This is a genomic window from Nocardioides convexus, from assembly GCF_011090295.1.
Genome location: NZ_JAAMYA010000001.1, coordinates 433,057 through 541,255, shown reverse-complemented (window position 1 = coordinate 541,255; position 108,199 = coordinate 433,057). Strand labels below are relative to the sequence as shown.

Sequence of the window (108,199 nt, the reverse complement as noted above, 5' to 3'; positions counted from 1 at the left end):
GGTCCTGGCCGAGGTCGGTGATGAGGTACTCCCGGTCGTCCACGACCGCCACCGGCACCCGCTGCCGCGTCTCCACCGCCGAGGTCTGCGTCCGCAGCCGCGACTCCAGCCCGGCGAGCCTGCTCGCGCAGCGCGTCCGCGTCGCTCGCCGCGGCGTCCAGCAACGCCTCGGTCTGCTGCCGCGAGCGACGGAGCGAGTGCTGCAGGCCCAGGACGGCGGCCGCGAGGACCACCAGGGCGAGGAGGGTCACCACAGCCAGCCAGTCGGGCACGACGAGGTGGGCGGTCACGATCGACAAGCCTACTTGCCGCGGATGATGCGGCGAATCCGCTCCCACCGTTGCTTGACGGCCGCCTCGGCCCCGAGCTCGGTGGGCCGGTAGTACGCCGCGTCCTTGACCACGTCCGGGGCGTACTGCTGCTCGGCCACCCCGTAGGGCGCGTCGTGGGCGTAGACGTAGCCCACGCCATGCCCCAGGCCCTTCGCCCCGGCGTAGTGCGCGTCGCGCAGGTGCGGCGGGACGTTGCCGATCTTTCCGGCGCGCACGTCGGAGATCGCCTCGCCGATCGCGGTGGTCACCGCGTTGGACTTCGGGGCCACCGCGAGCGCGATGGTCGCGTGCGCCAGGGTGGTTTGCGCCTCCGGCATGCCGATCAGCCTGCACGGTCTGCGCGGCGGCGACGGCGGTGGTGAGCGCGGCCGGGTCGGCGAGGCCGATGTCCTCGCTCGCCAGGATCATCAGCCGCCGGGCGATGAAGCGCGGGTCCTCCCCCGCCTCGATCATCCGCGCCAGGTAGTGCAGGGCGGCGTCCGCGTCGGAGCCGCGCACCGACTTGATGAAGGCGCTGACCACGTCGTAGTGCTGGTCGCCGTCACGGTCGTAGCGCACCGCCGCCTGGTCGGCGGCCGTCTCGGCCGTCTCCACGTCGATCGTCGTGCTGCCCTTGGAGCGTGCCGCGCCGGCGGCGGCCTCCAGGTAGGTCAACGAGCGCCGCGCGTCACCGCCGGCGAGGCGAACGATGTGCTCGCGGGCGGCGTCCTCCGACCCAGGCTCGCCTGCCAGGCCGCGCTCGTCGCTCACCGCGCGGTCGAGCACCTCGCCGATGTCGTCGTCGGTGAGCGACTGCAGGCGCAGCAGCAGGCTGCGCGAGAGCAGCGGCGAGATGACGCTGAACGACGGGTTCTCGGTCGTCGCTGCCACCAGGGTCACCCACCGGTTCTCGACGCCCGGCAGCAGCGCGTCCTGCTGCGCCTTGCTGAACCGGTGCACCTCGTCGACGAAGAGGACGGTCTCCTCCCCCGTCGCCACCAGGCTGGCGACGGGCGCTGTCGATCGCTGCCCGCACCTCCTTGACCCCCGCCGAGACGGCCGAGACCTCCACGAAGCGCCGGCCGGTCTGCTGGCTGATGATCGAGGCGATCGTCGTCTTGCCCGTGCCCGGCGGCCCCCACAGCAGCAGCGAGAGCGACTGGTCGCCCTCCACCAGCCTGCCGCAGCGGCGAGCCGGGCGCGCGCAGGTGCCCCTGCCCGACCAAACTCGTCGAGACCCTGGGGCCGCATCCGGACGGCGAGCGGTGCCGCCGCGTGCGCGGCGTCCGTCAGGGACCCACCGGACGGCGCGCTCCGCGACGACGGGGTGTCGAAAAGCCTGGGGCTCGTCATCCACGGCGTCGAGCCTAGGCGGTGGTGCCGCGAGGACTACGCCCGGCCGATGGACTTGTTGTCGAGGTCGAACCAGGTGTCGGCGTACCCGGGCTGCTCGACGAGGTCCGTGCTCGGGCTGGCGCCCGGGTCCGGCCGGCCCTCGACGTCCACGCCGAGGAGACCGGTCGTCAGCGGCTCCCGCGGCGTCTCGCCGAGACGGCCCGGGAAGTGGCAGGCGACCTTGTGCTTGCGGCCGATCTGCAGCAGCGGCGGCTCGTGCCGGGCGCAGATCTCCTGGGCGATCGGGCAGCGGGTGCGGAACCGGCAGCCGGACGGCGGGTCGATCGGGCTCGGCACGTCGCCCTGGAGCCGGATCCGCTCGATCCGGCCGCCCGTCGCCGCCTGCTTCACGTCGGGCACGGCGGACAGCAGCGCCTGCGTGTAGGGGTGGTGCGCGTTGCCGTAGATCGACTCCCGGTCACCGATCTCGACGATCTTGCCGAGGTACATGACCGCGATCTCGGGGCAGAAGTGCCGCACGATCGCGAGGTCGTGGGCGATGAAGAGGAAGGCGACGCCGAACTCGCGCTGGATGTCCTGGAGCAGGTTGATGACCTGCGCCTGGATCGACACGTCGAGCGCGGAGACGGGCTCGTCGGCGACCAGGAGCCTTGGGCTGCAGGGTCAGCGCCCGGGCGATGCCGATGCGCTGCCGCTGGCCGCCGGAGAACTCGTGCGGGTAGCGGTTGTAGTGCTCCGGGTTGAGACCGACGATCTCCAGCAGGCTCCTGGACGCGGCCCAGGATCTTGTCCTTCGGCAGCACCTTGTGGATCGCCAGCGGGGCGCCCACGATCGAGCCGACCGTCTGTCGCGGGTTCAGCGAGGTGTAGGGGTCCTGGAAGATCATCTGGATCTCGCGCCGCAGCGGCTTGAGGTCCTTGGCGCTCGCCTGCGCGATGTCCTCGCCCTCGAACCGGATCGCGCCGGCCGTCGGCTTGTAGAGCCGGGTGATCAACCGCCCGGTCGTGGACTTGCCACAGCCGGACTCGCCCACGAGGCCGAGCGAGGTGGCCTCGGCCACCTGGAAGGAGACACCGTCGACGGCCTGGACCTGGCCGACCGTACGACGGATCAGGCCGGGCGACTTCACGGGGAAGTACATGCGCAGCCTGGTCGACCTCGAGGATCGGCTTGGCGTCGACGGGTGCCACGGCGGCGGCACTCCCCTGGACGCGGACCACGGCCTCGCCGTCGCCAGGGTTGATGGTCTCGTTCGTCATCACAGGCTCCTTGGCGAGGTCCGGAGCGATCTCCGGCAGGACCTCGGTGGCGTAGATCGCGTCCGGGTTCGGCAGGTGGCACCGCTTGGTGTGGTGCGCTCCGCGCTGACCGGGCTCCAGCAGCGGGAGCTCGGTGCGGCACAGGTCGCCAGGCACCTTGTCGCGGTGCGGGCAGCGCGGGTGGAAGGAACAGCCGGACGGCGGGTTCAGCAGGCTGGGCGGGTTGCCGGGGATCGGCACCAGACGGGCCCCGGTGTCGCCGGAGAGGTCCGGAACACTGGAGAGCAGGCCCCACGTGTAGGGCATCTCCGGGTGGGTCAGGATCTCCTTGCACGGGCCGTGCTCGACCGCGCGGCCGGCGTACATCACCAGCACGTCGTCGGCCATCTCGGCCACGACACCCAGGTCGTGGGTGATGATGATGATCGCCGAGTTGAACTCGCGCTGCAGGTCCTGGAGCAGGTCGAGGATCTGGGCCTGGACGGTCACGTCGAGCGCCGTGGTCGGCTCGTCGGCGATGAGCAGGTTCGGGTCGTTGATCAGGCCCATCGCGATCATCGCGCGCTGCCGCATGCCACCGGAGAACTGGTGCGGGTAGTCGTTGACGCGGCGGTCCGGGTTCGGGATGCCGACCCGGTCGAGCATCTCGATCGCCCGCTGCTTCGCTGCCTTGCGGGAGACGGTGTGGTGCACCCGGTAGGCCTCGGCGATCTGGTTGCCGACCGTGTAGTACGGGTGCATCGCCGACAGCGGGTCCTGGAAGATCATCGCGACGTCACGACCGCGGCGCTTGCGCATCTCGTCCCAGGCTGAGGCTCAGCAGGTCGACGTCGTTCATCAGGATCTCGCCGCCCATCTGGGCGTTGGTGCCGTGGTGCAGGCCCATGATCGCCATGCTGGACACCGACTTGCCGGAGCCGGACTCGCCGACGATGCCGAGGGTCTTTCCCGCCTCGAGGTCGAAGGTGAGCCCGTTGACGGCCTTGACCAGGCCGTCACTCGTCGGGAAGTGGACCTGCAGGTCGCGCACCGACAGCAGCGGTCCGGAGGTGCCCGCCGGGGTGCCGGCGGTGGAGGGTGAGGTGGTGGACATCTCGGAAGGTATTCCTCTCAGCCCAGCCGCACGCGCGGGTCGATCACGGCGTACAGCAGGTCCACGATGATGTTGGCGAGGATGACGAACGCCGCCAGCAGGATGACCAGGCCGACGGTCGTCGGGAGGTCGAAGTCCTGGCTGGCGCGAACGGCGAGCCTTGCCCATCCCGGGGTAGTTGAAGACGGACTCGGTGATGATCGCCCCGCCCATCAGGCCGGCGAAGTCGAGGCCAGCCATGGTCACGATCGGCGTCAGCGCGGCGCGCAGCGCGTGCTTGAACGTGACCGTGCGCTCCGGCAGGCCCTTGGCGCGGGCGGTACGGACGTAGTCCTCGTTGAAGGACTCGATCACGTACGACCTCGTCATCCGGACGTAGGCGGCCATGAAGAACACGGCAAGGGTGATCGCGGGCAGGGTGAGGCTGCTGAGCCAGCCGCCCACACCGCCCTCGGCGATCGACATGTAGCGCGGGATCTCGGTGAGCCCCCACTTGATCGCGACGAACTTGTAGAGCAGGAGCCCGACGAAGAAGGTCGGGAAGGCATAGACGATCAAGGACAGCCCGACCAGACCGCGGTCGATGATCGTGCCCTTCTTCAGGGCGGCGATCACTCCGAGCAGCACGCCGCCGACCATCCACAGGACGAAGGCGGAGATGGCGAGGGAGAACGAGACGGGGAAGGTCTGCTTGATCAGGTTGGTGACGGTGTCGCCGCGCTCGCGCGAGTAGCCGAGGCAGGGCGCGTCGCAGCGCACGATCGTCTGCGGAGCGGTCTCGCGCAGGCTTGGGGTCGTCGGGGAAGTCGCGCCCGACGAAGACGCCCTTGGCGAAGTCCGCCCACTGGTTCATGAAGGGGTCGTCGTAGCCCATCGCGGCAGCGGTCTCCTTCTTCTGCGCCGCAGAGCAGTTCTTGCCGCAGATGAAGTTCTCCTGGTCGATGGGCGACAGGAAGAACAGGGCGAAGGTGACGATGCTCATCACGATGAGCATGATCACGCCGGCGAAGAGCCGGCGGATGACGTACGCGAGCACAGAAGACCTCGAAAGAGACGAAGACGGCCGGTGGGCACGGACAGTCGGGGGCCGCCGATGGGGCGACCCCCGACTGTCTTGGTGTTAGAGCAGGATCACTTCTCCACGCCGATGACGGCGAGGTCGGCGTAGCCGTTCACCGACACGTTGTTGGAGTAGCCGGTGACCTTGCCGCCGTGCAGGAAGTTGAAGATCGAGATCTCCAGCGGGATGTAGGCGACATCCTCACCCAGCTTGGCGTCGACGGCGGCCCACTTGTCAGCAGCAGCGTCGAGGTCGGTCTCGGCGTACGCGTCGTCGATGAGCCTTGTTGACCTCTTCACCACCCTTGTAGTTGCCGTAGTCGTTGCCGTTCGAGTCACCGGTCAGGTTGATCCGGCTGTCGAACAGCGGCGGGATGACGGTGCCGACGGACGGCCAGTCAGCACCCCAACCACCCCAGGTGACGTCGAAGTCGGCGTCCGGCTTCTGGATCACGGAGTAGTAGGTGTCCTCCAGCGGGTCCAGACTCGGTCTGGAAGCCGGCCTTGTCCCAGGTGGCCTTCAGCGCGGAGGCCTGCTTGTCGGAGGTGGGGGTGCCACCGGAGTAGGTGAACTTGATCTTCACCGGCTTCGGGGCCGAGCACTTGGCGAGCGCGGCCTTCGCGCCGTCGACGTCACCGGAGGCCGGGAGGTCGGCGAACGACGGGTTCGACTTGTAGCCGGGCACGTTCGGGTTGACGACCGAGTCGGTGGCCTTGAAGTAGTTCTCGCCACCACCGGCCTTGATCCAGCCGGCCCGGTCGGTCGCGAGCCTTCAGCGCCTCGCGGCAGTTGGCGTCCTTGAACACCGGCGAGTTGAAGTTCGGCACGACGTAGTCGACGTACGGCGACTCGACCTGCGTGTAGCGGTCGCCGGCCTCGTCCTTGCGGCTGAACAGCGCCGGCGGGAGACGACGCTCGGTCACGGCGTACTGCGCGTCACCGGAGTCGGCGAGCAGCCTGCTCGGCGATGGCCTCGTCGGTGTCACCCTCGCGGAAGTCCCAGGCTTGTCCGGGAACGCCTTGCGGATCGGGTCCGAGCCTGGCGTCCCAGTTGTCGTTGCGGACGAACTTGCCGCCAGTGCCTTCCTTCCAGCCTGCCCTCCATCTTGTAGGGGCCGTTGGAGATGACGACGAAGTTGTTGGCGTCGCCCTTGTCGAGGTCCTCGCGGTACGGGTCCATGTAGCGCAGCGAGGCGACCGACTGCGGGAAGTCCGGCCACGCCTTCTTGAACCGGTAGGTGATGGTCTGGCCGTCGCAGGTGACCGCCTTGTCGAAGTCGGCCTGGCCGGTCTTCTTGTAGGGGCCCTTGTAGGCGGGCAGGCCGTCCTTGCCGGACGGGACGTCGAGGTAGGTGAACAGGTAGTTCGCCGGGCCGCCGATGATCACGTCGGTGGCGAAGTTGCGGGAGGCGCCGTACTTGAAGTCCTCACACGTGATGGCCTTGCCGTCCTGCCACTTGACGCCGTCGCGGACCGTGAACTTCCAGGTCTTGCCGCCGTCGTCGGTGGTGCCGGTGTCCGTCGCGAGGTCGGCGACCGGGGTGGTGCCTTCCTTCGGGTCGTTGGTGGCCGGGTAGGCCACCAGGCTGCGGTAGAACAGGCGGCCCGAGTTGTTCAGGTCGCGACCGATGTACATCCGCTGCGGGTCCCAGTGCTCGACGTTGCGAGGCCCGATGAGGAAGATGGCGTCGCCACCCTTCTCGGCCTTGCTGCCACTGCCGTTGTTGTTGCCGCTATCGCTGCCCCCGCCGCACGCGGCGAGCGTGGCCGCGAGCGCGGTGGCCGCGACCGCGGCCAATGGCTTCTTGTAGGCCATTCAACTATCTCCTTTTTCCGGTGAGGGGCGCCGGCCCGGCCGGCGCCCTCAGCGCTCCGCGTCCCGAATGTCGGCAGCGCGCTGGGTCTGTGGGTTATCGGTGCGACTTGGGGTCCAGGGCGTCGCGGACGCCGTCACCGACGAGGTTGAACACCACGACGATGAGGGCGAGCAGGATCCCCGGGAGGAAGAAGTACGTCGGGTCCGCGCTGGTGTAGCTGACGGAGTCGGACAGGATGTTGCCCAGCGTCGGCGTCGGCGGCTTGATGCCGACACCGAGGAAGTTGAACGCGGCCTCGGCGGAGATGTAGGCGGGCACCAGCAGCGTCACGTAGACCAGGACGGGCGCCCAGACGTTGGGCAGCACCTCCTTGAAGTACAGCCGCGAGCGGGACGCGCCGAGCAGCCTTGGCCGCCTCGATGAACTCCCGCTCCCGGATCGAGAGCACCTGGCCGCGCACCACGCGGGCGATCGGCGGCCACCCGAAGACCGCCAGGATGATGATCACGAAGAACCCGTTGGACAGGTCGGCGTTGCCGAAGAAGCCCAGCCCGGGGAACTCCGAGACGTTGTTGCGCAGCATCAGCACCACCGGGCCCGAGAGCGCCAGCAGCATCATCGTCTGCGGGAAGGACAGCGTCAGGTCGATGATCCGGCCGACGACGGCGTCCACGATGCCGCCGGAGAAGCCGGCGACGATGCCGAGGACCGCCCCGATGATGACGGTCAGGATCGTGCCGGTGATCGCGATCGTCAGCGACGAGGTGATGGCGAGCATCATCCGGGCCAGGAGGTCGCGACCCAGGCCCGGGTCGATCCCGAACGGGTGGCTCCAGGCTCACTCCGCCGAGCGCGCCCTTCGGGACAACGCCGTCGTCGGAGAGCAGGTCCTGGTGCGTCTCGTTCGGGCTGAGCACCCCGGTCGCGACCAGGATCGGCGCAGCGATGGCGCACAGGATGATCAGCGCGGTGAAGATGAACGAGATCATCGAGAGCTTTGTCCGCGCGGAACCGCGCGATGGCCAGCCTGGGTGGGAGACCGTCCGGCGACCTTGACGACGGAGTCGTCCTCGACCGGAGTGTCAGTCTCGTGGATCTCCAGCTCGGAGCCCGGGATCGTCATCTTCACCTCGTCGACGCGCTGTCACGGATGGCGCGGGTCACATCGACCCGGCGCCGTCCGAGACACTAGGCGCACACGTGGCGCCAAAGCGATAGCGACGCGGTAACGGTTTGGTCTCGACGGTCGGGAAAACCTTCCGGCACGACCGGTCAGCCCTTGGTTTCGTCCTCCGGGCGCGCGTCGACACCGGCTTCCTTCCGCTGCTCCGCCGTGATCGGCGCAGGAGCGGCGGTGAGCGGGTCGTAGCCGCCACCGGTCTTGGGGAAGGCGATGACGTCGCGGATGGAGTCCGTGCCGGCCAGCAGGGCCACCACGCGGTCCCAGCCGAACGCGATGCCGCCGTGCGGGGGCGCGCCGTACTTGAACGCCTCGAGCAGGAAGCCGAACTTCTCCTCGGCCTCCTCCGTGCTGATGCCCATCACCTCGAAGACCCGCTTCTGGATGTCCTCGCGGTGGATACGGATCGAGCCGCCACCGATCTCGTTGCCGTTGCAGACCATGTCGTAGGCCCACGCCAGCGAGCCCCCGGGGTCGCTGTCGAAGGTCTCCAGGTCCTGCGGGCTGGTGAACGCATGGTGCACGGCCGTCCAGGCTCCGCCGCCGACCGCCACGTCGCCGGCCGCGGTGGCCTCGTCCGCCGGCTCGAACAGCGGGGCGTCGACGACCCACAGGAAGCTCCAGGCGTCCTCGTCCAGCAGACCGGTACGACGCCCGATCTCCAGGCGCGCGGCGCCCAGCAGGGACCGGCTGGACTTCACCGCACCGGCACCGAAGAAGATGCAGTCACCCGGCTTCGCGCCGACGTGCGCGGCCAGGCCGGCCTTCTCCTCGTCGGTGATGTTCTTCGCGACCGGGCCGGTGAGCTCGCCGTCCTCCTGGACCAGCACGTAGGCGAGACCGCGCGCGCCGCGCTGCTTGGCCCACTCCTGCCACGCGTCGAGCCTGCTTGCGCGGCTGGCTGGCACCGCCGGGCATGACCACGGCACCGACGTACGGGGCCTGGAAGACGCGGAACGGGGTGTCCTTGAAGTACTCCGTGCACTCGACGGGTCTCCAGGCCCATCCGCAGGTCCGGCTTGTCCGAACCGTAGCGGGCCATCGCGTCGGCGTAGGTCATCCGGGGCATCGGCAGCGGGAGGTCGACACCGATCAGGCTTCCACAGGGCGGCGGCGATCTCCTCGCCCAGGGCGATCACGTCGTCCTGGGTCACGGAGCCTCATCTCGATGTCGAGTCTGGGTGAACTCCGGCTGCCGGTCGGCGCGGAAGTCCTCGTCGCGGTAGCAGCGCGCGATCTGGTAGTAGCGCTCCATGCCGGCGACCATGAGCAGACTGCTTGAACAGACTGCGGGCTCTGCGGCAGGGCGTACCAGGCTGCCCGGCTTCAACCGCGCCGGTACGACGAAGTCGCGCGCGCCCTCGGGCGTGCTGCGGGTCAGCGTCGGGGTCTCGATCTCCACGAAGTCGTGCGCGTCGAGCACGGCACGCGCCGCACGGTTGACCTTGCTGCGCAGGCGGATCGCGTTGCCCGGCTCGGTCCGGCGCAGGTCGAGGTAGCGGTGCTTGAGCCGCACCTCCTCCCCCACGTCGACGTGGTCGCTGATCGGGAAGGGCAGCGGTGCCGCGGCGCTGAGCACCTCGACCTCGGCGGCGACGACCTCGACCTCGCCGGTGGCGAGGTTGGGGTTCTGCATCCCGTCCTTGCGGGCGGTGACCTCGCCGGTGACCTTGAGGCAGTACTCCGCGCGCAGGCTGTGCGCGACCGCCTCGTCACGGATCACGACCTGCACCACGCCACTGGCGTCGCGCAGGTCGATGAAGGCCACTCCCCCGTGATCGCGCCGGTTGGCCACCCACCCGGCGAGGGTGACGGTCTGGCCGACGTGCTCGGCGCGGAGTGCGCCGGCGTCCTGGGTGCGGATCACGAGGATTCCCCTTCAGTGGTGGTTGCGGTGGTGGTGACGACCTGCGGGCGCAGGTCCTGGGACGGAGGCTGCCACGTCGCCGGATCGGCGGCGACCTGGTTTCCGGAGCGGATGTCCTTGACCTCGCCGCCGAACCAGACGTACGGGATGCCGCGCCGTTCGGCGTGGCGGATCTGCTTGCCGAACTTGGCCGCGCTCGGCGCGACCTCGCACGGGACGCCGTTGCCGCGCAGGGCCGTGGCGATCGCGTCGGCCTCGCCGCGGGAATCCTCGTCGGCGACCGCGACCAGCACCACGCTCGGCACCGAGCGGTCGGCGGTGAGCGCGCCGCGCTGGACCAGCGGCACGAGGACCCGGCTCACGCCGAGAGAGATCCCCACGCCGGGGTACGTCGTGCGCCCGTCGGTCGCGAGGGCGTCGTACCGGCCCCCGGAGCAGATCGAGCCCAGCGACTCGTAGCCGTCGAGGCGGGTCTCGAAGACCGTGCCGGTGTAGTAGTCGAGCCCCCGGGCGATCGAGAGGTCCGCCTCGATGCGCGTGGTCGCCGTGGCGAGCGGGGCGCAGGCGCGGACCAGGGTGGCGAGCTCGTCGAGGCCCTCGTCCAGGAGCTCGTGGCGCACGCCGAGGGCGCGCACCTGCTCCACGAAGCCGTCGTCGGTGGCGCGGATCGTCGCCAGGGCGAGCGCCTTGTCCGCCTGCTCGGCGCTGACGCCGGCCTCGGTGAGCAGCAGGCTCGCGGACCTTCGCGGGGTCGAGCTTTGTCGAGCTTTGTCGACCGGGCGCATGACCTCGTCGGTGCCGTCGCCGTCGATGCCCAGGCCGGCGTAGAAGCCCTGGATCAGCCTTGCGGTTGTTGACCTGGAGGCGGAAGCCCGGCAGGAAGGTCAGCCGCGAGAGCGCCTCGAGCATGACCCGGGCGACCTCGACGTCGTGGTGGAAGGGCAGCGTGTCGCGTCCGACGATGTCGATGTCGGCCTGGGTGAACTCGCGGAAGCGGCCCTCCTGCGGCCGCTCGCCGCGCCAGACCTTCTGCACCTGGTAGCGGCGGAAGGGGAACTCCAGGCTTGCCGGCGTTCTCCAGGACGTAGCGCGCGAAGGGCACGGTCAGGTCGAAGTGCAGGCCGATGCCGGCGTCCTTGCTGCCCTCCTCCTGGAGGCGGCGCAGGACGTAGACCTCCTTGGAGGTGTCGCCCTTGCGCAGCAAGCTTGGTCCATCGGCTCGACCGCGCGGGTCTCGATGTTCGCGAAGCCGTGCAGGCTCGAAGGTGCGCGCCAGTGTCGCGACGACCTCCTGCTCGACGTAGCGCTGGGCAGGCAGGGAGCTCGGGGAACCCGCTGAGCGGGGTGGGCTTGGCCATCACAGACCCCGCGTCACGCGGCCGGCGTCGCCGGAGTCGAGCAGGTCGAGCAGGAACGGGTTCGTCGCGCGCTCGCGACCGATCGAGGTCTGCTCGCCGTGGCCGGGCAGCACGACGATGTCGTCGGCCAGCGGGAGCACCTTGCTCGCGAGCGAGCGCAGCATCTTCTGGTGGTCGCCACCGGGCAGGTCGGTGCGCCCGATCGAGCCCTGGAAGAGCAGGTCGCCGGAGAACATCACCTCGGAGATGTCCGGCCCGTCAGGAGCCTCCCACGGCGTGCGGAAGGTGACCGATCCCTCGGTGTGCCCCGGGGTGTGGTCGACCACGAAGCGCAGCCCGGCGAGTCTCGAGCTCGGCTCCGTCGCCCAGGCTCGGCCACGTCGTCCGGCTCGGTGAACTCGTAGTCGCCGCCGAGCAGCATGCTGGCGCTCTCCTTGGAGATGCCGGCCATCGGGTCGGTCAGCAGGTGGCGGTCGCCGGGGTGGATCCACGCCGTGGCGTCGTAGGCGCCCGCGACCGGGGTGACGGACCACATGTGGTCGATGTGGCCGTGGGTGAGCAGCACCGCGACCGGCTTGAGCCTGTGCTCGCGGACCACGTCGGCGACGCCCGGCGCGGCGTCCTTGCCGGGGTCGATGACCACGCACTCGGAGCCCGGTCCGGTGGCCGCGACGTAGCAATTGGTGCCCCACGGTCCGGCGGGGAAGGCGGCGATCAACACCGAGCCAGCCTAGTGGCTGCCGCCCGGCAGGGACGCAGCCAGGTGCGTGCGCGGCGTGCGGGGCGGGCGGCGATCTTCGGGCGGCAGCCACGAGGGCCGAGGAGTCTTTGACTAGCATGGCCCACTGTGACTACCTCTGACTGGGGCCGCGTCGGCGACGACGGAACCGTCTACGTGAAGACAGCCGACGGCGAGCGAGCGGTCGGGCAGATGCCCGACGCCTCACCCGAGGAGGCCCTGGCGTTCTACACCAAGCGCTACGACAACCTGGCGCTCGAGGTGGACCTGCTGCACAAGCGGGTGCTCACCGGTGTGCTCTCGCCCGAGGAGGCGCTCTCCTCGGTCAGGCTGGTGCGTGAGCAGGCTCGACGACGTGAACGCCGTGGGCGACCTGCCCGCCCTGAGCCGCAAGGCTCGACGAGACTCGGCCCGGTCATCGCCAGCCAGCGCGACGCCCGCCGCGCCGCCAAGGCCCAGCGCGTGGCGGATGCCCGCGGCGCCAAGGAGAAGCTCGCCGACGAGGCCGAGAAGATCGCGGGCGGTCGCGACTGGCGCAACGGCGCCAACCGCCTGCGCGAGCCTGCTGGAGCAGTGGAAGCAGGCTGCCCCGCATCGACAAGGCCGCCGACGACGAGCCTGTGGAAGCGGTTCTCCTCGGCGCGCTCGGCGTACACCAAGGCGCGCAAGGCGCACTTCGCCGAGCAGGACGAGCGCCGTGACGGCGCCCGGGTGATCAAGGAGCGCCTGGTCAAGGAGGCCGAGGCGCTGGCCGGATCCACCGACTGGGGCCCGACCTCGGGCCGCTACCGCGACCTGATGCGCGACTGGAAGGCCGCGGGCCCGGCACCCAAGGCCGTCGACGACGCACTGTGGCAGCGCTTCCGCGGCGCCCAGGACACCTTCTTCGGTGCCCGCGACGCGGCCAATGCGGCGCTCGACAGCGAGTTCGCCGCGAACGCCGAGGTCAAGGAGGGCCTGCTGGTCGAGGCCGAGGCGATCCTCGCCCCGCTCGCCGAGACCGGTGACCTCGCCGCGGCCAAGGCCGCCTTCCGCGAGGTCGCCGAGAAGTGGGACGCCGCCGGCAAGGTCCCGCGCGACCGGATCAAGGACCTCGAGGGCCGCATGCGCGCCGTCGAGCAGACGATCCGCAAGGCCGAGGACGAGCAGTGGCGCAAGTCCGACCCGGAGAAGTCCGCGCGCGCCGACGACATGGTCTCCAAGCCTGGAGGCCGCGATCGCCGAGGCCGAGGCCAAGGCTCGAGGCAGCCCGCACCCGCGGGGACGCCAAGAAGGTCCGCGAGCCTGGAGGAGAACCTCGAGGGGCGGCGCTCGTTCCTGGAGATGGCGCGACGGGCCTCCGCCGAGTTCAGGCTGAGGGTTGTAGGAATACCCGCTTCAGCGGGGATTCCTACGGTTCTTGACCGTTGCAACGGTCAGGAACCGCAAGAAAACGTCAAGAACCCGGAGCCCTACGCCGGCCTCCGGCGCATGCGATCAGCCTTGACGACGCCGAGAAACCTCCGGATCCGGTGCTCCAGAATTCTGGGGTCCGCGAGATCGGACCACATGATCCGGAAGCATCGCCAGCCCGTGATCTCCTGCACGACACTCTCGCGCCGCTTCTCCCGGATCACCGCATCAGCCTGCCGTCTCGCCCTGGCGAAGGTACCTCTCGTACTTCGATCGACCGTCAAACTCGAACCAGCAGCCGAGGTCCGGCAGGGCGAAGTCGAGGCGAGCGATCTCCTCGCCGCCGTCGCACACTCGATACTGCGGCTCCGGCCTTGGGAGGCCGTGCCGGTAGAAGAAGTGGAGCGTTCGGCTCTCTCCGACCGACTCGACCCGTGCGTCGGCGAGGCGGAGCACCATCGACGTCGCGAGCGAGTGGGGCCAGTACTCGATCGAGCCCTCGTACCGGGCACGGAGATCCTCGATCGCGAAAGCTCCTGCGTGCAGGAAGTAGTTCGCGGTCACCAATGCCACTTCGCTCGACCCCAGGAGCGACACTTCCAGAGTGGTGCGACACGGCGACATCACCGAGTGGCCGTGGACGTCGATGACGTCGCCAGGGAGAAGGACCCCCGAGTGCCGGCGGACGCCGGACTCACGCCGACCCGCGAAGTCTGTCGCTTCGGGTGAGGTGCACTTCTGAGAGATCGAAGCCCCAGAGGGGCGCGTCGTAGAACGGCAAGGCGGAGGTGTGGCTGAGCACGACCTCCGTGTGCGCCTGGAGGTACGCCGCCCGGCAGGTCACCGCGTAGCGCTGCTCGGGGCCGAGGAGTCTCCACGACGGACCATCGGCGTACGCGCCACGACGTGGCCGCGCCATCGTGCCGTGCGCGACGGCTGCTGCCAGCGCTCGATCGCTGTAGCCAGCAGCGATGAGTTCCGTGTCGTTGGGCGACCGGGAGGAGCCGCGCGTCGTCGGCTGAGATTTGCATGTCGCCCACGCTCCCCGACCAGGACGCGTCCCACGCCTGTGAACTGCCGGCTGTGGATAACGGCGGTGGGGGTTCTTGACCTTCTCCTGCGGTTCTTGTCCGTTGCAACCCTCAAGAACCGTGGGAATCCCCCGGTAAGCGGGGATTCCTGCAGCCCGAACTCAGTGGGTCACGCGGTAGGCGTCGAACACGCCGGGCACCGTGCGGACGGCCGCGAGGACGGTGTCGAGGTGCTTGGCGTCGGCCATCTCGAAGGTGAACCGGGACTTGGCGACCCGGTCCCTCGAGGTGGTCAGGTTCGCCGACAGGATGTTCACGTGCGCGTCGGAGAGCACCATCGTGATGTCCGAGAGCAGCCGGGAGCGGTCCAGCGCCTCGACCTGGATGTTGACCAGGAAGGTCGACTGACCGGTCGGCGCCCACTCGACGTCGACCAGGCTTCTCCGGCTGGGAGAGCAGGCTCGCGGCGTTCGTGCAGTCCTTGCGGTGCACCGACACGCCGCCGCCCTTGGTGACGAAGCCGAGGATCGTGTCCGGCGGCACCGGCGTGCAGCACTTGGCGAGCCTTGACCCACACGTCGGGCGAGCCGGTGACGATGACGCCGGCGTCGCCGCTCGTGGGCCGGCGCGGCCGGCCGCGGCGGCCGGTGATGGTGACCGCCTCGGCGAGGTCCTCCTGGGCGCCCTCGTCACCGCCGTGGAGACCCGATCACCTTGCGTACGACGCTCTGCGCACCCAGGTTGCCCTCCCCCACGGCGGCGTACAGCGCCGTGACGTCGGCCAGCCGGAAAGCGCCGGCGACCAGGGACAGCGAGTCGTGGGTCAGCAGCCGCTTGAGGGGCAGGCCCTCCTTGCGCATCAGCCTGGCGATCTCGTCCTTGCCGCGCTCGATCGCCTCTTCGCGCCGCTCCTTGGTGAACCACTGGCGGATCTTGGAGCGCGCCCGCGGCGACTTCACGAAGTTCAGCCAGTCCCGGGAGGGGCCGGCACCCTCGGCCTTGGAGGTGAAGACCTCCACGACGTCGCCGTTCTCCAGGGTCGACTCCAGCGGCACCAGACGGCCGTTGACCCGGGCGCCGATGGTGCGGTTGCCGACCTCGGTGTGCACGGCGTACGCGAAGTCGACCGGGGTCGAGCCGGACGGCAGCGCGATCACGTCCCCGCGCGGGGTGAAGACGTAGGTCTCGGCCTGGTTGATCTCGAAGCGCAGCGACTCCAGGAACTCGCCCGGGTCCTCGACCTCGCTCTGCCAGTCGAGCAGCCTGGCGCACCCAGACTCATGTCGTCGAGATCGCCGGGCCTGTCGGTGTCGTTGCCGGCCCGGCCGTCCTCCTTGTACTTCCAGTGCGCCGCGACGCCGTACTCCGCGCGGCGGTGCTGGGCGAAGGTGCGGATCTGCATCTCCACCGGCTTGCCCTGCGGGCCGATCACCGTCGTGTGCAGCGACTGGTACATGTTGAACTTCGGCATCGCGACGTAGTCCTTGAACCGGCCCAGGACAGGGTTCCACCGCGAGTGCAGGACGCCCAGGACGCCGTAGCAGTCCCGGTCCTCCTCGACGAGGATGCGGATGCCGACCAGGTCGTAGATGTCGGAGAAGTCGCGGCCTCCGACGATCATCTTCTGGTAGATCGAGTAGTAGTGCTTCGGCCGCCCGGTCACGGTGGCCTTGATCTTCGCCTCGCGCAGGTCCTTCTCCACCTGGGAGATCACCTCGGCGAGGAAGGAGTCCCGCGAGGGCGCACGCTCGGCGACCATCCGCACGATCTCGTCGTAGATCTTGGGGTGCAGGGTCGCGAACGCGAGGTCCTCCAGGCTCCCACTTGATGGTGTTCATGCCCAGCCGGTGCGCCAGCGGAGCGTAGATGTCGAGGGTCTCGCGGGCCTTGCGCTCCTGCGTGGAGGGCTTCACGAAGCGCAGCGTGCGCATGTTGTGCAGCCGGTCGGCCAGGCTTGATCACGAGCACCCGGATGTCGCGCGACATCGCCACGATCATCTTGCGGATCGTCTCGGCGTTCGCCGAGTCGCCGTAGACCACCTTGTCGAGCCTTGGTCACCCCGTCGACGAGCAGCGCCACCTCGTCGCCGAAGTCGCGGCGGCACTCCTCCAGCGTGTACGGCGTGTCCTCCACCGTGTCGTGCAGCAGCGCGGCCACCAGGGTCGGCTCGGTCATGCCGATGCCGGCGAGGATCGTGGTCACCGCGAGCGGGTGGGTGATGTAGGGATCGCCGCTCTTGCGCATCTGCTGCGCGTGCAGGCGCTCGGCCGTGACGTAGGCCCGCTCGATCAGCGCGAGGTCGGCCTTCGGGTGGTTCGCGCGGACCACCCGGAAGAGCGGCTCGAGGACCGGGTTCGAGGCCTGGCTGCGGTTGCCCATCCGGGCCAGCCGGGCGCGCATGCTGCGTCCGCCGGACGACTCGGAGGCGACCGGCGGCGGCGCAGGCTCCACCCGCGGTGCGGCGCGGGGTGGGGTGCGCTCCTCGGTCATTGGCCCAGTCTAGTGACGTGCCCGAACGCTCAGAGCGTCAGGAGCACCGAGGCCGGCACGTCACCGAGGTGCCGGCGCCCGTCGAGGAAGCCGAGACTCCATGAGGAAGGCGAAGGCTGCGGTCTCCCCGCCGCAGGCGCGGACCAGGCTCGTCGGTCGCACGCGCGGTGCCTCCGGTCGCGAGCACGTCGTCGATGACCAGCACCCGCTCCCCCGGTGCGATGGCGTCCTGGTGCAGGCTCCAGCACCGCCTCGCCGTACTCCAGGGAGTAGGCGACGCGGTGCGTGTCGTGGGGCAGGCTTTGCCCGCCTTGCGGACCGGCACGAAGCCGACACCGAGCGCCAGGGCGACCGGTGCGGCGAGGATGAACCCGCGGGCCTCCATGCCCAGCACCTTGTCCACCGCGGTCGCGCCGCTCGCGTCACGACCTGCCTCGGCGAGACCGTCGACCACCGCGGCGAAGCCCCCGGCGTCGGCGAGCAGCGGGGTGATGTCCTTGAAGACGATCCCCGGCTCGGGGAAGTCCGGAACGTCGCGGATCAGCCGGGTGAGCGCCGCGACCGCCCGCTCGGTCGCCGGCGCTTCGCCCACGACTACTTCTTCCCGCGCTTGGAGCGGGTCTGGCGCTGCGGCTGCTTGCGGCCCGAGTCTGCCGCTGTCGTTGACCGGGCGCGCGGCCGTGGGCACGTTGCGGCCCTTGCCGGTCGCGTCCTGGGAGGGGGTACGACGCGGGCGCTCCTCGACGAGGATCTCCTCGCCCTCGGCGAGCTCCGCCGGCTCCTCCAGGTCCTGGCCGTCGGCGGTGACGACAGGGTCGTCGTCCTTGAAGACCGGCACGGCGGCGTACCGGTCGGCGAGGGCGCGCTGCTTGGCCTTGGCCCGCTTGGCCTGGGCCTGCGTCTCGCTCTCCTGCATCTTCAGGTGCACCAGCACGCGCGGGGCGAGCATCACCGAGGAGTAGACGCCCACGCCCATGCCGACGAACTGCGCCAGCGCGAGGTCCTGCAGGGAGCTGGCACCGAGCCTGGACGGCGCTGACGTAGAGGATCGCGCCGATCGGGATCAGCGCGACGATCGAGGTGTTGATCGAGCGGACCAGGGTCTGGTTGACCGCGAGGTTCGCCGCCTCGGCGTACGACTGGGTGTTCTTGCGCAGGCTGGCCGGTGTTCTCCTTGATCTTGTCGAACACCACAACCGTGTCGTAGAGCGAGAAGCCGAGGATCGCGAGCAGGCCGGTGACCGCCGCGGGCGTGACCTGGAAGCCGGACAGGGCGTACACGCCGACGGTCAGCATCACGTCGTGGATCAGCGCGATCAGCGCCGCGACCGACATCCGCCACTCGCGGAAGTAGCCCCAGATGAAGAGCACGACCAGGACGAGGAAGATCGCGACGCCGGTGAGCGCCTTCTTGGCGACCTCCTGGCCCCAGGCTCGGGCCGACCTGCTGGATCGAGATCTTGCTCTCGCTCACCTGCGGGAAGGTGTCGAGCACGATCTTGTTGACCGCCGTGCGCTGGTCCTCGTTGAGGCTCTCGACCTGGACCGTCAGCGACGAGTTCCCCTCGGTGGTGACGACGGGGTTCTCGGCGTTCTGGACCTTGGCGTCCGCGATCGCGGCCTGCAGGCTTTGTCGGCGTTCTTCTGGCTGGCGTTGCCGCTGCCGACGTCGACCGAGAGCGAGGAGCCACCGGTGAACTCCACGCCCATGTTGAGCGGCTTGATGAACAGCACCGCGACCGCGAGGCCGACGATGACCGCGGAGATCGCGTAGAAGAGCCAAGGACGGCCGACGAAGTCGACCGACTTGCGGCCCTGGTAGAGATCGTTGCCCAGGCGGGACATCTTGCCCATCAGCGGCCACCTCCCGTGCTCGCGGTGCGCGACTTCGCCACGTCCATGCCGAGTGTCTCCTTGCTGAGACCGGACAGACTTTGTGCCCGGAGTTGAAGGCGTGGAACTGGGCCAGCCACGAGACCATCGGCTTGGTGAACCAGAACAGCACCGCGAGGTCGATCAGGGTGGTGAGGCCGAGCGCGAAGCCGAAGCCCTTCACCGCGCCGGTCGCGAAGACGTAGAGAACGACGGCCGAGAGGATCTGCACCGTGTTCGCCGCGACCCGGGTGACCCGGGCACGGGCCCAGCCGGTCTCGACCGCGACCCGCATCGACTTGCCCTCGCGCATCTCGTCACGGATCCGCTCGAAGAAGATGACGAACGAGTCCGCGGTGATGCCGACGGCGATGATGAGTCCGGCGATGCCGGGCAGCGTCAGCGTGAAGCCGGCCGTCTCGCTCAGCAGCAGCACCATCGCGTAGGTGATGGCCGCCGCGACGAAGAGCGAGACCACCACCACCAGGCCCAGGCCGCGGTAGTAGAAGAGGCAGTAGAGCATCACCAGCACGAGGCCGATGGCGCCCGCGGTGAGTCCCGCGGTCGGCTGGTTGCCAGCGAGCGACGGACCGATCTCCTCGACCGAGGTGCCCTGGTCGTTGAACTTGATCGGCAGGGCACCGAACTTGAGGCTGTTGGCGAGGTCGAGCGCCTGCTGCTCGGTGAAGTTGCCGGTGATGCTGGAGCGGCCGTCGGTGATGACGGCGTTCATGACCGGAGCGGAGATGACCACGCCGTCCAGCACGATCGCGAACTGCTCCTCGGTGCCCTGGAAGGCACGCGAGACCGTCTCGAAGTCGGTGGAGGCACCCGGCGAGCCCTTGGGGCGCGCCTTGTTCTTGTCGTTGCCCATGTCGATGCTGACCTGCCAGCCGACGCCGTTCTGCGGCGTGCCGGCGGAGGCGTCGTCGAGCTCGGTGCCCTCGATGACGGACTGGCTCAGCAGGTACTTGATCGACTGGCCGTCCTCGGGCAGCGAGCACGCCACGAGCGGCTTGTCGGGGTCGTCGGCGATCGCGGCGGCCTTGCCGTCGGCTGCGTTCAGGAGCCTGGCCCTTGCCGTCACAGGCGTACTTCGCGAACTCCGCGATCGCGGCCTGGTCGGGCTGCCGGGACCAGGTGATCGCGTCCTGGGCGGTGAAGCCCTTGGTCTTCGTGGTGTCGGTGCCCGGGGTGGGCGTGCCGCTCGGGGTGCCGGTCGTGGCGCCGCTCGGGGTGCCCGACGGCGTGGTGGAGGGCGTGGTGGAGGGCGTGGTGGAGGGAGTGCCCGACGGCGTCGGGTCGTCCTCAGCCGCGGAGAGGTCCAGGCCGGGCCGGCCCAGGCCGCCGCCCATCGAGCCGGTGTCGGAGCCGGGCAGTCCGGTCCCGGCGCCGGAGGCGCACGCGGCCGGCTTCTGGTCCGAGCAGGCGACGAGGCGGAAGCGCAGCTGCGCCTGGCGCTTGACCGTGTCCTCGAGCCTGGCCGCGGTCCTTCGTCTTGCCGGGGACCTCGACGACGATGTTCCGGCTGCCCTGGGTGGTGACGGCCGCCTCGGCCACACCGGATCCGTTGACGCGCTGGTCGATGATCCGCCGGGCCTCGTCGAGGTTCTCCTTGGTCTGGTCCTTCTCGGCGCTCAGGGTGATCCGGGTGCCGCCCTGCAGGTCGAGGCCCAGGGCCGGCTTCCAGGGAGTCTTGTCCTTGTCACCGCCGCTCTGCGAGAGCGCGGTGAGGCCGTAGAGCACGGCCAGCGCGAGGAAGAAGATGACCAGGTTGCGCCCGGGGCGCGAACGGCGCGAGGCCATGCTCAGCGCTCCTCTTCGTCGTCAGGAGTGGAATCCACGGGGACGTCGTCGGCCACGGGCTCGCGCCGGACCGAGGCCACCGCACCGCGGACGACGCGGAGGACCACGCCGGTAGCGACCTCGAGCTCGAGGTACTCGTCGGTCTCGCCCACGACCGTGCCGTAGATGCCCGAGGTGAGCATCACCTCGTCGCCGACGGCGAGGGCGGCCTGCGGCTGCGCGGTCTCCCGGCGCTGGCGTGAGGCGGGTCGGATGATCAGCAACCAGAAGATGGCGGCGATCGCCACGATCGGCAGCAGGGAAACAACGCCGTCCACGAACAAACCTCTCCAGCGGGGCAAGGAAATATGGCCGCGGCTGCGGACGCAGGGCGGACCGTCGGGAAGTGTAGCCAGCGAGTCCAGTCCGAGCGTGATCCGCACCCGTCCGGGCGCGTCAGTCCTCGAAGAGGGTGGGTCCTGCACCGTCGGCCGGGTACGACGGCGCGGTCAGCCCGAGGTGGGTCCAGGCCGCGGGTGTGGCGATCCGGCCACGCGGGGTGCGGGCCAGGAAGCCGTTGCGGACCAGGAAGGGCTCGGCGACCTCCTCGACGGTCTCCCGCTCCTCACCGACGGCGACGGCGAGCGTGGAGACGCCGACGGGCCCCCCACCGAACCGGCGGCAGAGCACGTCCAGGACGGCGCGGTCGAGCCGGTCGAGACCGAGCTCGTCGACCTCGTACAGGTCGAGCGCGGCCTGAGCGACGCCACGGGTGACGGTGCCGTCGGCGCGGACCTGGGCATAGTCGCGCACGCGGCGCAGCAGGCGGTTGGCGATCCGCGGGGTGCCACGCGATCGGCCGGCGATCTCGGCCGAGCCCTCCTCGGTGAGACTCGACGCCGAGGAGGCCCGCGGAGCGGCGCACGATCAGGTCCAGACTCGGCGGGCTCGTAGAACTCCAGGTGCGCGGTGAACCCGAACCGGTCGCGCAACGGACCCGGTAGCAGCCCGGCGCGGGTGGTGGCGCCGACGAGCGTGAACGGCGGGATCTCCAGCGGGATCGCAGTGGCGCCCGGCCCCTTGCCGATGACGACGTCGACCCGGAAGTCCTCCATCGCGAGGTAGAGCATCTCCTCGGCCGGGCGGGACATCCGGTGGATCTCGTCGACGAAGAGCACCTCGCCCTCGTTCAGCCCGGACAGGATGGCGGCGAGGTCGCCGGCGTGGGTGATCGCGGGCCCGCTCGTGATTCGCAGCGGGGTGCTCATCTCGTGGGAGATGATCATGGCCAGGGTGGTCTTGCCCAGGCCGGGCGGGCCGGAGAGCAGCACGTGGTCCGGGGCCCTCCCCCGCTGCTGGGCAGCCTCGAGCACCAGGCCGAGCCTGGTCGCGCACCCGCGCCTGCCCGACGACCTCGTCCAGCGTGCGCGGGCGCAGCGCGGCCTCGACGGCGCGCTCGTCGCCCTCCGCCTCGGCCGCGGTGAGCGAGCGGAAGTGATTCTCCTCAGCGGCGGCGAGACTCGTCCTCGTGGAAGGGCACGACCGATCACGCCTTGGAGAGGCTGCGCAGGGCGGCGCGCAGCAGCGCACCGACGTCCGGCGAGCCGTCGGCCTGGCCGGCGACCGCGTCCACGGCCCTCTCGGCGTCCTTGGCGTTGTAGCCCAGGCCGACCAGGCCCTGGTGCACCTGGTCGCGCCAGGCGGCGCCGCCCGACGCGGCAGGAGCGGACGGGTGACCGGTCGGCGCACCGATCCGGTCCTTGAGACTCGAGGATGATCCGCTGGGCGCCCTTCTGGCCGATCCCGGGGACCTTGGTGAGGGTCTTGACGTCGTCGCCGGCGATCGCCGTACGCACGCCGTCGGGACTGAGCACCGCGATGATCGCCTGGGCGAGCTTGGGCCCCACGCCTGAGGCGGTCTGGACGAGCTCGAAGATCGTCTTCTCCTCCTCGTCCGCGAAGCCGTAGAGGGTCAGGGAGTCCTCGCGCACGATCATGCTCGTGGGCAGGGTGGCCTGCCGGCCGGTGCGCAGGCTGGGCGAGCGTTCCCGGCGTGCACATGAGTTCGAGGCCGATCCCGCCGACCTCGACGACGGCGCTGGACAGCGTGACGGCGGCCACCTGGCCACGGACGAACGCGATCATCGGACTCCTCCGGGGATGCGGGAACGGGTGGGCCGGGCGGAGGCGACGGCGGCGTCGATCCGCGCCTGCGCACCCCCACGCCAGATGTGGGTGATGGCCAGGGCCAACGCGTCGGCGGCGTCCGCGGGCTTGGGCATCGCGTCCAGGCGCAGGATCCGGGTCACCATCGCGCCGACCTGGGCCTTGTCCGCGCGTCCGTTGCCGGACACCGCGGCCTTGACCTCGCTCGGCGTGTGCAGCGCGACCGGCAGCCCGCGCCGGGCCGCGCACACCATCGCGATGCCCGCGGCCTGCGCGGTGCCCATGATCGTGCTGACGTCGGAGCGGGCGAAGATCCGCTCGATGGCGACCGAGTCGGGCCGGTGCTCGTCCAGCCAGGCGTCGATGCCACGCTCGATCGTCACCAGCCGCTCGGGTACGGCGACCTGGGCCGAGGTGCGCACGACACCCACGTCGACCAGCGCCAGCGGCCGGCCCACCGAGCCGTCCACCACGCCCAGTCCGCAGCGGGTCAGCCCCGGGTCGATCCCGAGCACGCGCACGTCGTCACCTCTCGTCCGAACAGATGTTCGGACGAAACGTTAGAGGATAGGTGCGTCGTTCGTGCGTAGACACGCGCGAAGTGCGTCACTCCTCGATCTGGTCGAGGACCTCGTCGGGGATGTCGGCGTTGGAGAAGACGTTCTGCACGTCGTCCAGGTCGTCGACGGCGTCGACCAGCCTTGAACACCTTGCCGGCCGCGGTCGGGTCGGCGACCGGGATGTCCATCGAGGCCACGAACTGCACCTCGGCGGAGTCGTAGTCGATGCCGGCCTCCTGCAGCGCGGTGCGCACCGCGACCACGTCGGTGGCCTCGGACTGCACCTCGAACGCATCCCCGTGGTCGTTGACCTCCTCGGCACCCGCGTCGAGCGTGGCCTCGAGGATGTCGTCCTCGGAGATCTCCTTGTCCTCCTGGGACTTGGCGACCACGACGACGCCCTTGCGGGTGAACAGCCGCGAGACGGAGCCCGGGTCGGCCATGGTGCCGCCGTTGCGGGTGACCGCGGTGCGGACCTCCATCGCGGCACGGTTGCGGTTGTCGGTGAGGCACTCGACGAGGAGCGCCACGCCCTGCGGGCCGTAGACCTCGTACATGATCGTCTCGTAGTCGACGCCGCCACCCTCGAGCCCGCCGCCGCGCTTGACCGCGGAGTCGATGTTCTTGTTGGGCACCGACTGCTTCTTGGCCTTCTGGATGGCGTCGAAGAGCGTGGGGTTGCCGGAGGGGTCGGGGCCGCCCATCTTCGCCGCGATCTCGATGTTCTTGATCAGGCTTGGCGAAGAGCTTTGCCGCGCTTGGCATCGATCGCGGCCTTCTTGTGCTTCGTGGTCGCCCACTTGGAGTGGCCAGACATCTACGTCCCTCTATCTACCTCGACGACTTGCGTGCTGCCGCAGCAGCCCGGGCAACTCTATCCGGCGACCAGGTCGAGGAAGAGCCGGTGCACCCGGCCGTCCCCGTCGACCTCGGGGTGGAAGGAGGTGGCCATCAGGTGTCCCCTGCCGTACGGCGACCGGATGGCCGGCCGCCTCGGCGAGCACCTCGACGCCCGGGCCGGTCGCCTCCACCCAGGGCGCGCGGATGAAGACGGCGTGCACCGGATCGCCCAGACCGGCGAATTCCAGGTCCGCCTCGAAGGAGTCCACCTGCCGTCCGAAGGCGTTGCGCCGCACGGTGACGTCCAGGCCGCCGATGGTCTCCTGGTCCGCGGTGCCGTCCTCGATCCGGTCGGCGAGCAGGATCATCCCGGCGCAGGTGCCGAAGGTGGGCATCCCGCCGGCGATCCGCTCGCGCAGCGGGTCGAGCAGACTCGAAGGTGCGGGCGAGCCTTGGCCATCGTCGTCGACTCCCCACCGGGCAGCACCAGGCCGTCGCAGGCGTCGAGCCTCCCCCGGCCGTCGTACGGCGAAGGCGTCGGCCCCGAGGGCGGTCAGGGTCTGCAGGTGCTCCCGCACGTCGCCCTGGAGGGCGAAGACTCCGATGGCTGGCACGCCGGAGAACGTTACGGGATGGTGCAGGCTCTTGTTGCCGTTGCCCGAGTAGACTCGCGGTGTTCGACAGGGCGGACTCGACGCCGCCGATCACCGCGACCAGGCGGAAGGTGCCGGCCTCGTTGTTGATCGACTGGGTCTGGCCGTTGCGGACGTTGCCCGCGAACGTGGTCGGGGTCCGGAAGCTGCCGCCCCCGCCGTAGTAGAGCCTTGAAGGAGTCGGGGTTGCCGACGCCGGCCCAGGTCCACGTGAGGCTGTAGGGGTTGCTGCCGTTGGTGGTGCCGCAGACCGTGATGACCGGAGCGGGCAGGACGGCGAAGGTGGTGGTCAGCGTCGCGACGTTGCCGGCGACGTCCGTCGCGGTGAACGTCGCGGTGTAGCTCGCCCTGCGTCATCACCACGGCGGTCAGGCCGTTGGTGCGGTACTGGCTGCCGCTCAGCACGACCATCGATTGCGAGCAGGCGGTACCGGCGACGAAGCTCGTGCCGTTCCAGCACTGGGTCGTGCCACTGGTGCGGACCAGCCTTGACGGTCACCGTGCTGACTCCGGACCCGCCGGTGTCGGTCGCCGAGACGCAGATCTGCGCGACGCCCGCGCCGGCGTCGGCGCAGTCGATCGCCAGCCAGGTCGCACCGCTGGTGCCGTCGGCCGGGAGCGGGTTCGTGAGCACAGGGGGCGTGGTGTCGCCGCCGGTGGCGGTGATCGTGGCGTTCGCCGTGGCCGAGTCGGTCCACAGCGCGCCGGTCGGCGAGAACGGCGCCAGGCCGCTCACCCCGATCGCGCCGCCGATCGTCAGCGCGGAGACGGCACCGACCGCGACGGCTGCGTGCCGACGGCCCGAGCCGGCCACCGCGTGTGCGCCGCGACGCGGGCCCTGCGGCCGGAAGCCGAGGACGACCGCCCCGACGACGAGCAGACCGCCGAGCAGCAGCCCGGCCGGCGTGGAGGCGGCGCTGAGCACGTAACCCGCTCCGGGCACCCCGAACGCGACCCGGTCCGCCGTGCGCACCACGTAGGTCTCGGCGTCGGGAGTCGCGTTGGTGTCGCCCTGCAGCGTCAGGCGTGCATGGCCGTTCTCCGCGCTGGAGATGGCCACGACGCGGTGGGTGACCCGGCCGTGCTCGGCGCTCTGCACGCTGACGACGTCGCCGACGCGCAGGCTCGCTCGCCGGGACCTGGTGCGCGATGCCGAGCGCCCCCGCGTCGTACGACGGGCTCATGGAGCCGGACTGGAAGACCAGTGGCGTCACGTTGAACAGCCAGCCGGCGAGCAGGGAGAGCAGGCACAGCGCGCCGAGGACGCCGCCGACCCACAGGACCAGGCTCGCGGGCGATGCTCTTCGTGCGGCTCATGAGACCACCTGCGTCGCGGAGAAGGTGAGGACGATGCTGGAGGTCGCGCCGCTGGTGACTCCCGAGCCGTTGGGGAGCCGGACCTGCACGCACAGGTCGTGGTACGGCGTCGCGGCGCTCGAGGACAGACTTGCCCGGGCGATCCGCTGTAACCGTTGAGACCGGTGTCGGCGGTGCCGACGAGCGTTCCGCCGGTGCAGACTGGTGCCGCTGACGGTGCCGCCGTTGCGGACGGTGACCTTCAACGCAGCGCCGAGAGTGCCGCTGGCGGTGGCAGCGATGGTGTAGCCGAACGTCAGCCCGCCGGCGCTGTTGTTGCTCACGCGCAGGACCTTCGCCTGGGAGTCCCCGGCGACGGCGAGGCTGCCGCCGAGCGCGGTCCACGCGTAGGTCTCGGGCTTCACCCGGTTGTTGGTCGCGAGGTCGATGTGGATCGCGCCGGCCTGCACGGTCGTGCCGGTGGCCTGCGTCCCCGCCCGCCAGTACGCCGACGTGCCGACGGCACCGACGCCGACCAGGAGGCCGGCGGAGAGCAGGGCGCGGGTGCGGCCGCGTCCGAACCACCTAGCCACGGGGAACCTCCCCGCGCGTACGCCGCCGGACGAGTGCCAGCCCGCCGCCGATCAGGCCCGCGGCCAGCCAGACCAGGCCGGGCGCGACGGCAGAGCCGGTCGCCGGGAGGCCGCCGTCCTCGACGCCACCGACGGAGCCGTCGCCGTTGCCGCCGCCGTTGCCCTGGTCGATGCCGCCCACGCTGCCGTCCTCCTCGAGGTTGAGCAGCACCCGGAACGGGACCTGCTGGAGCCTGGCGGGTGGAGTCGGCGTCGAAGGTGGCCCGGATCGCCACCTGGGTGCGGGCGTTGCGGGCGACGGGGAGCTCGGTGCGCACGGGCGTCGTACCGGCCTCGACGTCGACCCACGGGCCGTTCGCGACGCGGGCCTCGATGGTGAAGTCGTCCGCACTGAGCAGGGCCGAGGGGTCCGCGGCGAGCACCTGGACGGTGAGCAGGCCGCCCGACGGACCCTGGTTGCGGACCTGGAAGGAGCGGGTCTCGACGTCGCCCGGGACGAACCGGAAGCCGGGGTCGAAGAGTGGCGCGGCGAGGGTCTCGGTCCAGGTCACGCCGTCCCGGCTGAGACCGATCTCGTCGTCCGCGTGCGCCGGCGCCGCAGCGAGCGCGACCACCGCGGCAGCGGTGGCCCCGATCGAGGCGATGCGGCGGATCATGCGGATGTTCTCCTTGTGCGGAACGTGACGAGGGCCGAGGACCAGCAGGAGGGCTCCTGCGGCGGCCAGGACGATGGTGCGGTCAGGCCGGTCCGGGGTGGTGCTGACGACGGGTGCTTCTCCGAGGGGTTCGGCCGCCGGGACGGGTGTCCTGAGCGACTCGCTCTCCTCGGTTGCCTGCTCGGTGCTGTCCTCGGCCGGGTGAGCCTTGCGTCGCCGGTCGCGCAGCCCACCGACGAACATGTAGGCCGCGTAGCCGATCAGTCCGGCCGAGACCGCCCACACCGCCCACTGCCGCTGCTTGCCGCTGAGTGCGTTGTTGACGTAGCCGAGGTACGGAACCGAGTACCACAGCCTCCCCCTGACCTGGACCTCCTGGACCGGGTTCCGGTCGGCGACCTGGTTGGCGTCACCGCGCGTGGTGAGGACCTGCTTGCCGTCGAAGCGACTGCCCTTGCCCACGACCCGGTGCGTCACCACGTCGTCCTTGCCGGAGTCCCGCTGGTAGGTGATCACGTCGCCGATCGAGATGTCGTCGAACTCGACCGGCTTGACGACCACCAACGTCCCCGGTGGGTACTTCGGCTGCATGGAGCCGGTGAGCACGGTGTACGGCGTCGCACCGGCGAGCCGCGGCACGAGGACCGCGGCCGCCAGCACGACGACCACACCGAGGATCACCAACCACGCGAGGACCTGACCTATCCAGCCGGCGGTCGCCCGGACCGAGAGAGCCACCGGCTGGCGCAGTTCAGCTGTGGACCTGGTCGAGTCTGGATGGCGAACTGCGAGAGCGCGCCGGACAGCGTCTGGCTGGCGTTGTCGCCCGCGACGCCGCCGTTGAAGGTCACGCCGATGACCACGTTCACCGTGTTGTTGTTGTTCGCCTCGGTGATGTCGGCGGTGGTCAGGTCCACGCCGCCCACCTTGAACGAGGTGTCCAGGGTCAGCGACGACGCGAGCGCGCCGGACAGGGCCGGGTTGGTCAGCGCGACGTTGGCCCGCAGGTGCTCGCCGGTCGCCCGGATCGTGAACGCGCAGGTCTTGGTCAGGCTTTGTCGCCCGGCACGATCAGATCGGTCGCCGGGACGTAGGTCTTGTTGGCGACGGTCTCGCCGCTGTCGAACACCCAGTTCGCCGTCGCGCAGGTGTCGTTGATGATCTTCAGGCTCACCGGCGGTCACGTTGACCCCGGCGACGCTGGTGTTGGCGCTCCAGTAGGCGAGGGTGCCCGCACCACCCATGAGCAGGACCGCCGCGGAGCCAGCGGCGAGCGCACCCTTCGTCGTCTTCTTCATGATTCTCCAGTCCCCATGCCTGCGTTGTCCCCAGGTGTGGCGGTGTTCTCGGTGTGTCGTGAGGCGGTGGTGCCTCGCGATCCACAACGAAGGCAAACACGACCAGGCACGGTCGCACAGGAGAATCAGGACTTTGGTCCCACCGAGGCGACCGGGCGGAGCGCGGAGGGACTGTCAACACCACTATTCCGATGGGTCCCTCGGTTCCGCGGGAGGGTCTTGACGAGTGCGCCGCGCACCAGGGAGAGGGCCGCGGGGGTCATGCAGAGCGCGACGACAGCGAGCCACCACCACGGCGGCAGGGCTGGTGCGAGACGGACCCGGAAGCCGCCGCCGGCGTCGGGCTCGTGCACCTCCACCGTGCCGACCTCGCCCGGGTGCAGCACCACGGCGGCTCCCCCGGGCTCCCTCGCCTGGAGCCGCACCGGGAGCAGCCCGGTGCCGACGTACGTCGCCCGGGCGCCGGTCGCGTCGGGCACGAACGCCACCTGCTCGGCGCCGACGAGCGGCTGGTAGATCCCCAGCACCACCGCGACGAGGACGGCGCCGAGCACCATGGTCACCGGCAGCCGGCGCCCGCGACGGACGAGCGTCCGCGCCAGCAGGACCAGCCCGAGGCCCGGCAGCAGCACCGGCGCCGCGACGACGAGCCAGCCCACCCCCGGCCAGGTCGCGCGCACCTCGCCGACCACGTCCTCGGGGGCGATCCGCCAGGGGTCGGGGCCGGGCAGGTCGCCCTTCGTGGCGAGGCTGCCGTCGTCGTACCGGGCCAGGACCCGGTGGCTGTACGTGCCGCCGTTCGGCGCCCGGAACGTGACGAAGGCGCCCGGCTCCAGGTCGGCGGGGTCGGTCCGGCCGACCCAGAGCAGCGAGCCGACCGGGGCCGTCGTACCCATCGACGGGGAGGTGACGTGCACCCAGGTGCCGCCGTCGGCGCGCCAGCCGAGGCAGCCGCCGAGCGCCACCACGGCGACGGCAACGGCGAGGAGGCGCAGCCACCTCATCCGAGCAGCACCGCCACACCCCAGTCGAAGCGCAGCGTCCAGGCCGAGCCGGCAAGCGAGACCCGGTGCGCCAGCGGGACGAGGGAGCTCGAGCCCCGCCACGTCGGTGTCGTAGCCCGACGCCACCCGTGCGTACGACGTCGTGAGGGTCTGGCTCGCGCCCGGCCCGGGCGCCGCCGCAGGTGTCGCCGGAAGCCAGCCGGCTCCGGCGAGCCTGGTCGAGCGGGGTGAGCCCGAAGGCCGTCGTCGCGCCGAGCGCCCAGCCGAGCCGGACGTGCGCGCACGGCGTTCCGCCGGTGACGTAGGCGATCGCGGCAGTGTGCGTCGTGGTGACGGGATCGCCCAGCATCCACAGGTGCTGCGCGCTGCCGAGCGCGCTGGCGTAGGACGCCGCGGAGGCGCTCGAGGCGAGCGCTGCGACGCTCGCCGCGGACAGCGTGGTCGTCGTGCGGAACACCCCGGCGAGCCATCCGGTGAAGTACGCCGGCGGGCCACCGAGGCCCGACAGCGCGGTGGTGTCGGTCCAGCCCAGGTGCCACCAGGAGTCGCTCAGCGTGCCGACGAGCAGCACCGCGTCGTTGATGGAGTCCACCTGGGTGCCGTCGACGTACAGGCTTGAGGTCGGTGGTGAGCGTCTTGCGGTTGACGGTGAGCGCGACGTGGTGCCAGCGCCCGTCGCGGAGGTCGGTGCCCGATGCCGAGGCCAGCACGAGGATCACCGGCAGCACGAGCACCGGCGTGCCGTCGAGCTTGACGCGGACGCGTCCGGCCGCGTCGAGGTAGAGCGTCGGGTTCGCGCCGGCGCTCGTCGAGGCGACCGGGCTGGCGTTGAGCGAGAGCAGCCCACCGCCGCCGGAGCCCGCCGGGGCGCGGAACCACAGCCCGATCGAGTACGACCCGCCGGCCACCAGCGAGGTCGTGGTCGGGACCACGTCGGCGGCGTAGTGGGTGCTGCCGTCGAAGCCCGCCGCCACGCTCGTCCCCCACGGGTCCGCCGCAGCGCGGGTGACGCCGTAGCGCGGCAGCATCGGGTCGGCGGCCGTGCCCGCGTTCGTGAAGCGGGCGGGAGCGCACGAGAGCACCTGCACCTGCTGGGTGTACGTCCCGCTCGGGGTCGTGTTGCTCAGCGTGTCGACCTGGGTCTGCGTGGCCGCCGTGGACGCGCCGCTCGGCAGCGGAGCGCCGCTGCACGCGGCATCCGCCGGGCCGGTCCCGGCGCAGGCGCTGCTCCCCCAGGTGTGGGTGAGGGTGAGCCGCCCGGTCCGCGCGGTGTCCGTCGGGTTCGCCACCTGCGCCGCCGTCCACCCGGCGCCCGCCGCCGGCACCCCGGCGGCGGCCAGCGCCACGAGCAGGAGGCCGGTGGCGGCCCGGATCATGACGCGAGCGTCCAGGTCAGCGGCTGGCTGACGGTGATGTTCTGGCTGGCCACCGCGGCGGCCGCGTTGAGCGCGACGGTGAACCGGCAGGTCCACTGCGCGCCGGCGTTCAGGCTCGCTGCCGGTGGCGGTGTGCGTCTTGGTCGTCGTCGGCGGCACGCCGGCGGCGTAGGCCAGGTCGCTCCACACCGACCCGGTGGCGTACGACGCGCCGGGCGAGCAGCCCACGGCCACCGTCAGGCTCGCTGGGTGCCGTGCAGAGGTTGGTCGCGGCCGGGGTGCCGGAGCCCGCGGTCGGGCTCTGCGAGCAGGTTCCCGGCGCGAGCGCGAAGGTGGCGCCGTTGGCCGCGCCGAGGTTGGTGAAGGTGACGTCGATCGTGCGGGAGCCGCCGGGCATCAGTGGGCTCGCGGTGCCGCCGTACTTGTTGATGGTGGAGCAGGTCGCGACATTGCTGACCTGGTCGCTGGAGCGGCAGGTGCTGGTGCCGTCGGTCTCGGCGAGGACGACCGCCTTGGCGGTGGCGACGGTGTCGGTGTCGTTACCGAGGACCGCGCTGGTCCACGAGGCGAGCGTGCCCGACGTACCGAGCACCAGGACGACGGCCGCGGCCGCCCCGGCAACGGCCAGGACCGTCCCGCTCCCCCGCTTCGCGCGCTTTGCGCTGTGCTGTCCGGACATCGCGGTCTCACACGCTGATCTGCCAGGTCAGGTCCTGCTCGACCCGCTGGCCCGAGAACCGGGCGCCGCTGCCGGAGGCCAGCGCGACGGTGAACGTGCAGTCCACGGCGTCCCCGCTGGCCAGGCCGCCGGTGATCGTCCGTGCTCCCGTGAACGACGCCAGCGCGACCGGCGGCACCGAGAGCACGCGTGTCGCGCCCGCCACGCACTCGGCGCCGACGGTGGTACTGGCCGCACAGGTCGTCGGCCGGCAGCGGCGTCTGCCCCTGGCGCGAGCCGGAGTGGTAGATCGACGCGCAGGTGCCCGGCGTCAGCGTGAACGTCGCCGCGTCCGAGGGCCCGGTGTTCGTCAGGGTGACCGTGGTGGAGACGGTGTCGCCCGGCTGCAGGGCGGTGGCCCCGGTCGCGGCGGCCCCGGCGTCGCCGTACTTGTTGATGCTGGAGCAGGTCGCGGTGTTGGTGGCGCTGGACGCGGTCGTGCAGGTCGCCCCACCCGGCCCGCTCTCCTCCAGCACGACGGCTCCCGCGCTGTCGGCGGTGTTGCCGTCGTTGCCGATGATCGCCGCCGTCCACGACGACAGCGTCCCGGTGACGGCCAGGGTCAGCAGCGCCGCGGCGAGGGCACCGCTGAGCGCCAGCAAGCCGGCGCGGCGCCGGGTCGCGGGTCGATCCTCAGAGGTGCTCATGCACCTCTCGTCGGCGGCGAGGAGCCGGACCTGAGACCTTGGTCACACGATCCGGTCCCTGCGCGACTACCAGCCGCGCTCGGCCAGACGGTGCGGCTGGGGCGAACTCGTCGACGTTGATGCCGACCATCGCCTCGCCCAGGCCGCGGGAGACCTTCGCGACGACGTCCGGGTCGTCGTGGAAGGTGGTGGCCTTCACGATCGCCTCGGCGCGCTGCGCCGGGTTGCCGGACTTGAAGATGCCGGAGCCGACGAAGACGCCCTCGGCGCCGAGCCTGCATCATCATCGCCGCGTCGGCCGGGGTCGCGATGCCACCCGCGGTGAAGAGCACCACCGGCAGACTTTGCCGTTGCGGGCCACCTCCGCCACCAGGCTCGTACGGCGCCTGGAGCTCCTTGGCCGCGACGTACGAACTCGTCGTCGGACAGCACCGTGAGCCGGCGCAGGCTCGGCGCGGATGGTGCGCATGTGGGTGACCGCGTTGGAGACGTCGCCGGTGCCGGCCTCGCCCTTGGAGCGGATCATCGCCGCGCCCTCGGTGATCCGGCGCAGCGCCTCGCCCAGGTTGGTGGCACCACACACGAAGGGGACGGTGAAGGCCCACTTGTCGATGTGGTTGGCGTAGTCGGCGGGCGTGAGCACCTCGGACTCGTCGATGTAGTCGACACCGAGCGACTGCAGCACCTGGGCCTCGGCGAAGTGGCCGATCCGGGCCTTGGCCATCACCGGGATCGAGACGGCCTCGATGATGCCGTCGATCATGTCCGGGTCGCTCATCCGGGAGACGCCGCCCTGCGCGCGGATGTCCGCGGGGACGCGCTCGAGCGCCATGACGGCCACCGCACCGGCGTCCTCGGCGATCTTGGCCTGCTCGGGCGTGACGACGTCCATGATGACGCCACCCTTGAGCATCTCGGCCATGCCGCGCTTGACCCGGGTGGTGCCGTGCTCCTGCTGCTCGCTCATGAGGTCGATCCTACGACCTGGTGAACGGTGTTCAGGAAGGGGTGTCCGTGGGCGGCTCCGCCGCGGCGGCCGCGTCCAGGGCCAGCGCCTGGCGGCGTACCTTCAGGACCCGGAAGATCACCGTGTAGGTGCTCGCGAAGGCCAGCGCCCAGAGCGTGACCTCCATCAGGATCGGCAGGTCGAAGAGCGCGCCCAGACCGGTCATCACCAGGATCGAGACGAGGCGGTCGGCACGCTCGGCGATGCCGCCCTTGGCGTCCATGCCCAGCGACTCCGCCCGCGCCCGTGCGTACGACGTCACCGAGCCCATCACCAGGCACCACAGGGTCACGCAGAGGTAGAGGTAGCTTGTCGCCCTGGTCCTTGCCGGTGCCGGCGAAGTACAGCGCCAGGCCGCCGAAGATCGCGCCGTCGCCGATCCGGTCCAGGGTGGAGTCCCAGAAGGCGCCGAACCTCGAGCCTGCGGCCCAGGCTCGCGGGCCATCCGGCCGTCGATCAGGTCGCTGAAGACGAAGGCGGTGATGAACAGCACGCCGATCAGCAGGCTGGCCCTGCGGGAAGAAGATCAGCGCGCCGGCCGCCACGCCGAGGGTGCCGACCAGCGTCACCGCGTCCGGGCTGATGCCCATCCGGATGAACAGCCGCACGAAGGGGTGCAGCACGGTCCCGGCCCAGAACTCCTTGAAGCGATCCAACACGGCGCGAAACCTACTACCGCCAGGCGTCCGCGAGCAGATCCCGGGTGTCCCCGAGCAGGCTGGGGAAGGGTCTTGGTGCCGCCGATCACGGTCATGAAGTTCGCGTCCCCCGACCACCGCGGCACCACGTGCTGGTGCAGGTGGCCCGACAGCGAGCCGCCCGCCGCTCCCCCGAGGTTGAGCCCCACGTTGAACGCATGCGGCTGCGAGACCGCGCGGATGGTGCGCAGCGCGGACTTGGTCAGCGCGGTCACCTCGGCCGTCTCCGCGTCGTCGAGGTCGGTGTAGTCGGCGACGTGGCGGTACGGCAGCACCATCAGGTGCCCCGGGTTGTAGGGGTAGAGGTTGAGCACGACGTACGCCGCCTCGCCGCGGACGACGACCAGGTCGTCGTCGCTCGAGGTCGCGGGGTCGCGGGTGATCCGGCAGAAGGGGCAGGCCGGGCGCGGCTCGGCGTGGGCCGGCGGCTCGGCGCCCTCCTCACCGCGGACGTAGGACATGCGGTGCGGCGTCCACAGCCGCTCCAGCCCGTCGGGGTCGGACACGGGGCTCCTCACTCGTGGTCGGCGGCAGCAGGGCCGAGGGTCTGCAGCAGGTCGGAGACCGGGAGGTCGGGCAAGTTGAGCCCGCGCGAGAGCGCCATCCCGTTGATCTGCAGCCAGATCGACTCCGAGAGGATCGCGATGAAGGCGGTGGTCGACGGCTCGCGGTCGGCGCGCCCCAGCCAGCGGCGCACGGCGGCGAAGACCGCGCCGATCATGCCGAACACCCAGGGATCCAGGGCCGCACGGTCGTCGTCGGTGAGCTCGACGCCCAGCGCCGCGACGACGATCGACATGATGCCCTCGATGCCCTCCGCGACCTGCTCGACGGCCTGGCCCAGGGGGCTCGGCTCCCAGCCGGCGAGGTCGCGCTCGGCGAACCAGTAGAGCGAGGGGTGCTCGGTCGACCAGGTGACGAAGCCTGCTGACGATGCCGTGGATGATCTGGTCCGGCGTGCCGTCCAGGGACAGCGCCGGCAGCGACTCGCGGCCCACGTTGTCGCAGATCCGGCGCTGCACGGCGCGGTCGAGGTCGGCGCGGTCGGCGAAGTGGCGGTAGATGACGGTGCGGCTCATGCCCGCCTCGTCGGCCACCGCCTGCACCTGGAACTCCTCGCCGGGCGCCTGGCGCTCCAGCACCGCGATGGTCGCGTCGATGATGACCTGCCGCCGGACCTGGTTGTGCTCCTGCCACCGGCGCCGGCGGCCGTCGAGGAGCTCACCGCTCTCGTCCGTCGTCATTGCCGAACCCTCTCACGTGAAGCGGTGGAACCACTGGCCGAGGTCGACAGCGATCCCCGGGCAGGTGACGTTGAGGTCGCGGCGCTGCTCGACCCACTGCCCCAGCACCGCCGTCCCGCCCTGGATCGACCAGTCCGCCCCGCAGCGGCTCAGCGCCTCCGCGCGCGAGGTCTGGCCCGCGGCGCGCCACTCCGGCACGCCGCCCAGGTCGAGGTCGCCGACCACCCGGGCATAGAGGCTGGGCGTGGAGTAGACGCCGATCCGGAAGCCGGCGTCGACGTACCCCCGCGCGACGCCCTCGATCACCGCGGCGTTCGCCTTGACGTCGCTGCTCCACTCGAAGATCGGCACCGGCTCGACGTCGATCCAGATGATCGGGCTGAGCAGGCCGACCTCGGCCATCGTGCCGATGTTGAAGCGCGCCTGGGCGTAGCCGACGTTCTTGAGCCTGACCGAGCTTGGTCGAGGCATCGTAGGGGCCGTCGGCGCCGTGGTCCTTGAGCGTCGCCGCGTCGGGGTAGGTCTGGAGACGGCGTAGACCGAGACCAGACTTTGTCGTTGTCCTTGACCCACTTCACCTGGGCGGCCAGGCACGGGTTCGGGGTGAAGCCCGGGCCGTTGGTGAGCCCGATGACGACGTACTCCGCGCTCGGCAGGGGCATCGGCAGACCCTGGCCCTGCTTCTGCGGGATGCCCATGCCCTTCGGGCACTGGGGCCAGCCTGATGTCGCCACCCAGGACGTCGCCGTCACGCGGCGCGATGTCCCCGGTGGGCTGCTCGGTGGCCCGGGCCAGGTCCTCGGCCGCCTTGGCCAGGTCGCTCGCGTCGGAGCCCGGGTCCCCGGCGTCGCCACCGGGCTTGCCGCTGTCGGTCGGGCCGGTCGCGGGCGCGCTGGACGACGGAGGCCGGGCCGGAGCGCCGGACGGGCCGTCGGAGCCGCCGCACGCGGCGAGCGCAGGCAGCAGCAGCCCGAGCGCGGCGTACCCGACGGCCCGGCGCACGGCTCAGACCTGCTCGTGCGCGGCGACCGCAGCCACCACCCGCTCGACGGCCTCCGCGACCGGTACGCCGTTGTCCTCGGCGCCCGTCGCGGTAGCGGAAGCCTGACCGCGCCCTTCTCCACGTCCTCGCCACCGGCGATGAGCATGAAGGGGACCTTCTGCAGGCTGCGCGTTGCGGATCTTCTTCTGGAACCGGTCGTCGGACTCGTCGACCTCGACCCGGATCCCCCGGGCCTTGAGCCTGGCTCGTCACGTCGTACAGGTAGTCGGTGAAGGTGTCCGCGACCGGGATCCCGACGACCTGCACCGGGGCGAGCCACGGAGGGAAGGCGCCGGCGTAGTGCTCGACGAGGACGCCGAGGAAGCGCTCGATCGAGCCGAACTTCGCGGAGTGGATCATCACCGGCTGCTGCTTGGTGCCGTCCGGCGCGGTGTACTCCAGGCCGAAGCCCGCGGGCTGGTTGAAGTCGTACTGCACGGTGCCCATCTGCCAGGTGCGGCCGATGGCGTCCTTGGCCTGGACGGAGATCTTCGGGCCGTAGAACGCCGCGCCGCCCGGGTCCGGGACGAGCTCGAGACCGGTCTCGGCGGCGACGTCCTCGAGCACCTTGGTGGCGGTCGCCCAGTCCTCGTCGCTGCCGACGAACTTGTCCTTCTTGGTGTCGTCGCGGGTCGACGAACTCCAGGTAGAAGTCGTCGAGGCCGAAGTCGCGCAGCACGCTGAGCATGAAGGCTCAGCAGGTGCTTGACCTCCGCCGGTGCCTGCTCGGGCGTGCAGTAGGAGTGCGAGTCGTCCTGGGCGAAGCCGCGGACCCGGGTGAGGCCGTGGATGACGCCGGACTTCTCGTAGCGGTAGACGCTGCCGAACTCGAACAGGCGCAGCGGCGAACTCGCGGTAGGAGCGCCCGCGGCTGCTGAAGATCAGGTTGTGCATCGGGCAGTTCATCGCCTTCAGCCTGGTAGTTCGCGCCCTCGAGGCTCCATCGGCGGGAACATGGTGTCGGCGTAGTACGGCAGGTGCCCCGAGGTGTGGAACAGCCCGTCCTTGGTGATGTGCGGCGTGCCGACGTAGGAGAAGCCCTCCTCGATGTGCCGCTGGCGGACGTAGTCCTCCATCTCCCGCTTGATCACACCGCCCTTGGGGTGGAACACCGGCAGGCCGGAGCCGATCTCGTCGGGGAAGGAGAACAGGTCGAGCTCGCGACCCAGGCTTTGCGGTGGTCGCGGCGCTCGGCCTCCTCCAGCCGGTGCAGGTGCTCGTCGAGGCTCCTCCTTGCTCGGCCAGGCGGTGCCGTAGATGCGCTGGAGTCTGCTTGTTCTTCTCGTCGCCGCGCCAGTACGCCGCCGCGCTGCGCATCAGGCTTGAACGCCGGGATCCGCTTCGTGGTGGGCAGGTGCGGCCCGCGGCAGAGGTCCTTCCAGGCCACCTCGCCCTTGCGGTCGATGTTGTCGTAGATGGTCAGGTTTCGCCCGCGCCGACCTCGGCGGACGCGCCCTCGGCGGCGTCCGCGGCCGAGCCCTTCAGGCCGATCGACTCGACCTTGTAGGGCTCGTCGGCCAGCCTCGACGAGCGCGTCCTCGTCGGTGGTGACCCGGCGCTCGAAGCGCTGGTTCTCCTTGATGATCTTGCGCATCGCGGTCTCGAGCTTCGCCAGGTCCTCCGGCACGAAGGGCACCGGCACGTCGAAGTCGTAGTAGAAGCCGTCCTGGATCGGCGGGCCGATGCCGAGCTTGGCCTCCGGGAAGAGCCTGCTGCACGGCCTGCGCGAGCACGTGCGCGGTCGAGTGCCGCAGGATGTCGAGGCCGTCAGGGCTGCCGATCCTCACGCCCTCGACCTCGTCGCCGTCGGCCAGCACGTACGACAGGTCCCTGAGCTCGCCGCCCACCCGGGCCGCGATCACGTCGGCGTCGTCGCGGAACAGGCTCCCAGGCCTTCGTGCCCTCCGTGACCGTCGAGTCCTGGCGCACGTCGGCGGACTGGATGACGATCTTGATGTCGGACACGGAAGAGGCTCCTCGGGGCTGGACCAGTCGATCGGTACGCCGGCCGGCGCACCGAGTGCCGACTGTACCGGTGTGAAGACCTCCGGATTGCGTACTACCTGGGCATGACTGCGAACCAGCCTCTGCACTTCACCGCGCCCGGACTCGACGAGGGCGTCGCCCAGCGCATCGTCACCCTCCTCCAGAGCCGGCTCGACGCCTGCAACGACCTGCACCTGACCCTCAAGCACGTGCACTGGAACGTCGTCGGCCCGCACTTCATCGCCGTCCACGAGATGATCGACCCGCAGGTCGACGCCGTCCGCGGCTTCGCCGACGACCTCGCCGAGCGCATCGCCACCCTCGGCGGCTCGCCGCAGGGCACGCCGGGCTCGCTGGTCCAGCGCCGCACCTGGGACGACTACGAGATCGGCCGCGCCACCACCCAGCAGCACCTCGCCGCCCTCGACGTCGTCTACCAGGGCGTCATCACGTCGTACCGTGACGGGATCAAGGAGACTCGACGACCTCGACCTGGTCACCCAGGACATGTTCATCGCGCAGACCGAGCAAGCTGGAGGCTCTTCCACTGGTTCGTGCGCGCGCACCTGGAGGACACCGGCGGCAACCTCAAGACCGCCGGAGACGACTCCGAGAAGGCCGCGGCGAACGACGCCTGACCTCCCGATGCGAGCCGCGGTCGCGAGATGCGTTAGAGTCTCCGACCGCGGTTCCTCTGGGGCCGCGTCCGGGCGATTGGCGCAGTGGTAGCGCGCTTCGTTCACACCGAAGAGGTCACTGGTTCGAACCCAGTATCGCCCACCGGACACCACGAGAGCCGCTCCCGATCAGGAGCGGCTCTCGTGCGTTCCGCCCCCGCTCAGCCCAGGTGGTGCACCTCCTGCAGGCCGCGCACCGGCGTCGGGATCCCGGCGTGCCGGGCCTTGAGCCTGCAGCGCCAGGTAGAGCGAGTAGTGACGCGACTGGTGCAGGTTGCCGCCGTGGAACCAGAGGTTCTCCTGCTGGGTCGGCTTCCACATGTTGCGCTGCTCCCCCTCCCACGGCCCGGGGTCCTTGGTCGTGTCGGAGCCGAGGCCCCAGACCTTGCCGACCTTGTCGGCGACCTCCTGGCTGATCAGGTCCGCCGCCCAGCCGTTCATCGATCCGTAGCCGGTGGCGTAGACGACGAGGTCTGCCGGGAGCTCCGTCCCGTCCGCCAGCACGACGGAGGTCTCGGTCAGGTGGTCGACCTGGCCCTTGGCGAGCTTCACCTCCCCGTCCGCGACGAGCTCGGCGGCGCCTACGTCGATGTAGTAGCCCGAGCCGCGGCGCAGGTACTTCAGGAACAGCCCCGACCCGTCGTCGCCCCAGTCCAGGTCGAAGCCGGCGGCCTCCATCCGGTCGTAGAAGTCCTTGTCGCGCTCGCGCATCCGGTCGTAGAGCGGGATCTGGAACTCGTGCATGATCCGGTAGGGCAGCGAGGCGAAGACCAGGTCGGCCTTCTCGGTGGTCATCCCGGCGGCCAGCGCACGCTCGGAGTACAGGTCGCCCAGCCCGATGTCCATGAGGGTGTCGCTCTTGACGATGTGGGTGGACGAGCGCTGCACCATCGTCACGTCGGCACCGGTCTCCCACAGCGCCCCGCAGATGTCGAACGCGGAGTTGTTGCTGCCGACCACCACGACCCGCTTGCCGGCGTAGGCGTCCGGGCCGGGGTGCTGGGAGGAGTGGTGCTGCTCGCCGCGGAAGACGTCCTGGCCCGGCAGCCTCGGGACGTTCGGCTTGCCGGACATGCCGGTCGCCATCACCAGGTGCGTCGGCTCCAGCACCACCGGCCTCCCGCCGCGCTCGACGTGGACCGTCCACCGGCCCGCCGCCTCGTCGTACGACGCGCGGGTGGCGACGGTGCTCGACCAGTACGGCACCTCCATCACCCGGGTGTAGAACTCCAGCCAGTCGCCGACCTTGTCCTTGGGCGCGAAGACCGGCCAGTTGTCGGGGAACTTCAGGTAGGGCAGGTGGTCGTACCAGACCGGGTCGTGCAGGCACAGCGACTTGTAGCGGTTGCGCCACTGGTCGCCGGGGCGCGGGTGCTTGTCGATCACCAGCGCCGGTACGCCGAGCTCGGCGCAGCCGCGCACCGAGGGCGATCCCGCCCTGCCCGCCGCCCACGACGAGGACGTAGGGCTGGGTGGTGACGCCGAGCGCGGCGTCCTCGGCGTCGCGGCGCTCGGCCCAGGTCACCCGCTCCTTGGTCGCACCGTGCTCGGCACCCACCGGGCGCCGTACGCCGCGCGGCTCCTCGTGGCCCGTGAGCTCGTGCAGCGTGGTGAGGAAGGTCCACGCCTTCGGGCCGTCCTCCTCGACCAGGCGGGCCAGGCCGCGCCCTCGCCCGACGGAGGTCTCGAACTCGAACCAGGCGGTCGTCACGCCATCTTCGGTCGCAGCGGGCTCGGTGAGCCGGAAGCCGCGCGGGTCCACCCGCTCGAGGGTGTCGGCGAGCAGGTCGGCCACACCCTGCGGGTCCTCGACCGTGGTGATGTTCCAGGTGAAGGCGATCAGGTCGCGCCAGAAGCCTGGTGGCGGCGAAGAGACCGGCGGCACGGTCCACGTCGCGGGCGGTGAGGGCGTCCTCGAACGCCGCGAACCAGGAGGCGGCGGGGTCCGTGGCGGTGGTGTCGGTGGCGGCCGCGAGGGGCCGTTCGTCGAGCCTGGGTCATGCCGAGCAGTCGACCTTCGCGGCCGCCCGGCCCGGAACCGTTGCACGATGTTGCATGTGGCCCCCGTCACACGTTCGTCCTACGGTGGTCCCATGGCCTCGCACGACCTCGCCACGCGGGCCCGCGACCTGGTCCGGATCCACGACGCGGTCCTGGCCGGCAGCGCGCCCCCCGCAGCGTCCGCGGGCCGTCGTGGCCCGCTCCTGGGCGCGCGTCCTCGGCCTCGGGATCGATCCCGACGGCCGCAACGGCCGCGACCCGCTGGGTCCCGGGGAGGTGGAGGCACGGCGTCGTACGTCGCGGCTGGCGCTGGTCGTCGACGAGATCCGCGAGTCTGCTGCTCTCCGCCGCGGACGCGTCCAGCCTACCTCGTGGTGATCACCGACGCCGACGGCGTCGTGCTGTGGCGCAGCGGCTCACCACGGGTGCGGCGCCAGGCCGACGGCCTCGGGTTCGCCGAGGGCGCCCTGTGGACCGAGGGGGCGGTCGGCACCAACGCGATCGGCACCGCGCTCGAGGAGGGCGCGCCGGTCCAGCCTGTTCTCCGCCGAGCACTTCGAGACCGCACAGGTGCCCTGGTACTGCACGGCCTCCCCCATCCACGACCCGATCGACGGCTCGCTGCTCGGCGTGGTCGACGTCAGCGGTCCCGCGCTGACCCTGCACCCGGCCATCGAGGCGCTGGTGACGGCGTCCGTCCGGCTCGCCGAGGCGCGGCTGTGGCGTCACCACGAGGAGCGCCCGGAGCAGCCTGCGCCGCTCGGCCGAGCCGCTGCTGTCCGGTGCGAACGGTCCACTGCTCGTCGTCGACGACCACGGCTGGGTGGCCGCGCACCAGGGCGTCGCGGTCCGCGACCGGGTGGAGGCACCGCGGGCGGACCGGGCGGTCGCCGTACCGGGTCTGGGGCTGTGCCTGCCCGAGCGGCTGCGCGGCGGCTGGCTGATCCGGCCCTCCTCCGGGGAGACCCGCCTGCGCGCGACCCTCGACCTGACCACCACGCCCGCGATGCTGGAGGTGCGCGGCAGTGAGGCGCCGTGGCGGGTCGCGCTCTCCCCCCGGCACGCCGACGTGCTGGCCCTGCTCGGCGCCGCGGGACGGGCCGGCCTCACCGCCGGCGTGCTCAGCCACCGGCTCTACGGCGACGGCGAGCACCAGGTGACCGTGCGCGCCGAGATCTCCCGGATGCGCCGCGCCCTGGGCGCGCTGCTGGCGACGAATCCCTACCGGCTCGGCGAGGGCGTGGAGCCTGAGCGTCGTCAGCGGTTGAAGCCCAGCAGGGACGGCTCGTTCTCGGCCCAGGCCTGCGCGGCCCGCCGCGTGACCGGCCCCGGTGCGGCGAGCTCCCGCTCGTCCCACCGGTGCACGCCCTGCACGTCACGGGTCGTCGAGACCAGGAAGATCTCCTCCGCCCCCCGCCGCCACCTCGATCGGCTCGTCGACCTCGGTCGCCCCGAACCACTCGATGAGCAGCGCCCGGGTCACCCCCGCCAGGCAGCCGCTCGCCAGCGTCGGTGTGCGCACCTCGCCGTCGATGACGTAGAAGACGTTCGTGCCCGTGCCCTCGCACAGGTTCCCGGCCAGGTTCGCGAAGACCGCCTCGCTCGCCCCGGCCTCCTGCGCGCGGGCGAGGGCGAGCACGTTCTCGCCGTACGACGTGGTCTTGAGCCCCGCGAGCGCCCCGCGCTCGTTGCGCGGCCACGGCACCGTCACCACCGCCGTCGTCTCCGGCGCGGGATCCATCGGGCTCGCCACGACGATCACCGTCACCGGGTCGGTGCCGCGCCCGCTGCCCAGCGGCGCATTGCCGCCCGTGACCGTGATCCGCAGCCGGCCCAGCGGCATCGGGTCGCCCTCCAGCACGGCGTGCACGCCGCGTCGTACCTCGTCGGGGTCGAGGCCGACCAGCCCCAGCCCGGCCGCCGAGCGCTCCAGCCGGTCCAGGTGCCGCTGCAGCGCGAACGGCTGCCCCTCCACCACCTTGACCGCCTCGAACACCGCGTCCCCGACGGTCAGTCCGTGGTCGGTCACCGGCACCGCCGGTGCCGTGGGGTCGGACAGCAGGTTCCCGTTGATCCACGCACGCATGGGGCCAGCCTAGGAGGCCCGTGGAGAGGCCGGACGGAGCCTCGACATGCCGAAGACGACCCCCCGTTTTGGCGCCGTTCACCGGATCGGCTAATGTTCTCAACCGCACCGCAGAGCGGTCCGAAAGGGCCTCGAAGCAGTGCGATGCGGACGTAAACTCAGTTGGTAGAGCGCAACCTTGCCAAGGTTGAGGTCGCGAGTTCGAGCCTCGTCGTCCGCTCGGAGAGGTCAGGCCCACTGGCTGACCAGGTCAGTCCAGAGTCAGATTTTGGGAAGGCCTTCGCGGTGGGTTGGCCGAGAGGCGAGGCAACGGACTGCAAATCCGTGTACACGGGTTCAAATCCCGTACCCACCTCCACACAACTCCACAAGGGCGATTGGCGCAGCGGTAGCGCGCTTCCTTGACACGGAAGAGGTCACTGGTTCAAACCCAGTATCGCCCACCAGCACGAAAAGAGCCCCTGACCTGCGGAAACGCAGATCGGGGGCTTCTTCGTTGTCAGCGAGCCGAAATGGCCGTGAGGACGTGGTGAGGACGGAGCACCCAGCGCTACTCGTCCCACGCGTTCAGGATCTCGTCGAACGCGCCCGGCCGGAGGTGGGCGTAGCGCAGCGTCGTGGAGTACTTCTCGTGCCCCAGCAGGCTCCTGGACCCGCTTCAGGTCGACGCCCCTCTGGACCAGCCGTGACGCCGCGGTGTGGCGCATGTCGTACGGCGTACCCGGGCGCACGGCGGCCCGCTCGAGCGCGGGCGTGAAGACCCTCGTCGCGAAGTTCCGGTCGTTCCACACTCCCCCGCCCGGCGCGGGGAACACGAGGTCACCGGGAGCCAGACCGGCGCAGTGCTCGGCGAACCGCTCACGCAGCCGCCGAGGGATCGGGGCGGCACGGTGGGACTTCTGGCTCTTCGCGTAGGGCCGCCACCCGTTGCGGGTCGCGACGCCGTGGACGTTGATCTGCCAGATGTTCAGGTCGACGTAGTCGATGAGGAGCCCGAACAGGCTCACCAGGTCGCAGCCCGACGAGCATGTTGTAGTCCACGGCCAGGCTGGTGGCCGTCCTCGAGCTCGGCGACGATCTTGTCGATCTCGGCGTCGTGCCAGAAGAACGGGGGCTTCGGCCGGGCGGGCGGGAGGTCGAGCCGGACGGCAGGGTTCACCGGGATGAACCCGTCATCGACCGCGGCGGTCAGCAGGCCCGATACGTGCGCCATGATCCCCTGGATCGTCCAAGCACCGAGACCAGCCTCGATGCCGCTGCCGGAGCACCGGCGCGTCGTGGACTCGCCGGCGCGCTGGGCCTTGAGCAGCGCGGCGCCAGCGAGCTTCGTCGTGTGGGCGCGGAGCATCCCGTGGCGGTCGACGCCGGGCTTGCCGTAGCAGCGGCGGCACTGCTCGGTCGCCATGGTCTTCACCCAGGCCTTGAGGTCCGGGCGGGTGATCAGGCCGAGAGGGTGGCCGGCCCACACCGGTTCGATGTGGGTGCGCCAGTGCGAGTCGGTCTTGTCGATCGAGACGGCGTCGGCGATCTTCGTCTTCCGCCACCGCTCGCGGTACTCCCCCAACGTGGTTTCGGCGTCGGTCGGGTCGATCCACGTGCCGGCGGCGATCGCCGCCTCCTGGCGGCGCGCCCACTCGGCCACGACGCTCTTGAGGGGGTCGGAGTTGGTGATCCGCTTGCGGCGGCCGCTGGGCAGGCTTGATCGGGGTGACGACGGTCGCGCGCCATCGCCCGGAGGGCAGACTTGTCGAACTGGGCCATGGTCAGGGCACCTCCTCGCAGGGGTGGTCGTAGTAGTAGTGGTGGTGGTCGTCGTACGGGGGCTCTTCGTCTGGAGGCTCTTGGATCGGCGGGTAGTCGCCCGGCGCGAGGTCGGCCGCCGGCGGGTCGGCCGGGTCGCCCTGCCAGTCGAAGCCGGCCTCCGACCAGGCCACGTCGTCGTAGGTCTCGTCGGGGAACCGGGCTTCGGCCTCGTCGAGGCGCCGCTGGATCTCGCGGCCCTCGGCCTCGGTGAGGTCCCGCAGCCGGGTCACGAGGGTCGGCTCGTCGACCCACAGCACGCCGGCGAGCTCCTCGTTGTCGTAGGCCCAGAGCATCCCCTCGACGAGGTCATCGAGGGTGATCAGTCGGCGGGCGGCGATGCGGTCCACGATCCGCTCCTCCCAGTCCTCCCAGCCGACCACGGTCGCGCCGCGCTCGATGTGCACGACCTCGTGCGCGCCGGTGCAGCGCTCCTGGGGGCCGTCCTGGTCGGGGTCGAGGTACGTCGTGCTGGACTCCCAGTGGGTCCAGCCGAGCCGGCCGGGGAGCCGGCGCCACCGGATCCGCCAGCCGGCGAGCCGGTGCGCCTCGAGATCTACCCACGGGTCGTACATGCCACGGACCCTAGGTAGGGGGTCCGATTCAATGTCTCGGTCGCGGTGGGACGGTCTAGAAGTCGGGTCGCCCTAGACGGAGGGCACGGTCGATGCCCCAGACCGCGGTGGTCTCCCCCGTGTTGGGCTGGAACTCGACCGCAGTGACGGTCCGGGCCTGGCCGGCGTCCATCCCGATCTGCACCCATCCCCGGACGCAGCGCCCCGCCGGGACGGGGCCGTACGGCAGGGTGGGCTCTCGAACGCCGGACAGGGTCGTGTTGACGGGAATCACGAGCCCCTCCTTGGTGACGGCGACGAAGTCGGTGTCGCTGACCTCCCAGGGCTGGGAGGCGTTCTTAGGCGTGCAGATCTTCGTGAGTGCCTCGACGGTCTCACGGAAGCCGGGGTCACCTTGCGCGCCGAGGTCGACGGCCTCGATCTTGGTGATGGTAACCGCGACTTCGACGGCGGACATCGACTCACCGACGGCGTAGGTGGGAGCCTGCGGGTGGAATCGCGGACGGCGTCGACTCCGGCACAGCGGGCGTGGGTAAGCGCGTGGGGTTGCCCTCCGTCTGGGCGTCTCCGTCTCGCGTCACGTACATCGCGACGATGACCGTTGCGGCGACCAGCAGGACGGCAATCACCGACAGCAGGACGACGACCCTTCGGTCGCGGACGGGGCTCACGACCGGTCCTCATCGTCCACGGAGTCCGGGGCCTCGGCGGCGTCGTCAAGGCTGCTCACGGATCGCGCGCAAGCGAGAGACACCCTCTCGGGCCGCGGCGGACAGGGTGGTGGACTCATCGTCACCGACGATCTTCCGCGCCTCTTGGAGAAGGTCCACGACTAGGGGCTCGAGGTCATCCTCGTCGCGTGCGATCTCGGCCGCCTCGCCGATGTCACCTCCGGCCAGCATCAGCAGGCGATCGAGCTCCGGTCGCACCTCCGCAATCCGGGCGTCGCGCGCTCGGAAGAAGTTGAGCTCGAACTCGGAGGTGTACCTCGGCAAGGTGATGCCGAGCCGATCCGCCTCCTCTTGAAGGCGCGCCGTGAACAGCGAGGCCGGGTCGAGCGAGACCATGGATCTGATCGAACTCGTCGACGGCGCGACGTTGCCGCCCGCTCATCCGCGCGGCCTCCGTGGGCGGCTCGTACGGCTGGGCCTCCCCCACCGGCTGTCCGGCGAGCCTGCCGGAGACGGGTGATGGTGAGGGCGGGGAAGACTTCGGCGAACACCGCGAGGATCTGGTCAGTTGGCGTCGGGTGGTCAGGTCGGAAGTACTTCGCGATCTGGGTGTGGGACACCTTGTTGCCGCCGCGGCGCGCGATTTCGCGCGAGGACCAGGTGTTGACGTTCGCCGCGTTCAGGGCGTCTGAGAGGGCACTCACGGGGACGACGGTTCTCCTCGGCTCGGCTGAACGCAACCGGCTGCGTAGTCACCGGTGCTGGATTTCGTCTACAAACTACAGCGACGAAAGTCCCGAATACGCCTACAAAGGCCTCTTGCGTTGTAGGCACGCGGGTGTCTACATTGGGTCTTGTAGTTGGCTACAGTTTCCAGCAGACTAGGAGAACCCCTTGCGGACCATGTCCACCCCGAAGCCAGACCCCTGGAGGTTGATCGTGCGGCTCAAGTCGCGACGCGCACTCGCCGAGTACTGCGACTTCCACAAGGCTCTCCGGCAGAGCGCTCGCCCAGCGCGCAGGTCTCGGCCACGCGATCGTCGGCCACCTGCTGTCCGGCCGTCGCGACACCTGCAACCTGGCGACCGCTCGGGCCATCGAGGAGGCGCTTCAGTGCCCCCCCCGGCTTCCTTTTCGAGCCGTCGGTGTCGCCTGTAGCGGACTCCAGTAGCCGCCGGGCGCCCGTCGAGCGTGTGGCGTCGTGAAGACCCTCGCGCCGGCCACGGCGAACACCCAGGCTCCTCGCGATCAGCAGCGCGGCCAGCCGCCTCGACTGCTCGCGCGGCCACGTCTACCACCTGATCGCGGCCGGGAAGGCTCCGCGCCGTCGACATCAAGGCGACGGGGAGCCGGCCCAAGACCCGGGTCTACGAGAAGGACCTCGACGACTACATCGCGCAGAACACCCGCACGGCCTGAAAGACCCATCAAGCCGAGAACCCCCAGCGCTCGCCGTCGGAAGCCGCGCCAGGGGTCTCGAACTACTCGAAAGGCATCGTACCGATGAACCACCCCACCACCAGCGTGAAGCCGGCTGACAGCACGCCGACCGGCACGCCGAGCACCGCGCAGCGCGCCTCCCCTCGTCGCCCACGCTCTTCACGCGCTCGCCGACCACATCGACCGGTACCACCTCCCCGAGCCCGGCAGCATCGAGGTCGAGGACAACCACGTCGCCTTCACGGTCTGCGGCGTCGACGGACCGGTCTGGCAGGCCTCGCTCCGCGAGGGCGTCGACGTCATCGACAAGCGTCCCGGCACCGATCCCGACAGCGTCGAGTACGTCACCGTCACGGGTCGCCTCCCCGACACCGGGGTCCGCGTCGCCGTCGACTGGGTCGCGTTCCGCACCTCGCAGGTCGACTACCTCCGCGCGGTGACCCGATGAACGCGCAGCAGCCCGAGCGGGATGACCTGATGGCGATCGCTGACGCCGTCGGCATCACCCGGCCCCAGCCCGCCGGCCGGCACCCCGACTTTGCCGTCCGGTTCATCCCCCACCCCTCCCGCGCCCACGAGTTCACCAACCTCGCCTTGGGGCTCCGCATCCGGCTGTGGGCTGTCGAGGCGACGGTGCTCGACGCGCTCGGCGATCGGCCCATCGCGCTGATCCCTACCGACCACGACGTCTGCCACGGCTGTGCCGACATCCTGTGCGGCTGCGAAACCCAGTGCGGCGGGATCGACCGCGACGTCTGCTCCCACGACGGCAAGCCCTACTGCCCGACCTGCGCACCGCACCACTGCCGGTACTGCGCCGACGACGAAGCGCGGTGGGGCCGATGACCCGCCGCCTGCTGTCCGTCGTACCGGACGACGACCGCCCGACCCGCGCCGACCTCACGGCCGGCGACGTCGAGTCTGTTCCGCCACGACCAGGCGAAGCCGACCCACCAGCGCGCGACGTGCACGGTCACCGGCTGCTGGGTGTGCGCCTGGGAGACCCCGCCTGCGCGCACGGTGCGCGCGGGCGCGCCCGTGCCGTCGACGGGAGGCGCGGCATGAGCGACCCGATCCGCTACGAGGGGCTCCGGTACGACGCCCGCAACCGGGTCATCGGCGCGTCGCTCCTTGACCGCTTCACCACCTTCGTGTCGTTCGACGACAGCGGCTGCTGGCTCTGGGTCGGCAAGGTCAACCCGAACGGCTACGGAGCGTTCGCCGTCAACGGGAAGTGGCGCTACGCCCACCGCGTCGCCTTGGCGCTGCTGGTCGAAGAGGTCCCGATCGACCTCGAAGTCGACCACCTCTGCGAGGTGCGGGACTGCGTCAACCCCGACCACCTGGAGGTCGTCACCGCCGGCACGAACATGCGCCGCCAGGGACGGATCGGCGCCCTCGCCGACCAGACCAGTTGCGCGGCCGGCCACGACATGACCCCCGACAACACCTACACCTGGCGCGGCCAGCGCAAGTGCCGCGCCTGCCATCGGCAGCGCGAGGCCACCCGCCGCGCAGCGAGGAGCAGTTGCCATGCCTGAGCAGACCGACTGGTCCGGCCCACTCCTACTGGACGGCCCGGATGTGCCGGTCGTCGAGGGACGCCCGATGGACCACAAGAAGCAGCCCAAGAAGGCCGGCAACGGCACCATCCCGGCGCGGCAGTCGAATGGGTTCTACGCCGACCACGTCACCGGCGACCGGCTCCGGTCGGTCACCACGATCCTCGGTGGCGGCGTGCCGAAGCCTGCGCTGATGTTCTGGTCGGCCAAGACCTGCACCGACTGCGCGATCGAGCACCTCCCCGCGCTGGTCGCTGCGTCGCGGCATCCCGAGCAGGCTCGCCGAGCTCCGGTCGTGGATCCTGCGGGCGCACACCCGGAAGAAGGAGGAGCGGGCCGAGGTCGGGTCGCTGGTCCACAAGGTCATCGAGTCCCGTCTCCTCGGCACCCCGCTGCCGCAGACCATCGCGGTCGGCGAGGCCACGTGGGAGGTCGACGGGCCGGAGCTCGCGCCGTTCGTCGAGCACTTCCTGGCGTTCGAGCGCGAATGGGCGCCGCGGTGGACGGCGTCGGAGATGGTCGTCGCGAACGCGGACGACGGGTGGGCCGGGACGCTGGACTACACGATCGGCGCGGACGGGCTCATTGGTGACGCGCTCCGCGCGGCCGGGTACGACGTCGACCCCGGCATCGACCTGATGGGCGACACCAAGACCGGTGGCGACTGGGACCGGATCACCTCGGCCGGGCACGTCCACGGGGTCTACCCGGAGGCCGGGCTGCAGATGTCGGCATACCGGCGGGCGAAGGTCGCGTGGTTGCGCGACGGCTCGCGGGTCCCGATGCCGCCGACCGCGCAGGTCGGCGTCGTGCTGCACCTGCGGCCGGAGGGCTACCGGCTCTACCCGGTGCGGTGCGGCGACACGGAGTACCGGTACTTCCGGCACGCGCAGATGGTCGACGAGTGGTCGTCGCGGATCGCGTCGGCGAAGGCGCCGGACCCGGTGATCGGGAAGGCGCTCGTCGCGCCGGCCCGGGTTGAGGCGGTGGCGTGATGGCCCGGTCCCCCGAGAAGTGCCCGTACGGCTGCTCGATCTGCGGGCGCGCCTGCAAGGCCGCGCAGCGCCAGTCCCACCGCTTCGACTGCTGCGGCGAGATCGCCGCACACGTCCCGACCATCCGCAATGCCGGCACCTCGAAGGCCGAGCGGACCTGGCTGAACGTCTCCAACCCCATGCACGCCGGCTACCTCACCGGCCCCTCGCAGACCACCCGAAAGGCCTCCTGATCATGCCCACCCCGAACGACGACCAGATCGAGCAGCAGACTCGCTGCTGCCTACGACCAGATCAACGAGGGCGGCTCCCGCTTCCCCGGAATGACCTACGAGCAGGGCGTTGCCAACGCCATCGAGTGGATGGCCGGCGACTCCGACGACCGGCCGATGGAGGCCTGATCATGCCCATCATCACCACCCAGCGCCGCATGGCCGAGCACGGTCGGATCCGCCTCGGCCAGAAGGTCACCGGCGTCTCCAAGGCCGGCCGCGAGTACACCCGGCCCGCCAAGCTCGACCGGTTCCGCTTCACCTCCGCCTCCCAGCGCCAGATCGAGGAGATCGCCACCACCTACGGCGGCGAGGCACGAGCCTGGGACAACGACGGCAAGGGCGAGTACGAGGTCATCACCGACGCGACCGCCATCCCCGTCATCGTCGTCAAGGGCGGCTTCTCCCAGTGGCACGAGCACTGGACCCGGGCAGGGCTCCAGCACCGCTGCGACGGAGAGAAGGACGTCGCCGGCATCTTCTGCGATCCGCAGGACCCCGACCACGTCGCCGCGATCGAGAAGCCCACCACGCGGCTCTCGGTGATGCTCTCCGAGATCGAGTCCCTCGGTGTCTGGCGGATGGAGACCAAGGGCTGGAACGCCGCTGCCGAGCCTCCCCTCGATGGCCGAGTCTCGCCATGCACGTCGGTGACCTCGTGCCCGCGACCCTCGGGCTCGCGGAGCGGTCCTCGATCATCCAGACCGACAAGGGCCCGCAGACCTCCCGGTTCGTGGTCCCGTTCCTCGACCTCCACGTGACGAAGCAGCGGCTCGTCGAGATCGTCGGCGGTCCGGGCGGAGCGCCCGCCATCGGAGGCGGTGCAGCCGCAGCCATCGGCCAGCAGCACGCGGCGCTGCCCGCCGGCGAGCAGCGCGAGGACGAGGACGGCCAGGAGGACCTCTACGCGCCGTACGCCGACCGGATGGCCGAGTGCACCGACCTCGACGCGCTGCAGGCCGTCTGGACCGACATGGTCGCCGCGCGGCTGGTCGGCACCCAGGCACCCTCCAACCCGCAGGCCGACCCCGCGAAGGTCGCGGAGATCACCGCGGCGTTCAAGGCCCGCGCCGACCAGATCAAGGCCAGTGGGCAGCAGGCGGCGCCGCCCACGACGGACGAGCCGGTCGAGGCCGAGATCGTCCCCGAGGAGCCCACGCACACCGCCGACCCCGGCGCGGACCCGGACACCGTGTGGCAGCAGATCGTCACCGAGGCCGGCCGGCAGGGCATGACCCTCGCCGACGTCCAGGACCACTTCGCCCAAGTGATGCAGGGCCTCACCGCGGACTCCGCGTCCGCCGCCGAGCTCCAGCACTACCTGGCCCAGGCTCCAGACGGGACACGCGGCATGAAGATCATCAAGGCTCACCGCGGAGAACGTGAAGCGGCTCAAGGCCGTCGAGATCACCCCCGACGGCACCATGCAGGTCATCTCCGGCCGCAACGCCCAGGGCAAGACCTCCGTGCTCGACGCGATCTGGCTCGCCCTCGGCGGCGGCACCGCCGCCCGTACGACGCCCCGCCCGATCCGCGACGGGGAGGACCAGGGCGTCCGTCACCCTCGACCTCGGCGACCTCACCGTCACCCGGGTCTGGAAGGCCGGGAAGAACACCACGCTGACCGTCACCGCGGCCGACGGCGCGAAGTACTCCAGCCCGCAGGGTGTCCTCGACGCGCTGGTCGGTCAGCCTGTCCTTCGACCCGCTGGCCTTCACCCGGCTCTCGGCACGTGAGCAGCGCGACGCGCTGCTCGAGCCTGGTCGACCTCGACGTCGACCTCGAGGACCTCGCCGCCCAGCGGCGCCGCGTGTTCGACCACCGCACCGACGTCGGCCGGCAGCGCAAGGCGCTCGGCGAGATCCCGGCGGTCGACCCGGACCTGCCGGCGGTGGAGGTATCGGCCTCCGACCTGATCGACCAGATCACCCAGGCTGAACGAGCAGGAGGCTCAGCAGGAGCGCGAGCGTGCCGAGGAGCAGGCTGCGGCCGCGCTGGTCGAGCAGGCTGGAGGAGCAGGCTGGTGGCCGCCCGCCGCCGGCTCCAGGGCGCGCGGCAGGCCGTCGCGTTCCACCAGCCGGTCGCCGAGCGCATCGAGACCCTGCGTGCCGAGCCTGGCCGACGTCGAGCAGACCAACGCCCGGATCCGGGACAACGCCGCGCTCCGGCAGCGCGCCGCCGAGTGGGACGAGCCTGACCGACGACTACGACGCCCTCACCCAGGAGATCGCCCAGGCTCGACCAGGTGAAGGCCGACGCGCTCGCGAAGGCGACGTTCCCCGTCGACGGGCTCGGATTCGACGACGACGGCGTGACCTACCAGGGCGTGCCGTTCGCGCAGGCCTCGTCGGCCGAGCAGATCCGGGTGTCGCTGGCGATGGCGATGTCGCTGAACCCGCAGTCTGCGGGTCATCCGGATCCTCGACGGGTCGCTGCTCGACGCGGAGTCGATGGGCCTGATCTACGAGATGGCGGCCGACCGGGACTACCAGGTGTGGGTGGAGCGGGTCGCTGACGGCACCGGGGTCGGCGTGCTGATCGAAGACGGCGAGGTGGCGTCGTGAACGGGCCGGAGCACTACAAGGCTCGCCGAGGACCTTGCTCACGACGCCCGGCTCATCCTCGAGCGACAGACGCCGGGAACCGCGCACGAGGCCAACGCCGGCGCGACGGCGCTCGCCGCCGTGGCCCAGGTGCACGCAACCCTCGCGACGGCCCCCGTCGAGACCATGCAGATGTGGGACTCGCTGCGCGAGCACCTTCTGCGGCGCATCACCGAGGACCGGGCCGTTGAGACGTTCCGCCGCGTGTGGGCCGAGGCCAACGCCCGCGGCGAGACGGGTGACCGCGTGCGCCAGGCGCTCGCGGCCGTCGTCAGCGAGGTGCTCTTGTGAGCGCGCCGAAGTGGCACCAGACCCACATGGTCGGCCTCGACACCGAGACCACCGGCACCGACCCCCGCCACGAGCACATCGTCACCGCCGCGATCGTCCACACCTCCCCCACCGCACGCCCCATCGACATGCAGTGGCTCATCCACCCCGGCACCGCGATCCCCGAAGAGGCCGCGGCCGTGCACGGCTGGACCCTCGACCGGCTCGAGCAGCGACTCCAAGGCCACGCCGCCCTGCGAATCGCCAACGGCCGCGAGGTGCACCTCCGCCGGGAGGTCGCGCTCGGCGAGATCGCCGGGCAGGTCGCCTCGGCCATGATGCGCGACGTCGCGCTGGTGGTGTGCAACGCGTCGTACGACCTGACCCTCCTCGAGGCTGAAACTCGCCCGGGCCGAGCAGCCCACGGTCACCGAGCGGGCCAGCGGGATCCGCGGCGTCGTCGACCCGATGGTGCTGGAGAAGGCCTGGGACCCCTACCGGCGCGTCCGCGGCGGCTGCCAGGGCGGGAAGCACCGCTGTGGCGGCTGCGGGGTCGAGGACAAGACCCTCGGCTCGCTGTGCCAGCACTACGGCATCTTCCACGCCGGCGCGCACGACGCCGCGGCAGACACCCTCGCCGCGATGCGGCTCGCCGTCCGGCTCACCCAGGCTGTGGCCCGACATCGCGCGGCTCAAGCCTGTCGACCCTGTTCGAGAAGCAGGTCGCGTGGCGCCGGCAGCAGGCCGACGGGCTGCGGAAGTACTTCGACAAGAACGGGATCGACCACGACGGCGTCGACCCCGGGTGGCCGCTGCACACCGACCTCACCAACCCGCAGGCGGTGCTCGCATGAGCGCCCCGGCCCGGACCACCAGCACCAGGACCCGGCGCCCGCTGGTCGTCGTGCCGGTCGACACCACCGAGACCGACGACCCGGCCATCCAGGTCGCGATCGACGCCCAGCGGGAGATCGGCTGCCAGACGGCCGTCGCGCTCCTGGTCGCCGGCAACCGCGGCAAGGCCCACATGGAGGCTCGTCCGCTCCGTGCGCCGCCAGTGGCTCATCGCCTTCGACGGCGAGATGCCCCTGGAGCCGTCCCGTCTGCCCCACGAGAGGAGCACCCGATGAAGTACACCGTCCGTCCGCTCTCGGACCGCACCTGGCTCCGGCCGGCCAGCGCCCGCCAGATCACCCGATTCTCCTCGAAGTGGGGAGCCACCGAGGAGTTGCTCCTCGCTGAGGTTGAGCACCTCGATGGCCGGAACCTCGTCATCGAGGTCGACGTCCGCGAGCAGGACCTCCGCATTGACGGCACGCTGCGTGCGAACGCCAGCGAGGCCGCAACGCCGGCGGTCGTGGTCGCGTTCGACTCCAAGCACGGCCCCATGCTGCACCGGTGTGACACCTTCGTCGCGCCGTACACCCACCAGGGGAAGCACTGGCAGCACAACGTCCGCGCGATCGCGCTGACGCTGCAGGCGCTCCGCGCAGTCGACCGGTACGGCGCCGCGGAGACCGGGCAGCAGTACGCCGGCTTCAAGGCGCTCCCCGCCGGTCGCGCCATGCCCTCCTCACACATGACGCGCACCGCGGCCGCCGAGCCTGCTGGAGCGCGTCGCCGTCGGCGACGAGGGCGACCAGCGAGAGCGGAGCGTCCAGCGGATCCTGGAGGACCCGGGTCTCGCGCGGGACGTGTGGCGGGAGGCGCGGAAGGTCGCGCACCCCGACCGTCGCAACGGCGATCACAGCGTGTGGGACCAGGTCGAGCAGGCCGGCCGCGTGCTGGGGGTGACCCGATGAGGGCCGGCCGCTGGCTCGCCCGTCGCCGGACCGAGCGCGTCCAGCCCGACCTCGACCGCGTCGTACCGGAGGTCGAGGACCTGCAGGTCACCGCGATCGACCGGCCGGCGTACCGCGAGGGCGCCGAGGCCATGCGGTCCGAGATCCTGCGGATCCTCACCCGCGAGCCCGAGGTCACCGACGACGGCTGCCACCCGGTCTACCACGAGACTCGGCACCCACGCCCCGGTCGGCGACGGACGGACGGTGACCCCGTGACCCGCCTGATGTCGGTGGCCTACACCGAGCAGCAGGTCCGCGACCGGATCAAGGACGTCACCCGCCGCCTCAACTGGTGGGAGGACCGCCGCGGCCGCCGGCTCCTTCGCCCTGGCGACCGGCTCACGCTGGTCCGGAAGGTCATGGGCCGCAAGGCCGGGGAGCCGATCGTGCACGTCGACGACGTCAGGGTGCTCGACGTGCGCCGCGAGCCGCTGTCTTGGCTCACCGACCCCGACCGCGCCGCCCTCGACCCGGTCACCGGCCGCTGGACGACGTACGGCCGCGTCGAGGTCGCCCGTGAGGGCTTCCCCGGCATGGACCCGGCCGAGTTCGTCGACCGGTACTTCGTGCGCGCGCAGGGCATCCCCGCGGACGCCCGCGTGACCCGCATCGAGTGGCGGTACCTGCAGCCGACCGACGAACGAACTCGCGCTCTACGTCGACCACCCGGCGGTGGTCCGATGACCATCCACTTCACCGACGACCTCGTCACCCTCCACCACGGCGACTGCCTCGACGTGCTCTGCGACCTCCCGGACGCCTCGGTCGACGCCGTCGTCACTGACCCTCCCTACGGGCTCTCCTTCATGGGCAAGGAGTGGGACGCCCCGGGCCGTATGACCGGCCAGGCTCGCCGTTGGCGATGAGCAGCGCGGCGCGTTCGCCTACGGTGGCGCCCACGATCGCGGCCATGCCGACCACAATCCGGCCCTCTTCGGTCGCTGGTGCACGCAATGGGCGAACGAGTGTTTGCGCATCCTCAAGCCGGGCGGCCACCTCGTAGCCTTCGGCGGTTCCCGAACCTGGCACCGACTTGCCGTTGCGATCGAGGACGGCGGCTTCGAGATCCGCGACTCCATCGCCTGGCTCTACGGCTCCGGCTTCCCGAAGTCACTCGACGTCTCCAAGGCGATCGACAAGGCGGCTGGCGCCGAGCGGGAGGTCGTCGGCCGCAAGACCGGTCGCGCAGGCCAGCCGCGGACCGACATGCGCGGCGGCAATTACGCCAACCCGGACGCCGGCCGGCACCTCGACCTCTCGGCGATCACCGTACCCGCCACGCCCGACGCTGAGCGGTGGGAAGGCTGGGGCACCGCACTCAAGCCCGCCTTCGAGCCGATCGTCGTCGCCCGCAAGCCCCTCGCCGGCACCGTCGCGGCCAACGTCCTCGCCCACGGCACCGGGGCGCTCAACATTGACGGCTGCCGGATCGAGGGTGAAGACGCCCCCGCCGGTCGCTTGCGTCACGGCGGAGGGTCTGCGCACTCAGCCAGCATGTCGGGTCCGCTTGACCCGGAGGTGCGTCCCGCTTCACCTGCTGGCCGCTGGCCGGCGAACGTCGTGCTCGACAAGCACCAGGCCGTCGTGCTCGACGAGCAGAGCGGCGAGTCCCGCTTCTTCTACGTCGCCAAGGCCAGGCTCCGACGAGCGCCCCCGCGTGGACGGCGTCGCCCACCCCACCGTCAAGCCGCTCGACCTCATGCGCTGGCTCGTCCGGCTCATCACCCCGCCCGGCGGTGTCGTCCTGGAGCCGTTCGCAGGATCCGGCACGACGGTCGAGGCGGCCCTGCTGGAGGGCTTCCGCTGCGTCGCTATCGAGCGGGAGGCCGAGTACCTCCCGCTCATCGAGGCCCGCATCGCCCGCCGCCGCGACCCCGTCCGCGCCGTGCAGGCTCGCCGGTGACGACGCTGGTCTATTCGGCCTGTTCGAGGCAGGTGCCTGATGCCGTCCCTCGCCCCCGAGAAGCGCGCCGCCGGCACCTGGGCACCCCACCCCAACGACCTCCCGCCACTCCCCCGCCCCGACCAGACCCACTACGGCCCCAAGCCGGCCCCCGACCCCGAGACCACCGGCATCGCCACCACCCACGAAGGCGGCGGCACCGTCACCACCTGCCGCGTCTGCGGCTGGCTCCGCTTCCACGACACCGACCAGGACGCCACCCGCATCGCCGCCGAGCACACCTGCCGCCGCGGCGACCGCTGCCACGCCTGCGGCCCGCCGTACCGCCTCGGCAAGGACGGCTGCCCCCACCTCAACACCACCAAGGAGACCGCCGGTGTGTGACCACCACCTCGCCGACGACCCCACCGGCCTCCCCTGCACCCGCACGGACCCGCACACCCCCGGGCGCGGCTGCACCTACATCTCCACCAGCGCGACGGACGACCGGCACACCGAAGGCGGCCACGGATGACCGCCCTCCTCCTCACCGCCGGCTGCTTCCTCGCCGTCCTCGCCACCGCCCTCATCAACCACCACCTCGACCGCACCACCAGGAAGGACCGGCGACCGTGACCAACCCCCTCACCGTCCACGTCATCGGGACCCCCGTCCAGCAGGGCTCCAAGGTCGCCAACCGCTTCGGCGGCGGCGTCCGTGACTCGAACGCCGCCAAGCTCCGACCCTGGCGCGCCGAGGTCGCAGGCAGCGTCGCCGCCGTCATGCAGCACACCGGGTGGGCCACCCTCGACGGGCCCATCGACGTCACCCTCGCCTTCTTCCACCAGCGCCCGAGCAGCCACTACGGCACCGGACGCAACGCGGGCGTCCTCAAGGCGTCCGCACCCAGGCTGGAAGGCCACGGCGCCCGACATCGACAAAGCCTGACCCGCGCGATCCTCGACGCCCTCACCGACAGCCGGGCCATCCGCGACGACGCCCGGGTCGCGCGCCTCACCGTCGAGGACCGCTGGGCCGACGCTGCGACCGGCGTACGCATCACCGTCGCGCCGCTGACCGACACCCCGGCACCGCCCGCACCCTCGCCGGCCGACGCCGCATCCTCTCCCGAAGGAGCGCTGTTCTGATGCCCACCGGCACCACCACCGAGGCCCAGGCCACCGGCCTCGTCGCCATGCCCGTCGACCACATCCACCCCTCGCCGAACAACCCCCGCGAGCAGACTCGACGACATCGACGACCTCGCGAACTCCATCCGCGAGAACGGCCTCATCCAGCCCCTCGTCGCGCAGCGCATCCCCGGCCAGCCCGGCGTACAGATCGTGGCCGGCCACCGCCGGTACGCCGCGATCAAGCACCTCGGCTGGACCAGAGTCCCGGTCATCGTGCGCCGCGACATGCTCCCCGACGAGGAGCCTACTCGCCATGCTCGTCGAGAACGGCCAGCGCTCTTCCCTCGACCCGATCGAGGAAGCACGCGCGCTCAACCGCCTCAAGTCCGCCGGCTTCTCCGACACCGACATCGCCCGCAAGGTCGGCCGCTCCGTCGCCACCGTCAGGAGCCGCCTGCAGGCTCCTCGACCTCCCCGAAGACGAGCAGGAAGAGGTCCGCGCCGGGCATTCCACCATCTCCCACGCACTCGGCCAGGTCCGCGCCGCACGCGCGGCCGCCCGACGGGCCAGGAACCCCGTCGCTCGGCCCATCGGCCGCCCGAAGGGTGCCAAGACGACCCCATATTTCAGCAAGGCCCACCCCCTCGCCAAGGCCGTCCGGGCAGCCTGCGACCACCGCGGCCGGCCCAAGGTCGGCGAGGTCGGCTGCGGTCCATGCTGGGAATCCGCGATCCGCGACGACGACCGCACCAACCGCGCCTCGACCGAGCAGGCAGGTGCGTGATGGCCACCCCACGACGCGACCTCAACGCCCTCATGGCCGGCACCCGTGGCCGCGACGTCCTGAACCTCCTCGCACCGCCGGAGTGGACCCGCGACGCGCTGTGCGCACAGGTCGACCCCGACATCTTCTTCCCCGGCAAGGGTGACTCGTCCGCCGCAGCCAAGCGGATCTGCGGAAGGTGCACGGTCACCGCGGAATGCCTCGCCTACGCACTGGCCTACGAGTCAGGCGAGAACGGCACCCAGACCTCCTACGGCACCGTCGGGATCTACGGCGCAACCTCTCCCCGGCAGCGCCGCAAGATCCTGAAGCAGCGCCGCGATGAGGACGCTGCATGAGCCCCATCGACCCCCGCCACGGCACCTACGCAGGTGGCCGAATCCACCGCGCCGACGACGAACCCGTCTGCACCCCCTGCCGCCGAGCAGAGGCACGCTACGAGCAGGAGCGAATCCTCGACGCCCTCACGGGCCGGCCCCGTCGCCTCCACGCCATCGGCACCCAGCGACGCCTCCAAGCCCTCGTCGCACTCGGGCACACCTTCACCCGCATCGCCGAAGGGCTCGACATGTCCCCCTCCGGGGCTCACCGGCTGGCTACCCGCCCCCGGTCCTACGTTCGCGCCACCACCGCCGCCAAGGTCGACGCGCTGTACGAGGCCTGGTCCATGTCTCTCCCCCCGAGCAGCACCTCCACCGAGCGCAAGGCCGCGGCGTACGCCCGAGGCATCGCCCAGAAGCACTCGTGGCCGCCGCCGCTCGCGTGGGAGGGCATCGACATCGACGACCCCGACGCCGTCGCGGACCCCGGTGGCGTCGACGACGACGTCGACCCCGTGGTCGTCCAGCGGATCCTCGCCGGCGACCACACCCCCGCTCACGCCGCGACCCCCGCTGAGCGACACCTCGTCGTCACCGCCTGGGAGACCACCGGCCGCCCCCTGCGCGCCCTCATCGACCTCACCGGCTGGAAGCCCGAGCGCTACCGAACCCCCAGCAGCAACCACACCACCAACACCGAGGAGAACACAGCAGCATGACCACCACAGCCAAGATCGCCGCCAAGGGCACCAACAACACCGGCTTCACCGAAGAGCCTTGCCAAGCGCTGCCACGACTCCCTCGGCAAGAAGGTCCTCGCCGTCGTCGAGTCTCGTCGCCGAGACCCGCTCCGAGCGCCGCGACGGCGACGAGTCCGTCGTCCTGTCCATCCTCACCCTCGAGCCCGCCCCCAACACCATGACTGAGGAGCACCTCCGCGAGCTCGCCCGCTCCTTCCACTACGAGCGCCGGCTCGAGTCCGGCGAGGCCCCCACCCTCCCCCCTCGCCGGCGAGAGCACCGAGCCCAACCTCGTCGACGTCCTCCGCGCCGGCGCCCAGCACGAGCCCCATCCCTTCATCTCCGCCGGCCTCGCCGTCGACGACAACCCCGTCTGCGACGTCTGCGGGAAGCACGAGGGCGCCGCCGTGCACGCCGACCGGACCGCGCTGAAGGACCCCTTCGCCGCGGTTGAGCCGGACGAGGACGAGGCGGACGACCAGGACGACGACGAGGCGGACGACCAGGACGACGACGAGGCGGACGAGGCCGACGAGCACGAGGACCACGACCAGCACGGCAGCCACCTCAAGCCCGTCAGGCTGACAGACCACCTGGCCTGGGGTCAACGGCGCGCACGCGACCCACGCCGAAGGACGACCCACGACCCGGCGCCTTTCCCGGAGAGGCGTACCTGCCCCAGGCCAGGCACCACCCCACCACCACGCAGCACCACCACCACGTCCACCCCGCAACCGGCAGGGAGCACCCAGCACGTGACCACCGACGGACCCACCCCCCGTCCGCCCCACCTGCACGCCGTACCCCACGACGAGCAGCCCCCGTACGACCCTGCCTACGACACCCCCCGCGACACCCGCACCCCCGTCCAGAACAACGCCGCCGAACAAGCCCTCCTCGGCGCCCTCCTCACCGCCGGCACCCTCGCCCCCGACCTCCGCCCCCACCTCGCCGCCAACGACTTCTGGCGCCCCCACCACGGCACCATCTGGGACGCCATCCACACCGTCCACGACACCGGCACCACCCCCGACATGATCACCGTCGGCCAGCACCTCCTCGCCACCGGCGAACTCCAGCGCATCGGCGGCCCCGGCTACCTCCAAGACCTCATGGCCGCCTGCCCCCACCCCGGCCAAGCCACCACCTACGCCGCCGCCGTCCGCAACGCCTCCCGACTCCGCGAAGTCCAGACCCTCGGCACCCGCTTCCACCAGGCTCGCCACCACCGCAGCCGACGAGACCACCCTCACCCGCAACATCGAACAGGCCTACGAAGACCTCGAACACGTCGTCACCCGCTGGGGACCCACCACCCCCGGCACCGCCACCGGCTTCGTCGACCTCGCCTGGCTCAACGGCGGCACCCCACCCGTCATCGACCCACCCACCATCTGCGTCCGCACCGACGGCCACGGCCTCTTCTACGCCGGCAAGGTCAACGGCATCTTCGGCGACCCCGAGGGCGCAAAGACATGGCTCGCCCAAGCCGCGATCGTCGAGCAGGCTCGCCGCCGGCGGCACCGCCGCCATGGTCGACGTCGACCACAACGGGCCCCAACACACCGCGGCCAGGCTGAAGCCTGCTCGGCGCCCGCCTCGATGTCCTCGCCGACCCCACCCGGTTCCGCTACTACCAACCCGACGACCCCGCCGAACTCCGCGCCGCCATCGACGACATCGTCCGCCACACCCCCACCGTCGTACTCATCGACTCCATCGGCGAAGCGATCCCGATGTACGGCGCCAACACCAACGACGGCGACGAGATCACCAACGCCATGAGGTTCCTCTGCACCCGCCCCGCCGACGCCGGCTCCTGCGTCATCACCATCGACCACCTCCCCAAGTCCGCCGAAGCCCGCACCACCGGGTACGCCATCGGCTCCATCGCGAAGAAGCGCATGATCCGCGGGTCTTACCTCCGCGCCGAGCCGACGTCGCGACCGGCCCCCGGGCAGGCTCGGCCGGGTGACCCTCCGCATCGAGAAGGACACCGCCGGCGAGTCTCCGCAAGACGTCCGGCGGCGGGTACGCCGGCACCTTCCTGCTCGATTCCCGCGAGTCTGAGACCCACGGCGTCACCCGGTGGTCGGTGGAGCCTGCAGGCCATGCCGAAGAACGACGACGGGACCTTCCGCCCCACCGAGTACATGGAGCGGATCTCCCGCTACGTCGAGGACAACGACCAGTGCTCCGGCCGCGACATCCAGGAAGCCTGCACCGGCTCCGGCAAGGGCACCACGAAGTTCGTCCGCGACGCCCTCCGGCTCCTCATTCACGAGGGCTTCATCACCACCATCCCCGGCCCTCGCAACGCCATCCTCCACCACTCCGTCATGCACTACCGGAAGGACGAAGACGACCATGCCTGACCCCACGCATAACACCCCCGCGAGTGCGTCTCTGAGTGCGTCTTTGAGTGCGTCTTTCGAGGCCTCCGGGGCACCCGCGAGTCGAGTGCGTCCCCCGTCCCCCTCCACTACGTGGGGGGACGCACTCAGCGAGCCCCGCGCGACCGCGTCCCCCCCAGTGCGTCTCCGACCCCCTCGACGAGGGTGCTGGACCCCTTGGTCAGGAGCCGTCGTCCGAGACCCCATGGGCGGTGCGTGTGGAGTCGATCCGGCGCCGTCATCGCCTGCTGCCGTTGCGGGGTGCGAGTCTGGGATCTCGGTGAGGTGCTCGCGGCGTACGACGTGCTCGTCGAGCAAGCCTGGTCGAGGTACGGGCGAATCGGGATCGGCTGGCACACGAGGTCGCCCAGCAGCGCGCCGAGTCTGGCGGACCTGCACAGCCGGATTGGGTGCGTCCTCGAGGCGACGTCCATGGACCGGCCGTACGACACCCGGCTCGCTGCGATCCGCCAGATGTGCGACCTCACGACGAACGGCTTCACGCCGGCTAGCACCACCTCACCCACCACCGAAGGAGCCTGACCATGCCCGACACCCTCGCCACCAATACCGGGACCTCGCCGACCTACGCGCCGATGCCCAAGGCGCCTGACGGGTTCGTGGAGTGCCGCGTTGGCGCCATGCGTGCCGGCGACAACCGCCAGATCACCCACCTCGTGCTGCTCGACAGCGAAGGGAGCAACGGCGGCCGGCCGACCATGTGCAGGCTGACGCGCTTCGACACACGCGACCCGAAGACCGGGCGCATCATGCTCTCGGCCGACCTCCCGGGCTGGTCGATGGGCGGCGGCGGCGTGATGGGACCGCGCGTCGAGCAGGTCGAGTGCCCGGACTGCTGGGCGCGGATCGGGGAGGTGACCCGATGAGCAGCCTGCACGCCGCCCTGACCGCGCAGGTGCACGAGTGGGCGATGGACGAGCGCGGCCCCCGCTGGGTCGTCAACCGTCTGACCACGCTCCTGGCCGAGCACGCGCCCACCTCGGAGCCGACCCTGACCGAGGACGAGGTAGTCGAGGGCGACGCGAGCACGTGCAGCCTGCGGTCACACCCGGTTGGTGCACGGCGAGGCGATCGGCTGCCGGTCCTGTCTGTGCATGGCTGGCCCCTCGGTGCGCGAGGCACCGGCGCACCCGAAGTTCGAGGCGTTCAAGGCGCGCCACCTGGAGAACCCGACGGTCCGCGTGGCCTACGAGGAGATCAGGGCGCGCCGGGACGCGGAAGATGCCGAGGTCGCCGCCCTCCGGCAGCAGGTGGACGACCTGAGGGCCATCGCCGAGTCCGGGCACGGCTCCTACGTCCGGCAGGGCTTGGTGCGGTCGCTCTTGGGGGCCGCTCCCACCCCGCCCGCCCGAGACCCGTGGGGCGGCCTCTGCCCCAACGGATGCGGTGAGCCCGGCCCGCACTTCGTCCCGCCGTCTCTGGGCGATCGCGGGTTCTTCACCTGCGCCCCCGCCGCCCCGCCCACCACTGACGCCGAGGAGGCGCGCACCGATGACCACTGAACCTCTCGCGCCGAGGCTGCAGGGCCTTGACCTGTTCGAGGTCTACGAGGCGAACGGAGCCCTCCTGCTCGTTTCGTCGTCGTTGCCCGACGATCTCGACCCGACCGACCGCATCTACATCCGACCGTGGGCGACCAGCGCCCCTGCCCGCGGGCGCGAGAACCGCACCCGACTCCCCGCCGACCTGCCTGTCCCGACCACGGGCGAGGAGGAGCGCGATGGGTGACCTGGATCCCGCCCTAGTCGAGAAGGCCGTCGAGGCGCTGACGGCCGAACGTTGCACCGAGCCCGACTGCGACCTGACCGACGACCGCTGCCCCTACGTCGACCACTGGCCCGCCGACGAGCGCGACCTCTACCGCAACGGCGACTGGAAGTCGTTCGAGGAGCGGGCGGGAGCACTCGACGAGCTCCGCCGAGGGAAGCGTGCCCGCGCCGTGCTGGACGCCGTCGTGCCCGCGGTCCGGGAGGCGGAACGCGACGTCTGGGTCGAGCGGCTCGCTGCTCTCTGCGACGACGACTGGCTGCGACAGCGGGACCGCGCGATGGATCTCCACGGCACCAAGACCCACGGCTGGGTCCGCCGCGGCTCGTCGGCGTGGGAGGCAGCCGCCAATCAGGTCCGCGCTGTGCTCAACGAGCTCGCGGACTACGAGGAGCGCTGGTGCAACACGCACGCCGCGTACATGCGCTGGATGACGGGCGGTCGCGACTTGGGCGAGCAGCAGCGAGAGGAGCAGGGCTGATGAAGCGACCCACCGAGGAGCGGTTGTTCTTGATCGAGCCTGATGGGGATGGCGATCGCGCTGGGTGTGCTGATCGGGATCCTCACGGAGGTGATCCGATGACAACGCCCCAAACCGAACGCACCATGCTCGACCGGCTCAACGTCCGGTACGGCGGCAGAATCAGCAACGGCGGATGGACCGGCCCGAAATACCTCCGCGCCGAGCACATCCCGATCGGCCTCCAGCTGCGCCGGCACCGGATCTGCGACTACATCGCGACATCGATGCACCGCACCCAGTGGCGTCACGACGGCGGCCACGCGCAGGCACCCGTCTTCCACGGTCACGAGGTCAAGGTCTCCCGGTCGGACTGGCTGACCGAGTCCCGTGACCCCAGCAAGGCCGAGACCTTCCGCCCGCACATGCACTACTGGTGGCTCGTCGCAGCCGACAAGGCGATCGTCCGCGACGACCTCCCCGAGGGCTGGGGCCTGATGGTGCCCCACGGACGGACGCTGCGAGTCGTCGTACCGGCGGCGTTGCGGCAGCACCCGTCGCCGATGGACCAGGGCCTCCAAGGCGCCCTGCTGCGGGCAACGGCAACGACCGAAGCGCGCCTGGCGATGCGGCAGCGAGAGGTGGCCGGCGATGGGCGCTGAGGAGAACACGCAGGTGGACCAGCACGCTGAGGGGCACAGCGGACGTTCGTGGCCTACGGCAGGAGGTGACGCCGGGACCGCGTCTTCCTACACGTCGGCGGGGAGTTGCCGGCCGTGCTTGAGCCACCGCGTCTTGGTCCACCGCAGCGCCCGGGCACTCACCACTCGCATCGTGAGCAGCCCGCCACCGATACCGACGACCACCGCTACTGCGGTTCCCAGCCACCAAGGCACGTCGGGCGCGCCGAGCCGCTCGAACGGACGCACCTCGAAGACGAAGCCCAGCAACACCGCGCCTGCCAAGGCCACGTTGAACAGCGAGAACATCTCCCGCACGATGCGATCGCGCATGAAGTCTCGCGTCCGTGCCTGCTCTTCGACGTCGGCTGTTGGATCGACGGGTCCGGCAGGACTGAACTCGATGAGCGACGCCTCGATATGGGCGCGCAGGGCGTTCCCTCCAGGACCGGCCTTGAACTCCTGGGGGAGCGACTCCCACAGGGCCAGGTTGGCCTTGATGGTGCGCCGGCCCCAGGATCCCCGGCCCTCGACGAGGACGTCGAGCAGGCTTCAGGAGCACGGCGCCGACGAAGGTGGCCAGCCCGCTGATGGCAATCCACATGCCCGCGACCGTACCGACGACGAGCCGCCAAACCTGGGAGGCCGCACGATGACCAAGAAGAAGCCCACCCCCGACCGGCCGCCGTGCGACCGCTGCGGGCAGGTCCACACCAAGTGCACCGCCCACAACCGCGAAGGCAACCCCTGCGGCCGGTACGCCGTCCCCGGCCTGACCGTCTGCTACCGCCACGGCGGCGGCGAACTCGAAGGCCCGGGAGGCCGGCGCCCGCAAGGAGGCCGACCGCAAGGCCCAGGAGCAGATCGACAAGGCTCTGGCCCGGCCTCGCCCGCCAGACCCCCATCACCGACCCCGTCGACCTCCTCGCCCGCACCGCGGCCGCGCTCGAGCAGATGACCGAGACCGTCGGGAAGCGGATCAACGACAACAACACCGCGGTGGCCGCGGGCAAGGACATGACCCAGATGCGGGCCGAGGTCGTGCTCCTCGACCGGCTCCTCGACAAGTCTGCTGAAGGCCAGCGAGGGCATGGCCCGCCTCGGGATCGCGGAGCGGCACGTCGAGCTGGAGCGCGCCCGCGCCGGTCTGGTCACCTCGGCGTTCCGGGCGGCGCTCGTGGTGCTCTCGGAGCGGGTCACGCTGCTGCCGGCGGACCGGGACCTGGTGCTGCGGGAGTTCCTCGACCGCCTCAGCCCGGGAGCGGCGGGTACGACGGCGGTCGGGGAGGTGACGGCATGACCTGCGACGAGGACTGGGACCAGACTCGACGACGGCACCGTCCCCGTCGTACTGATCTTCAGCGAGACTCGACGACACCCACGCCGTCCCACCCTGCATCGCCGATCCCGACTGCGCCTCCAACGACCACATGCTCTGCTGCCCCGCCGCACCCCACGCCGACCCGCCGCCCACCCTCAGCACCGTCCCCACCAGCACCGAGGAGCACCCGTGACCGACACCAAGACCCCCGCCTGCCACTACGACCGCGCCCTCCGCTACCGCGTGACCCGCCGCCACGCCGACACCTGCCCGGACGACGCCACCTGCCCCGGCACCAACGGCTGCGAGCCCTGCGACCAGCGCCACTGCTCGATCTGCGGCCGCGAGCACACCACCCACGCCCAGCCCCAGACCTGCCCCGAGTGCCAGGGCAAGATCGACGACGACCTCACCGACATCGAGAGCGCCCACGCCCTCCTCGCCACCCACGCCGTCGACGCCGCCGACCACGGCCAACTCGTCGCCGCAGCCCCCATCCCCGGCGGCGACGCCCAGGTCCTCATCGGCCCCACCGTCCGCCTCGACCTCGTCCGCGCCTCCCGCACCCTCCGAGACGACCACCGCCGCAGCGACCCGCTCCCCCCCCGCTCGCCGTGCTCGCCCAGTGGGAGGACCTCTACCGAGCCTGGCTCGGCCACAACCGCGGCCGCCGCGCCACCATCGGCTCCGCGATCGACTACCTCCGCACCCAGGCTGCCCTACATCGCCCAGCGCACAGACGGCCCCGACTTCCTCGCCTTCACCCGCCAGGTACGCCGGATCCGCGCCGGCATCGACGCCGTCCTCCACGACGAGCGCGAGCCCGAGCGCGGGGTCGAGTGCTTCGAGTGCGGCGACCGAACCGTCCGTAGGTTCCGCGACGCCCGCCGGTGCCGCCACCGCACCCAGGCACGCCGCAACCTCCAGGCCTGGATGCGCCGCCGCGCGGCCGCGCAGGACTGGCTCCGCACCCTCGCGTCGTACCCCGAGCTCGGCGACGTCCGCATCGACGAGCTCCGCGCGGCCGACGCACCGCCGGCGACCCTCATCGCCGACGCACGGAAGCCGTGCGCGGCCTGCACCAAGGCGTGGAAGGACACCCAGGGTGGACTCGACGACCCGCGGCACGGCCGATCGTGGGAGTGCCCGGGCTGCCGGAAGGAGTACTCCGCGGCGGAATACGCCACCGCGGTCCGCGCCTCCCTGGTCAACGGCATCGACGGTTCAGGCTGGTGCACCCTGCAGGCAGCCGGCGACGCGGCCGCCGACATCACCGGCCGGCCGGTCTCAGCGGCGATGATCCGGGTGTGGATCGGCCGAGGCGACGACATCGCGATCTGCTGCTGGTGGAAGGAAGGTGCGCGAGCCTGGCGTCCAGGCTCGTGTTCTGGCCCGACGTGCTGCAGCGGGCGACGGAGGTTCGCTCGCGGCCCTCCCGGAGCGCGACGGCGTGAGGCCGATGCGTCCCTTTCTCGCAGAGCTCGTTGCTGTAGGCTGTGGGAGGTGTTATATTTCCTCTTGAACCCGTGTCTCTTCAGCCAGGCTGAGCACGGGTTCCGTGCATCTCAGAGACAGGATCCGACGTGCCCTCCGCTCCCGACGACCTGCGCGCTGCCCACCGGTTCGACCCTCGAACCGGCAACTGCGCCTGCGGCTGGGAGCCGGCGAGTGACCGTGGCGCCGAGCGGCTCCATCGGGAGCACGTAGAGCGCGTACTGCGAGGGCGACCCCGCTGAAGACCCTTGGTCAGGCTCGTGGCGAGGGTGCCGAAGGTCCAGCCGTCGACGGAGTCCAGGCGACCTCGCCACGGCATTGTCGGGCCTTCGGGGACGAACTGAGCCCCCATGAATGTTCGGGCCTCGGTGAGGTGGATGAAGTCTGTAGACACGGTCGTCGTGGTCCGGGTCTTCTGCTTCCCGCTGTTCCCAGACCTCCAGCAGGTGCTCGAAGCCGAAGGCACCTCCTTCGCCGAGTCCTTCGATGATGGTCTTCGCCCAGAACCGCCGATTCTGTACGAAACCGGTCACGATCGTCCCGCCAACCCAGAGGGTGAGGGGCACACCGAAGGCCTCGTCGGACCCGCGCCGCTCAGCAGCGGCCACGAACGCCGCAAGGACTGCGTCTGGCTCGGATGGCAGGACAGCGGTAGCAGGGTCGGGGGTCTCGTCAGGCGTGGTCGAAGTACTCATGCCTCCATGCTGGCAGGTCCAGTTCATAGGATCCTGAATTGGTGGTGAGCGAGTCGTGACCGCTGACCTGATGGTCGAGATGATCCGCACCCAGGCTCGCCCCCGAGCTCCGCCGCCGCCCCTGGGCCACCCCCGGCGAGATGGCCCAAGCCCTCGACCGCACCACCGTCCAGACCCCCGCCCTCGACGTCATCGACGAGCACCTCGTCAAGGTCCGCGACGGCGAGTGCGAGCGGCTCATCATCAACATGCCCCCGCAGGAGGGGAAGTCCCAGCGCACGTCGCGCCGCTTCCCGCTGTGGATGCTCCACGGCAACCCCAACCTCCGCATCGGCATCGTGTCCTACGGCCACGACGTCGCCCGCCGCTTCGGCCGCGCGATCCGCGACGACCTCCGCGAGCACCCCGAGCTCGGCCTCCAGACTTTCCCAGTCCTCCCAGCGCCAGGACGAGTTCGAGGCTCCTCGGCTACACCGGTGGCGTCGTCTGCGTCGGCATCGGCGGCTCGCTGACCTCCAGGCCGATCGACCTGCTGATCATCGACGACCCGTACAAGGACGCCAAGCAGGCCGACTCGAAGGCCTGGAAGCAGACCGTCGAGGACTTCTGGCGCGAGGTCGCGCTACCCCGCCTCGCCCCCGGCGCGCCGGTCGTGCTGATCCAGACCCGGTGGCGCGAGGACGACATCGCCGGCTGGCTGCAGCGCGAGTTCCCCGAAGAGTGGACCGTGCTGAACATCGCCGCGCTCGCCGACCACGACCCCGCCAAGGGCGAGACCGACGTCCTCGGCCGCCAGCCCGGCGAGTACATGGAGTCCGCTCGGCGTCGTACGAAGCGGGACTGGGAGAAGAAGCAGCGCGAGGTCGGGTCCCGGGCGTGGAACGCGCTCTACCAGGGCCGGCCCGCGCCGGCCGAGGGCACGATCTTCAAGCGGACCTGGTGGCAGCGCTACGACCAGCCGCTCTGGATCGAACGCGAGGACGGCTCCCGGGTCGTCACCGGCTTCGATGACCTCCTCATCAGCCTGGGACATGACCTTCAAGAAGACCGAGGGCACCGACTTCGTGTCCGGGCAGGTGTGGGGCCGCCGCGGCGCCGACGCGTACTTGCTCGACCGGGTCCACGGCCGGATGGACTTCGTGGAGACCCTCGCCGCGTTCCGGGCGCTCGCCGCCCGGTGGCCGCAGGCGGTGCTCAAGGCTCGTCGAGGACAAGGCGAACGGGCCGGCCGCGATCGCGATGCTCGGCCGCACCGTGCCCGGCATCGTCCCGGTCGAGCCCGACGGCGGGAAGGAAGTCCGCGCCGCGGCAGTCTCCCCGCTGGTCGAGTCCCGCAACGTGTGGCTGCCCTCCAGCGAGTCTCGCACCGTGGTCGGACGCCGTGATCGAGGAGGCCGCCGGGTTCCCGACCGCCGCGCACGACGACGACGTCGACGCCCTCACCCAGGCGCTCAACCGGCTCATCCTGCAGCCCCTCATCGTCGGCGACATCGTCACCGAGGACGACCTCCTCGACGACGAAGACCTCTCCCCGATCGCCCCGTACCTGTAGCCCGGCCCCGAGGAGGTGACCGACATGAGCAGCACCGTCACCGAGACCCCCTCGAGCAGCGACCTCCGCACCGCGCTCGCCGCGTCCGAGTCGATGAACGCGCTGCTCATCGAGGAGTCCCTGGACCGCCTCGAGTCTCGCCGCCGAGGACAAGGACTGGCGCATCGCCGGGATCGTGCTCGAGCAGGAGTTCTCCCGGCCCGGCCTCGGCGCCCTCACCCGCAACTGCCAGGCTCATGACCATCGCGTCCCCGCTGATCAAGCGCGGCGTGCAGGTCCGCACCGGCTACGTCTGGGGCCAGGGCGTCACCATCCAGGCCCGCGCCGGCGAGAAGGACGACCAGGACGTCAACGCCGTCGTCCAGGCCTTCCTCGACGACCCGAGCAACCAGCGCGCCCTCGCCTCCGCCGAGGCGCACGTCCAGTGCGAGCGCACCCTCGCGACCGAGGGCAACTGGTTTCTCACCTTCTTCCCCGACCCGACCACCGGCCGCGTGCAGGTTCGCACCCTCCCGTTCGCCGAGGTCGTCGACAAGTTCACCAACCCCGACGACCGCGACCAGGACTGGTTCTTCCTCCGCGAGTTCACCGAGACCGTCATCGAGGCCGGTACCCGGCCTGGCACGCTGCGGCGTCGTACCCAGACCCGCCGGGTGTTCCACCCGGCCCTCGGCTACCGGCCGTCGCAGCGGCCGAAGACCATCGACAACATCCCCGTCGAGTGGGACCAGCCCGTCCTCCACCTCGCCGTCAACCGGCCCGACGGGTGGAAGTGGGGCGTCCCCGACGTCTACGCCGCGCTCCCCTGGGCCCGGGCCTACGAGGGCTTCCTCAACGACTGGGCGCGGCTCGTCAAGGCGCTGTCGAAGTTCGCGTGGAAGGCTCACCGGTGACCGCGGGTCCCGCGTCCAGCGCGCCGCCGACAAGGTCCGCTCCGCGGTGCTCCCCCAGGGCGTGCCCCCGCTGTCCGGACAGTCGACGTCCGGGGAGATGTTCACCGCCGGCCCGGGCGTGAACCTCGAGGCCATCCCGAAGACCGGCGCCACCATCGACAGCGAGTCCGGCCGCCCGCTCGCCGCGATGGTCGCAGCCGGCCTCGGCCTGTCCGTCGTGGAGATCCTCTCCGACCCCGGCGTCACCGGCGCCCGCGCGGTCGCGGAGACCCTCGACAAGCCCGAGGTCCTGGAGATGGGGATGCGGCAGGAGGTCTGGGCCTCCGTGCTGAAGACCATCTGCGGGTACGTCATCCAGCAGGCCGCGCTCGCGTCCCAGGGCCCTCTCCGCGGGTCCATGCAGGCCGACGACCTCGGCCGCGAGCGCCTCGTGCTCGAAGGCGACATCGAGGCGACCATCGAGGTCACGTTCCCGGCGATCGACGACCTCGACCCGAAGTCCTGGGTCGACGCGCTCGTCGCCGCCGAGAGCACCGGCGTGCTGCCCCCACTGTGGGTGGTGAAGCAGGCTGCTCCGCGTGCTCGGCGAGCGCGACGTCGACGAGGTGCTCAAGGACATGCTCGACGAGCAGGGCAACTTCATCGACCCGCGCATCGCCGCAGCGGCCGCCGCGATCGCGAACCAGCGCGGCAAGCAGGCGGAGTGACCATGGCCCGCCACGTCACCGTCCAGGTCGTCGTCGAGCCGATCGAGACCACCGGCGGCCACTGGTGCACCCGCTGCCTCCTTCCCTCGGGATGGCTCTCTTGGGTGACGGTCCGGCACGCCGACCGGATGCACCTGCAGGCTCCGCGCCTGGTGCGACGAGTGCGGCGCCCGGGACACCGTCGTACCGAACGGCCGCTGACGTGACCACGGGGACTCCCGAGGCACCCGACCCGTACGCCGTCGAGACTCACCCTCGCCGCCGCGCTCGCGGAGATCACCGACGCCCAGGACGCCGAGATAACCCAGGCCTGGGCTGCCGCCTGGTCCGAGGTCTCCGCCGACCTCCTCGACATCCTGACCGTGATCCTCTCCGACGTCGGTCGGGTCAACGCCACCGCCGTCGTCCGCTACGAGCGCCTCGCCCGCGTCCTCGGGGGAATCGCCGACCGGCTCGACGACCTCGCCGGGCGACTCCAAGTCCGGGTCACCAACGACCTCGCCGACGTCCTCGACCACGCCCAGGTCGGCACCCGCGAACTGATCGCCGCGCAGCGGCTCGCTCGCAACGTGCCCGGCCGGGAGGTCCCGACTCCGGCGCTCGAGGCGATCGTGCGTCGTACGACGCAGCAGGTCACCTCCACGGCTCTCCCGCTGGCCGACGAGACCTACGCGACGATCCTCGGTGAGACTCACCCGCGGTGTCGCCGCCGGCGACAACCCCAAGGCCACCGCGACCCGGATGCTCCGCCGCGCCGAGGACCTCCACAACTTCGGCGCCTCCCGCGCGGTCAACATCGCCCGCACCGAGACCCTCGACGCCTACCGCGAGGGCTCCCGGGCCGCGCAGGACGCGCACGCCGACGTCCTCGCCGGGTGGGCCTGGGTCGCGCACCTCGGGCCGCGGACCTGCCGGTCGTGCCTGGCGATGCACGGCCAGGTCTTCGGGCTCGAGGTCCCGGGCCCCGACGACCACCAGCAGGGCCGCTGCTCACGGGTCCCGGTCGTGCGGGAGGCCGACGGCGGCGTCGACCTGTCCTGGATCCCGTCGGCAGCAGACCACTTCGACCACCTGCCCGAGGCCGACCAACGCGCCATCCTCGGCCGCCGCGGGTACGACGCCTGGGCCGCCGGGGACTTCCCGATCAAGGCGTGGACTAAGACCAGGCACACCGACGGGTGGCGCGATTCCCAGGTGCCCGCCTCCCCGGCCGACGCCACCGGCGGCGCGGGCGACAGCGGTCCGCCCGACCTGCCCGGGCAGGCTTGACGAGGAGCCGTCGTCGTACCGGGACGCCGCGCTCGCCCGGTTCGGGCCGGCCCCGGCCGACGCGGAGCCGTGGGAGGCCCGGGAGTACTGGGCGCGCCGGCAAGGCGCGCTGCCGGTGGACTTCGGCGGGGACGTGCTGAAGCCCCACGAGGTCGAGTTCGTCGAGCGGCTCCTCGACGCCGGCGAGCAGGCTGGAGTGGATCCCGAAGGCGCCGTCCGCCCCGACCAACGACTTCCTGTGGTCCAGCCGCGACGGCCAGCCCGTCGGGTCTGAAGAGCACCAAGCCCCGCGCCGCGACCATCCACGGCCGGCTCGTCGACGCCATGAGCCGTGCAGCGCGCCAGAACGTCGTGAAGGACCGGTTCATCATCGACCTCGGGTACGACGACCTGCCGACCGGCGTGCTCGACCAGGCTGGTCAGCGAGACTGGCCGGGTTCAACGTCGACCGACGGAAGTACCTGCTCGCCGAGTCTGTGGCTGTTCGTCGGCACCGAGCCTGCACGACGTGCCGCTCACCTGAACAGGCCCGGAACGAACGTAGGGCCCCGTCCCCCCGTGGTACGGAGGCGGGCCCTACGCCTCCCAGAGTAGCACCGGATCAGCCCGACGGCGGTGCGCTCTTCCTGCCGCCCGGCCGGGACACGTACCGCAGCCCATCACACCCCGGCCGCGCGCAGTACTCCTCGACCTCCGCCCCGCGCTTCAGCGACAGGTGCAGCCCCCTCATCGCCCAGACGTGCTCCAGCCCGCCGGCGCACGGCTGGGCTACGTCGTCTCCGGGCGAAGTCACCCCGTCACGCTACCCGCCGATCACCCCCCCACGGAGGTCCCGTCATGCCCAAGCCGCTCCAGGAGACCGCGCGCGTCCTCGAGGCGAGACTCGGCGTCGACCGGCAACCGCCTCGTCCAGGCTCATCTCCCCCGGCTGGGGGTCATCCGGCTACTACTCCGCCCAGGTCCTCGAGGACGCCGTCGGGTCCGGGCTCTTCCCCGCGGGCCTGCACATGTACGCCGACCACCCCACCGCGACCGAGGCCCGGGAGCGGCCGGTCCGCTCCATTAAGGACCTCATCTCGATCACCGCCTCGCCGGGCCGCATCGCCACCGTCGAAGACGTGGCCGCCGGCGCCGACCAGGGCGCCGTGATCGCCGAGACCCGAGTGCTCGCGCCCTACCGCGAGACTCATCGACGACCTCGGCGGCGACATCGGGGTCTCCATCCGCGGCGACGCCGAGATCACCCGCGGCGTCGCCGAGGGCCGCTCCGGCAACCTCATCGAGTCCCTCGAACACGTGAAGTCCGTCGACTGGGTCACCCGCCCCGGCCGCGGCGGGAAGGTCCTCCAGGTCCTCGAGTCCGCCCGCGACGTCACAGAGGCCCGCAGCATCGGCCAGTGGGTGGAGTCCCGCATCCACCGCGACTTCACCGTGCTCGCCGACGACATGGCCGGCGACGGCCGCCTCACCCGCGAGGAGCGCATCAGCCTGTCGGCCGCGATCGGCGACGGGCTCGCCGCGTTCGTCGCGAAGGTCGAGGCCGACGCGCCCCAGGCTCTACGCCCGGGACCTGTGGCAGGACCCCGCCGACAGCACCACCAGCGAGAGCCTCCCGCGACGAGCTCGTCACCCGGCGTGCCGTCGCCCACGGCGTCGACGAGGCCACGGTCAACGACACCCGCGACGGCCTGAACGTCGTCCTCAAGGACGCCTACGGCGGCGAGAACACCTGGGTCTGGGTCCGCGACTTCGACGACACGACCGTGTGGTTCGACGTCGAGGCCGAGGGGGCCGGCAACGGCGTGTTCGCCCAGGCCTACACCCAGAGGTCCGACGGTGCCGTCGAGCTCACCGACGAGCGCACCGAGGTGCGGGTCGTCACCACCTACGTCCCGGCCACCCGGCCGGACGGCAACACCACCGAGGAGTCCGAGGAGGACACCATGCCCAACATCGAGGAGAGCGAGACTCGCTCGTCTTCGCGAGGACGCCGGCCGGGTGACCGCGCTCGAGGAGCGTGCCACCAGTGCCGAGGCCCGCGCCGAGGCCGCCGAGGCCCGGGAGGCGGCGCGGACCCGCAGCGACCGCGCGACGGAGCTCATCGACGAGGCCGCCGGCCAGGAGGTCGAGTTCACCGCTCTGGAGCGGGCCGGCCTGCTGGCCGCGATGCCGGTCAACGAGGCCGGCGGAACCGACGAGGCCGCGTTCACCACGACCGTGACCAGCGAGGTCGCGGCCAAGAAGAAGGCCGCCGGCGCCGGCACCGTGCGCGGCTTCGGCGGCTCCACGCTCGGCGTCGTCGAGGCCGCCGACGAGACGCTCGCGGCCATCGACCGCCGCCTCGGCATCCAGAAGGGAGCCTGATCCATGAAGAACCAGGTCTTCGCCGGCAACCAGCCGGCTGTCGCCCTGCCGGTCCCGTCCGGCATCAAGTCCGGCGACCCCGTGATCGTCGGCGGCATGATCGGCGTCGCCGCCACCGACCGCGCGGCCGTCACCAACGGCGTCGCCACCGGCGGCGTGTCCCTGCCGGTCGGCTACGCCTCCGTCGAGGTCGACGGCGTCTACGCCGTGTCCGTCGCCGGCGGCGCGATCGCCGCAGCCGGCGGCCGGGTCTACATCAACCCGGCCGACAACACCCTGACCGCGACGTCCGCGTCCGGTCTGGTGCTCTTCGGGACCACCGTCCCCGTCATCGAGCGAGGCGTCGCCAGCGGCGCCACGAAGGCCTCCGGCACCGCCGTGGTCAACGTCAAGACTCGCCGCCCCGACCCCGCCCATCGCCTGACGGTCTGAGAGGAGACCACATCATGACCATGACGCTCCCCGAGATCGTCGAGGCAGTCGAGGCGGAGGTCGCGACCGGGTCCACCCCGGCCGCGTACCGCGCCCAGCCTGACCCGCCGTCCGGGTCTGCTGGAGGCCGCCGCCGCGATGGCGTCGCTCATCCAGCACTCCCGCGAGGGCTCCCGGCGTGCCAGGTTCGAGCCTGCAGGAGGCGCTCACCACGAGCGACCTCGCGCAGTTCGCCTCCGGCATGCTCATCGACCGCGAGATGCTGCAGAACTACGACGCGCTGCCGAAGCAGTGGGGCAAGTTCCTGACGCGGACCACGGTCAAGAGCCTTCAAGCCGAAGTACCTCTCCGAGGCTCTACCTCGGCGCGCAGACGTTCAAGGACGTCCCCGAGCGCACCGCCTACCCCGAGGCCCAGGGACCCGCTCTCAGCGAGTACCCCATCCAGGTCAAGAAGACCGGTCTGCTCTGGGGCTTCAGGCTTCGAGGGCCAGGTCAACGACGACCTCGACCAGCTGATGATGGTGCCGAACCAGATGCCGCAGATGGCCGCCGACACCGAGGACGACCGCGGGCTCCGGCTCATGATCAACCTCGACACCGGTGCGCTGAACACGGCGTTCTTCAACGTCGGCAACGGCAACGTCGGCACGCTGAAGCTCAACGGCACCAACCTGCAGACCGTCATCACGAACCTGCGCACGAAGCGGGACCCGCGCTCCGGCGCGATCATCCCCGCCGGCACGCTGCAGGCTCGTGGTCGGCCCGGCGCTGGAGTTCGAGGCCGAGCGGATCCTCTCGGCCACCGAGACTGCTCGTCGACGACGGCAACGGCGGCTACATCCGGCAGCCGAACCCGCTCAAGGGCAAGGTCGAGCTCGTCGTGAACGAGAAGCAGATCGGCCAGTCCTGGATCGTGATGCCGAAGCCCGGCACCACCATCCGCGCGCCGTTCTGGGAGGCGTTCCTCGTGGGCTACGAGACCCCGGACTTCCGCCAGAAGGCGGACGGTGGCCGGGCGATCGGCGGCGGCGACGTCGTGCTCACCGGCAGCCTTCGACGACGACACGATCTGGTACCGCGGTCGTCACATCGTCGGCGCAGCGGCCGGTGACCCGGTCCTCACCTACGGCTCCGACAACACGGGGGCGTGACGATGAGCGACAGCAACGGCCGCCTGTTCCTGCGCGAGAAGGACTTCGTCGACGTGGTCGACGCCGACGGCAACGACCTGCCGCCGGTGCCGAAGCACTGGGACAAGGACCAGGCTCCCCCCGGGCGCTGAGTTCAAGAAGAAGTCGAGCTCGTCGAGCCGCACCCCGAGCACGTCGGGCAGCGGCACCTCGAGCACCGGCACGTCGGGGAGCGGCACTGCGCCGGCCCCCGAGGAGCCGGCGGGCAACGCCAGCACCGAGGTGTGGGTCGAGTTCGCGAAGACCAAGGGCGCGAAGGACGAGGACCTCGTCGACGCCGAGGGGAAGCCCCTCAGTCGCGACGACCTCCGCGCCAAGTACGGCACCTCCAGCGACGGCAACCCGTCGTCCTGATGTGCTCGCCGTGGGCGGCCCGGGCCTGATCCTCAGGCCGCCCACGGCTCCACCCTCGCCCTGAAGGGAGCCACGCAGTGCCCATCGACTTCAACACCGCGGTCGGACAGGTCCGGCTCCTGATCAACGACGTCGCCGAGGACGCCCAGGTCTTCTCCGACAACGAGTCTGAACGCCTTCCTCGCCCTCGAGCACGACAGCGTGAAGCGCGCCGCGGCGCAGGCGATCGACTCCCAGGCCACCAACGAGGCCCTCGCGCTGAAGGTGCTCAAGGACCACCAGGTCACCACCGACGGCGCGAAGCTCGCCGACGCGATGCGCCGGCACGCCGCCGCTCTGCGCGAGCAGGCCCGCGATGACGAGGACAACGCCGGCTTCTACGTCGACGTCGTCGACGTGCTCGGCGGCTGGTAGCGGTGCCCCGCCCCGTCGGCTCCGGCCGCCCCGGCACCCCGGTGTTCCCGCCGAGCCTGGGCCGAGACCGTCGCCACCGTGCTCGACAGCACCCACGACTCCATCATCACGATCGCGCCGCCCGGCGGTGCGCCGACCTGGTCCGAGGCCGACGGGCACATGGTGACCCCGACCGCCGACCCGGTCTACGACGGGCCCGCCACGATCCGCCCGGGCAGCGAGACCGACGGCGCCACCGAGCGGCAGGCCGGCGAGGAGCAGGTCTCCGTCGCCGTGTACGAGGTCGCGCTCCCCCATGCCACCGTCGGCATCGCCGCCGGCCAGGTCGTCACGGTCACCGACTCCCCCGACGACCGGCTCGTCGGCAGCACCCTGACCGTGCTCCACGTCGAGGGCGGCGACCGGCACGCCACCCGGCTCGTCCGGGCCACCCTGAACGGCTGACCCCGCGGAAGGAGCGAGCACCGTGATCAACATCGACCTCAGCCAGGTGCACCACCTCGCCGCCGACCTCCGCGCTGTCGAGCACCGCGTCGTACCGGCCGTCGAGGCCGAGGTCGCCCGCGGCGCACTCCGCGTCGAGGGGTCCTCCAAGGTCGGCGTCCCCGTCGACACCGGCCACCTCGCCAACTCGATCACCACCGACGTCGACGGCCTGTCGTACGAGGTCGGGCCGGAGGCCAACTACGGCGGGTACGTCGAGGAGGGCACCAGCGGCCCGTACCCGATCGGCAACGCCTTCGGGTGGGGCATCACCGTGTGGCACCCCGGCATCAGCCCCCAGCCCTACATGGGCCCCGCGTTCGACCAGGACCTCCCCCGCACCGAGCGCGGGATCCTCCGCGCCGCCGCCGACCGGACGCTCGGATGAGCAAGATCCGCCGGCTGGTCCTGTTCCTGGCGGCCGCTGACGCGCTCGGCACACTGCCCGGAACCGGCGGCCCCGTGACGGTCTACCGCGGCGAGATCCCCGACCCCACCAAGGTCCCCCTCCTCCAGAACCCCGGCGGGTACCCGGACCGGTCCGGCCGGATCGCACCGTACGTCGTCCTCTTCGGCGGCACCGGTAACCCCTTCGTTGAGCCCGACGTCGCCGACACCGCCGACGAGCCTGGACTGGACGCTGCACGCCCTCTGCGTGGCCGGGCACGTCGAGGACTGCCTCCACCTCGTCGACCGCGTCCACACGCGCCTCTTCCGCGCCCAACTGGAGCACGCCGACGTCGTCGTCGGCCGGCTCGTCCCGCCGCCCGGGTTCGACCCCGGCCCACCCCGGCGCATCGACACCGTGCAGCCGGTCCGGTTCGAGGTCCCTCTGCAGTACCAGACTCGTCGCCACCGCCGACTGAGCAGCAGCCCACCCTCTCCCGACGCCCCCCCTCGGCGCGTCGGGCGATCCGTGCCGCCGGCGCGGACACAACGACCGATCGTCCACCTGCCCCTGAGGAGGCCGTCATGACCGACGGATTCGTCGAGGTCTACGCCAAGTCCACCGGCGCCAAGCAGTCCGTGCCCGAGCACTGGCTGTCGCACCCGGTCCTCGGCCGCGACTTCTCCAAGACCCCGCTGACCAAGGCCATCGAGGCCCGCGCCGCCGGCGCCGAGTCCCCCAGCGGGGAGCCCAGCGACGCCTGGACCCGCGAGCAGACTCGACCTGCACGCCGCCGGGCTCAACGTCGACAGCACCGGCCTGCCGAACAAGGCCGCGGTGCTCGACGCGATCACGGAGGCCACCGAGGCCGCCGCTCAGGCCGCCCTCGCGGGCGACCCCACCGACCCGGACACCACCGCGGCGTCCGGCCAGACCCCGGCCGCCGGGGAGAACTAGGAGTAACACGATGCCCCGTTCGCTCGCCGACGGCCACGAGAAGATCGCCGTCCTCACCACCAAGCCGGACGACCCGGCCAAGCCCACCGTCGAGGAGCCTGAACGCGGGCATCGACGCCGCCTGCGCGATCCTCGCCAGCGGCTGGACCTTCGGGCCCAACGACTCCGAGTCCTTCTCGGAGCCCGCGGTCTGCGAGGAGCCTCGGCGCCGAGGCCTTCGGTCGCTCCAACGGCCAGTTCTCGGCCACCGTGTTCCGCTACTTCGCCAGCGCGACCCCCGGCCAGGCTGACGCCACCGCCGACACCCTGTTCGCGGCGCTGAAGGCGAAGGGCACCACGGTGTGGGTCTACGCCCGCGAGACTGCCAAGAAGTCCACCGACCCGTGGGCCGAGGACGACGAGATCCGGTACGGCGCCGAGGTCCTCACCGACCGCCCGCAGAAGGCCGACGCCGGCGGCTTCATCAAGCGCGTGATCCCCGGCAAGGTCCAGCGGGACTGGACCGACATCGCCGCCGCGGCCGCCTGACCAGGGCAGGCCGTCCCTGATCGGGGTGGCGGGCGTCGCGAGGGTCGCCCGCCACCCCACCGCAGCACCACACCCTCGCCAGCCCTCGCACACCCTCGCATCCAGGAGACCACCATGAGCACCAGCCCCGAAGACCTCGCCACCGGCTTCACCGCAGAGTCCGTCATCAACGAGATGCTCGACCTCGACGAGGCTCCTCGCCGCCGACGTTCGGCGCGCCGAGAAGCTCGTGCCGCTCTACACCCGTCCCCACCTCGAAGCCGAAATCGACGCGCTGCAGATGGAGCCTGGAGAGCGTCACCGACGGCTCGGCGGCCGTGCCGGCCGACGACGAGGCCGCGGTCGGTGACACCACGAGCCGCGACGGTCGCAGCGCGGAGGTCATCGCCCGCGAGATCCAGGCCAAGCGGCAGGAGTACGCCGCGTCCCGCAAGATGATCCGGCTGCGCCAGCTCGCGTCCGAGGACTGGCTCGCGTGGGAGCAGCAGTGGAAGACCGTGCTCGACAAGGGCGCGCCCTACCCGCCGGAGATGTGGGACTCCGTGATCGCCGTGTCAGCGGTCGAGCCGGAGATGCCCGCCGGCAAGGTCAAGGAGACTCCGCAAGAAGCTCGGCAACCCGCCGCTCTACGAGACTCGCCATGGAGGCGTGGAAGCCTGAACACCGAGGGCGGCATCAGCGTCCCTTTCTCGCGACTCTCCTCGCACGTCCTGCGGCCCAAGCCGCACGCCGGGAGCCTAGAACTCGCCCTCCAGGCTCGGTATCTCCCCGTCGGCGCTGCGAGGCCGCCCGGCAACCACGGTCCTCGTGTACGGCGCCGTCGACGGCGTCCAGCGCGTCGTACGCCAGGTCACCGAGTCCCCCTGGACCGAGGAAGACCGAGCGCTGCTGCTCGCCTACCGGCTCTACGAGGACTCGCTCTGCTCCGGTTGTGGGGAGCCGAAGCACCTGGCGCACCACCCGGACAACGACGGGTGGTACGACGCCGACCCAGACCCGGTCGTGTGCCACGCCTGCACGGCGCTGGCCAAGGCCGACGCGAAGGACCCGGACAAGGTCGAGCCGGTGAAGTTCTTCCGGGTCCTGCACGACCGGGACTACGAGGCCCACCCGCTCCCGATGCTCACCCTCGACGAGCCTGGGCTGATCAGCCCGCCGGTACGCCGCCCTCACGTGGCTGTCTCCGTCGTACGACGACCCCCACACCCCGGTAGGAGGTGACCTCGATGCCGTCCTCCCAGGTGCGCTCCGTCGTCGTCCGCCTCGAGGCGATGGTCGCGAAGTACATCCGCGACATGAACCGCGCCGGCGACGCCACCGAGAAGGCGTTCGACAGGGTCCACGCCTCCACCTCGAAGGCCCGTGAGGAGTTCGTTGCCAGCGACCGCGCCGCCGCCAAGCCTGGAGCAGACCACCTCCCGCCTCAGCACCACCACAAAGGCGACGTCGACCTCGCAGCGGACCCTCGCGCGCGACGTCGACAGCGTCTCTGCCGCCGCCGTCCGCGGCACCCGGTCCATCGACCAGTACTCCGGCCGACTTCGGGTCGTCGCGGAGCCTGATCGCAACCCTGGGCCCGGGCCTGCTCCCACTCGGGGCCGGCGGGCTGGCCGCGGTCGGCGCGCTCGCCGGGCTCTTCGGCGGCGCCGCGGTCGGGGCGCTCGGGCTCCTCGGCGCCGTGCAGGGCGTCGGCGACGCGCTCAAGGCCGTGGAGAAGGCCCGCCTCGACCCGACGGTGGAGAACCTCAAGGCCGCCCGCGACGCGATGGCCCGGCCTTTCCCCCGAGGCCCGCCGGTTCGTCCGCCAGCCTGGAGAAGATGCGCCCGGTCCTTCTCGCCCTGCGCGACGCCGGCGCCGAGAGGTTCTTCCCCGGCCTCACCGACGCGCTCCGCTCGCTCGACAAGGCTCGCCCCGACCTTGCAGAAGGCTCATGGCCGCTAGCGGGCAGGCCGGCGGCGACGCGATCGCCGGGGCTGCTGAGTCGCTGACCACCGAGCGGTGGGCGCCGTTCTTCGACTTCCTCACCGACGAGATCCCCCAGGCGATCGACAACACGACCCGCCTCCTCGGGTCGCTGTCCCACGCCGGCGCCGAGTCTGTGGATGGCCTTCGACCCGACGAACGACAAGTTCATCGACTGGCTCACCAGGGTCGCCGACGGCCTCGACGACTGGGCGGGCTCGACCGAAGGCCAGGACGACATCAAGGACTTCCTCGCCTACGCCGAAGAGACCGGCCCGAAGGTCGCGGACCTCGTCGTTGCCGTCGCCGACGCCTTCACCCAGGTCGCGCAGGCTGCCGCTCCGCTGTCGGGCCCGGTCCTGCAGACCCTCACGGCCGTCGCGAACGTTGTCGCCGACATCGCCGACAGCGACCTCGGCACCCCTCTCGTCACCGGTGTCGCCGCGCTGACGCTCTACTCCCGGGCGCTGCAGGCTGCCGTCGCTCTGCAGTCCAAGGCTCTACGGGGGCGCAGCGGCCCAGCGGCTGCAGGCTCAGGGCAGCCTTCGGGTTCACCCGCTCCCTCGGCAGGGACATCAAGGCCTCGACGCCGTCGCTGCGCGAGTTCGGGCAGGTCGCAGCGTTCATGGGGAAGTCCTCGAAGAACGCGTCGGAGAAGACCCTGGCTGCGCGGGCGTCGGTGCGCGCGTTCTCCGCGCAGGCAGCACGTGGCGCCGCTCCGATCGCCGGGCTCGCGCTTGCCACGACGGGGATCGCCGACTCGATGGGGATCTCCAACACCGCCTCCCTGGCGATGATGGGGACGATCGCCGGCCCCTGGGGCGCCGCGATCGGCGGTGGCGTCGGTCTCGTCGTCGACATGGCTCATGCGACGGACGGCCTCGGAGCGGCCCTCGATGCCGCCGACGCTGCGATGCAGTCGATGGACGTCGACCAGGCTCCGCGAGGCCCTGAGTTCCATCAACACCGAGCCTGGACAAGGCCACCCGCAACACCGTCTTCGGCTCCGACGTCCTCGGAGACAAAGCTCGGGGGCATCGTCAACACGATCTCGCCGATCACGAACCTGACGAAGTTCATGGGCCTGATGACCGGCGAGACGCAGGAGGCCCAGCGCGAGCAGGACCTCTTAGCCACCGCGATCGAAACGGCCTCAACTCGCGCTGCCCGCGCGCAGATCGACTACAACGATGCCCTGGCCGGTGGCGGTCGAGCCTGCGTTCGAAGCGAAGTACGGAATCGACGCGCTGGTCGACGCCATGAAGAAGCAGCAGTCGGTCGCCCGCTCGGCGCTCGACAACCAGTACGCCTGGGGCCGGGCGGTCCTGAACATCCGCGGGCTGCTGAAGGACGGCTCCCGCGGGTTCAACGAGTTCACCGAGGCCGGGCAGAACAACTTCTCCGCGATCTCCTCGGCCGCCGACGCGCTGAACAAGATGGTCGAGGCCGGCGAGTCTCACCAACGGCGAGTACGTGAAGGCTCCGTGACCAGTTCATCGCGTTCGCCCGCCAGGCTCGGCGCTGGCAAGGCCGAGGCGGAGAGCCTTCGCCAATGAGACTCCTCGACTTCCCCGACTCGATCGCCCCGCAGATCGCTGTGCAGTTCGACAAGCAGCAGGCTCCTCGACGCGAAGGCGGCGTTCGACTCGCTGCCGCCCCAGGTCCGGACCGAGATCCGCGCAGACGGCATCCCGCAGACCGAGGGTGCCATCAACGCCCTGGTCGCGAAGTACAAGCTTGTCCGAGAAGGACCGCCGGGCGCTGATCACGCTCAAGGACATGGCCTCGCCGCGGATCCAGCAGATCCTCGCGAAGTCTGCGGGAGGTCCGCGACAGGAACGTCACGATCACGACGACGTGGCAGTCGGTGTATGCGCCGCCCAAGGGCAACCCTGCCCGGTCGAACCCGGGTCTCGGCCTCCTCGCGCCAGGCGCCGTGCCTCACGCCGAAGGCGGCACCGTGCAGGGCCCTCGGCACCCCTACGGCGACAAGGTCCTCACCTATCTCGCGCCCGGGGAAGAGGTCATCACCAACCGGAACGGCCAGGCCGACCGGTTCCGAGCCGACCGTGCCGCCGGCCGGATCCCGGCGTACGCCGACGGCGGCACCGTCCAGGCTCTTGCCAGCGGCGGCACCGTGCACACCCGCTCCCACAGCGACCGCGAGGCCGACCACGTCGCCCGCGGCCTGAAGAAGATGCGCCAGGAGGCTCGCGTCCGCCACCAAGGCCCTCGAGAAGGAGACGAAGGCCCGCGACACCCTCGTCGACCGCCGCAACAACCTCCGCGAGGGCGTCCGCAGCGGCCTCGACAAGGGCATCTGGCGCCCGGGCAACGACAACGACGTGTGGACCAGCAGCGGCGACCCCGTCGCAGGGCTCTACGCCCAGTTGGCCGACATCAACAAGTTCGACGCGCTCTCCGGCCGGCTGAAGAAGAAGGTCAGCACGGCCGCGTTCGAGGAGATCATCAAGGAGGGCAACGTCGCCGACGTGGAGGCGTACAACGCGCTCCCCGCCGCGCAGGCTCGCGACGTTCTCGAAGGCTCTACGGCGTCGTTCAGTCCCGGCTCAACACGTCCTCGAACCGGGCCTCGGACGCTGTGTACGCCGCGCCGATCGCGAAGGCCAACGCCCGGCTCGCCGAGACCACCCGGGAGGTGAAGGGCCTCCGTGGCGACCTGAAGCACGCCACCAAGGTCGCGGAGAAGCAGCAGGCCCGGAACCGTGCCGCTGCCAAAAAGGGCGCTGCGTCTGCGGCCAGCAGGAGGCACAGGGGGTACGTGAAGCCATGACGACGGTGCTGGACCAGTCCCACGAGCTCACGTGGGGCGGCGTCGTGCTCGCTACCGACGCGGACACCGACACGCCGTTCCGGTTCGAAGCCCTCGTCGGCACGGCGTACGGCAACCCGGTGCCGCTGACCGAGGTGGTGCGGTCCTACCTCACCGACGGCGAGCCTGATCAAGCGCACCGGGTGGGGCAACCGTGAGGACGTCCCCGTGTTCGTGCGGGTCTCCGCCCGGGACGGCCAGGCACTCGCGCAGGGTGAGGCACTGCTCGCCCAGGAGTACATGGCCGACGAACCGGCACCGCTGAAGTGGCTGCCCCCGACCCTCGGCGCCTGGCCGCTGGCGTTCGACGTGGTCCACGTCGTACTGGACCGCGACTGGAAGGTCGACCTGGGCGACAAGCTTGGGACTACCGCGAGCGGTTCGACCACACGATCGTCTACAAGTTCGTCGTTCACCACGCTGCCGTTCACCCGCGACTGGGACACCACCATCATCCCGGCGCTCGAGGTGCCCGAGGACCCCGACGACCCGGTCGTCATCTCCATCGACACCTGCGACTCGACGGCCGGATGGACGCGGCTCTCCTACCCCGCGACCGGGTGGGCCGGGCTCACCGGACCGACGACCAACAGCGGCTCCGTCCGGATCAGCGCCAGCGTGCCGTCCTCCGGGTCGTCGTGGCCGTGGACGTCGATCCTGTCGCTGGAGCGGTCCGGCACCGTGACCATGGACGGCACGCCGTACCTGCGGCTCTTGGTGTACGTCGCGGACGGAGGCGTGACTCCGTTCAAGCCCGACGTCACCGTCCAGTACAACGGCGGCGGCCAGGCCGTCGAGCCAGTTTCGGTGCAGCAAGCTCAGCACGGACGCGCGTGGCTTCACGATGTGGTTCCCCGCCCCGGCGTCGTTCTCCAAGATGCGGGTCAACGCCCGCTTCACCACGACCACCCCCGCGTTCAAGTACCTCTACGTCTACGACGTGTCCCGCACCGACAGCGTCGGCATCGACGGCACCAACGGCCTCCAGGTCGCCCGCACCGCAATCGTGGGCGGCACCGCGCCGACGCAGGCAGCGATCCGCCTCAAGGCCAACGACACCGGCCCCCTCGTCGGGTCGACCGCCCTGTTCTACACCGGCGCCTCCCCCGTCATCTCGCTGCGCGCGCGCTGCTCGAACACCTTCTCGCTGGGCGACGTGGTCGTCGACCCGACGAAGATGTCCGGCGCGACGAACAACCTCTCCGTCGCGATGAAGTTCTGGATCCCCGTCCCGATGCTCACCCGCGCGAAGCACGCGTTCCTCGCGAAGCCTGTCGTTCACCGGGACCAAGATGCTGACCTGGTCGGCGAAGCTCGTCGACGCCGCTGGCGGCGACATCCCGGGCTCGGACCTCGTCGCCTCTGGCGTCGCGCTGCTGCGCAACACGACCGCTGACCCCTGGCGCATCCACCACATCGCCACCCAGACGCTGCCCGCGCTTGCGACCTCGGGAGTCGACACCGACCAGGTGCAGATCACCCTGTCCATGGACTCCGGCGGCGACACGGTGCGGATCGACGAGGGCTGGCTGGCGAACACCGACAACGGTGCCGTCACGCTCGTCCACGAGCCGAGCGCCAACGACCTCACCGCGATCGAGATCCGCTCTGCCCAGGCTCGACGCCCCGTTCCCGTCGGTGTACGGCACCTGGTCGTCCGGCCGCGTGCAGGACATCACCCGCCTGGCCCGCATCGGCTCGCACCGGTTCAAGAACGGGACGATCTACATCTTCACCGCCACCGACGTCGCCCGCTACGCCGGCTGTGAACTGGAGTACTACCGCCGGTACTTCCTCCTCGCCGGGCCCGACCTGCCCGCCGAGGTCCCCTCGTGACCAGCAACTCCGACCTCCACCTCTACGTCGGCGGGATTCCGCTCGAGTCGATCGCAGCCTGGGGAGGCTCCGAGGTCGCCTGGGGGCGGCACGGGCCGACGGAGATGTCGTGGGAGATGGCGCTCGGCCGCAACGAGCGGCCCGACCCGCTGGCCCGCAACGCCTGGGTCGAGGCTCTGCGACGGCGTCGAGGTCGTGTGGTCCGGGGTCCTGTCCCAGCCCGACTGGGACAGTCTGCAGTTCCAGGCCATCGGGATCTCCCGTCTCGGCGAAGGTGCCGAATGCCTCGCCGCCGACGGCACCATCACCTCCCGCCCCGACCCCGCGCTCGACCAGGGCATTGCCCGCGGCGTGCTGCGCAACTGGTACCGCGCCGCGAACTTCGGCTCGTCCCCGATCTCCGGCGCCGACGGCAGCGCAGGGGTCGACAACCCGCAGCCCGGGAAGATCGACGAGGCTCCTCAACGACTGGGCGCTCGAGGACCCCACTGGCCGCCAGTGGTACGTCCACCCGTCCGGGCTCGTCACCGCGAACGGCGAGGACCAGACCCGGCCGGCCTGGTTCCTCGCACCTGGCATCGCCGAGATCGGTGTGGCCGACGACGACGTCACCGATCGCGTCTTCGTCCGCTACTTCGACTCCTCCGCCGGCCGCTACCGCGACGCCTCCTACCCGGCCACGACCCCGGCCGGGGGCGTGGAGAAGCGGGCCGACATCACCCACCGCGGCCCGATGACCGCCGCCCGGGCCACCGTCATTGCGCAGGGCATCTACACCCGCGCCGGCGCTGGCCGAGTCGGGTTCACCAACGGCGTCGAGGTCGCCACCGAGCAGGCTCCGCGACGCCGGGAACAACCGCGCGAACCTCGCCCACGTCTGGGGCGGCCATGTTGTCCAGGCGCAGGAGACCACCGACCCTCGCGGCGGCGATGTCGACTTCGTCTTCGTGCTCGAGGAGGCCCGGTGGCGCCCTGACGACGGCGTCACCCAGGCTCAATCCCGTCGGGCTCGTCGCTCGCACCTGGGAGCAGATCTTGGAAGAAGCCGACGCGAGAGGTTGACCCGCCATGCCGTACCCCGCCTACGAGGGCATCCTGTTCTACTTCTCCATCACCATCGGCGCCCCGTGGCGCCAGGAGTTCCGGGTCCTCGACCGAGCCGCCCCCTCCGGCCAGGCTCACCGACGCCGCGGTCTGGGACGACTTCGACGCCAAGATGGTCCTCACCACCGACGCCGGCGCGACGGTCGCGACCCTGACCAGCGACGGCGGCGGCAACGGCACCATCCGTCTCGGCATCACCGACCTCGGCCCCGACGCCATCGTGTGCGAGTCTGCCGTCCTCGTTCACCGTCGGGCTCGCGCCCACCACGACGTACGGCCGGGCTTCGACGAAGCCGTTCGTCCGCGCGGTCCTCACCCTGACCGATCCCGCGCGCCCCCTCGAGCCGTACGTCTTCGCCTCCGGCAAGGGCGTCATCGTGCCCACCACCCTCTGACCGCCCGGCCACCATCTCGCCGCACTCCGGCTCCCGCCATCGAAGGAGATCACCGTGGTATTCCCCCGCCTCATCGCATCCGGATCCCTGGTCGGCCCCGCCGGGCCCAGCGGCGCAGACGGCTCCGACGGCGCCCCCGGCGTCGACGCGGTCCCCGCTGCCGAAGCCACCGCGGCGTACCTCGAGGCCGGCGCCTACGGCGTCGACGACGGGAACGACACCTCCACCGCCCGGCTGCTCGGCGACCCCACCAGCCAGACCAACGTCGGCGTCCGCGAGCAGATCGCCAACCGCGCGGCGCTGCCGAGCTTCGTCGCCACCCGCGCGCGGGTGAACGCGTTCGACCCCATCCGCTGCGTCTACAACTTCAAGCCGAGCAACACCCGACGGATCCGCGCCGGCCTCGGGCGCGCCGGCCGCGGCGGGATCAGCGAGCACATCGTGGCTGGGGACTCCATGTCCGCCGGCGCCGTCTACGGCATCTCCGGCGCCAACCCCCTCGTGTTCGACCGCGCCGGCGCCTGGCCGATGATGATGCGCGACCGGCTCGTGTCCCTCGGCATCCCCTCGGCCGGATCCGGGTGGGTCCGCTGCAACGACGCCGGCCTCGGCTCCCCGCTCGGCTGGACCTTCGGCGGCACCTGGAACCACAGCGCGAAGTTCTACTCCTTCAACCTCGGCGGCGGGACCGCCACGTTCACCGTCCCCGCCTCCATGGCCGGCGCCACGGCGTACTCCCACCTCTGGTTCGACACCGGCCTCGGCGGCGGGGCGTACTCCTTCACCCTCGCCGTCAACGGCGCCACCTCCGGCCCCGGGTTCCGCACGACGACCTCCGTCGGCGGGTCGGCGCGCTGGCGGGCGACCACCTTGCTGCTGTCCACCCCACTCGCGGCCGGTGACACGATCGTGATGACCGCGGGCGCGAACGGTCACTACATGGCCGCCGGACGCTGCTGGAAGCCGGCGACCGGCGGGATCTCCGTGCACAACCTCGCGCAGTCCGGGAGCCGCGTTTACGCCACCGCCGCCAGCCAGAGCGATCAGTGGGCCTCCCTCGGCCAGAACGGCCTTGGCACCCTGATCAACAGCACCCTGCCGAACGGGACCACGGCGTTCTCGAAGCGCACCGTCACCGACGCCGTCCTCAACGGCACCACGACGATGACCAGCGCGACCGCGGCGTTCACCGACGACGATCTCGGCAAGACGATCAGCACCCCGGCCGGCACCAACGGCCTCCGGCTCCCCGCGTCGGGCAACGTCTACATCACCGCGATCAACTCCGCGACCTCGGTGACCCTGTCCCAGGCCGCGCTGATGTCCGCCACCGGCGTCACGATCGACATCGGCCGGATCCCTGACGCGCTGCACATCAGCCTCGGCGCCAACGACCTCGCCAACGGCGTGACGATCGCGAACATCGCCGCCGGGATCACGACGGTCCGGGGGTTCCTCCCCAACACCGACGTGCTGCTCTACGCCAACCCGCAGCCGTCCGCCGCGCTCATCCCGACCGGGTACGACGCCTGGGTCTCGTCGCTCTACGACCTCGCCGACACCCTCGACGTCCCGCTCTTCGACATGCGCGCCCGGTTCGGGACCTTCGCCGAGTGGGGCGCCAACGGCCTGCAGGGCGACGGGCTCGCGCACGCCAACCCCTCGCTCTTCGCCGAGTGGGGCCTGGTCGTGGCCGGGCTGATCGCGGCATGAGCGCCCCGGAGGCCAACCCGGCCGCCACGGTCACCTCGGCGCGGAACTGAGCTCGTGACCCGGCTCGCGCGGTACCAGCCGCCGTCGATCCCGCCGCAGGTCCTCGTCGCGCTCGTCGTGATCTTCGCGCTGCTCTCCTTCATCCGCGGCCTCGACTACGCCCTCAGCGGCGACGTCGCGCAGTCCCTCGTCGTGCTGAACGCGCTCGGCAACCTGCACCTGTGGGGGGTGATGATCATGCTCGCCGCCACCGCGGTCATCACCTCCTACGCGCTGCGCCGCCACTTCCTGATCTGGCTCGCGCACGTGATCATGGCCGCCCTCCGGACTCGGCATCGCCGTCACGGTCGCCCAGGCCATCCACGAGTCCGGCGTCGGCGGCTGGGCGTCCTTCGCCGCCCCGGCCGGCGCGTTCCTCTGGCACTTCGCCCTGGCCGCCCTGACCCGCCCCTTCCCCCGCGGGGCCGGGCATGGCACCTGACCCCAGCGTCCTCGGCTCCAACCTCGTCCTCGGCCCGCTCGCGCTCATCGGGTTCATCGTCGCCGCCCTCGGGTACGCCGCGAAGGAGTACCGCAAGGCCCGCGAGCAGCGCGTCGAAGACGCCGTCGCGCAGCGCGACCAGGAGCGCGAGGACCACGCCGCCGAGAAGCGCCGCCTCGAGCAGGACCGCGACGACGCCCGCGCGGACGCCGTCGCGATCGACCAGAAGCTCGACGAGGCCAACGACCAGATCCGTGACCTGAAGGAGAACGAGATGCGCAGGAGCGACGCGATGTTCGCCCGCCTGGTGCGGGCCCGAGAGATGCTCGTCGAGCGCGGCGTGCTGCCCGAGGACTTGCCGTGACGACCGCGAACCAGCACAGCCGTCGCGTCGGGTTCGGCGTCGGGATCGCCGTCGTCGGCGCGATCATCGGCCTCGTCATCGGCTGGCTCGTCGCGATCCAGGCCTGCAGGGCGAACGCGACGCCGCACAGCGCAACGCCCAGGAGCAGAAGGTCACCGCCGACTCGGCGCTCACCTACATGCGCTCCGCCTGCTCAGCCGGCGACCAGGTCGCGTGCGACTACGTCGAGAAGCTCACCGCATTGCCGGACGCCCCGACCCCGGCCGCCGCGGGGCCAGCGGGACCGATCGGTCCCCCGGGCGTTCCTGGGCGTGATGGGCTCGACGGCGTCAACGGGCGCCCCGGCCAGCCGGGACGCCCCGGCCAGGACGGGCAGGACGGCCGCGACGGCCTCGACGGCACCGACGGCACCGCAGGCACCACCGGCTCCCCCGGAGCGGCCGGCTCGCAGGGCCCGGCCGGCGAGCCGGGACCTGCAGGACCCCAAGGCCCCGCCGGACCGCAGGGCCCCCAGGGAGCGCCAGGGCCCGCCGGACCGGCCGGGACCGCCCAGCCGGGCACCTACGCGTGCCCCGGCAACCAGCACATCACCGCCATCACCATCACCGACACGGGCGCCGTGACGCTCGACTGCAGCCCGGCGACGCCGGGAGACCCCGGAGGAACACCATGAGGCTTCGCCGCGCCCGCCCCGAAGATGGTCGCCGCCCGCCACAAGGGCGGCCGCCAGACCCCCGGGCGATCGTCATCCACGCCACCGTCTCCCCCGACAACCCGGGCACCGCCGAGAAGATCGCGAAGTGGTGGGCCGGCCCCACCAGCCCGGTCACCTCCGCCCACTACGTCCGCGACCCCAACGTCACCATCCAGTGCGTCGGCGACCACACCGTCGCCTACCACTGCGGCTCGAACCAGGACACCATCGGCTACGAGCCTGTGCGACGAGCAGATCGGCCCCGCGTCCCGCTGGAAGGACGCCGACTCCCAGGCCATCATCCGCGGCGCCGCCCGCGACGTCGCGCAGCCTGTGCCTCGCGTACAACATCCAGCCGATCCGCCCCACCGTCGCCCAGGCTCAAGGCCAAGGGCAAGCACGGCATCTACGGCCACGACGACAGCCGCCGCGCCTTCGGCCGCACCACCCACACCGACCCGCGCGACTTCCCCTGGGACCAGTTCCTCACCCTCGTCCGCCAGCAGATCGCCACCATCAAGAAGGCGGCCGCCGGCGGCCCGAAGTACCCCAAGCTCGCCGCCGCCGACTTCGCCGTCTGGAACGCGAAGGTCGGCGACCGGCCCACGTTCGGCGCCGAGCTCGAGGCCGTCATGTCCGGCCGCCGGTTCGGCGCGATCCTCGAGACCGGCGGCAACCGCGACGTCATCCGCGAGTTCGCCGGCGACATGAAGTACTCCATCTACACCGGCAAGGGCGACGTCGGCGCCTCGACGATGATCCTCGCCAAGCACGCCAGCGGGATCACCCGCCACGGCCTGATCGACGTCGACACCACCTGGTGGGGCCCGAAGGGCAAGCCGATCCCCGGCCGCGCGTTCCCCTGGTTCCGCTGGGTCGAGGACGGCCGCCCGTCGATGTTCATCGCCCCGCACATGCCCTGGGGCCCGACGCGGCCGCGCAACGTCAAGGCCTGGGTCGACTGCTCGAAGATGCTGCGCGACTACGCCGCCGTGTCCACCGGCTACGACCTCCTCATCGCCGGCGACCTCAACCAGGCTCGCCAGCGTCCGCCTGCCGTACTCCATCCGCGGCACCGCGACCGCGATCGGCGCGCAGATCATCGACACCGGCGCGGACTTCGACTACGCCCTCTGGCGCCCCGCCACCCGGCCCGTGCCGGCCGCAGCGAGGCGCCCCGTCCCGAACGTCCGCGCCACCACCAGCGACGCCTACGAGGGGGACCACCCCGCCGTCGCCTACTCGATCGGAGCCGCAGCATGAGCATCGTCCCCGCCCGCACCAGCACCGCCGCGAAGCGCGGCTTCATCCGCACCACCGCCCAGGCCTACGCCGCCACCCTCACCACCGGTCTCTCGGCGTCCGTGGTGCTCGGCGTCGTCACCGGCGAGGTCCAGACTCATCCCGACGCTCGTCACGGTCGGCGTCTCGCTGGCCTCCCCGCTGCTTGCCGGCGGCGCGTCGTACCTCTCGATCCTGTCGTCCGGCATCCCCGACGACTACCAGCCCGACGACGCCGCCGGCTCGGCCGACGAGGAGCCGCCCACTCTCGAGAACCAGGACTCCGGGCTCATCTACGGCGACGACGCTGGCGACGACGTCGACGAGCGGACGTAGAGCCCGTGGCCCGCGCGGGCACGGTCCGTCGACCCGACGGCAGCACCCTGGTCCGCAACCGCTGACCGCCGTACAACACAGGGCCCCGTCCACCTTCGGGTGGGCGGGGCCCTCTCGTCACGCCCGGGCGGTCGCCCCAGGCCGTGCTGGTCAGCCGTACGCCGAGCCGGTGAACGGCGCGCTGTCGACCGGCCGGACCCGGTCCGGCGGCACCTCGACCCGGACCTCCTCGCCGGTCTGCGGGTCCAGGTAGATCACCCGCGCCGCCCAGGCGCCGTCGTCCATCTTGTGCCACGCCACGACGAAACCCTGGTACTCCGTCGGGAGGTGCGGGGGCCGGACGTAGACGTGGGAGTTCTTCGGCCGGACCAGGCCGGTCACGGCTCGCCGAACCCGAGCCGGCGCGCCGAGCGCTGGCGCTGCCGCTGGTCGCGGAGCCGGCGGAGCCGTCGTACGAGCATCGGCGCGTGGGCGAGAGCCTTCCGGGCGGTCGAGCAGCGCGTTGAGCACCTGGTAGTACCGCACAGCGCTGAGCCCGAGCTCCTCGCGCACGACGGTCTCCTTCGCGCCGGGGTACTTCCACCAGCCGCGGTCCTCGAAGTCGAGGAGGGCCTTCTCTTCGGTGGTGAGACTCGTCCATGATGGGCACGCTACGACGGGGGTCCGACACAACCTCGCGAGGTGAGGATTTCGTGAGGTCGGAGCGCCGATCACGGCGGACGCTCGGGACACCCTGGACAACTGTTCTCGCAGGTCAGGCCCGGTGTGACCCGCTGACCTGCGGGTTCAGCACCATTGACACGGAAGAGGTCACTGGTTCAAACCCAGTATCGCCCACCACCGAGAACCGCAGGCGTTGCCTGCGGTTCTCTGCATTTCGACGCGCTCCACCTATCGTGACGACGTGGCGTACGACGTTCAGTCCCCCATCCAAGACGCGGGGCTGGAACGACTCGACGAGCGGGCGGAGACGATCCAGTTCAGGCTCTGCCTTGACGCAAGCCGACTACGAATGGCTCGGCTCGTGGTTTCAGGACCACCCTCACAAGGAACTGCGGGCGTACGGCGGATACGACGGCAGCATCACCGACCTCGATTTTCTGCGCTTCTTCCCGACGCTGCGCAGGTTCCGGGCGGATCGGCTCGACATCTCCCTGACGAGCATCGAGGGGCTGCGCTATCTGCCCGCGGACGCCGTGTCCCTGGGCATCGGGAAGACGAAGAGACGTGTCTCGCTCGCACCCCTGGCCCGCTTCACCCGGTTGGAGCACCTCAGCCTGGAGGCCCAGACCAAGGACATCGAGGTCGTCGCGGAGCTCACCACCCTGCGCAGCGTCACGCTGCGCTCGATGACTCTCCCCGACCTGTCGGTCCTCGCGCCGCTCATCCGGCTCCGCGCACTGCACCTCAAGCCTGGGCGGCACGACGGACCTGACCAGGCTGCGTGAGACTCGACGCGCTGGAGTACCTGGAGATCTGGAGGGTGCACAGGCTCGCCGACCTCTCCCCGATCGCGGACCTGCCCAGACTGGAGGCTCCTGTGGCTCCAGACGCTGCGCCAGGTGGAGACGCTGCCACAGATGTCCGGCCTCACCGGGCTGCGCCGCCTGTGGCTCGAGACGATGAGGGGACTGACCGACCTGTCCCCGCTCCGGGAAGCACCCGCACTCGAGCAGACTCGCACTGGTGGACATGGGCCATCTTCAGCCCGACGCCTTCGCCTGCCTCGCCGGGCACCAGGCTCCGTGCCCTGCGCTACGGCTTGGGCAGCGACCGGAGGAACGCGGAGGTCGAGCGGATCGTGGGGCCACGCTCGGACGGCGACTGGCACAAGCCGACCTTCGGCGGCTAGCGCCACGCCGTACCCGCTCAGCCGCGTCGGAACAACCGCGCGAGCAGGCCCCTCTTGCCCGGGTCGCGCGGCTCGGGCTTCGGCAGGCGGTAGTCACCGACCTGGATGCCGTCCTTGCCGTTGGCCTTGACCGGAGCCTCGATCTTGCCGCCGGTGACGCGGACCTTCTTGACCTGGTTCCAGATCGAGTCTGCCGGGTCCCGAGTTCGACATGACTGCCTCCTGTGACGGACGGAGGATCATCATCGCGTCTCGGACGAGCACGCGCCACCGATGTCGTCGGGACGAGCCCAGGGCGTGACGAGCGTGTGAACTCTGCGCTCTCCGGGACCGACCTCCTGGACGCCCGGCCGCCGAGCGCCTAGACATGGAGGTCGACGCCGGTGCGCTCGGCCCGGCCTTCGGCAGGAGACCCGCATGCTGCGTTCCCGGACCGTCCTGAGTCACCTCCTCCTCACCCTCGGCGCACTGCTCGCGCTGCTCTTCGTCGTACCGGCCGCGCCGGCGCAGGCGGCGACCTTCTCCGGCTCGCTGGCGCAGGGCGTGGCGAAGATCCCGACGGCGGCGGAGAACAACACCGGCTACGACCGGGCGCTCTTCCCGCACTGGGTGGACGCCAACGGCGACTGCCAGGACACCCGGGCCGAGGTGCTCATCGCCGAGGCCGACGCGGCGGTGACCTACACCAGCGCGAGCAAGTGCACGGTGGCGACCGGCAAGTGGTTCTCCTACTACGACCGGGCGACCTGGACCAACGCCGCCGACATCGACATCGACCACATGGTGCCGCTCGCGGAGGCGTGGGGCTCGGGCGCGAGGGGCTGGACGACGGCGCGGCGCCAGGCCTACGCCAACGACCTCGGCGACTCCCGCACGCTGGTCGGGGTCACCGACAACGTCAACCAGGCCAAGAGCGACCAGGACCCCGCCACGTGGCTGCCGACCTACGACAAGTGCCGGTACGTCGCGGAGTGGGTCGCGGTGAAGATCCGCTGGGGCCTGAGCGCCGACAGCGCGGAGAAGAGCGTCCTCAACAGCCTACGCGTCGAGTCTGCTCGAACACGATCACCGTCACCACGGCCTGAGCGCCGGTCGGCGACACCAACAGGAACGCCCCGTCCTGCGAGCAGGACGGGGCGCCCTCGTGTCCGGCGTATGTGGGGTGCGCCGGACACATGTGGTTGGGGAACCATCGCCGACGCTAGTGGTCCGCTCGCCGGGGTGGGAACGGAATCGTCGACATACCCGCGAAATAGATAGCGATCCGATAACGCCGGAGCTCAGCCGTAGGCGGATCCGGTCTGCGGCGCACTGACGACAGGGCGCAGGTTGGCGGCGGGGAGCCACTCGGTGACGATCCGCCCGTCGCGGTCGGCGTACGACACCAGGCCCTCCCAGCCCTTCTCCCCCGACCTCCAGTCGAGCACCAGGCCGGGGAGCTCGGACGGCACGAACGCCGGCCGGACCCAGACATGCCGAACCCCCGCCATAGCGACCACAATAGAACATGTGTTCGAACGACGGGGGTCCGATCCCGGACTTCCGGGAGGTCAGTCGAGACGACCACCCTGCGGCGGCTCGGCGACCGAGTCAGCCAGCGGGTCCGCGGTGGCGGCGGGCTCGTCCACCGGGCGCGGGTACGACGGGGTGGCGCTCGCCGATCCGATGGGTCCGGAGTGGGAGCCGCCTGCGCCCTGGGAGCGGCGCAGCGCGGAGAACACTGCGCCACCGACGGCCAGCAGGCCGGCGAGGAGCAGCAGCTTTGCGGCCGCGGTGGCTCTTCTGGACGGGGAGCCGGTCGGTCACCCGGTCGGGCAACCGGTCGACGACGGAGTCGGGCACCCGGTCGGCGGCTGCCTGCACCACGTCGGGTGCGCGCTCGGCAGCGGCGTGGACGGCGGCGGAGCCGCGCTCGGCGGCCGCACGTGCGGCCGAGGTCACCCGGGGTGCCACGACGGTCTCGACGATCTCCTTGAGGTCGTCGGCGACGTCGCGAAGGTCATGGGCGAGGTCGGAAGTGGCGTTCTTGGCCATGGGGTCTGCCTCCTGGTGGGTTCAGGTTCTCTCCAGCAGTACCCCACGCACCCAACTCAACCCTGTCCCAGGCCCTCCGGCCTCGACTCGCGACGGGACGAACCTCGTTCGAGCACTCGTTGCAGCGCACCCGGCGCTCGTCGCGCTCACGCGGCTGGCCGAGCAGCCGGCGGTACCAGGTGGTCTGCTCGGTGCGCCGGACGCAGCGAGGGCACCAGTCGTGCCTGACCCACGGTCCGTAGTCCTTCCCCATGGCTCCAGCATGGAGGCTCCGGAGCCCCGCTGTCGCGCGCCGAGGGGTCCCGATCGGCCGTGTCGGAGCAGGTCTGCACGATCGTCACCGAGCGGCATAGTCCGGGCGGACCATGCACCCGGGATCAGTCCTCGTCGGCAGCGAAGTCCTCGTTGTGGGTGCCGGGGCGCGGCGCCCACGGCAGGCTCCTTGGCCGGGCGTACGACGACCAGCCGGTCACCCCGCGCGAGCAGCGTCACGACCGGGTCGAAGTACCGGTAGACCCGCTCGTCTCGCACCACCGCGATCACCTGGTCCGGCAGCGACTGGGGCGGCATGCCGACCTCGTTGACCAGCAAGCTCGCGCTCGGCGACCTCCAGGCCCTCGCCGTAGGTGAGCAGGTCCTCCATCACCGAGCCGAGGGTCGGGGAGAGCGTGGAGAGGCCGAGCAGGCGGCCGACCGCGTCGGAGGAGGTGATGACCGAGTCGGCGCCGGACTGGCGCATCAGCGGGGCGTTCTCCTGCTCGCTCACCGAGGCGACGATCCACGCGTCCGGGTTGGCTGGCGCACGGTCAGCGCGGCGAGCACGTTGGAGTCGTCGCGGCCGGTGGTGATGATCACCTGGTCGGCGTTGGCGACACCGGCGCGCTGCAGCACCCCCCGGCGGGTGGCGTCGCCGGTGATGACGGCGAGCCTGGTCGGCGTGCGCGTCGGCCATCGCGACCGGGCTCGGGTCGACGACGACCACGTGCTCCCGGTCGAGGCCGTTGTTGACCAGGGTCTCGACCGCACTGCGGCCCTTCGTCCCGTAGCCGATCACCACGACGTGGTGTCCCATCTGCTTCCTCCATCGGGCGATGCGGAAAAGTTCGCGGCCGCGCTGCGCCAGCACCTCGAGCGTCGTACCGATCAACAGGACGAGGAAGCCGATGCGGGCCGGGGTGATGATGAACGCGTTGACCAGGCGGGCCGGGTCGCTGACTGGGGCGATGTCGCCGTAGCCGGTCGTGCTCAGGGTGACGGTCGTGTAGTAGATCGCGTCGACCAGCGAGATGTTGCCGTAGGGATCGGCCGCGGTCGCGTCCCCGGCGTCGCGGTAGCCCTCGCGGTCGAGATAGACCAGCAGCACGGTCCCGGCCATGATCCCCAGCGCCAGGAGCAGCCGGCGGCCCGGCTCCCACCACGGGGAGCGTGTGCGCTCGGGCAGCGCGATGCGGCCCACGGAGGGGCTGTGCGTCGGTCCCAGATGGTCACCCACGGCCCGGAACCTACTCCACCCGGCCGACCGCCCCGGATACCGGCGTCGCGAGCGGCGTTTCGGGCCGATCTGGCAAGGCGGCGGCGCGACGGCATGCTGGACGCGCGGCGAGCGTCGCCGACGCAGCCAGATCGAGTCCGAAAGGCCGCGCAGCAGGCGGGATCCGGGGCGGCCGGCCGTTACTCCGGTGTACGCCGCAGGAGGCGTGCCATGAGCCTCCCGGCGCGCCCGCTGGGTGGCCTCCTGAGGGAACACCTCGTCGAAGGCGGCGTTCACCCCCGCGCCGATCAGCACGGCGAGTGCGGCGATGTAGAGCCAGATCAGGATCGCGATCGGCGCGGCCAGCGGACCGTAGATCGAGTGCGAGTCCTGGGCGGTCACGGTGAGCACCCAGCGCAGCAGGTAGGAGCCGGCGATCCAGACTCACCAACGAGAAGGTCGCCCCCGGCAGGTTGGAAGCCCAGGCTCGTCCGCACCGGCACCGACACGTGGTAGAGCGTGGCCAGGAAGCAGATGCAGATCAGCACCACCAGCGGCCAGTAGAAGCCCATCAGGAAGTCGGCACGGTTGGGCAGCCAGGAGCGCACGAGCCGCGGCCCGGCCACCACCAGCGGCAGCGTGATCGCGCCGGTGACGACGGCCAGGATGTAGAGCACGAAGGACAGCGCACGGGTGCGGACGATCCCCCGGTGGCCGCCGAGCCCGTGCATGATCGTGATGGTGTCGACGAAGGTGTTCAGCGCCCGCGAGCCCGACCACAGCGCGAGCACGAAGCCCAGCGAGATCACGTCGAAGCGGCCGCCCTCGAGCACGTCGTCCAGGGTCGGCACGATCACCCGGTGCACGGCGGTGTCGGTGAGGAACGCCGAGAACAGGTCGACGATCGCGCGGCGCACCTCCTCCACCTGGGCGGCGGTGAAGTGCTCGGTGACGTAGCCGACGCCGCCCGCGAGCGCGAAGACCAGCGGCGGGACCGACAGCACCGCGAAGAAGGCGCCCTCGGCGGCCAGGCCCGTCACGCGGTAGCGCAGGCAGGAGCCTGACCGTGGTCACGACCAGACGCCAGACCAGGTGCGCGAGGCGTCGTACCGGGGCGGGGAGGCGGTGCAGCACACCCCCGTCGTCCGCCATGGCCCTCACGGTATCGGCCCGGACGCACCGCGGGCGACGGCGGCCACCAGGACCGTCGTCGCCCGCGGGGTGGGCGGATCGGGGATCAGGCCGGCTGCGGCTCCCGGGACGCGCGGTCCACCGGGCTCTCGGGCTCGGGCGACTCGTCCTCGCCGACCATGGTGGTCTCGTCGAAGGGGTCGTCCCCGGCGAGGACCCGGTCGAGCCTTGGCGCGGTCGATGCTGCCGGTCCAGTGGCCGACCAGGACGGTGCCGACCGCGTTGCCGGCGAAGTTGGTCAGCGCGCGGGCCTCGGACATGAACCGGTCGATGCCGACGATGAGTCCGACGCCGTCGACCAGGCTCCGGCCGGTGCGACTGCAGGCCGCCGGCGAGGACCGCCATGCCCGAGCCGGTGACACCGGCCGCGCCCTTGGCGGCGATCATCATGAACAGCAGCAGGGAGATCTGCTCGCCGATCGCGAGCGGGCTGCCGATCGCCTCGGCGATGAAGATCGAGGCCATGGTCAGGTAGATCGCGGTGCCGTCGAGGTTGAAGGAGTACCCGGTCGGGACCACCACGCCGACGGTCGTCTTGTCGACGCCGGCGTGCTCCAGGCTGGCGATCGCCCGCGGCAGCGCGGACTCCGAGGAGGAGGTCGCCAGGATCAGCAGGAACTCCCGGCCGAGGTAGCGCAGCAGCGCGAAGATGTTGATCCCGGTGGCGACCTTGAGCAGCAGGCCGAGGACGACGAACACGAACAGCAGGCAGGTGATGTAGAAGCCGATCATCAGTACGGCGAGGCTCTTCAGCGCGTCCACGCCGCCCTGGCCGGTGACCGCCGCCATCGCACCGAAGGCGCCGACCGGTGCGGCCCACATGATCATGCCGAGCAGGCGGAACACCAGGCGCTGCAGGTGTCCCACGACAGTGAGGATGGGCGCGGCGCTCGGGCCCATCTTCTGCAGCGCGAAGCCGACGAGGAGCGCGACGAAGAGGGTCTGCAGGACGCTGCCGCTGGTGAAGGCGCTGAACAGCGAGGTCGGGATGATCCCGAGCAGGAACGCCGTCGTGTCGGCGTGCCCCTCGGCCGCCTTCTCCTGCGCGGTGGCCGCGGCGTCCGGGGTGATGTGCAGGCCGTCGCCGGGGTGCAGCAGGTTGCCGACGATCATGCCGATGGTCAGTGCGACCGTCGACATCGCGAGGAAGTAGACCAGCGCGAGGCCGCCCACCCGGCCGACCTTGGCGGCGCTGGCGACCGAGCCGACCCCGAGCACGATCGTGCAGAAGATGATCGGCTGGATCATCATCTTGATCAGGTTGACGAAGCCCTCGCCGAGCGGCTTGAGACCGACGGCGAAGCCCGGGAAGAGCAGTCCCGTGGCGATGCCGAGCAGGACCGCGCCGATCACTGCGAGGTAGAGGTAGTGCGTCGCGCGGGAGCGCGTGCTGGTGGTGCTCATGGATCCTCCAGTCAGGGAGCCGGGCCCCGGCCGGGGTCCTCCGCAACTGTGCTGCCAGAGGTGAGCATCGTCACTGTTGTGTTCGTTGTGTTCGTGACGCACGCCACAGTCGCCGGTCCCTTCCGTCGGACCCCTGCGCGAGAATGACGTCATGCCGCACCTGCCCCGCCTGCTCCGCGACCGCTCGGTCGCCCGCCGGGTGCTGCTCCTGCAGGTCGCCACGGTGCTGCTGCTCGTGGTCGTCGGCATCCTGATGGCGTCCTACGACGCCCGCCGGGACTCACGCAGCCGCGCCACCCAGCGCGCGGTGGCCGTCGCGCAGACCGTCGCGGACTCCCCCACGGTGCGCGCGGCGCTGAGCGGCAGCGACCCGAGCGCCGTCCTGCAGCCGTGGACCGAGACGGTGCGCCGCGACACCGAGACCGACTTCGTGGTGGTGATGGCGCTCGACCGCACCCGCTACACCCACCCCGACCCGGCCGAGATCGGACGGCGGTTCGTCGGCGACCTGGGCGGGGCGCCCCGGGGCGAGGTCTTCACCCAGCAGTACACCGGGACGCTCGGGCCCTCGGTGCGCTCCGTCGTACCGGTCCGGGACGGTGGGCGCGTGGTCGCCCTCGTCTCGGTCGGGATCACCGTCAGCGACATCAACCGCGGGCTGCGTCGCGACGTGACCGTCGTCGTGCTGTGCGGCGGCCTGGTGCTGCTGCTCGGGCTGCTCGGCGCCGGACTGCTCGCGCGCCGCCTGCACCGGGTCACCCACGGCATGGGCGAGCAGGAGGCTGGCCCGGATGTACGAGTACTACTCCGCCGTCCTGCACTCGGTGCGCGAGGGCCTGCTGCTCCTCGACGGCGAGGGGCGGGTGCAGGCTCGTCAACGACGAGGCGCGTCGCCTCCTCGCCCTGTCCGACGACGTGGTGGGCCGTGCGATCGAGGACCTCGGCCTCGCCCCCGGCCTGGTCGCGGCGGCTCGCGGGCGCACGGCGGAGTCCGACGACCTCTACCTGGCCGGCGAGCGGATCCTGGTGGTCTCCTCCGCCCCCGCGCAGTGGGAGGGACGCGACGTCGGCTCGGTCGTCACCCTGCGCGACCACACCGAGTCTGCGCTCGGTGACCGGTGAGCCTGGAGGTCGTCCGCCGGCTCACCGAGTCGCTGCGCTCGCAGAACCACGAGTCCGCCAACCGCCTGCACACCGTGGTGTCACTCATCGAGATGGGCCGGGCCCAGGAGGCCGTCGAGTTCGCCACCGAGGAGCCTGCAGGTCGCCCAGCCTGCTCACCGACGAGGTGGTGGGCGCGGTCGAGGACCCTGTCGTCGCGGCGCTGCTGCTCGGCAAGTCCGCCGAGGCCGCCGAGCAGGGCGTCGAGCCTGCGGATCAGCGGCGCTCTGCCAGCCGGCGCGGGCATCCCACCGCGCGACCTGGTGACCGTGCTCGGCAACCTGATCGACAACGCCTTCGACGCCCTCGCGGACGCCCGGACCCGGCGGGTCGACGTCCGGCTGTCGGGGACCGGCGACCGGCTGCGGGTGCAGGTCGACGACAGCGGGCCCGGGCTCGACGACGCCGCCGCGGCTCGGGTGCTGGACCGCGGCTGGACGACCAAGGCCGAGCCCGGCACCGGACGCGGGCTCGGCCTGGCGCTGGTCGTCCAGGTCGCCCGCCGCCACGACGGCGACGTCGTGGTCGGTCGCTCCGACCTGGGCGGGGCACGCTTCACGGTCACCCTCGGAGGTGCCGGGTGAGCGTGCGGGTGCTGGTGGTCGAGGACGAGGCGCTGGCCGCGGAGGCCCACGCGTCGTACGTCGAGCGGGTGCCGGGCTTCGCCCTCGCCGGTGTCGCACGCTCCGCCCGGGAGGCCGTCCGGGCACTGGAGACGGCCGAGGCTGCGGGCGAGCCGGTCGACCTGGTCCTGCTCGACATGCACCTGCCCGACGGGCACGGGCTCGGCCTGCTCACCGCACTGCGCGGCGCCGGTCACCTGTGCGACGTGATCGCCGTGACCGCGGCCCGCGACACCAAGGTGGTCCGCCAGGCGGTGGTGCAGGGCGTGGTGCTCTACCTGCTCAAGCCGTTCACGTTCGCGACCTTCCGCGCCAAGGCTGGAGCAGTACGCCGAGTTCCGCGCCCGCCTCGACGCCGCCCCCGACGAGGTGGTCCAGGACGAGGTCGACCAGGCTCCTCGGCTCGCTGCGCTCCGCCGGCAGCGCGCCGCTGCCCAAGGGGATGAGCGCGGAGACCCTGCGCGGCGTCACCGCCGCGCTGCGCGAGGCCACCGAGGAGCCTGTCCGCCAGCGAGGTCGCGGCCGTGGTCGGCGCGTCCCGGGTGACGGCACGGCGCTACCTCGAGCACCTGGCCGACCAGGGGCTGGCCGCCCGCGGGGTGCGCTACGGCACCGGCGGCGGCCGGCCCGAGGTCGAGCTACGCGTGGAGGAGGTGAGCCTGCGTCGGGCCGGCACCGTCAGGAGAGATCGAGGCCGGGGTAGAGCGGGTGCTTGTCGAGCAGGCTCCGCGGACGCGGCGCGGACCTTGTCGGCCACGCCCTCGCCGAGGACGTAGGACGCCTTGGACGGGGCGCCCGCGGACGTCGTACCCGCCTCGGTGTTCTGCAGCACGTGCACGATGAGGTCGGCCACCTCGTCGAACTCGTCGGCGCCGAAGCCGCGGCTGGTGAGCGCCGGGGTGCCGATCCGGATGCCGGAGGTGTACCAGGCGCCGTTCGGGTCGGCGGGGACCGAGTTGCGGTTGGTGACGACGCCGGCCTCGAGCAGGGCGGACTCGGCCTGGCGGCCGGTCAGACCGAAGGAGGACACGTCGAGCAGCACGATGTGGTTGTCGGTGCCGTCGGTGACCAGGCTTCGTGCCGCGCCGCTGCAGGCCCTCGGCGAGCGCCCGGGCGTTGTCGGCGACGGCCTGGGCGTAGGTGCGGAACTCCGGGGTGCGCGCCTCGGCGAAGGCGACGGCCTTGGCGGCCATCACGTGCGAGAGCGGGCCACCGAGCACCATCGGGCAGCCGCGGTCGACGCTCGGGGCGTACTCCTCCGTGGCCAGGATGAACCCGCCGCGCGGGCCGCGCAGGGACTTGTGGGAGGTCGAGGTCACCACGTGCGCGTGCGGGATCGGGTCCTCGTCGCCGGTGAACACCTTGCCGGCGACCAGGCCGGCGAAGTGCGCCATGTCGACCATGAGGGTGGCGCCGACCTCGTCGGCGATCTCGCGCATCGTGGCGAAGTTCACCCGGCGCGGGTACGCCGAGTAGCCGGCCACCAGGATGAGCGGCTTGAACTCCTTGGCCTTGGCGCGCAGGGCGTCGTAGTCGATCAGCCCGGTCTCCGGGTCGGTGCCGTACTGCTGCTGGTGGAACATCTTGCCGCTGATGTTCGGGCGGAAGCCGTGGGTGAGGTGGCCGCCGGTGTCCAGGCTCATGCCGAGCAGGCGCTGGTTGCCGGACTCGTGGCGCAGACTTTCTCCCAGTCGGCGTCGGAGAGGTCGTTCATGTTCTTCACGCCGGCGTCCTGCAGCCACGGACCCTCGACCCGGTGGGCGAGGATCGCCCAGTAGGCCGTGAGGTTGGCGTCGATGCCGGAGTGCGGCTGGACGTAGGCGTACGGCGCGCCGAACAGACTCGCGGGCGTGCTCGGCGGCGAGCGCCTCGACGGTGTCGACGTTCTGGCAGCCGGCGTAGAAGCGGTGCCCGACGGTGCCCTCGGCGTACTTGTCGCTGAACCAGGTGCCCATGGTGAGCAGCACGGCCGGCGAGGCGTAGTTCTCGCTGGCGATCAGGCTTGAGCGAGGCCCGCTGGTCGGCGAGCCTCCTGGCGGGTGGCGTCCGCGATGCGGGGCTCCACGGAGGAGATGACCTCGAGCGCCCGGCGGTAGGCGCTGCTGACGAGTTCGCCGTTGAGGGAGTTGTCGCTCATGGGTCCCAGCGTAGTGGTGCGCCCGGGCCTGTCTCGCGCGATGGGGTGCACTGCCCCGACTGGTGGGGTGAGAGGCCCCGCCTCGTGTGACGTGCGTCGCAGCGCCCGCGTGATCACGGGGAGATCACGGGCGATCGTTCCGGATCATGAGACAAGCGTCCACATCATGAGATTCAGATTTGATGGCGCCCCGTCCGAAGGATGAGACTTCTTGACATGGTCACTGCTGCCACCTCTGCGCACCTCGTGGTACGACGCCACGTGGACTTCGGGCGCACGCGCAGCATGATGTGTTGGCCCCGCTGACGTTGCCGCCGCATCCACCCGAGCCGCGCGCCTGACTGACTCCCCAGCGCGCCCATCAGCGAAGGACCTCCTCTCCGCATGCCCGACCTGCGCTTCAAGCCCGAACCGGCCAAGTTCACCGAGATCCCGCGCCCCCGCCGCGCCGAGGGTCAGTGGGCCCTCGGCTACACCGAGCCGCTGAACAAGAACGAGCAGTCCAAGAAGGACGACGACCCGCTCAACGTGCGGGACCGCATCCTCTACACCTACTCCAAGCGCGGCTTCGACTCCATCGACCCCGCCGACCTGCGCGGCCGGTTCCGCTGGATGGGTCTCTACACCCAGCGCCGGCCCGGCATCGACGGCGGCCGTACCGGCTCGATGGAGGAGGAGGAGCCTGGACGACCGCTACTTCATGCTGCGGGTCCGCTCCGACGGCAAAGCTGCTCTCCCCCGCCGCGGTGCGCGCGCTGGGCGCGATCGGCGTCGACTTCGCCCGCGACACCGCGGACGTGACGGACCGCCAGAACATCCAGTACCACTGGATCGAGATCGAGAACGTCCCGGAGATCTGGGAGCGTCTCGACGCCGTCGGCCTGCACTCGACCGAGGCGTGCGGCGACTCGCCGCGGCCCTTCCTCGGCTCGCCGGTCGCCGGTGTCGCCAAGGACGAGATCATCGACGGCACACCCGCGCTGGAGGAGATCGAGCGCCGCTTCATCGGCAACAAGGACTTCTCGAACTTCCCGCGCAAGTTCAAGACCGCCGTCACCGGCCACCCCAGCCACGACGTGTCGCCGGAGACCAACGACGTCTCCTTCGTCGGCACGGTGCACCCCGAGCACGGCCCCGGCTTCGACGTCTGGGTCGGCGGTGGGCTGTCGACCAACCCGATGCTCGCCCAGAGAGCTCGGCGTCTGGATCCCGCTCGACGAGGTCCCCGACGTGTGGGCCGGTGTCGCCGGGATCTTCCGCGACTACGGCTACCGCCGGCTGCGCTCGCGTGCCCGCCTCAAGTTCCTCGTCGCCGACTGGGGGGTGGAGAAGTTCCGCGAGGTGCTGGAGAACGAGTACCTCGGCAAGAGAACCGAGACCCTGGCCTCCCCCGAGTCGCCGGTCGGCCACCGCGACCACGTCGGCGTGCACGAGCAGAAGGACGGCAAGGCTGTACGTCGGCGTCGCGCCCTCCGCGGGCCGGATCTCCGGCACCGCGCTGGTCCGCCTGGCCGACCTGATGGAGCAGCACAGCGTCGCCGGGGCCCGGCTCACGGCGTACCAGAAGATCGTGCTCATCGGCGTGGAGCCGGCCACCCTCGACGCCGTCCTCGACGGCCTGGACGAGATCGGCCTGACCGCCCGCCCGTCGGCCTGGCGCCGCAACACGATGGCCTGCACCGGCATCGAGTTCTGCAAAGCGGCGATCGTCGACACCAAGGAGCGCGCCCGCAACCTGGTGACCGAGCTCGAGAAGCGCTTCCCCGACCTGGACACGCCGATCACGGTCAACGTCAACGGCTGCCCCAACGCCTGCGCCCGCACCCAGGTCGCCGACTTCGGCCTCAAGGGCCAGGCTGGTCGTCGACGAGAACGGCGACCAGGTCGAGGGCTTCCAGGTGCACCTGGGCGGTGCGACCGGCCTGCGCTCGAACTTCGGCCGCAAAGCTGCGCGCCCACAAGGTGACTAGCAAGGGACTGGACGACTACATCACCGCGGTGGTCAAGAACTACCTCGCGGACCGCACCGAGGGCGAGGCCTTCGACGCGTGGGTGCACCGCGCGGACGAGGCCCTGCTGCGGGGCGAGAAGGCCCTGGAGTCCGTCTGATGTCCGAGGAGTCGGTGTCGTCGCGGGCAGTGCCCTACCACTGCCCGTACTGCGGCGAGACCGACCTGTGGCCGCACGAGCCGACCGGCTGGGAATGCCGAGGGTGTCGCCGGGCCTTCAAGGTCGAGTCTGCTCGGCCTCACCCCGGACACCCGAACCGAACGAGAAGGAGGTGCCTGATGACTGCCCCCGCCACCGCGCGTGCCCGGAGCTTCCGCGGCACCCACACCGAAGGCCGCTCCCCCGAGGAGCCTGCGTGAGCCTGGTCTCCCACTGGGGCGCCGGTGCGGACTCGCCCCCGCCGAGGTGATCATCGAGTGGGCTGCGGCCACCTTCGGTGACCGCTTCTGCATCACCTCCTCGATGGGAGACGCCGTTCTCGCGCACCTCGCGCAGAAGGTCGTCCCCGGCGTGGACGTCGTCTTCCTCGACACCGGCTACCACTTCGTGGAGACCATCGGCACCCGCGACGCGGTCGAGGCCACGATGGACGTCAACCTGATCTCGATCACCCCCGTGCAGACGGTGGCCGAGCAGGACGCGGCCTACGGCCCCGAGCTCTACAAGCGCGACCCCGACCTGTGCTGCGCGCTGCGCAAGGTCAAGCCGCTCGCCGACTCCCTGGCGTCGTACGACGCGTGGGCGACCGGGCTGCGCCGTGCCGAGACGCACAACCGGGTGATCGCCCCCGTGATCGGCTGGGACGCCAAGAAGCAGAAGGTCAAGGTCTCCCCCATCGCCCGCTGGAGCGACGAGCAGGTCGAGAGCCTACATCGCCGAGAACGGCGTGCTCGTCAACCC

130 protein-coding genes, 4 tRNA genes and 22 pseudogenes (1 of these 156 cut by a window edge) are annotated in these 108,199 nt (G+C 71.1%); 85 read left to right on the top strand and 71 right to left on the bottom strand.

From position 1 onward, the window contains the following. Positions 1–301: 301 nt before the first annotated feature. The 16 genes and pseudogenes from G5V59_RS03950 to G5V59_RS03875 all read right to left on the bottom strand — a co-directional run bounded on the left by G5V59_RS03950 (position 302) and on the right by G5V59_RS03875 (position 11,945). Positions 302–1,664, bottom strand: a pseudogene (locus tag G5V59_RS03950) (replication-associated recombination protein A). Between the two features lie 36 nt (positions 1,665–1,700). Then, a pseudogene (locus tag G5V59_RS03945) lies at positions 1,701–2,927 on the bottom strand (dipeptide ABC transporter ATP-binding protein). 9 nt (positions 2,928–2,936) lie between these two features. Further along, a pseudogene (locus tag G5V59_RS03940) lies at positions 2,937–4,020 on the bottom strand (ABC transporter ATP-binding protein); the annotation flags it as partial. Positions 4,021–4,037: 17 nt separating this feature from the next. After that, positions 4,038–4,133: pseudogene (locus tag G5V59_RS03935) on the bottom strand (hypothetical protein); the annotation flags it as partial. 121 nt (positions 4,134–4,254) lie between these two features. After that, positions 4,255–4,659: pseudogene (locus G5V59_RS03930) on the bottom strand (ABC transporter permease); the annotation flags it as partial. 223 nt (positions 4,660–4,882) lie between these two features. Then, positions 4,883–5,002, bottom strand: a pseudogene (locus tag G5V59_RS03925) (ABC transporter permease); the annotation flags it as partial. Between the two features lie 149 nt (positions 5,003–5,151). Beyond that, on the bottom strand, positions 5,152–5,418 hold the full coding sequence (locus G5V59_RS03920) for a hypothetical protein (RefSeq protein ID WP_278255676.1): 267 nt from the start codon (positions 5,416–5,418) through the stop codon (positions 5,152–5,154). Between the two features lie 59 nt (positions 5,419–5,477). After that, on the bottom strand, positions 5,478–5,825 hold the full coding sequence (locus tag G5V59_RS03915; protein ID WP_341351125.1) for a hypothetical protein: 348 nt from the start codon (positions 5,823–5,825) through the stop codon (positions 5,478–5,480). Further along, positions 5,713–6,066 carry a hypothetical protein gene (locus G5V59_RS03910; protein WP_278255674.1) on the bottom strand — a complete coding sequence of 118 codons (354 nt, stop codon included), beginning with the start codon at positions 6,064–6,066 and terminating at the stop codon, positions 5,713–5,715. The genes G5V59_RS03915 and G5V59_RS03910 overlap by 113 nt, the downstream gene beginning before the upstream one ends. Continuing rightward, positions 6,063–6,896, bottom strand: coding sequence for an ABC transporter substrate-binding protein (locus tag G5V59_RS03905; protein ID WP_278255673.1), 834 nt, complete (start codon positions 6,894–6,896; stop codon positions 6,063–6,065). Before G5V59_RS03905 ends, G5V59_RS03910 begins: the two co-directional genes overlap by 4 nt. Before the next feature lie 134 nt (positions 6,897–7,030). Continuing rightward, positions 7,031–7,678, bottom strand: a complete 648-nt coding sequence (locus G5V59_RS03900; RefSeq protein ID WP_278255672.1) for an ABC transporter permease subunit — start codon at positions 7,676–7,678, stop codon at positions 7,031–7,033. A 491-nt stretch (positions 7,679–8,169) separates the two neighbouring features. Beyond that, entirely contained in the window at positions 8,170–9,231 is a 1,062-nt protein-coding gene (locus G5V59_RS03895) for an amino acid--tRNA ligase-related protein (RefSeq protein ID WP_278255671.1), read from the bottom strand. Continuing rightward, positions 9,228–9,944, bottom strand: coding sequence for an amino acid--tRNA ligase-related protein (locus G5V59_RS03890; RefSeq protein WP_278255670.1), 717 nt, complete (start codon positions 9,942–9,944; stop codon positions 9,228–9,230). The genes G5V59_RS03895 and G5V59_RS03890 overlap by 4 nt, the downstream gene beginning before the upstream one ends. Further along, positions 9,941–11,302 (bottom strand): annotated as a pseudogene (gene hisS, locus G5V59_RS03885) (histidine--tRNA ligase). The gene G5V59_RS03890 and the pseudogene hisS overlap by 4 nt, the downstream one beginning before the upstream one ends. After that, positions 11,302–11,538, bottom strand: a complete 237-nt coding sequence (locus G5V59_RS03880) for an MBL fold metallo-hydrolase (RefSeq protein WP_278255669.1) — start codon at positions 11,536–11,538, stop codon at positions 11,302–11,304. Before G5V59_RS03880 ends, hisS begins: the two are co-directional and overlap by 1 nt. After that, on the bottom strand, positions 11,538–11,945 hold the full coding sequence (locus G5V59_RS03875; protein WP_278259615.1) for an MBL fold metallo-hydrolase: 408 nt from the start codon (positions 11,943–11,945) through the stop codon (positions 11,538–11,540). The genes G5V59_RS03880 and G5V59_RS03875 overlap by 1 nt, the downstream gene beginning before the upstream one ends. A gap of 252 nt (positions 11,946–12,197) precedes the next feature. Between G5V59_RS03875 and G5V59_RS03870 the strand changes: the two genes are divergently transcribed. Further along, positions 12,198–14,162: a DUF349 domain-containing protein gene (locus tag G5V59_RS03870; protein WP_278255668.1), complete on the top strand. Its 1,965-nt coding sequence runs from the start codon at positions 12,198–12,200 to the stop codon at positions 14,160–14,162. A 463-nt stretch (positions 14,163–14,625) separates the two neighbouring features. Here the strand turns inward: G5V59_RS03870 and G5V59_RS03865 are convergent. The 23 genes and pseudogenes from G5V59_RS03865 to G5V59_RS03760 form a co-directional block, all read right to left on the bottom strand. Next, positions 14,626–16,865: pseudogene (locus G5V59_RS03865) on the bottom strand (bifunctional (p)ppGpp synthetase/guanosine-3',5'-bis(diphosphate) 3'-pyrophosphohydrolase). Between the two features lie 127 nt (positions 16,866–16,992). Beyond that, positions 16,993–17,931, bottom strand: coding sequence for an adenine phosphoribosyltransferase (locus tag G5V59_RS03860; protein ID WP_278255667.1), 939 nt, complete (start codon positions 17,929–17,931; stop codon positions 16,993–16,995). Positions 17,932–18,050: 119 nt separating this feature from the next. After that, positions 18,051–18,151, bottom strand: a pseudogene (locus G5V59_RS03855) (hypothetical protein); the annotation flags it as partial. Positions 18,152–18,176: 25 nt separating this feature from the next. After that, positions 18,177–18,332, bottom strand: a pseudogene (locus G5V59_RS03850) (protein translocase subunit SecF); the annotation flags it as partial. Positions 18,333–18,503: 171 nt separating this feature from the next. Next, positions 18,504–18,665 carry a hypothetical protein gene (locus tag G5V59_RS03845; RefSeq protein WP_278259614.1) on the bottom strand — a complete coding sequence of 54 codons (162 nt, stop codon included), beginning with the start codon at positions 18,663–18,665 and terminating at the stop codon, positions 18,504–18,506. 232 nt (positions 18,666–18,897) lie between these two features. Then, a pseudogene (gene secD / locus G5V59_RS03840) lies at positions 18,898–19,836 on the bottom strand (protein translocase subunit SecD); the annotation flags it as partial. 299 nt (positions 19,837–20,135) lie between these two features. After that, positions 20,136–20,633 (bottom strand): hypothetical protein, encoded by a 498-nt coding sequence (locus tag G5V59_RS03835; protein ID WP_278255666.1) that lies wholly within the window; start codon positions 20,631–20,633, stop codon positions 20,136–20,138. 2 nt (positions 20,634–20,635) lie between these two features. Beyond that, positions 20,636–21,055, bottom strand: coding sequence for a preprotein translocase subunit YajC (gene yajC, locus G5V59_RS03830; RefSeq protein WP_278255665.1), 420 nt, complete (start codon positions 21,053–21,055; stop codon positions 20,636–20,638). A gap of 13 nt (positions 21,056–21,068) precedes the next feature. Beyond that, positions 21,069–22,049 (bottom strand): annotated as a pseudogene (gene ruvB, locus G5V59_RS03825) (Holliday junction branch migration DNA helicase RuvB). Positions 22,050–22,158: 109 nt separating this feature from the next. Continuing rightward, positions 22,159–22,757, bottom strand: a pseudogene (gene ruvA / locus G5V59_RS03820) (Holliday junction branch migration protein RuvA). After that, positions 22,754–23,299 carry a crossover junction endodeoxyribonuclease RuvC gene (ruvC, locus tag G5V59_RS03815; protein WP_278255664.1) on the bottom strand — a complete coding sequence of 182 codons (546 nt, stop codon included), beginning with the start codon at positions 23,297–23,299 and terminating at the stop codon, positions 22,754–22,756. Before ruvC ends, ruvA begins: the two are co-directional and overlap by 4 nt. Positions 23,300–23,384: 85 nt before the next feature. Continuing rightward, positions 23,385–24,155: pseudogene (locus tag G5V59_RS03810) on the bottom strand (YebC/PmpR family DNA-binding transcriptional regulator). Between the two features lie 10 nt (positions 24,156–24,165). Then, complete coding sequence (gene pdxT / locus G5V59_RS03805; RefSeq protein ID WP_278255663.1) at positions 24,166–24,792, bottom strand: pyridoxal 5'-phosphate synthase glutaminase subunit PdxT; 627 nt, start codon at positions 24,790–24,792, stop codon at positions 24,166–24,168. Positions 24,793–24,882: 90 nt separating this feature from the next. Beyond that, positions 24,883–25,188, bottom strand: coding sequence for a hypothetical protein (locus G5V59_RS03800; RefSeq protein ID WP_278255662.1), 306 nt, complete (start codon positions 25,186–25,188; stop codon positions 24,883–24,885). Beyond that, positions 25,121–25,930 carry a hypothetical protein gene (locus G5V59_RS03795; protein WP_278255661.1) on the bottom strand — a complete coding sequence of 270 codons (810 nt, stop codon included), beginning with the start codon at positions 25,928–25,930 and terminating at the stop codon, positions 25,121–25,123. Before G5V59_RS03795 ends, G5V59_RS03800 begins: the two co-directional genes overlap by 68 nt. Further along, entirely contained in the window at positions 25,852–26,148 is a 297-nt protein-coding gene (locus G5V59_RS03790) for a hypothetical protein (RefSeq protein WP_278255660.1), read from the bottom strand. Before G5V59_RS03790 ends, G5V59_RS03795 begins: the two co-directional genes overlap by 79 nt. Further along, a complete protein-coding gene (locus tag G5V59_RS03785; RefSeq protein ID WP_278255659.1) occupies positions 26,145–26,597 on the bottom strand; it encodes a hypothetical protein in 453 nt (150 codons plus the stop codon). Before G5V59_RS03785 ends, G5V59_RS03790 begins: the two co-directional genes overlap by 4 nt. Then, complete coding sequence (locus G5V59_RS03780; protein ID WP_278255658.1) at positions 26,549–28,057, bottom strand: signal peptidase I; 1,509 nt, start codon at positions 28,055–28,057, stop codon at positions 26,549–26,551. Before G5V59_RS03780 ends, G5V59_RS03785 begins: the two co-directional genes overlap by 49 nt. Positions 28,058–28,077: 20 nt before the next feature. Next, complete coding sequence (locus G5V59_RS03775; protein ID WP_278255657.1) at positions 28,078–28,674, bottom strand: SipW-dependent-type signal peptide-containing protein; 597 nt, start codon at positions 28,672–28,674, stop codon at positions 28,078–28,080. Positions 28,675–28,799: 125 nt separating this feature from the next. Next, positions 28,800–29,678 (bottom strand): hypothetical protein, encoded by an 879-nt coding sequence (locus G5V59_RS03770; RefSeq protein WP_278255656.1) that lies wholly within the window; start codon positions 29,676–29,678, stop codon positions 28,800–28,802. Then, the gene (locus G5V59_RS03765) at positions 29,675–31,282 is read right to left on the bottom strand and encodes a LamG-like jellyroll fold domain-containing protein (RefSeq protein WP_341351124.1); all 1,608 of its coding nucleotides are present in this window, start codon (positions 31,280–31,282) and stop codon (positions 29,675–29,677) included. Before G5V59_RS03765 ends, G5V59_RS03770 begins: the two co-directional genes overlap by 4 nt. Continuing rightward, positions 31,164–31,733 carry a hypothetical protein gene (locus G5V59_RS35590; protein ID WP_341350835.1) on the bottom strand — a complete coding sequence of 190 codons (570 nt, stop codon included), beginning with the start codon at positions 31,731–31,733 and terminating at the stop codon, positions 31,164–31,166. Before G5V59_RS35590 ends, G5V59_RS03765 begins: the two co-directional genes overlap by 119 nt. A gap of 7 nt (positions 31,734–31,740) precedes the next feature. Next, positions 31,741–31,938, bottom strand: a complete 198-nt coding sequence (locus G5V59_RS03760) for a hypothetical protein (protein ID WP_278255654.1) — start codon at positions 31,936–31,938, stop codon at positions 31,741–31,743. 95 nt (positions 31,939–32,033) lie between these two features. On the opposite strand from G5V59_RS03760, the gene G5V59_RS03755 reads away from it, so the two are divergent. After that, a complete protein-coding gene (locus G5V59_RS03755; RefSeq protein ID WP_278255653.1) occupies positions 32,034–32,453 on the top strand; it encodes a hypothetical protein in 420 nt (139 codons plus the stop codon). On the opposite strand, the gene G5V59_RS03750 is transcribed toward G5V59_RS03755, so the two are convergent. From G5V59_RS03750 to G5V59_RS03715, 7 genes and pseudogenes are all read right to left on the bottom strand, one after another. Beyond that, entirely contained in the window at positions 32,416–32,751 is a 336-nt protein-coding gene (locus G5V59_RS03750; protein WP_278255652.1) for a hypothetical protein, read from the bottom strand. The two genes, G5V59_RS03755 and G5V59_RS03750, sit on opposite strands and share 38 nt — an antisense overlap. Beyond that, positions 32,703–33,386 carry a hypothetical protein gene (locus tag G5V59_RS03745; RefSeq protein WP_278255651.1) on the bottom strand — a complete coding sequence of 228 codons (684 nt, stop codon included), beginning with the start codon at positions 33,384–33,386 and terminating at the stop codon, positions 32,703–32,705. The genes G5V59_RS03750 and G5V59_RS03745 overlap by 49 nt, the downstream gene beginning before the upstream one ends. After that, positions 33,383–34,048 (bottom strand): hypothetical protein, encoded by a 666-nt coding sequence (locus G5V59_RS03740; protein WP_341350834.1) that lies wholly within the window; start codon positions 34,046–34,048, stop codon positions 33,383–33,385. Before G5V59_RS03740 ends, G5V59_RS03745 begins: the two co-directional genes overlap by 4 nt. Further along, positions 33,991–35,367, bottom strand: coding sequence for an HIT domain-containing protein (locus G5V59_RS35585; RefSeq protein WP_341350833.1), 1,377 nt, complete (start codon positions 35,365–35,367; stop codon positions 33,991–33,993). Before G5V59_RS35585 ends, G5V59_RS03740 begins: the two co-directional genes overlap by 58 nt. Positions 35,368–35,379: 12 nt before the next feature. After that, positions 35,380–36,369, bottom strand: coding sequence for a hypothetical protein (locus G5V59_RS03725; RefSeq protein WP_278255649.1), 990 nt, complete (start codon positions 36,367–36,369; stop codon positions 35,380–35,382). A gap of 3 nt (positions 36,370–36,372) precedes the next feature. Further along, positions 36,373–38,271, bottom strand: a pseudogene (gene thrS / locus G5V59_RS03720) (threonine--tRNA ligase); the annotation flags it as partial. Next, complete coding sequence (locus G5V59_RS03715; protein WP_278255648.1) at positions 38,177–38,374, bottom strand: hypothetical protein; 198 nt, start codon at positions 38,372–38,374, stop codon at positions 38,177–38,179. The pseudogene thrS and the gene G5V59_RS03715, both read right to left, overlap by 95 nt. Before the next feature lie 104 nt (positions 38,375–38,478). On the opposite strand from G5V59_RS03715, the gene G5V59_RS03710 reads away from it, so the two are divergent. Together G5V59_RS03710 and G5V59_RS03705 are read left to right on the top strand one after the other, a co-directional pair. Next, on the top strand, positions 38,479–39,033 hold the full coding sequence (locus G5V59_RS03710; RefSeq protein WP_278255647.1) for a DNA starvation/stationary phase protection protein: 555 nt from the start codon (positions 38,479–38,481) through the stop codon (positions 39,031–39,033). A 70-nt stretch (positions 39,034–39,103) separates the two neighbouring features. Beyond that, positions 39,104–39,175, top strand: a tRNA-Val gene (locus G5V59_RS03705). 26 nt (positions 39,176–39,201) lie between these two features. Here G5V59_RS03705 and G5V59_RS03700 read toward each other — a convergent pair. Both G5V59_RS03700 and G5V59_RS03695 read right to left on the bottom strand, forming a co-directional pair. Continuing rightward, positions 39,202–40,494, bottom strand: coding sequence for an NAD(P)/FAD-dependent oxidoreductase (locus G5V59_RS03700; protein WP_278255646.1), 1,293 nt, complete (start codon positions 40,492–40,494; stop codon positions 39,202–39,204). Beyond that, positions 40,455–40,964, bottom strand: a complete 510-nt coding sequence (locus G5V59_RS03695) for a hypothetical protein (protein ID WP_278255645.1) — start codon at positions 40,962–40,964, stop codon at positions 40,455–40,457. Before G5V59_RS03695 ends, G5V59_RS03700 begins: the two co-directional genes overlap by 40 nt. A 201-nt stretch (positions 40,965–41,165) precedes the next feature. Here G5V59_RS03695 and G5V59_RS03690 point away from each other — a divergent pair, with 201 nt between their 5' ends. Together G5V59_RS03690 and G5V59_RS03685 are read left to right on the top strand one after the other, a co-directional pair. After that, positions 41,166–42,017 carry a hypothetical protein gene (locus G5V59_RS03690; protein ID WP_278255644.1) on the top strand — a complete coding sequence of 284 codons (852 nt, stop codon included), beginning with the start codon at positions 41,166–41,168 and terminating at the stop codon, positions 42,015–42,017. A 91-nt stretch (positions 42,018–42,108) separates the two neighbouring features. Then, on the top strand, positions 42,109–42,324 hold the full coding sequence (locus G5V59_RS03685) for a hypothetical protein (RefSeq protein ID WP_278255643.1): 216 nt from the start codon (positions 42,109–42,111) through the stop codon (positions 42,322–42,324). A gap of 124 nt (positions 42,325–42,448) precedes the next feature. On the opposite strand, the gene G5V59_RS03680 is transcribed toward G5V59_RS03685, so the two are convergent. Then, positions 42,449–43,159: an aminotransferase class IV gene (locus G5V59_RS03680; RefSeq protein ID WP_341350832.1), complete on the bottom strand. Its 711-nt coding sequence runs from the start codon at positions 43,157–43,159 to the stop codon at positions 42,449–42,451. Between the two features lie 146 nt (positions 43,160–43,305). Between G5V59_RS03680 and G5V59_RS03675 the strand changes: the two genes are divergently transcribed. The 3 genes from G5V59_RS03675 to G5V59_RS03665 all read left to right on the top strand — a co-directional run bounded on the left by G5V59_RS03675 (position 43,306) and on the right by G5V59_RS03665 (position 43,605). After that, positions 43,306–43,379, top strand: a tRNA-Gly gene (locus G5V59_RS03675). A 64-nt stretch (positions 43,380–43,443) separates the two neighbouring features. Next, positions 43,444–43,517: transfer RNA gene (locus G5V59_RS03670), tRNA-Cys, on the top strand. A 13-nt stretch (positions 43,518–43,530) separates the two neighbouring features. After that, positions 43,531–43,605: transfer RNA gene (locus tag G5V59_RS03665), tRNA-Val, on the top strand. Here G5V59_RS03665 and G5V59_RS03660 read toward each other — a convergent pair. The 5 genes from G5V59_RS03660 to G5V59_RS03640 all read right to left on the bottom strand — a co-directional run bounded on the left by G5V59_RS03660 (position 43,576) and on the right by G5V59_RS03640 (position 46,601). Then, positions 43,576–44,166 (bottom strand): tyrosine-type recombinase/integrase, encoded by a 591-nt coding sequence (locus G5V59_RS03660; protein WP_278255642.1) that lies wholly within the window; start codon positions 44,164–44,166, stop codon positions 43,576–43,578. The two genes, G5V59_RS03665 and G5V59_RS03660, sit on opposite strands and share 30 nt — an antisense overlap. Further along, entirely contained in the window at positions 44,163–44,801 is a 639-nt protein-coding gene (locus G5V59_RS03655; protein WP_278255641.1) for a hypothetical protein, read from the bottom strand. The genes G5V59_RS03660 and G5V59_RS03655 overlap by 4 nt, the downstream gene beginning before the upstream one ends. A gap of 121 nt (positions 44,802–44,922) precedes the next feature. Then, a complete protein-coding gene (locus G5V59_RS03650; RefSeq protein WP_278255640.1) occupies positions 44,923–45,534 on the bottom strand; it encodes a hypothetical protein in 612 nt (203 codons plus the stop codon). Positions 45,535–45,589: 55 nt separating this feature from the next. Further along, positions 45,590–45,991 carry a hypothetical protein gene (locus G5V59_RS03645; protein WP_278255639.1) on the bottom strand — a complete coding sequence of 134 codons (402 nt, stop codon included), beginning with the start codon at positions 45,989–45,991 and terminating at the stop codon, positions 45,590–45,592. Positions 45,992–46,250: 259 nt separating this feature from the next. Continuing rightward, complete coding sequence (locus G5V59_RS03640; protein WP_278255638.1) at positions 46,251–46,601, bottom strand: hypothetical protein; 351 nt, start codon at positions 46,599–46,601, stop codon at positions 46,251–46,253. Here G5V59_RS03640 and G5V59_RS03635 point away from each other — a divergent pair. The 9 genes from G5V59_RS03635 (at position 46,600) to G5V59_RS03595 (ending at position 52,098) form a co-directional block, all read left to right on the top strand. Continuing rightward, positions 46,600–46,725 carry a hypothetical protein gene (locus tag G5V59_RS03635; RefSeq protein WP_278255637.1) on the top strand — a complete coding sequence of 42 codons (126 nt, stop codon included), beginning with the start codon at positions 46,600–46,602 and terminating at the stop codon, positions 46,723–46,725. The genes G5V59_RS03640 and G5V59_RS03635 overlap by 2 nt on opposite strands. Before the next feature lie 681 nt (positions 46,726–47,406). Beyond that, entirely contained in the window at positions 47,407–47,712 is a 306-nt protein-coding gene (locus tag G5V59_RS03630; RefSeq protein ID WP_278255636.1) for a hypothetical protein, read from the top strand. Beyond that, positions 47,709–48,491, top strand: coding sequence for a hypothetical protein (locus G5V59_RS03625; protein ID WP_278255635.1), 783 nt, complete (start codon positions 47,709–47,711; stop codon positions 48,489–48,491). The genes G5V59_RS03630 and G5V59_RS03625 overlap by 4 nt, the downstream gene beginning before the upstream one ends. Before the next feature lie 215 nt (positions 48,492–48,706). Next, positions 48,707–49,186 carry an HNH endonuclease signature motif containing protein gene (locus tag G5V59_RS03620; RefSeq protein WP_278255634.1) on the top strand — a complete coding sequence of 160 codons (480 nt, stop codon included), beginning with the start codon at positions 48,707–48,709 and terminating at the stop codon, positions 49,184–49,186. Beyond that, positions 49,179–49,799 carry a hypothetical protein gene (locus tag G5V59_RS03615; RefSeq protein ID WP_278255633.1) on the top strand — a complete coding sequence of 207 codons (621 nt, stop codon included), beginning with the start codon at positions 49,179–49,181 and terminating at the stop codon, positions 49,797–49,799. The genes G5V59_RS03620 and G5V59_RS03615 overlap by 8 nt, the downstream gene beginning before the upstream one ends. After that, positions 49,723–50,202, top strand: a complete 480-nt coding sequence (locus G5V59_RS03610; protein WP_278255632.1) for a hypothetical protein — start codon at positions 49,723–49,725, stop codon at positions 50,200–50,202. Before G5V59_RS03615 ends, G5V59_RS03610 begins: the two co-directional genes overlap by 77 nt. Then, positions 50,199–50,435: a hypothetical protein gene (locus G5V59_RS03605; RefSeq protein WP_278255631.1), complete on the top strand. Its 237-nt coding sequence runs from the start codon at positions 50,199–50,201 to the stop codon at positions 50,433–50,435. The genes G5V59_RS03610 and G5V59_RS03605 overlap by 4 nt, the downstream gene beginning before the upstream one ends. Before the next feature lie 2 nt (positions 50,436–50,437). After that, positions 50,438–51,235, top strand: a complete 798-nt coding sequence (locus G5V59_RS03600; protein ID WP_278255630.1) for a hypothetical protein — start codon at positions 50,438–50,440, stop codon at positions 51,233–51,235. Continuing rightward, positions 51,133–52,098, top strand: coding sequence for a hypothetical protein (locus G5V59_RS03595; protein WP_278255629.1), 966 nt, complete (start codon positions 51,133–51,135; stop codon positions 52,096–52,098). Before G5V59_RS03600 ends, G5V59_RS03595 begins: the two co-directional genes overlap by 103 nt. A gap of 592 nt (positions 52,099–52,690) precedes the next feature. On the opposite strand, the gene G5V59_RS03590 is transcribed toward G5V59_RS03595, so the two are convergent. After that, the gene (locus tag G5V59_RS03590; protein ID WP_278255628.1) at positions 52,691–52,888 is read right to left on the bottom strand and encodes a hypothetical protein; all 198 of its coding nucleotides are present in this window, start codon (positions 52,886–52,888) and stop codon (positions 52,691–52,693) included. A gap of 271 nt (positions 52,889–53,159) precedes the next feature. Between G5V59_RS03590 and G5V59_RS03585 the strand changes: the two genes are divergently transcribed. Both G5V59_RS03585 and G5V59_RS03580 read left to right on the top strand, forming a co-directional pair. Next, on the top strand, positions 53,160–53,369 hold the full coding sequence (locus G5V59_RS03585) for a hypothetical protein (RefSeq protein WP_278255627.1): 210 nt from the start codon (positions 53,160–53,162) through the stop codon (positions 53,367–53,369). A 706-nt stretch (positions 53,370–54,075) separates the two neighbouring features. Further along, positions 54,076–56,058, top strand: coding sequence for a hypothetical protein (locus G5V59_RS03580; protein ID WP_278255626.1), 1,983 nt, complete (start codon positions 54,076–54,078; stop codon positions 56,056–56,058). 244 nt (positions 56,059–56,302) lie between these two features. On the opposite strand, the gene G5V59_RS03575 is transcribed toward G5V59_RS03580, so the two are convergent. Beyond that, complete coding sequence (locus G5V59_RS03575; protein ID WP_278255625.1) at positions 56,303–56,659, bottom strand: hypothetical protein; 357 nt, start codon at positions 56,657–56,659, stop codon at positions 56,303–56,305. A gap of 40 nt (positions 56,660–56,699) precedes the next feature. Here G5V59_RS03575 and G5V59_RS03570 point away from each other — a divergent pair, with 40 nt between their 5' ends. From G5V59_RS03570 to G5V59_RS03520, 11 genes are all read left to right on the top strand, one after another. Beyond that, positions 56,700–57,095: a site-specific DNA-methyltransferase gene (locus G5V59_RS03570; RefSeq protein ID WP_278255624.1), complete on the top strand. Its 396-nt coding sequence runs from the start codon at positions 56,700–56,702 to the stop codon at positions 57,093–57,095. Between the two features lie 39 nt (positions 57,096–57,134). Further along, positions 57,135–57,479 (top strand): hypothetical protein, encoded by a 345-nt coding sequence (locus tag G5V59_RS03565; RefSeq protein ID WP_278255623.1) that lies wholly within the window; start codon positions 57,135–57,137, stop codon positions 57,477–57,479. Beyond that, positions 57,472–57,609, top strand: a complete 138-nt coding sequence (locus G5V59_RS03560; protein WP_278255622.1) for a hypothetical protein — start codon at positions 57,472–57,474, stop codon at positions 57,607–57,609. The genes G5V59_RS03565 and G5V59_RS03560 overlap by 8 nt, the downstream gene beginning before the upstream one ends. A 97-nt stretch (positions 57,610–57,706) precedes the next feature. Then, complete coding sequence (locus G5V59_RS03555; RefSeq protein ID WP_278255621.1) at positions 57,707–58,222, top strand: RusA family crossover junction endodeoxyribonuclease; 516 nt, start codon at positions 57,707–57,709, stop codon at positions 58,220–58,222. Then, on the top strand, positions 58,222–58,992 hold the full coding sequence (locus tag G5V59_RS03550; protein WP_278255620.1) for a hypothetical protein: 771 nt from the start codon (positions 58,222–58,224) through the stop codon (positions 58,990–58,992). The genes G5V59_RS03555 and G5V59_RS03550 overlap by 1 nt, the downstream gene beginning before the upstream one ends. A gap of 32 nt (positions 58,993–59,024) precedes the next feature. Next, positions 59,025–59,330: a WhiB family transcriptional regulator gene (locus G5V59_RS03545; RefSeq protein ID WP_278259613.1), complete on the top strand. Its 306-nt coding sequence runs from the start codon at positions 59,025–59,027 to the stop codon at positions 59,328–59,330. Continuing rightward, positions 59,327–60,031, top strand: coding sequence for a hypothetical protein (locus G5V59_RS03540; protein ID WP_278255619.1), 705 nt, complete (start codon positions 59,327–59,329; stop codon positions 60,029–60,031). Before G5V59_RS03545 ends, G5V59_RS03540 begins: the two co-directional genes overlap by 4 nt. After that, on the top strand, positions 60,028–60,234 hold the full coding sequence (locus G5V59_RS03535) for a hypothetical protein (protein WP_278255618.1): 207 nt from the start codon (positions 60,028–60,030) through the stop codon (positions 60,232–60,234). Before G5V59_RS03540 ends, G5V59_RS03535 begins: the two co-directional genes overlap by 4 nt. Beyond that, positions 60,231–60,506, top strand: a complete 276-nt coding sequence (locus G5V59_RS03530) for a hypothetical protein (protein ID WP_278255617.1) — start codon at positions 60,231–60,233, stop codon at positions 60,504–60,506. The genes G5V59_RS03535 and G5V59_RS03530 overlap by 4 nt, the downstream gene beginning before the upstream one ends. Next, entirely contained in the window at positions 60,460–61,632 is a 1,173-nt protein-coding gene (locus tag G5V59_RS03525) for a DnaB-like helicase N-terminal domain-containing protein (protein ID WP_278255616.1), read from the top strand. The genes G5V59_RS03530 and G5V59_RS03525 overlap by 47 nt, the downstream gene beginning before the upstream one ends. A gap of 156 nt (positions 61,633–61,788) precedes the next feature. After that, the gene (locus tag G5V59_RS03520) at positions 61,789–62,427 is read left to right on the top strand and encodes a hypothetical protein (RefSeq protein WP_278255615.1); all 639 of its coding nucleotides are present in this window, start codon (positions 61,789–61,791) and stop codon (positions 62,425–62,427) included. Between the two features lie 125 nt (positions 62,428–62,552). Here the strand turns inward: G5V59_RS03520 and G5V59_RS03515 are convergent, their stop codons facing one another. Then, the gene (locus tag G5V59_RS03515) at positions 62,553–62,948 is read right to left on the bottom strand and encodes a hypothetical protein (protein WP_278255614.1); all 396 of its coding nucleotides are present in this window, start codon (positions 62,946–62,948) and stop codon (positions 62,553–62,555) included. A 42-nt stretch (positions 62,949–62,990) separates the two neighbouring features. Between G5V59_RS03515 and G5V59_RS03510 the strand changes: the two genes are divergently transcribed. From G5V59_RS03510 to G5V59_RS03490, 5 genes are all read left to right on the top strand, one after another. After that, on the top strand, positions 62,991–63,332 hold the full coding sequence (locus G5V59_RS03510) for a hypothetical protein (RefSeq protein ID WP_278255613.1): 342 nt from the start codon (positions 62,991–62,993) through the stop codon (positions 63,330–63,332). A gap of 243 nt (positions 63,333–63,575) precedes the next feature. Further along, a complete protein-coding gene (locus G5V59_RS03505; RefSeq protein ID WP_278255612.1) occupies positions 63,576–63,968 on the top strand; it encodes a hypothetical protein in 393 nt (130 codons plus the stop codon). After that, positions 63,958–64,194: a hypothetical protein gene (locus G5V59_RS03500; protein WP_278255611.1), complete on the top strand. Its 237-nt coding sequence runs from the start codon at positions 63,958–63,960 to the stop codon at positions 64,192–64,194. The genes G5V59_RS03505 and G5V59_RS03500 overlap by 11 nt, the downstream gene beginning before the upstream one ends. After that, positions 64,187–64,714, top strand: coding sequence for a hypothetical protein (locus tag G5V59_RS03495; protein ID WP_278255610.1), 528 nt, complete (start codon positions 64,187–64,189; stop codon positions 64,712–64,714). The genes G5V59_RS03500 and G5V59_RS03495 overlap by 8 nt, the downstream gene beginning before the upstream one ends. 125 nt (positions 64,715–64,839) lie before the next feature. Further along, complete coding sequence (locus G5V59_RS03490) at positions 64,840–65,355, top strand: hypothetical protein (protein ID WP_278255609.1); 516 nt, start codon at positions 64,840–64,842, stop codon at positions 65,353–65,355. Positions 65,356–65,442: 87 nt separating this feature from the next. Here the strand turns inward: G5V59_RS03490 and G5V59_RS03485 are convergent, their stop codons facing one another. Then, entirely contained in the window at positions 65,443–65,706 is a 264-nt protein-coding gene (locus tag G5V59_RS03485) for a hypothetical protein (protein WP_278255608.1), read from the bottom strand. Positions 65,707–66,025: 319 nt separating this feature from the next. On the opposite strand from G5V59_RS03485, the gene G5V59_RS03480 reads away from it, so the two are divergent. Genes G5V59_RS03480 through G5V59_RS03470 form a run of 3 tightly spaced genes read left to right on the top strand, consistent with a single transcriptional unit; the run spans position 66,026 to position 68,148 of the window. Then, a complete protein-coding gene (locus tag G5V59_RS03480; RefSeq protein ID WP_278255607.1) occupies positions 66,026–66,331 on the top strand; it encodes a hypothetical protein in 306 nt (101 codons plus the stop codon). Then, complete coding sequence (locus G5V59_RS03475; RefSeq protein ID WP_278255606.1) at positions 66,328–67,566, top strand: hypothetical protein; 1,239 nt, start codon at positions 66,328–66,330, stop codon at positions 67,564–67,566. The genes G5V59_RS03480 and G5V59_RS03475 overlap by 4 nt, the downstream gene beginning before the upstream one ends. An 18-nt stretch (positions 67,567–67,584) precedes the next feature. Further along, the gene (locus G5V59_RS03470) at positions 67,585–68,148 is read left to right on the top strand and encodes a hypothetical protein (protein ID WP_278255605.1); all 564 of its coding nucleotides are present in this window, start codon (positions 67,585–67,587) and stop codon (positions 68,146–68,148) included. A gap of 111 nt (positions 68,149–68,259) precedes the next feature. On the opposite strand, the gene G5V59_RS03465 is transcribed toward G5V59_RS03470, so the two are convergent. After that, on the bottom strand, positions 68,260–68,721 hold the full coding sequence (locus G5V59_RS03465) for a hypothetical protein (protein ID WP_278255604.1): 462 nt from the start codon (positions 68,719–68,721) through the stop codon (positions 68,260–68,262). 232 nt (positions 68,722–68,953) lie between these two features. On the opposite strand from G5V59_RS03465, the gene G5V59_RS03460 reads away from it, so the two are divergent. From G5V59_RS03460 to G5V59_RS03425, 8 genes are all read left to right on the top strand, one after another. Further along, on the top strand, positions 68,954–70,435 hold the full coding sequence (locus G5V59_RS03460; RefSeq protein ID WP_278255603.1) for a terminase: 1,482 nt from the start codon (positions 68,954–68,956) through the stop codon (positions 70,433–70,435). Positions 70,436–70,459: 24 nt separating this feature from the next. Next, positions 70,460–70,675: a hypothetical protein gene (locus G5V59_RS03455; RefSeq protein ID WP_278255602.1), complete on the top strand. Its 216-nt coding sequence runs from the start codon at positions 70,460–70,462 to the stop codon at positions 70,673–70,675. Beyond that, a complete protein-coding gene (locus G5V59_RS03450) occupies positions 70,672–71,328 on the top strand; it encodes a hypothetical protein (protein WP_278255601.1) in 657 nt (218 codons plus the stop codon). The genes G5V59_RS03455 and G5V59_RS03450 overlap by 4 nt, the downstream gene beginning before the upstream one ends. 46 nt (positions 71,329–71,374) lie before the next feature. Next, entirely contained in the window at positions 71,375–72,241 is an 867-nt protein-coding gene (locus G5V59_RS03445; protein ID WP_278255600.1) for a hypothetical protein, read from the top strand. After that, positions 72,238–72,723: a hypothetical protein gene (locus tag G5V59_RS03440; RefSeq protein WP_278255599.1), complete on the top strand. Its 486-nt coding sequence runs from the start codon at positions 72,238–72,240 to the stop codon at positions 72,721–72,723. Before G5V59_RS03445 ends, G5V59_RS03440 begins: the two co-directional genes overlap by 4 nt. Continuing rightward, positions 72,720–73,304, top strand: coding sequence for a phage minor head protein (locus G5V59_RS03435; RefSeq protein WP_278255598.1), 585 nt, complete (start codon positions 72,720–72,722; stop codon positions 73,302–73,304). Before G5V59_RS03440 ends, G5V59_RS03435 begins: the two co-directional genes overlap by 4 nt. A 115-nt stretch (positions 73,305–73,419) precedes the next feature. Continuing rightward, a complete protein-coding gene (locus tag G5V59_RS03430) occupies positions 73,420–73,578 on the top strand; it encodes a hypothetical protein (RefSeq protein WP_278255597.1) in 159 nt (52 codons plus the stop codon). 50 nt (positions 73,579–73,628) lie between these two features. Beyond that, positions 73,629–73,898 (top strand): hypothetical protein, encoded by a 270-nt coding sequence (locus G5V59_RS03425; RefSeq protein WP_278255596.1) that lies wholly within the window; start codon positions 73,629–73,631, stop codon positions 73,896–73,898. A gap of 7 nt (positions 73,899–73,905) precedes the next feature. Here the strand turns inward: G5V59_RS03425 and G5V59_RS03420 are convergent, their stop codons facing one another. Both G5V59_RS03420 and G5V59_RS03415 read right to left on the bottom strand, forming a co-directional pair. Further along, positions 73,906–74,097 carry a hypothetical protein gene (locus G5V59_RS03420; protein ID WP_278255595.1) on the bottom strand — a complete coding sequence of 64 codons (192 nt, stop codon included), beginning with the start codon at positions 74,095–74,097 and terminating at the stop codon, positions 73,906–73,908. A gap of 142 nt (positions 74,098–74,239) precedes the next feature. Then, complete coding sequence (locus tag G5V59_RS03415; RefSeq protein ID WP_278255594.1) at positions 74,240–74,584, bottom strand: hypothetical protein; 345 nt, start codon at positions 74,582–74,584, stop codon at positions 74,240–74,242. Between the two features lie 16 nt (positions 74,585–74,600). Here G5V59_RS03415 and G5V59_RS03410 point away from each other — a divergent pair, with 16 nt between their 5' ends. From G5V59_RS03410 to G5V59_RS03280, 27 genes are all read left to right on the top strand, one after another. Continuing rightward, positions 74,601–74,996: a hypothetical protein gene (locus G5V59_RS03410; RefSeq protein ID WP_278255593.1), complete on the top strand. Its 396-nt coding sequence runs from the start codon at positions 74,601–74,603 to the stop codon at positions 74,994–74,996. Between the two features lie 73 nt (positions 74,997–75,069). Beyond that, positions 75,070–75,306, top strand: a complete 237-nt coding sequence (locus tag G5V59_RS03405; protein ID WP_278255592.1) for a hypothetical protein — start codon at positions 75,070–75,072, stop codon at positions 75,304–75,306. Continuing rightward, positions 75,303–75,668, top strand: a complete 366-nt coding sequence (locus G5V59_RS03400) for a hypothetical protein (RefSeq protein ID WP_278255591.1) — start codon at positions 75,303–75,305, stop codon at positions 75,666–75,668. The genes G5V59_RS03405 and G5V59_RS03400 overlap by 4 nt, the downstream gene beginning before the upstream one ends. 3 nt (positions 75,669–75,671) lie before the next feature. Beyond that, positions 75,672–76,100 carry a capsid cement protein gene (locus tag G5V59_RS03395; RefSeq protein ID WP_278255590.1) on the top strand — a complete coding sequence of 143 codons (429 nt, stop codon included), beginning with the start codon at positions 75,672–75,674 and terminating at the stop codon, positions 76,098–76,100. Positions 76,101–76,238: 138 nt separating this feature from the next. Next, positions 76,239–77,213, top strand: coding sequence for a hypothetical protein (locus tag G5V59_RS03390; protein ID WP_278255589.1), 975 nt, complete (start codon positions 76,239–76,241; stop codon positions 77,211–77,213). A gap of 42 nt (positions 77,214–77,255) precedes the next feature. Then, positions 77,256–77,384, top strand: a complete 129-nt coding sequence (locus tag G5V59_RS03385) for a hypothetical protein (protein ID WP_278255588.1) — start codon at positions 77,256–77,258, stop codon at positions 77,382–77,384. A 130-nt stretch (positions 77,385–77,514) separates the two neighbouring features. After that, the gene (locus G5V59_RS03380; RefSeq protein ID WP_278255587.1) at positions 77,515–77,646 is read left to right on the top strand and encodes a hypothetical protein; all 132 of its coding nucleotides are present in this window, start codon (positions 77,515–77,517) and stop codon (positions 77,644–77,646) included. Positions 77,647–77,847: 201 nt separating this feature from the next. Then, complete coding sequence (locus tag G5V59_RS03375; RefSeq protein WP_278255586.1) at positions 77,848–78,060, top strand: hypothetical protein; 213 nt, start codon at positions 77,848–77,850, stop codon at positions 78,058–78,060. Between the two features lie 78 nt (positions 78,061–78,138). After that, positions 78,139–78,504 (top strand): DUF6093 family protein, encoded by a 366-nt coding sequence (locus tag G5V59_RS03370; RefSeq protein ID WP_278255585.1) that lies wholly within the window; start codon positions 78,139–78,141, stop codon positions 78,502–78,504. Between the two features lie 22 nt (positions 78,505–78,526). Then, positions 78,527–78,931, top strand: coding sequence for an HK97 gp10 family phage protein (locus G5V59_RS03365; protein WP_278255584.1), 405 nt, complete (start codon positions 78,527–78,529; stop codon positions 78,929–78,931). Then, on the top strand, positions 78,928–80,178 hold the full coding sequence (locus tag G5V59_RS03360; RefSeq protein ID WP_278255583.1) for a hypothetical protein: 1,251 nt from the start codon (positions 78,928–78,930) through the stop codon (positions 80,176–80,178). The genes G5V59_RS03365 and G5V59_RS03360 overlap by 4 nt, the downstream gene beginning before the upstream one ends. Beyond that, a complete protein-coding gene (locus tag G5V59_RS03355; RefSeq protein ID WP_278255582.1) occupies positions 80,138–80,416 on the top strand; it encodes a hypothetical protein in 279 nt (92 codons plus the stop codon). The genes G5V59_RS03360 and G5V59_RS03355 overlap by 41 nt, the downstream gene beginning before the upstream one ends. 317 nt (positions 80,417–80,733) lie before the next feature. After that, positions 80,734–81,630, top strand: coding sequence for a hypothetical protein (locus G5V59_RS03350; RefSeq protein WP_278255581.1), 897 nt, complete (start codon positions 80,734–80,736; stop codon positions 81,628–81,630). A 12-nt stretch (positions 81,631–81,642) separates the two neighbouring features. Beyond that, positions 81,643–81,978, top strand: a complete 336-nt coding sequence (locus G5V59_RS03345; RefSeq protein WP_278255580.1) for a hypothetical protein — start codon at positions 81,643–81,645, stop codon at positions 81,976–81,978. Positions 81,979–82,094: 116 nt separating this feature from the next. Continuing rightward, the gene (locus G5V59_RS03340) at positions 82,095–82,358 is read left to right on the top strand and encodes a hypothetical protein (protein WP_278255579.1); all 264 of its coding nucleotides are present in this window, start codon (positions 82,095–82,097) and stop codon (positions 82,356–82,358) included. Then, complete coding sequence (locus tag G5V59_RS03335) at positions 82,348–83,856, top strand: hypothetical protein (protein WP_278255578.1); 1,509 nt, start codon at positions 82,348–82,350, stop codon at positions 83,854–83,856. Before G5V59_RS03340 ends, G5V59_RS03335 begins: the two co-directional genes overlap by 11 nt. Positions 83,857–83,931: 75 nt before the next feature. Continuing rightward, the gene (locus G5V59_RS03330; RefSeq protein ID WP_278255577.1) at positions 83,932–84,144 is read left to right on the top strand and encodes a hypothetical protein; all 213 of its coding nucleotides are present in this window, start codon (positions 83,932–83,934) and stop codon (positions 84,142–84,144) included. Between the two features lie 102 nt (positions 84,145–84,246). Next, positions 84,247–85,173 carry a hypothetical protein gene (locus G5V59_RS03325; RefSeq protein ID WP_278255576.1) on the top strand — a complete coding sequence of 309 codons (927 nt, stop codon included), beginning with the start codon at positions 84,247–84,249 and terminating at the stop codon, positions 85,171–85,173. Next, on the top strand, positions 85,170–85,370 hold the full coding sequence (locus tag G5V59_RS03320; RefSeq protein WP_278255575.1) for a hypothetical protein: 201 nt from the start codon (positions 85,170–85,172) through the stop codon (positions 85,368–85,370). Before G5V59_RS03325 ends, G5V59_RS03320 begins: the two co-directional genes overlap by 4 nt. A 10-nt stretch (positions 85,371–85,380) precedes the next feature. Continuing rightward, positions 85,381–86,511, top strand: coding sequence for a hypothetical protein (locus G5V59_RS03315; RefSeq protein ID WP_278255574.1), 1,131 nt, complete (start codon positions 85,381–85,383; stop codon positions 86,509–86,511). After that, entirely contained in the window at positions 86,505–86,981 is a 477-nt protein-coding gene (locus tag G5V59_RS03310; RefSeq protein WP_278255573.1) for a hypothetical protein, read from the top strand. The genes G5V59_RS03315 and G5V59_RS03310 overlap by 7 nt, the downstream gene beginning before the upstream one ends. A 341-nt stretch (positions 86,982–87,322) precedes the next feature. Next, positions 87,323–88,024 (top strand): hypothetical protein, encoded by a 702-nt coding sequence (locus G5V59_RS03305; RefSeq protein ID WP_278255572.1) that lies wholly within the window; start codon positions 87,323–87,325, stop codon positions 88,022–88,024. 92 nt (positions 88,025–88,116) lie between these two features. Next, positions 88,117–88,473, top strand: a complete 357-nt coding sequence (locus G5V59_RS03300; RefSeq protein ID WP_278255571.1) for a hypothetical protein — start codon at positions 88,117–88,119, stop codon at positions 88,471–88,473. Between the two features lie 128 nt (positions 88,474–88,601). Further along, positions 88,602–90,260: an SGNH/GDSL hydrolase family protein gene (locus G5V59_RS03295; RefSeq protein WP_278255570.1), complete on the top strand. Its 1,659-nt coding sequence runs from the start codon at positions 88,602–88,604 to the stop codon at positions 90,258–90,260. 54 nt (positions 90,261–90,314) lie between these two features. Then, positions 90,315–91,004: a hypothetical protein gene (locus G5V59_RS03290; protein ID WP_278255569.1), complete on the top strand. Its 690-nt coding sequence runs from the start codon at positions 90,315–90,317 to the stop codon at positions 91,002–91,004. A 279-nt stretch (positions 91,005–91,283) separates the two neighbouring features. Then, positions 91,284–91,778: a hypothetical protein gene (locus G5V59_RS03285; protein WP_278255568.1), complete on the top strand. Its 495-nt coding sequence runs from the start codon at positions 91,284–91,286 to the stop codon at positions 91,776–91,778. Beyond that, positions 91,775–93,481: an N-acetylmuramoyl-L-alanine amidase gene (locus G5V59_RS03280; protein WP_278255567.1), complete on the top strand. Its 1,707-nt coding sequence runs from the start codon at positions 91,775–91,777 to the stop codon at positions 93,479–93,481. Before G5V59_RS03285 ends, G5V59_RS03280 begins: the two co-directional genes overlap by 4 nt. Before the next feature lie 85 nt (positions 93,482–93,566). Here G5V59_RS03280 and G5V59_RS03275 read toward each other — a convergent pair whose 3' ends face one another. Together G5V59_RS03275 and G5V59_RS03270 are read right to left on the bottom strand one after the other, a co-directional pair. Next, the gene (locus G5V59_RS03275) at positions 93,567–93,797 is read right to left on the bottom strand and encodes a hypothetical protein (protein WP_278255566.1); all 231 of its coding nucleotides are present in this window, start codon (positions 93,795–93,797) and stop codon (positions 93,567–93,569) included. Beyond that, positions 93,794–94,088 (bottom strand): annotated as a pseudogene (locus G5V59_RS03270) (DUF3263 domain-containing protein). Before G5V59_RS03270 ends, G5V59_RS03275 begins: the two are co-directional and overlap by 4 nt. A gap of 320 nt (positions 94,089–94,408) precedes the next feature. Here G5V59_RS03270 and G5V59_RS03265 point away from each other — a divergent pair. From G5V59_RS03265 to G5V59_RS03255, 3 genes are all read left to right on the top strand, one after another. Further along, complete coding sequence (locus tag G5V59_RS03265) at positions 94,409–94,864, top strand: hypothetical protein (RefSeq protein WP_278255565.1); 456 nt, start codon at positions 94,409–94,411, stop codon at positions 94,862–94,864. Then, on the top strand, positions 94,861–95,268 hold the full coding sequence (locus G5V59_RS03260; protein ID WP_278255564.1) for a hypothetical protein: 408 nt from the start codon (positions 94,861–94,863) through the stop codon (positions 95,266–95,268). The genes G5V59_RS03265 and G5V59_RS03260 overlap by 4 nt, the downstream gene beginning before the upstream one ends. Before the next feature lie 417 nt (positions 95,269–95,685). Next, complete coding sequence (locus tag G5V59_RS03255; RefSeq protein ID WP_278255563.1) at positions 95,686–96,528, top strand: HNH endonuclease family protein; 843 nt, start codon at positions 95,686–95,688, stop codon at positions 96,526–96,528. A 20-nt stretch (positions 96,529–96,548) separates the two neighbouring features. Here the strand turns inward: G5V59_RS03255 and G5V59_RS03250 are convergent, their stop codons facing one another. From G5V59_RS03250 to G5V59_RS03230, 7 genes and pseudogenes are all read right to left on the bottom strand, one after another. Then, on the bottom strand, positions 96,549–96,719 hold the full coding sequence (locus G5V59_RS03250) for a hypothetical protein (protein WP_278255562.1): 171 nt from the start codon (positions 96,717–96,719) through the stop codon (positions 96,549–96,551). 139 nt (positions 96,720–96,858) lie between these two features. Next, a complete protein-coding gene (locus G5V59_RS03245) occupies positions 96,859–97,302 on the bottom strand; it encodes a hypothetical protein (RefSeq protein WP_278255561.1) in 444 nt (147 codons plus the stop codon). A 469-nt stretch (positions 97,303–97,771) separates the two neighbouring features. Further along, positions 97,772–98,068: a hypothetical protein gene (locus G5V59_RS35580; protein WP_341350831.1), complete on the bottom strand. Its 297-nt coding sequence runs from the start codon at positions 98,066–98,068 to the stop codon at positions 97,772–97,774. Then, positions 98,065–98,193, bottom strand: a complete 129-nt coding sequence (locus G5V59_RS35575) for an NAD-binding protein (RefSeq protein WP_341350830.1) — start codon at positions 98,191–98,193, stop codon at positions 98,065–98,067. Before G5V59_RS35575 ends, G5V59_RS35580 begins: the two co-directional genes overlap by 4 nt. A gap of 286 nt (positions 98,194–98,479) precedes the next feature. Next, positions 98,480–99,211, bottom strand: a pseudogene (locus tag G5V59_RS35570) (ion channel); the annotation flags it as partial. Further along, positions 99,172–99,777, bottom strand: a complete 606-nt coding sequence (locus G5V59_RS03235; protein ID WP_278259612.1) for a YhjD/YihY/BrkB family envelope integrity protein — start codon at positions 99,775–99,777, stop codon at positions 99,172–99,174. The pseudogene G5V59_RS35570 and the gene G5V59_RS03235, both read right to left, overlap by 40 nt. A 565-nt stretch (positions 99,778–100,342) precedes the next feature. Then, positions 100,343–101,368 (bottom strand): annotated as a pseudogene (locus G5V59_RS03230) (cation:dicarboxylase symporter family transporter); the annotation flags it as partial. Between the two features lie 151 nt (positions 101,369–101,519). On the opposite strand from G5V59_RS03230, the pseudogene G5V59_RS03225 reads away from it, so the two are divergent. The 4 genes and pseudogenes from G5V59_RS03225 to G5V59_RS03210 all read left to right on the top strand — a co-directional run. Next, positions 101,520–101,972: pseudogene (locus G5V59_RS03225) on the top strand (histidine kinase); the annotation flags it as partial. Between the two features lie 610 nt (positions 101,973–102,582). Continuing rightward, positions 102,583–103,113 (top strand): ATP-binding protein, encoded by a 531-nt coding sequence (locus tag G5V59_RS03220; RefSeq protein ID WP_278259611.1) that lies wholly within the window; start codon positions 102,583–102,585, stop codon positions 103,111–103,113. Further along, positions 103,110–103,598 (top strand): response regulator, encoded by a 489-nt coding sequence (locus G5V59_RS03215; RefSeq protein WP_278259610.1) that lies wholly within the window; start codon positions 103,110–103,112, stop codon positions 103,596–103,598. Before G5V59_RS03220 ends, G5V59_RS03215 begins: the two co-directional genes overlap by 4 nt. Then, positions 103,595–103,855, top strand: coding sequence for a hypothetical protein (locus tag G5V59_RS03210; protein WP_278255560.1), 261 nt, complete (start codon positions 103,595–103,597; stop codon positions 103,853–103,855). The genes G5V59_RS03215 and G5V59_RS03210 overlap by 4 nt, the downstream gene beginning before the upstream one ends. Here G5V59_RS03210 and G5V59_RS03205 read toward each other — a convergent pair. Continuing rightward, positions 103,831–105,289: pseudogene (locus G5V59_RS03205) on the bottom strand (glycine hydroxymethyltransferase). The gene G5V59_RS03210 and the pseudogene G5V59_RS03205 overlap by 25 nt on opposite strands. A gap of 384 nt (positions 105,290–105,673) precedes the next feature. Between G5V59_RS03205 and G5V59_RS03200 the strand changes: the two are divergent. The 4 genes and pseudogenes from G5V59_RS03200 to G5V59_RS35555 form a co-directional block, all read left to right on the top strand. After that, positions 105,674–107,398, top strand: a pseudogene (locus tag G5V59_RS03200) (nitrite/sulfite reductase). Continuing rightward, on the top strand, positions 107,398–107,658 hold the full coding sequence (locus G5V59_RS35565; protein ID WP_341350829.1) for a hypothetical protein: 261 nt from the start codon (positions 107,398–107,400) through the stop codon (positions 107,656–107,658). The pseudogene G5V59_RS03200 and the gene G5V59_RS35565 overlap by 1 nt, the downstream one beginning before the upstream one ends. A 103-nt stretch (positions 107,659–107,761) precedes the next feature. Beyond that, positions 107,762–108,121: pseudogene (locus G5V59_RS35560) on the top strand (phosphoadenosine phosphosulfate reductase family protein); the annotation flags it as partial. A 64-nt stretch (positions 108,122–108,185) separates the two neighbouring features. Then, a protein-coding gene (locus G5V59_RS35555; RefSeq protein WP_341351123.1) for a hypothetical protein crosses the window boundary here: on the top strand, positions 108,186–108,199 show its start. Its footprint extends 127 nt past the window's final position; 14 of the gene's 141 nt are visible here — the first part of the coding sequence; it begins with the start codon at positions 108,186–108,188; its stop codon lies off the right edge, out of view.

Bases quoted from the DNA above. Each gene is read 5' to 3' on its own strand.
- G5V59_RS03905 (WP_278255673.1), bottom strand. From the start codon at position 6,896: ATGGCCTACAAGAAGCCATTGGCCGCGGTCGCGGCCACCGCGCTCGCG.
- G5V59_RS03900 (WP_278255672.1), bottom strand. From the start codon at position 7,678: ATGATGCTCGCCATCACCTCGTCGCTGACGATCGCGATCACCGGCACG.
- G5V59_RS03880 (WP_278255669.1), bottom strand. From the start codon at position 11,538: ATGTTCTCCGGCGACCTGCTCTTCCAGGGCTCGATCGGGCGCACCGAC.
- G5V59_RS03860 (WP_278255667.1), bottom strand. From the start codon at position 17,931: ATGGGCGTGGGCGTCTACTCCTCGGTGATGCTCGCCCCGCGCGTGCTG.
- G5V59_RS03845 (WP_278259614.1), bottom strand. From the start codon at position 18,665: ATGGGCGTGGAGTTCACCGGTGGCTCCTCGCTCTCGGTCGACGTCGGC.
- G5V59_RS03835 (WP_278255666.1), bottom strand. From the start codon at position 20,633: ATGGCCTCGCGCCGTTCGCGCCCCGGGCGCAACCTGGTCATCTTCTTC.
- G5V59_RS03800 (WP_278255662.1), bottom strand. From the start codon at position 25,188: ATGACGCAGGGCGAGCTACACCGCGACGTTCACCGCGACGGACGTCGC.
- G5V59_RS03790 (WP_278255660.1), bottom strand. From the start codon at position 26,148: ATGAGCCGCACGAAGAGCATCGCCCGCGAGCCTGGTCCTGTGGGTCGG.
- G5V59_RS03775 (WP_278255657.1), bottom strand. From the start codon at position 28,674: ATGAAGAAGACGACGAAGGGTGCGCTCGCCGCTGGCTCCGCGGCGGTC.
- G5V59_RS03770 (WP_278255656.1), bottom strand. From the start codon at position 29,678: ATGAGGTGGCTGCGCCTCCTCGCCGTTGCCGTCGCCGTGGTGGCGCTC.
- G5V59_RS35590 (WP_341350835.1), bottom strand. From the start codon at position 31,733: ATGTCCGGACAGCACAGCGCAAAGCGCGCGAAGCGGGGGAGCGGGACG.
- G5V59_RS03745 (WP_278255651.1), bottom strand. From the start codon at position 33,386: ATGAGCGAGCAGCAGGAGCACGGCACCACCCGGGTCAAGCGCGGCATG.
- G5V59_RS35585 (WP_341350833.1), bottom strand. From the start codon at position 35,367: ATGACGACGGACGAGAGCGGTGAGCTCCTCGACGGCCGCCGGCGCCGG.
- G5V59_RS03710 (WP_278255647.1), top strand. From the start codon at position 38,479: ATGACTGCGAACCAGCCTCTGCACTTCACCGCGCCCGGACTCGACGAG.
- G5V59_RS03690 (WP_278255644.1), top strand. From the start codon at position 41,166: ATGGCCTCGCACGACCTCGCCACGCGGGCCCGCGACCTGGTCCGGATC.
- G5V59_RS03680 (WP_341350832.1), bottom strand. From the start codon at position 43,159: ATGCGTGCGTGGATCAACGGGAACCTGCTGTCCGACCCCACGGCACCG.
- G5V59_RS03650 (WP_278255640.1), bottom strand. From the start codon at position 45,534: ATGTACGACCCGTGGGTAGATCTCGAGGCGCACCGGCTCGCCGGCTGG.
- G5V59_RS03645 (WP_278255639.1), bottom strand. From the start codon at position 45,991: ATGTCCGCCGTCGAAGTCGCGGTTACCATCACCAAGATCGAGGCCGTC.
- G5V59_RS03635 (WP_278255637.1), top strand. From the start codon at position 46,600: ATGGATCTGATCGAACTCGTCGACGGCGCGACGTTGCCGCCCGCTCAT.
- G5V59_RS03640 (WP_278255638.1), bottom strand. From the start codon at position 46,601: ATGGTCTCGCTCGACCCGGCCTCGCTGTTCACGGCGCGCCTTCAAGAG.
- G5V59_RS03625 (WP_278255635.1), top strand. From the start codon at position 47,709: ATGAACCACCCCACCACCAGCGTGAAGCCGGCTGACAGCACGCCGACC.
- G5V59_RS03620 (WP_278255634.1), top strand. From the start codon at position 48,707: ATGAGCGACCCGATCCGCTACGAGGGGCTCCGGTACGACGCCCGCAAC.
- G5V59_RS03615 (WP_278255633.1), top strand. From the start codon at position 49,179: ATGCCTGAGCAGACCGACTGGTCCGGCCCACTCCTACTGGACGGCCCG.
- G5V59_RS03610 (WP_278255632.1), top strand. From the start codon at position 49,723: ATGGTCGTCGCGAACGCGGACGACGGGTGGGCCGGGACGCTGGACTAC.
- G5V59_RS03600 (WP_278255630.1), top strand. From the start codon at position 50,438: ATGCCCACCCCGAACGACGACCAGATCGAGCAGCAGACTCGCTGCTGC.
- G5V59_RS03590 (WP_278255628.1), bottom strand. From the start codon at position 52,888: ATGACCCGCAGACTGCGGGTTCAGCGACATCGCCATCGCCAGCGACAC.
- G5V59_RS03565 (WP_278255623.1), top strand. From the start codon at position 57,135: ATGCCGTCCCTCGCCCCCGAGAAGCGCGCCGCCGGCACCTGGGCACCC.
- G5V59_RS03550 (WP_278255620.1), top strand. From the start codon at position 58,222: ATGCCCACCGGCACCACCACCGAGGCCCAGGCCACCGGCCTCGTCGCC.
- G5V59_RS03545 (WP_278259613.1), top strand. From the start codon at position 59,025: ATGGCCGGCACCCGTGGCCGCGACGTCCTGAACCTCCTCGCACCGCCG.
- G5V59_RS03540 (WP_278255619.1), top strand. From the start codon at position 59,327: ATGAGCCCCATCGACCCCCGCCACGGCACCTACGCAGGTGGCCGAATC.
- G5V59_RS03535 (WP_278255618.1), top strand. From the start codon at position 60,028: ATGACCACCACAGCCAAGATCGCCGCCAAGGGCACCAACAACACCGGC.
- G5V59_RS03530 (WP_278255617.1), top strand. From the start codon at position 60,231: ATGACTGAGGAGCACCTCCGCGAGCTCGCCCGCTCCTTCCACTACGAG.
- G5V59_RS03520 (WP_278255615.1), top strand. From the start codon at position 61,789: ATGTACGGCGCCAACACCAACGACGGCGACGAGATCACCAACGCCATG.
- G5V59_RS03510 (WP_278255613.1), top strand. From the start codon at position 62,991: ATGCCCGACACCCTCGCCACCAATACCGGGACCTCGCCGACCTACGCG.
- G5V59_RS03500 (WP_278255611.1), top strand. From the start codon at position 63,958: ATGACCACTGAACCTCTCGCGCCGAGGCTGCAGGGCCTTGACCTGTTC.
- G5V59_RS03495 (WP_278255610.1), top strand. From the start codon at position 64,187: ATGGGTGACCTGGATCCCGCCCTAGTCGAGAAGGCCGTCGAGGCGCTG.
- G5V59_RS03490 (WP_278255609.1), top strand. From the start codon at position 64,840: ATGCTCGACCGGCTCAACGTCCGGTACGGCGGCAGAATCAGCAACGGC.
- G5V59_RS03485 (WP_278255608.1), bottom strand. From the start codon at position 65,706: ATGCGCGATCGCATCGTGCGGGAGATGTTCTCGCTGTTCAACGTGGCC.
- G5V59_RS03480 (WP_278255607.1), top strand. From the start codon at position 66,026: ATGACCAAGAAGAAGCCCACCCCCGACCGGCCGCCGTGCGACCGCTGC.
- G5V59_RS03475 (WP_278255606.1), top strand. From the start codon at position 66,328: ATGACCGAGACCGTCGGGAAGCGGATCAACGACAACAACACCGCGGTG.
- G5V59_RS03460 (WP_278255603.1), top strand. From the start codon at position 68,954: ATGGTCGAGATGATCCGCACCCAGGCTCGCCCCCGAGCTCCGCCGCCG.
- G5V59_RS03455 (WP_278255602.1), top strand. From the start codon at position 70,460: ATGAGCAGCACCGTCACCGAGACCCCCTCGAGCAGCGACCTCCGCACC.
- G5V59_RS03450 (WP_278255601.1), top strand. From the start codon at position 70,672: ATGACCATCGCGTCCCCGCTGATCAAGCGCGGCGTGCAGGTCCGCACC.
- G5V59_RS03425 (WP_278255596.1), top strand. From the start codon at position 73,629: ATGAGCCGTGCAGCGCGCCAGAACGTCGTGAAGGACCGGTTCATCATC.
- G5V59_RS03415 (WP_278255594.1), bottom strand. From the start codon at position 74,584: ATGAGGTTGCCGGAGCGGCCCTCGGCGACGCCGCGGGTGATCTCGGCG.
- G5V59_RS03395 (WP_278255590.1), top strand. From the start codon at position 75,672: ATGAAGAACCAGGTCTTCGCCGGCAACCAGCCGGCTGTCGCCCTGCCG.
- G5V59_RS03390 (WP_278255589.1), top strand. From the start codon at position 76,239: ATGGCGTCGCTCATCCAGCACTCCCGCGAGGGCTCCCGGCGTGCCAGG.
- G5V59_RS03385 (WP_278255588.1), top strand. From the start codon at position 77,256: ATGAGCGACAGCAACGGCCGCCTGTTCCTGCGCGAGAAGGACTTCGTC.
- G5V59_RS03360 (WP_278255583.1), top strand. From the start codon at position 78,928: ATGAGCAAGATCCGCCGGCTGGTCCTGTTCCTGGCGGCCGCTGACGCG.
- G5V59_RS03345 (WP_278255580.1), top strand. From the start codon at position 81,643: ATGCCGTCCTCCCAGGTGCGCTCCGTCGTCGTCCGCCTCGAGGCGATG.
- G5V59_RS03335 (WP_278255578.1), top strand. From the start codon at position 82,348: ATGGCCGCTAGCGGGCAGGCCGGCGGCGACGCGATCGCCGGGGCTGCT.
- G5V59_RS03330 (WP_278255577.1), top strand. From the start codon at position 83,932: ATGAGACTCCTCGACTTCCCCGACTCGATCGCCCCGCAGATCGCTGTG.
- G5V59_RS03320 (WP_278255575.1), top strand. From the start codon at position 85,170: ATGACGACGGTGCTGGACCAGTCCCACGAGCTCACGTGGGGCGGCGTC.
- G5V59_RS03310 (WP_278255573.1), top strand. From the start codon at position 86,505: ATGCTGACCTGGTCGGCGAAGCTCGTCGACGCCGCTGGCGGCGACATC.
- G5V59_RS03300 (WP_278255571.1), top strand. From the start codon at position 88,117: ATGCCGTACCCCGCCTACGAGGGCATCCTGTTCTACTTCTCCATCACC.
- G5V59_RS03285 (WP_278255568.1), top strand. From the start codon at position 91,284: ATGCGCTCCGCCTGCTCAGCCGGCGACCAGGTCGCGTGCGACTACGTC.
- G5V59_RS03280 (WP_278255567.1), top strand. From the start codon at position 91,775: ATGAGGCTTCGCCGCGCCCGCCCCGAAGATGGTCGCCGCCCGCCACAA.
- G5V59_RS03255 (WP_278255563.1), top strand. From the start codon at position 95,686: ATGCTGCGTTCCCGGACCGTCCTGAGTCACCTCCTCCTCACCCTCGGC.
- G5V59_RS03245 (WP_278255561.1), bottom strand. From the start codon at position 97,302: ATGGCCAAGAACGCCACTTCCGACCTCGCCCATGACCTTCGCGACGTC.
- G5V59_RS03220 (WP_278259611.1), top strand. From the start codon at position 102,583: ATGGGCCGGGCCCAGGAGGCCGTCGAGTTCGCCACCGAGGAGCCTGCA.
- G5V59_RS03210 (WP_278255560.1), top strand. From the start codon at position 103,595: ATGAGCGCGGAGACCCTGCGCGGCGTCACCGCCGCGCTGCGCGAGGCC.
- G5V59_RS35565 (WP_341350829.1), top strand. From the start codon at position 107,398: ATGTCCGAGGAGTCGGTGTCGTCGCGGGCAGTGCCCTACCACTGCCCG.